The sequence below is a fragment of the Pedococcus sp. 2YAF34 genome (genome assembly GCF_052114585.1).
Classification (GTDB): Bacteria; Actinomycetota; Actinomycetes; order Actinomycetales; family Dermatophilaceae; genus Pedococcus.
The window spans coordinates 1-81,463 of sequence record NZ_JBFRFA010000015.1 but is presented as its reverse complement, the minus strand read 5'-3'; the positions used below and the strand labels follow the sequence as shown (position 1 = coordinate 81,463).

The 81,463-nt window shown below is 72.0% G+C and carries 67 protein-coding genes, 2 tRNA genes and 1 pseudogene; 53 read left to right on the top strand and 17 right to left on the bottom strand.

Going from position 1 to position 81,463, the window contains the following annotated elements:
- Positions 1 to 153: 153 nt before the first annotated feature.
- The 10 genes from AB4Z02_RS10305 to AB4Z02_RS10260 all read left to right on the top strand — a co-directional run bounded on the left by AB4Z02_RS10305 (position 154) and on the right by AB4Z02_RS10260 (position 11,059).
- Positions 154 to 651: a hypothetical protein gene (locus AB4Z02_RS10305; protein ID WP_441970766.1), complete on the top strand. Its 498-nt coding sequence runs from the start codon at positions 154 to 156 to the stop codon at positions 649 to 651.
- A gap of 4 nt (positions 652 to 655) precedes the next feature.
- Positions 656 to 1,369 (top strand): AIM24 family protein, encoded by a 714-nt coding sequence (locus AB4Z02_RS10300; RefSeq protein ID WP_441970765.1) that lies wholly within the window; start codon positions 656 to 658, stop codon positions 1,367 to 1,369.
- Between the two features lie 8 nt (positions 1,370 to 1,377).
- Complete coding sequence (locus AB4Z02_RS10295; RefSeq protein ID WP_441970763.1) at positions 1,378 to 2,958, top strand: PqqD family peptide modification chaperone; 1,581 nt, start codon at positions 1,378 to 1,380, stop codon at positions 2,956 to 2,958.
- A 14-nt stretch (positions 2,959 to 2,972) separates the two neighbouring features.
- Entirely contained in the window at positions 2,973 to 3,512 is a 540-nt protein-coding gene (locus AB4Z02_RS10290; protein ID WP_441970761.1) for a phosphotransferase-like protein, read from the top strand.
- A gap of 105 nt (positions 3,513 to 3,617) precedes the next feature.
- Positions 3,618 to 4,262, top strand: a complete 645-nt coding sequence (locus AB4Z02_RS10285) for a TetR/AcrR family transcriptional regulator (RefSeq protein ID WP_441970760.1) — start codon at positions 3,618 to 3,620, stop codon at positions 4,260 to 4,262.
- Positions 4,262 to 5,995 carry an ABC transporter ATP-binding protein gene (locus AB4Z02_RS10280; RefSeq protein WP_441970758.1) on the top strand — a complete coding sequence of 578 codons (1,734 nt, stop codon included), beginning with the start codon at positions 4,262 to 4,264 and terminating at the stop codon, positions 5,993 to 5,995. The genes AB4Z02_RS10285 and AB4Z02_RS10280 overlap by 1 nt, the downstream gene beginning before the upstream one ends.
- Positions 5,996 to 6,081: 86 nt before the next feature.
- The gene (locus AB4Z02_RS10275; RefSeq protein WP_441970768.1) at positions 6,082 to 8,031 is read left to right on the top strand and encodes an ABC transporter ATP-binding protein; all 1,950 of its coding nucleotides are present in this window, start codon (positions 6,082 to 6,084) and stop codon (positions 8,029 to 8,031) included.
- 11 nt (positions 8,032 to 8,042) lie between these two features.
- Entirely contained in the window at positions 8,043 to 8,885 is an 843-nt protein-coding gene (locus AB4Z02_RS10270; protein WP_441970756.1) for a pentapeptide repeat-containing protein, read from the top strand.
- Between the two features lie 96 nt (positions 8,886 to 8,981).
- Complete coding sequence (locus AB4Z02_RS10265; RefSeq protein ID WP_441970754.1) at positions 8,982 to 10,742, top strand: sodium:solute symporter family protein; 1,761 nt, start codon at positions 8,982 to 8,984, stop codon at positions 10,740 to 10,742.
- Positions 10,743 to 10,753: 11 nt separating this feature from the next.
- A complete protein-coding gene (locus AB4Z02_RS10260) occupies positions 10,754 to 11,059 on the top strand; it encodes a hypothetical protein (protein WP_056883110.1) in 306 nt (101 codons plus the stop codon).
- 91 nt (positions 11,060 to 11,150) lie between these two features.
- Here the strand turns inward: AB4Z02_RS10260 and AB4Z02_RS10255 are convergent, their stop codons facing one another.
- The 3 genes from AB4Z02_RS10255 to AB4Z02_RS10245 form a co-directional block, all read right to left on the bottom strand.
- The gene (locus AB4Z02_RS10255) at positions 11,151 to 12,326 is read right to left on the bottom strand and encodes an MFS transporter (RefSeq protein ID WP_441970752.1); all 1,176 of its coding nucleotides are present in this window, start codon (positions 12,324 to 12,326) and stop codon (positions 11,151 to 11,153) included.
- A 78-nt stretch (positions 12,327 to 12,404) separates the two neighbouring features.
- Positions 12,405 to 13,346, bottom strand: coding sequence for a hypothetical protein (locus AB4Z02_RS10250; RefSeq protein ID WP_441970750.1), 942 nt, complete (start codon positions 13,344 to 13,346; stop codon positions 12,405 to 12,407).
- Positions 13,347 to 13,517: 171 nt separating this feature from the next.
- A complete protein-coding gene (locus AB4Z02_RS10245; protein ID WP_056883271.1) occupies positions 13,518 to 14,321 on the bottom strand; it encodes a dioxygenase family protein in 804 nt (267 codons plus the stop codon).
- Positions 14,322 to 14,487: 166 nt separating this feature from the next.
- Between AB4Z02_RS10245 and topA the strand changes: the two genes are divergently transcribed.
- From topA to AB4Z02_RS10165, 16 genes are all read left to right on the top strand, one after another.
- Positions 14,488 to 17,319, top strand: a complete 2,832-nt coding sequence (topA, locus tag AB4Z02_RS10240; protein ID WP_441970748.1) for a type I DNA topoisomerase — start codon at positions 14,488 to 14,490, stop codon at positions 17,317 to 17,319.
- A 5-nt stretch (positions 17,320 to 17,324) separates the two neighbouring features.
- The gene (locus AB4Z02_RS10235) at positions 17,325 to 18,686 is read left to right on the top strand and encodes a serine hydrolase domain-containing protein (RefSeq protein ID WP_441970747.1); all 1,362 of its coding nucleotides are present in this window, start codon (positions 17,325 to 17,327) and stop codon (positions 18,684 to 18,686) included.
- 150 nt (positions 18,687 to 18,836) lie between these two features.
- Positions 18,837 to 19,088 (top strand): FG-GAP-like repeat-containing protein, encoded by a 252-nt coding sequence (locus tag AB4Z02_RS10230; RefSeq protein ID WP_441970745.1) that lies wholly within the window; start codon positions 18,837 to 18,839, stop codon positions 19,086 to 19,088.
- Positions 19,089 to 19,098: 10 nt separating this feature from the next.
- Complete coding sequence (locus tag AB4Z02_RS10225; protein ID WP_441970743.1) at positions 19,099 to 21,363, top strand: FG-GAP-like repeat-containing protein; 2,265 nt, start codon at positions 19,099 to 19,101, stop codon at positions 21,361 to 21,363.
- A 286-nt stretch (positions 21,364 to 21,649) separates the two neighbouring features.
- Entirely contained in the window at positions 21,650 to 22,441 is a 792-nt protein-coding gene (locus AB4Z02_RS10220) for an ABC transporter ATP-binding protein (protein ID WP_441970742.1), read from the top strand.
- Positions 22,434 to 23,180, top strand: a complete 747-nt coding sequence (locus AB4Z02_RS10215) for an ABC transporter ATP-binding protein (protein ID WP_441970741.1) — start codon at positions 22,434 to 22,436, stop codon at positions 23,178 to 23,180. Before AB4Z02_RS10220 ends, AB4Z02_RS10215 begins: the two co-directional genes overlap by 8 nt.
- A gap of 47 nt (positions 23,181 to 23,227) precedes the next feature.
- Positions 23,228 to 24,472, top strand: a complete 1,245-nt coding sequence (locus AB4Z02_RS10210; RefSeq protein ID WP_441970739.1) for an ABC transporter substrate-binding protein — start codon at positions 23,228 to 23,230, stop codon at positions 24,470 to 24,472.
- 130 nt (positions 24,473 to 24,602) lie between these two features.
- Positions 24,603 to 25,475 carry a branched-chain amino acid ABC transporter permease gene (locus AB4Z02_RS10205; protein WP_056883119.1) on the top strand — a complete coding sequence of 291 codons (873 nt, stop codon included), beginning with the start codon at positions 24,603 to 24,605 and terminating at the stop codon, positions 25,473 to 25,475.
- Positions 25,472 to 26,500, top strand: a complete 1,029-nt coding sequence (locus tag AB4Z02_RS10200; RefSeq protein ID WP_441970737.1) for a branched-chain amino acid ABC transporter permease — start codon at positions 25,472 to 25,474, stop codon at positions 26,498 to 26,500. Before AB4Z02_RS10205 ends, AB4Z02_RS10200 begins: the two co-directional genes overlap by 4 nt.
- Before the next feature lie 78 nt (positions 26,501 to 26,578).
- Positions 26,579 to 27,355: a MerR family transcriptional regulator gene (locus AB4Z02_RS10195; protein WP_441970735.1), complete on the top strand. Its 777-nt coding sequence runs from the start codon at positions 26,579 to 26,581 to the stop codon at positions 27,353 to 27,355.
- A gap of 383 nt (positions 27,356 to 27,738) precedes the next feature.
- Complete coding sequence (locus tag AB4Z02_RS10190; protein ID WP_441970733.1) at positions 27,739 to 29,433, top strand: ABC transporter substrate-binding protein; 1,695 nt, start codon at positions 27,739 to 27,741, stop codon at positions 29,431 to 29,433.
- A gap of 5 nt (positions 29,434 to 29,438) precedes the next feature.
- Positions 29,439 to 30,395, top strand: coding sequence for an ABC transporter permease (locus tag AB4Z02_RS10185; protein ID WP_056883121.1), 957 nt, complete (start codon positions 29,439 to 29,441; stop codon positions 30,393 to 30,395).
- The gene (locus AB4Z02_RS10180) at positions 30,392 to 31,309 is read left to right on the top strand and encodes an ABC transporter permease (RefSeq protein ID WP_082590245.1); all 918 of its coding nucleotides are present in this window, start codon (positions 30,392 to 30,394) and stop codon (positions 31,307 to 31,309) included. Before AB4Z02_RS10185 ends, AB4Z02_RS10180 begins: the two co-directional genes overlap by 4 nt.
- Positions 31,306 to 32,409 (top strand): ABC transporter ATP-binding protein, encoded by a 1,104-nt coding sequence (locus AB4Z02_RS10175; RefSeq protein ID WP_441970731.1) that lies wholly within the window; start codon positions 31,306 to 31,308, stop codon positions 32,407 to 32,409. Before AB4Z02_RS10180 ends, AB4Z02_RS10175 begins: the two co-directional genes overlap by 4 nt.
- A complete protein-coding gene (locus AB4Z02_RS10170; protein ID WP_082590249.1) occupies positions 32,406 to 33,518 on the top strand; it encodes an ABC transporter ATP-binding protein in 1,113 nt (370 codons plus the stop codon). Before AB4Z02_RS10175 ends, AB4Z02_RS10170 begins: the two co-directional genes overlap by 4 nt.
- A complete protein-coding gene (locus AB4Z02_RS10165; RefSeq protein WP_056883122.1) occupies positions 33,515 to 35,299 on the top strand; it encodes a gamma-glutamyltransferase family protein in 1,785 nt (594 codons plus the stop codon). Before AB4Z02_RS10170 ends, AB4Z02_RS10165 begins: the two co-directional genes overlap by 4 nt.
- Before the next feature lie 3 nt (positions 35,300 to 35,302).
- Here the strand turns inward: AB4Z02_RS10165 and AB4Z02_RS10160 are convergent, their stop codons facing one another.
- Complete coding sequence (locus AB4Z02_RS10160; RefSeq protein WP_056883123.1) at positions 35,303 to 35,974, bottom strand: GntR family transcriptional regulator; 672 nt, start codon at positions 35,972 to 35,974, stop codon at positions 35,303 to 35,305.
- 61 nt (positions 35,975 to 36,035) lie between these two features.
- Here AB4Z02_RS10160 and AB4Z02_RS10155 point away from each other — a divergent pair, with 61 nt between their 5' ends.
- The 5 genes from AB4Z02_RS10155 (at position 36,036) to AB4Z02_RS10135 (ending at position 41,231) form a co-directional block, all read left to right on the top strand.
- Positions 36,036 to 37,712, top strand: coding sequence for an L-lactate permease (locus tag AB4Z02_RS10155; protein ID WP_056883124.1), 1,677 nt, complete (start codon positions 36,036 to 36,038; stop codon positions 37,710 to 37,712).
- A 36-nt stretch (positions 37,713 to 37,748) separates the two neighbouring features.
- Positions 37,749 to 38,366 (top strand): dTMP kinase, encoded by a 618-nt coding sequence (gene tmk / locus AB4Z02_RS10150; protein ID WP_441970728.1) that lies wholly within the window; start codon positions 37,749 to 37,751, stop codon positions 38,364 to 38,366.
- A complete protein-coding gene (locus AB4Z02_RS10145) occupies positions 38,363 to 39,511 on the top strand; it encodes a DNA polymerase III subunit delta' (RefSeq protein WP_056883126.1) in 1,149 nt (382 codons plus the stop codon). Before tmk ends, AB4Z02_RS10145 begins: the two co-directional genes overlap by 4 nt.
- A 20-nt stretch (positions 39,512 to 39,531) precedes the next feature.
- Positions 39,532 to 41,088, top strand: a complete 1,557-nt coding sequence (locus AB4Z02_RS10140; RefSeq protein ID WP_056883127.1) for an alpha/beta hydrolase — start codon at positions 39,532 to 39,534, stop codon at positions 41,086 to 41,088.
- 69 nt (positions 41,089 to 41,157) lie between these two features.
- Positions 41,158 to 41,231, top strand: a tRNA-Thr gene (locus AB4Z02_RS10135).
- A gap of 54 nt (positions 41,232 to 41,285) precedes the next feature.
- On the opposite strand, the gene AB4Z02_RS10130 is transcribed toward AB4Z02_RS10135, so the two are convergent.
- Positions 41,286 to 42,011, bottom strand: coding sequence for a LamG-like jellyroll fold domain-containing protein (locus AB4Z02_RS10130; RefSeq protein ID WP_441970726.1), 726 nt, complete (start codon positions 42,009 to 42,011; stop codon positions 41,286 to 41,288).
- A 264-nt stretch (positions 42,012 to 42,275) separates the two neighbouring features.
- On the opposite strand from AB4Z02_RS10130, the gene AB4Z02_RS10125 reads away from it, so the two are divergent.
- Positions 42,276 to 42,431, top strand: a complete 156-nt coding sequence (locus AB4Z02_RS10125) for a hypothetical protein (RefSeq protein WP_156399870.1) — start codon at positions 42,276 to 42,278, stop codon at positions 42,429 to 42,431.
- 121 nt (positions 42,432 to 42,552) lie between these two features.
- On the opposite strand, the gene katG is transcribed toward AB4Z02_RS10125, so the two are convergent.
- The 5 genes from katG to AB4Z02_RS10100 all read right to left on the bottom strand — a co-directional run bounded on the left by katG (position 42,553) and on the right by AB4Z02_RS10100 (position 46,977).
- A complete protein-coding gene (gene katG, locus AB4Z02_RS10120; RefSeq protein ID WP_441970724.1) occupies positions 42,553 to 44,832 on the bottom strand; it encodes a catalase/peroxidase HPI in 2,280 nt (759 codons plus the stop codon).
- Between the two features lie 25 nt (positions 44,833 to 44,857).
- Complete coding sequence (locus AB4Z02_RS10115; protein WP_369818882.1) at positions 44,858 to 45,283, bottom strand: Fur family transcriptional regulator; 426 nt, start codon at positions 45,281 to 45,283, stop codon at positions 44,858 to 44,860.
- A 96-nt stretch (positions 45,284 to 45,379) separates the two neighbouring features.
- Entirely contained in the window at positions 45,380 to 45,697 is a 318-nt protein-coding gene (locus AB4Z02_RS10110) for a hypothetical protein (protein WP_441970770.1), read from the bottom strand.
- Positions 45,698 to 45,817: 120 nt separating this feature from the next.
- Positions 45,818 to 46,384 carry an AAA family ATPase gene (locus tag AB4Z02_RS10105; RefSeq protein WP_441970722.1) on the bottom strand — a complete coding sequence of 189 codons (567 nt, stop codon included), beginning with the start codon at positions 46,382 to 46,384 and terminating at the stop codon, positions 45,818 to 45,820.
- Positions 46,363 to 46,977 carry a GNAT family N-acetyltransferase gene (locus AB4Z02_RS10100; protein ID WP_441970720.1) on the bottom strand — a complete coding sequence of 205 codons (615 nt, stop codon included), beginning with the start codon at positions 46,975 to 46,977 and terminating at the stop codon, positions 46,363 to 46,365. Before AB4Z02_RS10100 ends, AB4Z02_RS10105 begins: the two co-directional genes overlap by 22 nt.
- A 99-nt stretch (positions 46,978 to 47,076) precedes the next feature.
- Here AB4Z02_RS10100 and AB4Z02_RS10095 point away from each other — a divergent pair, with 99 nt between their 5' ends.
- From AB4Z02_RS10095 to AB4Z02_RS10070, 6 genes are all read left to right on the top strand, one after another.
- A complete protein-coding gene (locus tag AB4Z02_RS10095) occupies positions 47,077 to 47,721 on the top strand; it encodes a class I SAM-dependent methyltransferase (RefSeq protein ID WP_441970719.1) in 645 nt (214 codons plus the stop codon).
- Positions 47,722 to 47,841: 120 nt separating this feature from the next.
- On the top strand, positions 47,842 to 48,189 hold the full coding sequence (locus tag AB4Z02_RS10090; RefSeq protein WP_441970717.1) for a cupin domain-containing protein: 348 nt from the start codon (positions 47,842 to 47,844) through the stop codon (positions 48,187 to 48,189).
- Between the two features lie 27 nt (positions 48,190 to 48,216).
- Complete coding sequence (locus tag AB4Z02_RS10085) at positions 48,217 to 49,149, top strand: NAD-dependent epimerase/dehydratase family protein (protein ID WP_441970716.1); 933 nt, start codon at positions 48,217 to 48,219, stop codon at positions 49,147 to 49,149.
- Positions 49,150 to 49,238: 89 nt separating this feature from the next.
- A complete protein-coding gene (locus AB4Z02_RS10080) occupies positions 49,239 to 49,679 on the top strand; it encodes a nuclear transport factor 2 family protein (protein WP_441970714.1) in 441 nt (146 codons plus the stop codon).
- Between the two features lie 349 nt (positions 49,680 to 50,028).
- Positions 50,029 to 51,153: a hypothetical protein gene (locus AB4Z02_RS10075; RefSeq protein WP_441970712.1), complete on the top strand. Its 1,125-nt coding sequence runs from the start codon at positions 50,029 to 50,031 to the stop codon at positions 51,151 to 51,153.
- A 67-nt stretch (positions 51,154 to 51,220) separates the two neighbouring features.
- A complete protein-coding gene (locus tag AB4Z02_RS10070) occupies positions 51,221 to 53,287 on the top strand; it encodes a fibronectin type III domain-containing protein (protein ID WP_441970711.1) in 2,067 nt (688 codons plus the stop codon).
- 58 nt (positions 53,288 to 53,345) lie between these two features.
- Here AB4Z02_RS10070 and AB4Z02_RS10065 read toward each other — a convergent pair whose 3' ends face one another.
- Both AB4Z02_RS10065 and AB4Z02_RS10060 read right to left on the bottom strand, forming a co-directional pair.
- Positions 53,346 to 54,599, bottom strand: coding sequence for a YncE family protein (locus AB4Z02_RS10065; protein ID WP_441970709.1), 1,254 nt, complete (start codon positions 54,597 to 54,599; stop codon positions 53,346 to 53,348).
- 80 nt (positions 54,600 to 54,679) lie between these two features.
- Positions 54,680 to 55,567 carry a polysaccharide deacetylase family protein gene (locus tag AB4Z02_RS10060; protein ID WP_441970707.1) on the bottom strand — a complete coding sequence of 296 codons (888 nt, stop codon included), beginning with the start codon at positions 55,565 to 55,567 and terminating at the stop codon, positions 54,680 to 54,682.
- A 163-nt stretch (positions 55,568 to 55,730) separates the two neighbouring features.
- On the opposite strand from AB4Z02_RS10060, the gene fdh reads away from it, so the two are divergent.
- The 4 genes from fdh to AB4Z02_RS10040 are packed head-to-tail and all read left to right on the top strand — an operon-like array spanning position 55,731 to position 62,625.
- On the top strand, positions 55,731 to 59,063 hold the full coding sequence (gene fdh, locus AB4Z02_RS10055) for a formate dehydrogenase (protein WP_441970705.1): 3,333 nt from the start codon (positions 55,731 to 55,733) through the stop codon (positions 59,061 to 59,063).
- Positions 59,063 to 60,142, top strand: a complete 1,080-nt coding sequence (locus AB4Z02_RS10050; protein WP_441970703.1) for a 4Fe-4S dicluster domain-containing protein — start codon at positions 59,063 to 59,065, stop codon at positions 60,140 to 60,142. Before fdh ends, AB4Z02_RS10050 begins: the two co-directional genes overlap by 1 nt.
- Positions 60,139 to 61,218 carry an NrfD/PsrC family molybdoenzyme membrane anchor subunit gene (nrfD, locus tag AB4Z02_RS10045; RefSeq protein WP_441970701.1) on the top strand — a complete coding sequence of 360 codons (1,080 nt, stop codon included), beginning with the start codon at positions 60,139 to 60,141 and terminating at the stop codon, positions 61,216 to 61,218. The genes AB4Z02_RS10050 and nrfD overlap by 4 nt, the downstream gene beginning before the upstream one ends.
- 51 nt (positions 61,219 to 61,269) lie before the next feature.
- A complete protein-coding gene (locus tag AB4Z02_RS10040) occupies positions 61,270 to 62,625 on the top strand; it encodes an L-lactate MFS transporter (RefSeq protein WP_441970700.1) in 1,356 nt (451 codons plus the stop codon).
- A gap of 68 nt (positions 62,626 to 62,693) precedes the next feature.
- Here the strand turns inward: AB4Z02_RS10040 and AB4Z02_RS10035 are convergent, their stop codons facing one another.
- Both AB4Z02_RS10035 and selD read right to left on the bottom strand, forming a co-directional pair.
- Positions 62,694 to 63,131 carry a rhodanese-like domain-containing protein gene (locus AB4Z02_RS10035; protein WP_056883168.1) on the bottom strand — a complete coding sequence of 146 codons (438 nt, stop codon included), beginning with the start codon at positions 63,129 to 63,131 and terminating at the stop codon, positions 62,694 to 62,696.
- Positions 63,128 to 64,120: a selenide, water dikinase SelD gene (selD, locus tag AB4Z02_RS10030; RefSeq protein WP_441970698.1), complete on the bottom strand. Its 993-nt coding sequence runs from the start codon at positions 64,118 to 64,120 to the stop codon at positions 63,128 to 63,130. Before selD ends, AB4Z02_RS10035 begins: the two co-directional genes overlap by 4 nt.
- A gap of 167 nt (positions 64,121 to 64,287) precedes the next feature.
- Between selD and AB4Z02_RS10025 the strand changes: the two genes are divergently transcribed.
- The 3 genes from AB4Z02_RS10025 to selB all read left to right on the top strand — a co-directional run bounded on the left by AB4Z02_RS10025 (position 64,288) and on the right by selB (position 66,450).
- Positions 64,288 to 64,476, top strand: coding sequence for a hypothetical protein (locus tag AB4Z02_RS10025; protein WP_441970696.1), 189 nt, complete (start codon positions 64,288 to 64,290; stop codon positions 64,474 to 64,476).
- Between the two features lie 58 nt (positions 64,477 to 64,534).
- A tRNA-Sec gene (locus AB4Z02_RS10020) sits at positions 64,535 to 64,630 on the top strand.
- Between the two features lie 23 nt (positions 64,631 to 64,653).
- On the top strand, positions 64,654 to 66,450 hold the full coding sequence (gene selB, locus AB4Z02_RS10015) for a selenocysteine-specific translation elongation factor (protein WP_441970695.1): 1,797 nt from the start codon (positions 64,654 to 64,656) through the stop codon (positions 66,448 to 66,450).
- Between the two features lie 110 nt (positions 66,451 to 66,560).
- Here the strand turns inward: selB and AB4Z02_RS10010 are convergent, their stop codons facing one another.
- Positions 66,561 to 67,319: a hypothetical protein gene (locus AB4Z02_RS10010; RefSeq protein ID WP_441970693.1), complete on the bottom strand. Its 759-nt coding sequence runs from the start codon at positions 67,317 to 67,319 to the stop codon at positions 66,561 to 66,563.
- 113 nt (positions 67,320 to 67,432) lie between these two features.
- Entirely contained in the window at positions 67,433 to 69,187 is a 1,755-nt protein-coding gene (locus AB4Z02_RS10005) for a sensor histidine kinase (RefSeq protein WP_056883173.1), read from the bottom strand.
- Between the two features lie 324 nt (positions 69,188 to 69,511).
- On the opposite strand from AB4Z02_RS10005, the gene AB4Z02_RS10000 reads away from it, so the two are divergent.
- The 6 genes from AB4Z02_RS10000 (at position 69,512) to AB4Z02_RS09975 (ending at position 78,018) form a co-directional block, all read left to right on the top strand.
- A complete protein-coding gene (locus AB4Z02_RS10000) occupies positions 69,512 to 73,006 on the top strand; it encodes a sensor histidine kinase (protein WP_441970691.1) in 3,495 nt (1,164 codons plus the stop codon).
- Positions 72,993 to 73,412, top strand: coding sequence for a roadblock/LC7 domain-containing protein (locus AB4Z02_RS09995; protein WP_082590272.1), 420 nt, complete (start codon positions 72,993 to 72,995; stop codon positions 73,410 to 73,412). Before AB4Z02_RS10000 ends, AB4Z02_RS09995 begins: the two co-directional genes overlap by 14 nt.
- 2 nt (positions 73,413 to 73,414) lie before the next feature.
- Positions 73,415 to 73,786, top strand: coding sequence for a DUF742 domain-containing protein (locus tag AB4Z02_RS09990; RefSeq protein ID WP_056883175.1), 372 nt, complete (start codon positions 73,415 to 73,417; stop codon positions 73,784 to 73,786).
- Entirely contained in the window at positions 73,767 to 74,351 is a 585-nt protein-coding gene (locus AB4Z02_RS09985; RefSeq protein ID WP_441970689.1) for a GTP-binding protein, read from the top strand. Before AB4Z02_RS09990 ends, AB4Z02_RS09985 begins: the two co-directional genes overlap by 20 nt.
- 122 nt (positions 74,352 to 74,473) lie before the next feature.
- Positions 74,474 to 76,414 (top strand): S9 family peptidase, encoded by a 1,941-nt coding sequence (locus AB4Z02_RS09980; protein WP_441970687.1) that lies wholly within the window; start codon positions 74,474 to 74,476, stop codon positions 76,412 to 76,414.
- The gene (locus AB4Z02_RS09975) at positions 76,411 to 78,018 is read left to right on the top strand and encodes a glycoside hydrolase family 32 protein (protein WP_441970686.1); all 1,608 of its coding nucleotides are present in this window, start codon (positions 76,411 to 76,413) and stop codon (positions 78,016 to 78,018) included. The genes AB4Z02_RS09980 and AB4Z02_RS09975 overlap by 4 nt, the downstream gene beginning before the upstream one ends.
- On the opposite strand, the gene AB4Z02_RS09970 is transcribed toward AB4Z02_RS09975, so the two are convergent.
- Complete coding sequence (locus AB4Z02_RS09970; protein ID WP_056883178.1) at positions 78,009 to 78,926, bottom strand: alpha/beta fold hydrolase; 918 nt, start codon at positions 78,924 to 78,926, stop codon at positions 78,009 to 78,011. The two genes, AB4Z02_RS09975 and AB4Z02_RS09970, sit on opposite strands and share 10 nt — an antisense overlap.
- A gap of 66 nt (positions 78,927 to 78,992) precedes the next feature.
- Between AB4Z02_RS09970 and AB4Z02_RS09965 the strand changes: the two genes are divergently transcribed.
- Positions 78,993 to 80,312 (top strand): MFS transporter, encoded by a 1,320-nt coding sequence (locus AB4Z02_RS09965; RefSeq protein ID WP_441970683.1) that lies wholly within the window; start codon positions 78,993 to 78,995, stop codon positions 80,310 to 80,312.
- Between the two features lie 290 nt (positions 80,313 to 80,602).
- Positions 80,603 to 81,463 (top strand): annotated as a pseudogene (locus AB4Z02_RS09960) (hypothetical protein); the annotation flags it as partial.

Here is an 81,463-nt window from a genome sequence, read left to right as displayed (position 1 = left end):
GCACCACCCCACGGTGGTGCCGGCCGCCGGCGTTCACGGCCCCTCGTCGCCTGACTGCGCCGTGCACAGGGCAGCGATAGGGTCCCCGGCATGCAGGGGGATGCCACGGGGTGGGCGCAACAGCTGAGGTCATCAGGTCGTGTCGAGTTCCGGGTGTCGCGACGGAAGGTCGGCCTCGTGGCCCTCGGCGGGGCCTGTCTGACGCTCGCCTCCGGCGCCATGTTCGTGTCGAAGCTGGGTGGCCCCGACGTGGGCGGCCTCGTCGTGGCGGGCTTCGCCTTCGTGTTCTTCGGCCTGTGCAGTGCCGTAAGCCTGCTGGCCCTCGTGCGGGGCGGCACCGCCTTCGCGGTCACGACCGAGGGGGTCGAGGCGGACCCCGCCCAGCCGGGTCGAGCGATCCCGTGGGACCAGGTCGTCACGGTCGAGGTGGTCTGCCAGGGGCGCGACCGCATCGTGCAGCTGCACCTCACCGACGGTGAGTTCGAGCGGCAGGCCGACGTCAACGCCGTGAGCCGTGCGCTCTCCGGCGTCAGCGAACGCATCACCGGAGGTCCCGCGGTCTGGCTTCCGCGGACCACCGCCGCCCACCCGGAGGAGCTGGCGCAGTGGCTCCGGGAGGAGGCCGGCCACCGCAGCCGAGCCCTAGGCTGACCCCATGCAGAGTCCACTGTTCGAGCAGGCCAACCTCGAGGTGCAGGCGGAGCAGCGCTTCGCCCTGCAGAACCCCCAGATGCTGCGCGTCCACCTCGGCGGCGACGTGCTCGCCGTCAAGGGGGCGATGGTGTCCTACCAGGGCAACATCCGGTTCGACCACGAGAAGGCCGGCAGCGTCGGCAAGCTCTTCAAGAAGGTCGTCACGGGCGAGGACGTCTCCCTCATGCGCGTCTCCGGCGAGGGTGACGTGTTCTTCGCGTCCGAGGCCGGCTTCGTCTTCCTCGTCGACCTGACCGGCGACGCCCTCAGCGTCAACGCCCGCAACCTGCTGGCCTTCGACTCCTCCGTGGCGTGGGACATCAAGCGCGTGCAGGGGGCTGGGGTGCTCAGCGGCGGGCTGTTCAACACCACGCTGCAGGGCACCGGCACGGTGGCGATCCACACGGTGGGCCAGCCGGTGATCCTCGACTGCAGCAGCCAGCCGACGTTCGTCGACGTGCAGGCCTGCGTCGGGTGGTCGGCCAACCTCGTGCCCCAGGTCGTCTCGAGCATGAACGTCCGCTCGATGCTGCGCGGCGGGTCCGGCGAGGCGTTCCAGTACGCGTTCCACGGCCAGGGCTTCGTCATCGTCCAGCCCAGCGAGTGGACGCCTCCTCCGACGCAGGGCGGGGGCGGGGGCGGCGGGTTCAACCTCGGCGGCCTGCTCGACGGCTGACCTCACCGATGACCTCAGCCACGAACCCGGCCACGGACCCGGCCACGACCTCGACCTCGGCCACGACCCGGGCCACGACCTCGGCGACGGGATCCACCCCTCCTCCCGGCACCGACCCCGAGCTCGTCTCACGGCTGCGCGCGGACCTCGAGCAGGCGGGGTACACCCTCGACGGCGTCGACGCCCTCATCGGCCCGCTGGCGAACGCGGCCCTGGGACGCGAGCAGGCGCTCCCCGCCCAGCGGGCGACAGCCGACGCGGGCACCCCGGTGGCGACGTTCGTGCGCCTCTTCGTCCTTGGCGACGCGGTCGACGCCGGTGACGTGGCACTCGCCCTGCCGACGCTGGGTCTGGAGGGTGCGCACCGCCTCGGGCTCGTCCGTGACCAGGGACCCGGCGTGGTCGCGTCGTGCGACCTGAGGCCCTACGGCGACGAGCGGCACCACTGGTGGGTGGCCTCCGACCTCGCCGAGCTCGCGACGCGCGAGCCGCTGCGCGAGGACCACGTGCTCGGGCTGGGCGGCGCCTCGACGACCCTCGCGTCGTGGACGCCGCGGCCGCAGGTGAGCCGCGCCCTGGACATCGGGACCGGGTGCGGGGTGCAGGCGCTGCACCTCGGCGCCCACGCCGAGCACGTCACCGTCACCGACATCTCCGAGCGCGCCCTGGCCTACGCGCGGTTCAACGCGGCGCTCAACGGGTGTGACTGGGAGGTCGTCGGTGGCTCGATGCTCGACCCGGTGGCGGGTCGCCGGTTCGAGCTCATCGTGAGCAACCCGCCGTTCGTCATCACCCCGCGCACGCCGGACATCCCGCTGTTCGAGTACCGCGACGGTGGCGCCGCCGGCGACGAGGTCGTCTCCGGCCTCGTGCGCTCCATCGGCGACCACCTCGAGCCCGGCGGCATCGCCCAGTTCCTCGGCAACTGGGAGGTCGTGGGCGACGCCGACTGGCGCGACCGCGTCCGCGGCTGGGTCGAGGGCACGGGGCTCGACGCCTGGGTGGTGCAGCGGGAGGTGCAGGACCCGGCGCAGTACGCCGAGACGTGGGCCCGCGACGGCGGCCACCACAGCGCCACGGCCGAGTTCGCCACGATGTATGCCGCCTGGCTCGACGACTTCGCCTCGCGCGACGTGACGGCGGTGGGCTTCGGTGTGGTGACGCTCCAGTGCCCCGCGACCGACAGGGCGCCGTTCCTCGAGCTCGACGAGGTCAGCGGCCCGGTCGCCTCACCCATGGGCCCGCACGTGCTCGCCGGCATCCGGGCGCGGACGTGGCTCGCCGAGCACGGCGACGACGAGCTGCTGGACGTCGCCTGGAGCTGCGCGCAGGACGTCACCGAGGAGCGGCACTCCCGCCCCGGCGACACCGACCCGAGCGTCATCCTGCTGCGGCAGGGGGGCGGGCTGCGCCGGGTGGTGCGGCTGGACACCGCCGGGGCTGCGTTGGTCAGCGTCTGTGACGGCACCCTGCCCGCCGGTGCCGCGGTCGACGCGATCGCCCAGCTGCTCGACGTCCCCGCCGCGGAGCTGCGGGCCGACCTCGTGCCGCTGCTGCGCGGGCTCGTCGCCGACGGCCTGCTCGTCTGACCTAGGCGTTGTCGATGGTTCCCCACGTCGTGGTGCTCAACGGTGGCTCGAGCTCGGGCAAGTCGTCCCTGGCGGGCAAGCTGGTCCGCCTGCTGCCGGGCACCTGGCTGCGGTTGAACGTGGACACCCTCATCGACGCGCTGCCGCCGGCCTTCGACGAGGTGGAGGGTGGGTTGGTGCTCGGGCTGGACGGCAGCGTCTCGACGGGGCCCGAGTTCGCCCGGGTCGAGAGCGCGTGGATGCGGGGTGTCGCCACGATCGCGGCCGAGGTGCCGGTGGTGGTCGAGGACGGGTTCCTCAGCGGGCCGGTGGGGCAGGAGCGGTGGCGCGAGGCGCTCGCCGGCCTGGACGTCCTGTGGGTCGGCGTACGGTGCGCGGCCGACGTCGCCGAGGCGCGAGAGCGGGCCCGCGGCGACCGGATCGGGGGCATGGCCCGCGCCCAGGCCGAGGCCGTGCACGCAGGGATCGGGTACGACCTCGAGGTCGACACGGGTGCGCTGTCGCCGGACGCTGCGGCAGCCGTCGTCGCGTCGGCGGTCGTGGACCGGACCTGACCCTGCTCGAGTGAGCACGGAGGTCCCGTCCTTGCCCGGGGGCCGGCATCTGCGCACGTCAGGAAAGGTGTTGTGAGTGAGCGCTCACTCACTTACTCTGTCCATGTGACACCGCGCGCCCCCGCCATGGCCCCTGAGGACCGTCGTGCCGCCATCATCGCGGCGACGGTCCCCCTGCTGCGTGACAAGGGGTCTGCCGTGAGCACGCGCGAGATCGCCAAGGCCGCCGGCGTCGCGGAGGGGACGATCTTCCGCGTCTTCGAGTCCAAGGACGAGCTCGTCGCGGCCTGCGTCCACGAGACGTTCGGCACCGACGCCCTCCAGGCCGCGCTCGGGCGGGTCGACCGCGACCTGCCGCTCCGGGAGCGCCTGGCGGTCGCCGTCGCCCTGATGCAGGACTACCTGCGCGACATCTTCACCCTGATGTCGGTCCTGCACGCCTCCGGCGAGCCCGTCCGGCGACCGGGTGGCCGGCACCAGCCCGGGCGGGAGCAGGCCGGCTCGGCGGTCGACGAGGCCTTCGTCGACCTCGTCGGGGACGACGCGGACCAGCTGCGGCTGCCGCCGCTGGAGGTCGTCACCTACCTGCGCATGCTCACGCTCTCCAGCGTGCACCCGATGCTCGGCCACCAGGGCTCCACCGCGCAGGAGCTGGTCGACGTCATCCTCGAGGGGACGCTCGCGCGTCAGGACACCGTGAACGCCAACAACCGCAAGGGCGCCCGGGGCGTCGTCAAGGGGGAGAAGTAGTGCTCATCAAGATCGTCCGCGACTACCTGCGGCCCTACCGCGGGCTGGTCGCCGTGCTCGTCGGGCTGCAGCTCGTGGGCACCATCGCCTCGCTCTACCTGCCCAGCCTCAACGGCCGCATCATCGACGAGGGTGTCGCCAAGGGCGACACCGGCTACATCCTGCGCACCGGCGGCTGGATGCTCGGCGTCTCCCTCGTCCAGATCGCCGCCACCATCAGCGCCACCTACCTCGGGGCCCGGTCGGCTGCCGGCCTGGGCCGTGACCTGCGCGCCGACGTCTTCGCCCGGGTCGGCGACTTCTCGGCGCAGGAGGTGTCGAGGTTCGGTGCCCCGACCCTGATCTCGCGCAACACCAACGACGTCACGCAGGTGCAGCAGGTCGTCTTCATGGGCGCGGCGATGATGGTGTCGGCGCCGATCATGATGGTCGGCGGCATCATCATGGCCCTGCGCGAGGATGTCGGGCTCTCGTGGCTGGTCGCCGTGGCCGTCCCGCTGCTCGCCCTGTCGGTCTCCCTGGTGATCCGCAAGATGATCCCGCAGTTCCGGCTCATGCAGGAGTCGGTCGACTGGGTCAACCGCGTCCTGCGCGAGCAGATCACCGGCATCCGTGTGGTGCGGGCCTTCGTGCGCGAGGACCACGAGCGCGCGCGCTTCGCCGAGGCCAACACGCAGTACACGGGCACCGCGCTCGCGGTCGGGCGGCTGATGGCGATCGTCTTCCCGGTCGTCATGCTCATCTTCAACTCCTCGACCGTGGCGGTGCTGTGGTTCGGCTCGCACCGGGTCGCGAGCGGGCAGATGCAGATCGGCGAGCTGACGGCCTTCATGAGCTACCTCATGCAGATCCTCATGTCGGTCATGATGGCGACCTTCATGTCGATGATGATCCCGCGCGCCACGGTGTCGGCCGGGCGCATCGGCGAGGTCCTCGCGACCGACTCCACCGTCGTCCCGCCGGCCGAGCCGGTGGCCCTCCCGCGCGCCCGCGCGGGGGTCGAGCTGCGTGACGTGATGTTCACCTATCCGGGGGCGGACGTGCCTGTGCTGCAAGGCATCTCGCTGGTGGCCGAGCCGGGCCGCACGACCGCCATCATCGGCAGCACCGGTGCCGGCAAGTCGACGATGCTCTCCCTCATCCCGCGCCTCTACGACGTCACCGGGGGCGCGGTGCTGATCGGCGGGGTCGACGTGCGCGATGCCGCGCTGGAGGACGTCTGGGGGCGCATCGGCCTCGTGCCGCAGAAGCCCTACCTGTTCACCGGCACCGTCGCGTCCAACCTGCGCTACGGCGACGACCGGGCGACCGACGAGGACCTCTGGGAGGCGCTGCGCATCGCCCAGGCGGAGGACTTCGTCCGCGCGATGCCCGAGGGCCTGGACTCGCCGATCGTCCAGGGCGGCACCAACGTGTCCGGCGGCCAGCGCCAGCGCCTGGCGATCGCCCGGGCCCTGGTCGCCAAGCCCGACATCTACCTGTTCGACGACAGCTTCTCGGCTCTCGACCTGTCCACCGACGCGAGGCTGCGCTCGGCCCTGCGGCCGGTCACGCGGGACGCGACCGTCATCGTCGTGGCGCAGCGGGTGTCGACCATCGTCGACGCCGACCACATCGTCGTCGTCGACGACGGGCTGGTGGTGGGGACGGGTCGGCACGACGAGCTGCTGGAGACCTGTCCCACCTACGTCGAGATCGTCGAGTCCCAGCAGAGCATGGAGGAGGCAGCGTGAGCGGCGAGGGTGTGAAGACCGCCGAGGAGAAGGCGGCCGAGGCGCGCCGCGGACCGGCGGCCCGGGCGGGGCAGCGGCACGGGCCGATGATGGGCGCCGGCATGCCCGCGGAGAAGTCACAGGACTTCGTGCCGTCGGCCAAGCGGCTGCTCGGCCTGCTGCGCCCCGAGCGGGTGCAGCTGTATGCCGTGCTCGCTCTGGCCGTGGTCAGCGTCGGGCTCACCGCGGTGGGTCCCAAGGTGCTCGGCCGCGCCACCGACTACATCTTCGCCGGGTTCGTCGGCTCCAAGCTGCCGGCGGGCGCCTCGCGCGAGCAGGTGGTCGACCGGCTCCGCGCCGGGGGTCAGGGCACCCTCGCCGACCTCGTCGCCGGCCTGCCGCACCTCGTGCCGGGGCAGGGGATCGACTTCGGTGCCGTCGGCCGGATCCTGCTCCTCGTGCTGGGCATCTACGTGGTCGCGAGCCTGCTGTCGTGGGCGCAGGCGTACGTCCTGACCGGAGCGGTCAACCGCACCATCTTCGCGCTGCGGCGCGACGTCGAGGACAAGCTCAACCGGCTGCCGCTGCCCTACTTCGACGGCCAGCCGCGCGGCGAGCTCCTCAGCCGCGTCACCAACGACATCGACAACGTCGCCCAGAGCCTGCAGCAGACCCTCAGCCAGCTGCTGACGTCACTGCTCACGGTCGTCGCGATGGTGGCCATGATGATCTACATCTCGCCGCTCCTGGCCGTCATCGCGCTGGTCACCATCCCGGTCTCCATGGCGGTCACCGCCACGATCGGCAAGCGCTCGCAGAAGCACTTCATCCAGCAGTGGAAGAGCACCGGTGAGCTCAACGCGGTGGTCGAGGAGTCGTTCACCGGCCACGAGCTCGTCAAGGTGTTCGGGCGCCAGGACGAGGTGCGGGCGGCGTTCCGCGCCAAGAACGACGACCTGTTCGACGCCGGCTTCGGCGCCCAGTTCATCAGCGGCATCATCATGCCGACGATGATGTTCATCGGGAACCTCAACTACGTGATCATCGCCGTGGTGGGTGGCCTGCGGGTCGCCAGTGGCACCATGACCCTCGGCGACGTGCAGGCGTTCATCCAGTACTCCCGCCAGTTCACCCAGCCGCTGACCCAGGTGGCCTCGATGGCCAACCTGCTGCAGTCGGGCGTCGCCTCGGCCGAGCGCGTGTTCGAGGTGCTCGACGCGCCGGAGCAGCGCCCCGACCCGGCTTCCGCGACGGTGCTCGAGAACCCCCGGGGGCGCGTGGAGTTCGACGACGTGTCGTTCTCCTACGACCCCGAGTCGCGGCTGATCGAGCACCTCGACCTCGTCGTGGAGCCGGGGCAGACCGTGGCCATCGTGGGCCCGACCGGTGCCGGGAAGACGACGCTGGTCAACCTCATCATGCGGTTCTACGAGCTCGACGGTGGCCGCATCACCCTCGACGGCATCGACATCACCGACCTGGCCAGGCACACGCTGCGCAGCGAGATCGGCATGGTCCTGCAGGACACCTGGCTGTTCGGCGGCACCATCCGCGACAACATCGCCTACGGCAAGCCCGGGGCCCCGGAGGAGGAGTTGCTCGCCGCGGCGCGCGCCACCTACGTCGACCGGTTCGTGCACTCGCTGCCCGACGGGTACGACACCAAGCTCGACGCCGAGGGCGGCAACATCAGCGCGGGTGAGAAGCAGCTGCTGACCATCGCGCGCGCGTTCCTGTCCAACCCCGCGCTGCTGATCCTCGACGAGGCCACCAGCTCGGTCGACACCCGCACCGAGCTGCTCGTGCAGCAGGCGATGTCGGCGCTGCGCCAGGACCGCACGAGCTTCGTCATCGCCCACCGGCTCTCCACGATCCGGGACGCCGACGTCATCCTCGTGATGCGCGACGGTGCCATCGTCGAGAAGGGCTCCCACGAGGAGCTGCTCGCGCGCGACGGTGCCTACGCCGAGCTCTACGCCGCCCAGTTCAGCGGTGCGGCGGTCGACATCGACACCGGGGAGGCGCCCGCGGCCGAGCTGGCGCCGGCGCGCGCCTGACGGGCCGCTCCGTGTCCACACCTTCCCGCCCGGGGACGGGCTCGGTCCCCGAGGTCGAGCTCGTCGCCGACTGCTCGCGCTGCTTCGGGCTGTGTTGCGTCGTCCCGGCGTTCTCCGCGTCCGCCGACTTCGCGATCGACAAGTCGGCCGGGACCCCGTGTCCCAACCTCGGCGGGGGGTTCAACTGCACCATCCACGCCGAGCTGCGGCCGCGCGGCTTCGCCGGCTGCACGGCGTACGACTGCTTCGGCGCAGGCCAGCGCATCTCCCAGGTGACGTTCGGGGGAGTGGACTGGCGCACGGACCCGGACCGCGCGCCGGCCATGTACGCCGCGTTCCGGGTGGTGCGCGAGCTGCACGAGCTGCGCAGCCACCTGGCGGAGGCGCGCCGCCTCGCCGCCGGCGCCGCACCGGGTACGGAGCTGGGCCGGGACATCGAGGACCTCGACGCCGAGGTGGAACAGGCCGCGGCCGGGGTGCCGGAGGAGCTCGCGCGCGTCGACCTGCCCGCGCTGGGCGCGCGCACCGGTGCAGTCCTTGCCCGCGTGAGCGCCACCGTACGGGGACCGGACGGGACCGACCTCGCCCGCGGCGACCTCGTCGGTGCGGACCTGCGCGGCCGTGACCTGCGGGCGGCGACGCTGCGCGGTGCGCTGCTGCTGGGGGCGGACCTGCGCGGCAGCGTGCTCGACCGCACGGACCTGCTCGGCGCCGACCTGCGCGGCGCGAGGTTGCACGCCGCCGACCTGTCCCGGGCGCTGTTCCTGACCCGGCCGCAGGTGGGGGCGGCACTCGGCGACCTGGCGACGGTGCTGCCGCAGGACCTTCCGCGTCCGGGGCACTGGACGGACTGACCTCCCGAGACCGGTGCGGCGCTCGCCACCGGGTGCCTAAACGACGCACACGCCCTAGGTTTGATCCGCTGGTCTGTCGTCGTCTAGGAGCCGCTGATGTCTCACCTCGCCCTCGCGGTGCCCGCCGCCACCCCCCTGATCGACGCGACCTGGCTCGACTACCTCCTGGTCGTCATCTACTTCGGGTTCGTCCTGGGCATCGGCTTCCTGGCCCGCCGGTCGGTCTCCGACTCGATCGACTTCTTCCTCTCGGGCCGCTCGCTGCCGGCGTGGGTGACGGGTCTGGCGTTCATCTCCGCCAACCTCGGTGCCGTCGAGATCATGGGCATGTCCGCCAACGGTGCCGAGATCGGGCTGCCGACGGTGCACTACTTCTGGGTGGGTGCGATCCCCGCGATGCTGTTCCTCGGCGTCGTGATGATGCCGTTCTACTACGGCTCCAAGGTGCGGTCGGTCCCGGAGTTCATGTTCCGCCGATTCGGCACGGGCGCGCACCTGGTCAACGCGATCAGCTTCGCGGTGGCCCAGCTCCTCATCGCCGGAGTCAACCTCTACCTGCTCGGCTCGATCGTCCACGCGCTGCTCGGCTGGCCGCTGTGGGTGGCGCTCATCGTCGCCGCAGCGATCGTGCTGTCCTACATCACCCTCGGTGGCCTGTCGGCCGCGATCTACAACGAGGTGCTGCAGTTCTTCGTCATCGTCGCCTCGCTGCTGCCGCTCACGCTGATCGGCCTGCACCGGGTCGGTGGCTACGGCGGCCTCAAGGACAAGATCGCCGCGTTCGCCGACTCCGCCCCCGCCACCGCGAAGGTTGCCCCCGCAGGCCAGCAGCTCGAGTCCTGGCCCGGTCAGGCGCTGTCCGGCTTCAGCTCCGGCACCCTGTCGGTCATCGGGATCGTCTTCGGCCTCGGGTTCGTGCTGTCCTTCGGCTACTGGACGACGAACTTCGTCGAGGTGCAGCGCGCGATGGCCTCCAAGTCGATCTCGGCGGCACGCAAGACGCCGATCATCGGGGCGTTCCCCAAGATGTTCGTGCCCTTCCTCGTCATCCTCCCCGGCATGGTCTCGGCCGTCCTGGTCAAGGAGATGGTCGACCTCAAGGGCGGTGGCCACCCGGCCGGCGGCGCCTCCGGCGAGGGCGTGAAGTACAACGACGCCCTGCTGCTCCTGATGCGCGACATCCTCCCCAACGGCTTGCTGGGCCTGGCCATCGCGGGCCTGCTCGCCGCGTTCATGGCCGGCATGGCGGCCAACATCTCGGCGTTCAATACCGTCTTCAGCTACGACCTGTGGCAGCGCTACATCCGCAAGGACCACAGCGACGACTACTACCTGCGCATCGGCCGGCTCGCGACGGTGGCGGCGACGATCATCGCGATCTTCACGGCCACGATCGCGTCGAGCTTCTCCAACGTCATGGACTACCTCCAGACGCTGTTCGGGTTCTTCAACGCACCGCTGTTCGCGACGTTCATCCTCGGCATGTTCTGGAAGCGCATGACCGCGACCGCGGGCTGGGTGGGCCTGTCGAGCGGCACCATCTCGGCCGTCATCGTGGCGTTCCTGTCCGAGGACGCGTTCGGGTCGGCCAGCCTCGGCGTCCTGCCGCTGTCCGGCCAGGGCGCGAGCTTCGTCGCCGCCTCCACCGCCTTCGTCGTCGACATCGTGGTCAGCGTCCTGGTGACCATGGTGACCGAGCCGAAGCCGGCCTCGGAGCTCAAGGGCCTGGTCTACTCCGAGACGCCCAAGGAGGACCTCGTCGACCCGGACGAGGCCAGCCAGCCGTGGTACCAGCGCACGATGCCGCTCGCCGGGATCGCGCTCGTCATGGTCCTCATCCTCAACTTCGCCTTCTAGGAGCCGCTGCCATGCCAGACCAGACGACCGGAGCCGGCAAGAAGACCGCTGGGGCCTTCGACATCCGCAACATCATCGGCCTGCTGCTCGGCACCTACGGCGTGATCCTGCTGCTCGCAGGGCTGTTCGGTGACAAGGCCCTGGACAAGACCGGTGGCGTCAACGCCAACCTGTGGACGGGACTCGCGCTCGTCGTCGCGTCCGTGGTGTTCCTCGGCTGGGCGCGGCTCAAGCCGATCGTCGTCCCCGAGGAGGTCGCCAAGGCGGGAGACGACCCGACCCGACCGGCGCCCCGCCGACGCACCAGCGGCCACTGACCAGCCCCCGCCACTCGCGCTTCAACTCCCGCCCGCGCTCTACCGAGCTCCTCCCGCTCCCAGCTTTGGGGGCAGGAGGGTGAGCCTGGGCTCACTCTCCCGCCCCCAACGTCAACGCGTCGGCGTTCTTGCCTGCTGCGCTGAGCCCCAGGGTCGCCGCTGCCGCCAGGGCCAGGAACCCGCCGACCACCCACATCAGCCGCGGTGAGGCGCCGAACAGGGCCCCCGCCAGCGGTGGGGCGATGACGGTGCCGCCGATGGAGGCCGCGCCGTAGAGGCTCTGGTAGCGGCCGTGCATGCCCTCGGGCGCGCGGTCCGCGGCATGGGCCGTTGCCGTGGGCTTGTAGAGCATCTCGCCGGCGGTGACGACCACCAGGGCGGCGAGGACGGTGGCGACCGCGGGGGACGGCGCCACCACGAGCCACCCGAGGCCGACCAGGGCGAACCCGGCGACGATGAGCGGCTCCGGGCTGCGGGCTCGCAGGCGGTGGGCCAGCCACGGCTCGAACAGCACGATGAGCACACAGTTGAGCGAGATGGTCGTGCCGTAGACCCAGGGGGCGGCGCCGAGCGTGTCGAGCTGCCACGGCACGGCCGAGTAGGCGAAGCGGTAGGCGGTGTCGGCGAGCACGACCGTGAGGAGCAGCAGGACGAAGCGCGGATCGGCACGCAGGGCGGTCAGCACGCGGGTGGGCGTGCCCTCGGGGGCGGCGGCGCGGGCCGTGGCCGGAACCACCAGGAGCACGACGCCCAGCATGAGCAGGCTCGCCAGGGCGTCGATGACGAAGACCGCGCCGAAGTGGTGGACCGCGAGCAGACCGCCCAGTGGCGGCCCGAGCACCGTGCCGGCGTTGTTGACCGACCGCATCCACGCGCTCGCGCGACGGCGGTCCTCGCTGGGGAGGGCGCTGGTGACCAGGGCGAAGGACACCGGTCGCCCGATGCCGCCCAGCGCGCCCATGACGAACAGCACGACGGCCAGGCCCCCCGTCGGGGTGAGCGGGACGACGGCGCACCCGAGGGCCGAGGCGAGCGAGGCGAAGGCCAGGGTCGGGCGCAGTCCCCACCGGTCGCCCACCGAGCCGCCGGCGAGGTTGCCCAGGATCGTGCCCACACCCCATACCGCGGCCACCGACCCGGCAGCAGCCTCGTCGAGGCCGCGGCCGGAGACGAGGTAGAGCGGGACGAACACCCAGGCCATGGACCCGAGCGCGTTGACGAACCGGCCGACCAGCAGCCACCGCACCCACCCCGGGAGTTCGCCCACGCCCGGCATCCTGCCAGCCACCCCCGACGCCCTCTTGCCGGTCTTCCCACGTTTGGGGGCAACTTGGTGATCAGTACGTCACCCTGCTGCCCCCAAACCGCCGCCGGTGAGGGCCCTGTATGCCGTGACCACCTGTCGCATGAACGCGGCGGTCTGCAGGCGGAGCCCGATGAGGTCGATCGTCAGGACGGTCTCACCATCGATGGCGAGCGCGTTGCGTCGCAGGTTGTCTGCACTCACTGCCAGCCCGAGCCGGTGCTGCGCCCCGTCGACCTCCACCACGAGGGGGCAGTCCCGCCACCGCACATCCAGGTAGATCCGACCGGCGACGCCGCTGCGGACGACCTGGCGTTCGGGTGTCGGCAGGTGGTGCAGGCGGCAGAGGGCTGCGAAGTCGAGCTCACCGAGGGAGTGTGCGCCGTCCGCGATGTCCTCGACGACCTGCCGGACGAAGGCAGAGCGGCCGTAGTGGGCTCCGGGCCAGCGCAGCGGCACGAGGTCGCCGGCCCGGACCAGCCGCTGCTGGACGGCCAGACACAGGACGAGGGCGGCTTGGCGGTCCGACCGGGCCCACTGAGCGGCTCGGATGGCAGCGACCGCAGGCCTCACCCGTGGGACACCAGCGGCCCGGACGTCCGAGCTGCGCGTCGCACGGACCTGGTGGACGCAGACCCCGCTCACCCGCCGGCCCCCGTGCCCCTCGTGGTCGACGGACACGTGGACCGTCTCCTCGTCGAAACAGGTGAGTCCGGCGGCCTCCAGCGCGGACACGCCGTCGAGGGCGGCGGAACGCCCCACCTCCCAGACCGCTCGCCACCGCAGCGCCTCCCGGGACAGGGCCGCGGTGTGCACTGCCACCGTGCGCAGGCCGTGCAGGGCCCATCGGTCCGCCCTCACCTCGGAGGCGACGGCCCAACGGTCCACCCCGGCGTCGAGGAGCATGGCGCGCGAGACGACGCCGCCGTGCAGCTCTGCGATGGCCGACGCCGTACGTCGACGGGCCTGGCCGCGCTGGGTCATCGCGACAGGCTGTCGCGGGAGTGCGGGCCGCGCCGCGCACGTCGGTCGCGCCTGTGGAGAGAGGGCTCCGGAAGGCGGGGCTGTGGACGCCCCCTACTTGCTTTGGGGGCGACAGAGTGACGTATGGGTCACCCTCGTGCCCCCAAACGCGGGAACGCGGAGAGGCGGGGCTCAGGTGAACTGCCAGGAGCGCTTGCTCAGGCCGAACCAGAAGCCGTCGATCACGCTCTCGTTCTCCAGCGAGCCCGACTCGTACGCTGCGCCGAGGCTGACGTAGAGCGGGGCCCAGTGCTCGGTGCGGGGGTGCGCCTCGCGAGCAGCAGGTGCCTGGTGGACGAAGTCGAGGATGGCGTCGATGTCCTGGCGCTCGAGGGCCTCGGCGGCCCAGTGGTCGAACTCCGACGACGCCGCCGGGGGCTGGCCATCAGGCCCGGCCGAGGGGTTGAACCACCGCAGGTTGTGCGTCGTGAACCCTGACCCGACGATCAGCGTGCCCTCGTCGCGCAGCGGAGCGAGCGTGCGCCCGATCTCGAACAGCGCCTTCGGGTCGAGGGTTGGCATCGACATCTGGAGGACGGGCACGTCGGCGTCGGGGTACATCTCCACCAGCGGGACGTAGGCGCCGTGGTCGAGACCGCGGGTCTCGTCGCGGTGGACGGGGTGGTCCGCGGTGTGCACGAGCCGCTCCACGGACGCCGCCAGCTCGGGGGCGCCCGGGGCGGCGTACGTGACGTCGTAGTAGCGCTGGGGGAAGCCCCAGAAGTCGTACACGAGCGGCACCTGGCCCGAGGTGGCGCTGAGCGACAGCGGCGCCTCCTCCCAGTGGGCCGAGACCATGAGCACGTTCGCCGGCTTGCCGAAGGTGCCGGACCAGTCGGCGAGCTGCCGGGTCCACACCGGGTCGTCGGCCAGCGGGGGCGCTCCGTGGCTGAGGTACAGCACGGGCTGGCGCGCGGACACGGTCGAGGGGCTCATGAGCTGAGCATACATCTACTTGAATCTTCAATCAATCACAGACGGCGGTCCTGTTGACGAGACCTCGCGCCGCGGACTTGACGCGACCGGCTACCGTCGTGCGCGTTGCCATGTCCACGCTGCGACGAATCCGCAGCACATGGGAGCAGGAACCGAGGAAGAGAACGTGAGCGAAGGGCGCAAGCTCGTCATCGTCGAGTCGCCGGCCAAGGCGAAGACGATCGGTGGCTACCTGGGCAAGGACTGGGACGTCGAGGCGTCCGTCGGCCACATCCGCGACATCCCGACCCCGTCGGAGATGCCCGCCGAGATCAAGAAGGGCCCGTTCGGCCGCTTCGGTGTCGACGTCGACAACGGCTTCGAGGCCTACTACGTCGTCGACAGCGACAAGAAGAAGAAGGTCGCCGAGCTCAAGCGTCTGCTCAAGAACGCCGACGAGCTCTACCTGGCCACTGATGAGGACCGCGAGGGCGAGGCGATCGCCTGGCACCTGCTCGAGGTGCTCAAGCCCAAGGTCCCGGTCAAGCGCATGGTGTTCCACGAGATCACCAAGGAGGCCATCCAGCGCGCCTCCACCAACACCCGTGACCTCGACGTCGCCCTCGTCGACGCCCAGGAGACCCGCCGCATCCTCGACCGCCTCTACGGCTACGAGGTCAGCCCGGTCCTGTGGCGCAAGGTCAAGGCCGGCCTGTCCGCAGGCCGCGTGCAGTCCGTCGCGACCCGCATCGTGGTCGAGCGTGAGCGCGAGCGGATGGCGTTCGTCCGCGCGTCCTACTGGGACGTCGAGGGCGACTTCACGCCCGACGGGGCCTCCAACCAGTTCACCGCGCGGCTGACCTCGGTCGACGGCAGCCGCGTCGCCATGGGCCGCGACTTCAACGACGACGGCACGCTCAAGGGCAAGTCCGTCGTCCATCTCGACGAGGCCACCGCGACCTCCATCGCCACCCAGGTGCTCACCTGCCAGGTCGGCGTCACGAGCGTCCAGGAGAAGCCGTACACCCGGCGCCCCAGCGCGCCCTTCACGACCAGCACCCTGCAGCAGGAGGCGTCGCGCAAGCTGCGCCTGTCCTCGAAGAACGCGATGCGCGTCGCGCAGCGCCTCTACGAGAACGGCTACATCACCTACATGCGCACCGACAGCACCACGCTGTCGGAGGCCGCCCTCACCGCGGCCCGCCAGCAGGCCCGTGACCTGTACGGCGCCGAGTACGTCCCGCAGTCGCCGCGCCTCTACGAGAAGAAGGTCAAGAACGCGCAGGAGGCCCACGAGGCCATCCGCCCCGCGGGTGACCGCTTCCGCACCCCGGCGCAGGTCGCCGGCGAGCTGCGCGGCGACGAGTTCGCCCTCTACGAGCTGATCTGGAAGCGCACCGTGGCCTCGCAGATGGCCGACGCGCGCGGCTCGACCGCGACGGTGAGGCTCGGCGGCACGCTCGAGGACGGGCGCGTCGTCGAGTTCAGCGCGTCCGGCACGGTCATCACCTTCCGCGGCTTCCTCGCGGCGTACGAGGAGGGGCGCGACGAGGAGCGCGCGTCCAAGGCCGCCGAGGCCGAGGAGGAGCGCCGCCTGCCCAAGCTGAGCGAGGGCGTCTCCCTCACCGTCGTGCGCGCCGAGGCCGACGGCCACGAGACCACGCCGCCCCCGCGCTACACCGAGGCGACGCTCGTGAAAGCCATGGAGGAGAAGGGAATCGGTCGCCCGTCGACCTACGCCTCCACCGTCGGCACCATCCAGGACCGTGGCTACGTCAACACCCGCGGGTCGGCGCTCATCCCGACCTGGCTCGCGTTCGCCGTGACTCGCCTGCTCGAGGAGCACTTCACCGAGCTCGTCGACTACGACTTCACCGCCTCCATGGAGGAGGACCTCGACCGCATCGCCGGTGGCGACGCCCAGCGCGCCGAGTGGCTCAAGCGGTTCTACTTCGGTGAAGGTGATGGCGGTGAGGGTGATGGCGGCGAGGGAGGGGGCGCCGGTGTCGCCGCGAGCCGTGAGCCGGGCCTGCCGGACGCCAGTGGCGGCCACCTGGGCCTCAAGCAGCTCGTCGACGACCTCGGCGAGATCGACGCGCGCGAGATCTCGACCATCCCGATCGGCGAGGGCATCGTCGTGCGGGTCGGGCGCTACGGGCCCTACGTCGAGGAGACGGTGCCGCAGGGCGTCGACCTGTCGACCGGCGAGATGACCGACGACGCGTCCACCGCCCCGCGCCGAGCGACGATCAACGACGACGTCGCCCCCGACGAGATGACCCCGGCCAAGGCGCGCGAGCTGCTCGAGCAGTCCGCGGACGACGGCAAGGTCCTCGGCCAGGACCCGGAGAACGGTCGCGACATCGTGGCCAAGGCCGGCCGCTACGGCCCCTACGTCACCGAGGTCCTCGACGAGGAGACCGCGGCGCTCAAGGGCAAGAACAAGGTCAAGCCGCGGACGGCCTCGCTGTTCAAGGACATGGACCTCGCGACCATGGACCTCGAGACCGCGCTCAAGCTGCTCAGCCTGCCCCGCGTCGTCGGCACGACGACCGAGGAGGACGGCACGACGGTCGAGATCACCGCGCAGAACGGCCGCTACGGGCCCTACCTCAAGAAGGGCACGGACTCCCGGTCGCTGACCACCGAGCAGCAGCTGTTCGACATCACGCTCGAGGAGGCGCTGGCGATCTACGCCCAGCCCAAGCAGCGTGGCCGCGCCGCGTCGGCCCCGCTCAAGGAGCTCGGCAACGACCCGGTGTCGGGCCGCCCGATGGTGGTCAAGGACGGCCGCTTCGGCCCCTACGTCACCGACGGCGAGACCAACTCGACCCTGCGCAAGGGCGACGACCCCGAGTCGATCACGCCCGAACGCGGTGCCGAGCTACTCGCGGAGAAGCGGGCGAAGGGCCCGACCACGCGCAAGCGCGCGGCCAAGAAGGCCCCGGCTCGCAAGACCGCCAAGAAGGCGGCCACCAAGAAGACCGCCACGAAGAAGACCGCGACCAAGAAGGCCTGACCCGGATGCCGTTGCAGCCCACCACCGCCGCCGCGCTCGAGCTGCGACTCGCGCAGGAGCAGTCGTCGTCGCGACTGCCCTCCGTCGCCGCGGGGCTCGTCCGCGGTGGCGAGCTGGTCTGGTCCGGCGCGGTCGGCACCCTCTCGGGGCGGTCGGGTGGCGAGGCGGCAACGGCGGGCACGCAGTACCGCATCGGCTCGATCACCAAGACGTTCGTGGCGGTCGAGGTCATGCGGCTGCGCGACGCCGGAGCGCTTGACCTGTCCGACCGGCTCGACCAGCACCTGCCCGAGACGGCGGCCAGCGACTTCGGGCACGTCACCGTCGCCCAGCTGCTGTCGCACTCCTCGGGCCTGCAGGCCGAGACGAGCGGGCCCTGGTGGGAGCGGACGCAGGGCGGCGAGTGGTCCGACCTGCTGGCCAGCCGGCCGCAGCTGCGCTTCCGTCCCGGCGCGCGGTTCCACTACTCCAACGTCGGGTATGCCGCGCTCGGCGAGCTGGTCGCGCGGCTGCGGGGCGTCTCCTGGGACGAGGCGGTCCGCACCCAGCTGCTCGAGCCGCTCGGAATGACCCGCACCACCACCCGGCCGCAGGCGCCGAGCGCGCCGGGCTGGGGCGTGCACCCGCTGGCCGACCTCGTGCACGTGGAGCCCGAGCACGACGCCGTCTCCATGGCCCCGGCCGGCCAGCTGTGGTCGACCGCGGAGGACCTGTCCCGCTGGGCGGCCTTCCTCGCCGGCGAGACGGCCGGGCTGCTGTCCACCGAGACGCTGGACGAGATGTGCCTGCCCATCGCCGTCAACGACACCCCCGGTGCCGCCTGGACCGGCGCGCACGGACTCGGCTTCCAGGTGTGGAACGTCGACGGCCGCCGGTTCGCCGGTCACGGAGGCTCGATGCCGGGGTTCCTCGCGGGGTTGCGGGTCGACCTCGAGACCGGCGACGGCGTGGTCGTGTTCGCCAACGCCACCTCCGGGCTCGGACCGCTCCACGTCGACCTCCTGCAGCTGCTGGCCGAGCACGAGCCGCACCCGCCGACTCCCTGGACCGCCGACGCCGACCAGGTGGACGGGCTCGAGCTGGTCGGCGACTGGTACTGGGGCACGACGGCGTACACGCTCCGTCTGGCCTCCGACGGCGTCCTCGTGCTGGGCGAGCCCGGCCTCCACCGCGGGTCCCGCTTCCGCCCCGTGGGCGACGGCTGGGTCGGGCTCGACGGCTACCACGAGGGTGAGCCGCTCGTCGCGGTCCGCGACGCCGACGGGCGCGTCGGTCACCTCGACCTGGGCTCGTTCCGCTTCAGCCGTACGCCGTACGACCCCGCCTCCGACGTGCCCGGAGACGTGCACCCCGACCGCTGGCACTGAGCGAGGCCGCCACCCCGCTGCCGGTGCGTGACGCGAACCGCTGTCTGCGCCGGCTGGTCTGCGCGAGTGCGCAGGTTGTCCCGAATTGCCCTCCACGAGGGTCGGCTGGCCCCTATCCTTCGGCAGTCGCGTCGGTGGTGAGGGGGAGCGATGAGGCATCGGATCGCGGGGGTCCTGACGGTGGCGGCACTCGTCACCGCGGCGGCGGTGGTCGCCGTCCCGGGGACGCAGGTCGACGGCGGGCTGGGCACGCTCTTCTCCGCACGTGACGTCACCGGCGACGGCAAGGTCGAACTCGGCGTCGTGACGACCGGCGGCACCCTTCGCATCTACAAGGGCCGTGGCAACGGCACCTTCTCCAGCGCCGTCGCGGTCAGCTCCGGCTGGGCGCCCTACCTCTGAGGACACCGTCATGACCACCCCCACCCGTACCCCGCGCCTGCGCCGCCCCCTCGTGGCGGTCGTCGTCAGCGCGCTCGCCGCCGGGCTGCTGGCTCCCGGGTCGGCGCAGGCCGCCGACCCGGTGCCCCCCACCGTGGTCTCGCTGTGGACGACCCCCTCTGCGGTCACCGTGCCGGGCACGACGAGCATCCAGCTCCGGGTCGCCGGGCCGGACCGCCCCGCGTACGCCCAGGTCACGGTCGTCGAGCCGTCCGGGCGCCCCAGGACGGTCCAGCTCGCGATGGCGGACGATGGTCCCGGCCACTACACCGGTACCACCTCCTACGCGGTCAAGGACGGGTCCGAGAACGGGCACTGGAAGGTGCGGCAGGTCTACCTCCCTACGCCATACCTGAGCACGATCATCTGCGACAGCACCGTGCAGGAGAGCTACTGCACGGACCACCAGGACTTCTCCGCGGTCGGTCTCGACGTCTCCGGCTCGGTCTTCGACCCCGAGGCACCCGTTGTCTCGGCGGTTGCCGTCACGTCGCCGACCGTCCACGTCCCTGACCAGACGCTCGACCTCACCTTCGACGTCAGTGACGTCCACCCGGTCACGCGGCTCGAGCTCCAGTTCCGCCCCGACGCCCCGGAGGCTCAGGGCCGGTACCTCACGGCCGTCGTCGAGGACGCCGCCCAGCTCGCAGCGGGTCGGGCGTCGGTGGCGGTCCCGACCGCCTACGACTCCACCTACCGGCTGCGCTGGCTCGTCACCGTCGACTCGGTGGGCAACAAGGCCACCTACCGTCCGGACGGCTGGGTCAACCTGGAGGGCGGCGCCACGGGGCCGAGGAAGCACTCCCTCGACTTCTCCGCGCTGTCGTTCACCGCGAGCGGCTCGACCATGGACATCGACCCGCCACGGCTCGAGAGCGTCGTCCCCAGCGCGACGAAGGTCGTGCAGGGCGCAACGGCCGGCGTGCCGGTGGCCTACACCGCCACCGACGCGGCCGACGCCCTGTACGCGGCCTACCTCTGTTACACGGGTCCGTCCGCCGTCGAGGTCTGTCGTGCCGAGGACGTGACGGGCACCCCGCGCCTCTACCCCCTGGCCGGGTCGGCGGTCATCCCCACCCCGTCGGCAGGGGTGTACCGGCTGACACGCGTGTCGCTCAGCGACAGGATGTCCAACCCCGTCGAGTACCGGCGGGACGGTTCGACGTACAGCTCGGTGACCAAGGCCAGCGGCACCCACACGTTGAGCTTCGCCGCCGCCGACATCCGCGTCGTGCCCGCCGCCCCCGAGGTCAGGGTGCGTCCGCGCCCCCAGTCGGCCGAGGTGGTCTGGGCTGCATCGGAGGGCACGACCGGGGTGCGGGTCGACGTCACGTCCGGCAGCACCAAGGTCACCACGGTGCGGGGAACGGGACCCAGCGGCAGGCTCGTCGTGCCCGGACTGCGCAACGGCACCACCTACCGCGTCTCGGTGACTCCTGAGAGCAGCGCGGGTGACGGCAAGGCAGTCGCCCTCACGGTGGCCCCGGCCCTCAGCGGCAACGTGTTCAGCGCCGGCGACGTGGACAACGACCGGCGTCCAGACCTGGTCGCACACCTGCCCGACGGGCTGGTCCGGGTCTACCGCGGCTCGGGACCTGCCACCTTCGGGGCCGGAAAGGCGGTGGTCGACGTCGGCGACCAGCGGCTGTTCCCCAACGGGCGCCTGGACGGACGCGCGACGTTCCTCTCCCTGTCCTCCGGCACCGACCTCCAGGCCATGCACCTCGCCTGGAACGTCACCTACGTCGGGGTCACGCCGATCAGCCCCGGGTGGGGCATGCGCTTCATCGACGGGAGCTCCGACTTCACCGGCGACGGCAAGGCCGACATCGTCGCGGTGACGCCGGGTGGGACGGCCTACCTCTACCGCGGCGACGGCAGCGGTGGCTACTCGCACGGCACCCGGATCGCCACCGGCTGGAGCACGATGCAGACGGTCTTCGCCTCGCCCGACGTCACCGGCGACCGGCGCGCGGACCTGCTGGGAGTCGACCAGGCGGGAGTGCTCTGGATCTTCCCCGGCACCGCCAAGGGCACCTTCACGCCCAAGCGCAAGGTCGGATCCGGCTGGGGCGGCCTCGGGGCGCTCTTCCACGCCGGCGACGTCACCGGGGACGGGCGGGGCGACCTCGGGGCGGTCACCATGGACGGCACGCTCCGGGTCTACAAGGGCTGGGGCAACGGCCAGTTCAGCAGCGCGGTGACTGTGAGCAAGGGCTGGGCCCCCTACCTCTGACGGGTGGCCCCCGCGCGGGGCACCAGCCCGCGACACACCCGCAACACGGCGGTTGCTGAGCGAAACGGGAACCATAGCTCCCGTTTCCCCGCGCAACCGCCGCTTTGCGCGGGAAGCGCCGACGTGCCCGGCCGACGGGCCGCCTGTCCGTATGTGCCGGACGGACATGGTTGACGGGGAGTCTGTGTCGAGGGCGGCCATGTCAGGGCGTTCTGCCCGGCCCTAGGGTTCTGCAGAACCGCGACGGCGCCCGCTGCCTCGCACCCAGCCGCACGAGGAGGTGCCGGTGCCCACCCAGGCCAGCCCCGAGGCGTCAGGTGCAGGAGCGCTGCTCGAGACCCGTGACCTGACCAAGGAGTTCCGCGGCTTCCGTGCCGTCTCCGACGTCAACCTGCGCGTCGTCGACGGCACCGTCCACGCCCTGGTGGGTCCCAACGGCGCAGGCAAGACGACGCTGTTCAACCTGCTCACCGGCTTCCTCGCGCCGACGTCGGGGGAGATCCGCCTCGGTGACCGTGAGATCACCGGTATGCAGCCCGAGCAGATCGCGCACCTCGGCATCGCCCGCTCGTTCCAGATCACCAGCCTCTTCGACCAGATGAGCGTGGTCGACCACGTCGAGCTCGCGCTGGCCTCCCCGACCGGCCTGGGCTACCGCTTCTGGCGCTCCTCCAAGCAGATGCGACAGTTCCGCGACCGCGCCACCGAGCTGCTCGACCAGGTGGGGCTGGCCGACCGCTCCGGCGCCGCTGCCGGTTCCCTAGCCTACGGCCAGAAGCGGGCGCTCGAGCTGGCGCTCGCGCTCGCCCTGGACCCCAAGCTGCTGCTGCTCGACGAGCCCACGGCCGGCATGGGGCTCGAGGACGTCGACCGCACCATCGCCCTCGTCAAGAAGGTGTCCGAGGGCCGCACCGTCGTGTTCGTCGACCACAACATGCACGTCGTCGGCTCGCTGGCCGACACCGTGACCGTCCTGCAGTCCGGTCAGGTCCTCGCCGAGGGCACCTACGACCAGGTGCGCAACGACGAGAAGGTCATCACCGCCTACCTCGGACAGGCCGGAGAACAGCATGTCTGACCACGTCGCCCAGGGCTCCCCGAACGCAAAGGGCTCCCAGCACGTCCTCGAGGTCGCCGGGCTTTCCGCCTGGTACGGCGAGGCGAAGGTGCTCAGCGATGTCGACCTTCGCGTCGAGCCCGGCGAGGTCGTGACCCTCGTGGGGCGCAACGGCGCGGGCAAGACCACGCTGCTGCGCTCGGTGATGGGCCTGCACCGGTACGTCGAGGGCACCGTGTCGTGGGGTGGCTCGGACCTCGGCAAGTCCTCGCCGGACAAGCGGGCGCGGGCCGGCCTCGGCTGGGTGCCCGACGACCGCGGCATCTACGCGACGCTGACCGTCGCCGAGAACCTCACCCTCCCACCGGTGACGAGCAAGGCCGACGCCTGGAGCCTCGAGCAGGTCTACGAGCAGTTCCCCGTCCTGCACGAGCGCCGCGACTTCCCGGGGACCAAGCTCTCCGGCGGCGAGCAGCAGATGCTGGCCATCGCCCGCGTGCTGCGCATGGGGTCCCGGCTGCTGCTGCTCGACGAGCCCAGCGAGGGCCTCGCGCCGGTCATCGTCCAGCGCATCGGGGAGATCATCCGCCAGATCAAGGCCCAGGGCGTCTCGGTGCTGCTGGTCGAGCAGAACGTCACCTTCGCCTCCACCGTCGCCGACCGCCACTACCTGCTGGCCCAGGGCCGCGTCGTGGAGTCGCTCGACAACGACAGCTTCCAGTCCCGCACCACCGAGCTCCTCGAGTACCTCGGCATGTGACACCGCCACCCGTACGACCCGGCACGACCAACACCCCAGGAGGGGACATGCAGCGCAAGAAGACCCTGGCCTTGATGGCCACCGCCGTCAGCGGCAGCCTCGTGCTCGCCGCCTGTGGCGGAGGCGGCGGACCCGCCTCGAGCGGCGGCAAGATCAGTGACGGCAAGGTCGTCCTCGGCCTGCTCAACGACCAGTCCGGTGTCTACAAGGACCTGTCCGGCCCCAACTCCAAGGTCGCCATCGAGATGGCCGTCGCGGACTACAAGGCCAAGTACGGCGACAAGGCGGTGGCCAAGGACGTCGAGGTCGTCCAGGCCGACCACCAGAACAAGCCCGACATCGCCAACACCAAGGCGCAGGAGATGTACGACCGCGACAAGGCCGACATCATCCTCGACGTCCCCACGTCGTCCGCCGCGCTGGCGGTCGCGACCCAGGCCAAGGCGAAGAAGAAGCTCTTCATCGACATCGGCGCCGGCACCACCGCCCTGACCGGCGCCCAGTGCAACAAGTACACGTTCCACTGGGCCTACGACACCTACATGCTCGCCTCGGGCAATGGCGCGGCCACGGTGGAGTCCGGCGGCAAGAACTGGTCGATCGTCTACCCCGACTACGCCTTCGGCCAGGACATGACGAAGTCCTACAGCGCGGCCGTCGAGCGCGCCGGCGGCACGGTCCAGCAGAAGATCGCCACGCCGTTCCCCAACGACAACTACGCCACGTTCATCACCAAGGCCGCCGCGTCCAAGCCCGACGTCATCGGCATCATGGCCGCCGGTGGCGACCTGGTGAACTTTATCAAGCAGTTCAACCAGTCGGGTGTGGCCAGCACGACCAAGCTCGCCGTCGGCCTCATGTTCATCACCGACGTGCACAGCCTGGGTGTCGACCAGTTCAAGGGCACCACCTTCACCGACGCGTGGTACTGGAACTTCGACGCGCAGAACCGCGCCTGGGCCGACAAGTTCATGGCCAAGACCAAGGTGCGCCCGTCGTTCGCGCACGCCGGCAACTACTCCGCCGCGATGAACTACCTCGAGGCGGTCCAGGCCGCCGGCACCGACAAGAGCGACGACGTCGTCAAGCAGCTCGAGGGCAAGAAGATCAACGACATGTTCCTGCGCAACGGCGAGGTCCGTGCGGCCGACCACAACGTCGTCCACGACGTCTACCAGGTCAAGGTCAAGAGCAAGGACCAGGTCAAGGAGGAGTGGGACCTCGAGCAGGTCGTCAAGACGATCCCCGCCAACGAGGCCTACGCGCCCGCGTCGCCCGACTGCAAGATGTGACGTCCCGGCCCCGGCGGGACATCCCTCCCGCCGGGGCCGGCACCACCTCGCGTGCCGCCGAGCAGCCCGGTGCGCACATCCTGAGGCGCCACCCCGCCCGCCGACCGCCCCCCGACGAACCGGAAGAGCAATGACGGCTTTCATCCAGTACACCCTCCAGGGCCTCGCGCTCGGCGGGTTCTACGCGCTCGCCGCGCTCGGCCTGGCGGTGATCTTCGGCGTCCTCGGCGTGGTCAACTTCAGCCACGGCGCCTGCTACATGCTCGGCGCCGTCGGCGCGGCCGTCCTGCTCGACGCGACCGGGCTCGGCTTCTGGGCCGCCCTGCCGATCGTCACCGTGGCCATGTTCGTCTTCGGCGTCCTCATGGAGCGCCTGCTCGTGCGGTGGCTGCTGCGGCTCGACCCGCTCTACAACTTCCTGCTCACGTTCGGCATCACGCTCTTCCTCGTCGACCTGGTCAAGCGCCGCTACGGCGTCTCGTCGCTGGCCTACGAGCTGCCCGCCGGCCTCAAGGGCCGTGTCGACATCGGCAGCGTCTCGCTGTCGAGCTACCAGATCTTCGTGGCGGCGTTCTCGGTCGTCCTGTGCCTCGCCGTCTGGGTGCTGCTCACCCGCACCCGCATCGGCATGATCGTGCGGGCCGCCACCGAGGACGCCGAGCGCTCCCGCGCCCTGGGCATCAACGTCGGCCGCTGGGTCACCCCGGTGTTCGGCTTCGGTATCGCGCTCGCGGGCCTCGCGGGGGTGCTGCGGGCCCCGACCGGCTCGGTCAACGCCGACATGGGCAGCTTCTTCATCATCATCCTGTTCGCCGTCGTCGTCATCGGCGGCCTCGGGTCCATCCTCGGTGCGGTCGTGGCGGGGTTCCTCGTCGGGCTCGTCGAGGCCTACGGCCAGGGCTACGCGGGGTCGTTCAGCCAGGTGCTGATCTTCGTCCTCATGGCGGTGGTCATCCTGGTCCGGCCCTCGGGCCTGTTCGGTCGCGAGGAGGCCGCATCATGAGCCAGCAGCTGGTGTCCAAGGTCGATGTCGAGCTCCCCTCCGAGCCGTCGCTCACGGCGCGCCGCCCCTTCCTTCGCTGGGTGGGCCTCGCCGTGGGGCTGCTCGTGGTCCTCGCGCTGCCCTGGTACATCTACCCGCCCGTGGCCATGGACATCGCCGCGTGGGCGCTGTTCGCGATCTCGGTCGATCTCCTGCTCGGCTACACCGGCCTGCTGTCCTTCGGGCACGCCGCGTTCTGGGGCACGTCGGCATACACGACCGGGCTCATCGCCACCCACGTCGGCCTGCCCTTCCCGGTCGCGGTGCTCGGCGGTGCCATCGCCGCCATGCTCCTCGCGCTGCCGACCGGCTACCTCGCGGTGCGGCGCACCGGCATCTACTTCGCCATGGTGACCCTGGCGTTCGCGCAGATGGTCTACTTCATCGCCAACCAGTGGCGCGACGTCACCGGCGGCGAGAACGGCCTGCAGGGCATCCCCAAGAACCTCGGCGGGATGACGGACCTCATCAACAGCGACGCCTTCTACTTCTACTACGCCGCCATCCCGATCATCCTGCTCGGCGTCCTGCTCGCGTGGCGGATCGTCAACAGCCCGTTCGGCCGCGTGCTCGTCGCCATCCGCGACAACCCCGCCCGCGCGCGTGCCCTCGGCTACGACGTCGAGCGCTACAAGATCATGGTGTTCGTCCTGTCGGCAGGCCTCGCGGGCCTCGCGGGTGGCGTCTTCTCGGTCAGCCACGGGTTCGCCTCGCTGCAGGAGCTGGTCTGGACCACCTCCGGCAAGGTCGTGCTCGTCACCGTCCTCGGTGGCATCGGCACCCTGTGGGGCGGACCGGTCGGTGCTGCGCTCGTGGTCCTGCTCGAGGACCGGCTGGCCTCGTCCGGGTTCAACGGCATCGGCATCATCACCGGCGCGATCTTCGTCGTCATCGTCCTGGCGTTCCGCCACGGCATCTGGGGCACGGCCCGCAACGGCCTCGGCGCCTGGCTGCGCTCGCGCCGCCGGTCGCGCGAGGACGTCTGACCGACCCGCGGCGCCGCCCCCGCCTTCGGCAGGCGGGGTCTTGACCCTCACGCCACGGGAAGGGCCACAGTGGTCGACATGACCGATGGCACGCAGCTGACCACGCTCACCGTGGGCCAGGTGGCCGACCAGCTCGACCTCACGGTGCGCACCCTGCACCACTACGACGAGATCGGGCTCCTCCGGCCGAGCGAGCGCTCGCCGGCCGGCTACCGGCTCTACACCCCGGACGACCTCGCGCGCCTGCAGCACGTCGTGGTCTACCGGCGGCTGGGGTTCACCCTGGAGGAGATCGCCCTCCTCCTCGAGCACCCCGAGAGCGTGGCGCAGCACCTGCGTCGCCAACGCGCAGCGGTCATGTCCCGGCTGGACGAGATGCGCGACCTCGTCACGGCCATCGACCGAGCACTGGAGCGAGAGATGAACAACCAGCCAGCCACGCCCGACGACATGAAGGAGCTCTTCGGCGAGAAGTTCGAGGACGGCCAGCGGGAGGCCGAGCAGCGGTGGGGCGAGACCGAGCCGTGGAAGCAGTCGCAGGAGCGCACCAAGCACTACACCAAGGCCGACTGGGCCGAGGTGAAGGCTGAGACGGACGCCCTGCACAAGGCTTTCACCGATGCCATGGACTCGGGGGAGCCGTCCACGAGCGAGGCCGCGATGGACGCCGCCGAGATGCACCGGCAGCACATCACCAGCCGGTTCTACGACTGCTCGCCGGCGTTCCACCGCAACCTCGCAGACCTCTACACGAGCGACCCGCGCTACGAGGCGTCGTACGACGAGATCCGCCCCGGCATGTCCCGCTACGTGCGTGACGCGATCTACGCCAACGCCGACCGCCAGGAGGCCTGAGGCTTCCCCGGGACCCGCCACAGCGGCGGGACGGGTACGGCGCCGGCGCCCCTTCGAAGGGTGCCGGCGCCTTCGCGTGCGCGCCACGAAGGCGACTCGGGCTCGGGCGCTGGCTCGGCTCGCCACCGCACTTGTTGCCAGCCGATGGTCACGAGGGCCCGGGCAACGGCCTCTGGTGACGAGCTCCCGGCAACATGTGGATGGGTGTGGGTGACGGTCGGGCGGGTCCTGGGGTGCGTGGGTGACGGACGGGCGGGGCGTGGGGTGCCCGAGGGTGGTCCGGGGTGTCCGGATGGTGAAGAAAGTGCGCGCTCGCCCTTCTCCGTTGACTGTATACAGGATACGATCCTGCGAATCCGGCCCACACCCCCTGGGAGCGAACCATGACCATCCGCACCGTCCTGCGCCGCCCGCTCGAGCCCCACCCGCACCCGAACCCACGCGTCCGCCCACGCCACCTGGCACTCGTGGTCGCGCTGTCCCTCACCGCCGCCGGGTGCAGCGCCGTCCAGCCGTCGTCCGGCTCGGGCTCCCCCGCCTCCTCGGCGGCCACCGGACAGGACTCGTTCGGCGACCCGGCCTCGGCCGACCAGGTCAAGGACGGTGGCACCCTCGTGATGGCGCTGTCGGCCGAGCCGGACCAGCTCGACCCGGCCCTGTCGCGAAGCCTCTACTCCCGCTACGTGTTCCACGCCATGTGCCAGAAGCTCTACGACGTGGACCAGAACGCGAAGGTCGTGCCCCAGCTCGCGACCGCGCTGCCCACCACGAGCGCCGACGGCAAGACCGTCACCATCCCGGTGCGCGACGACATCCAGTTCGCGGACGGGACCCCCTTCAACGCCGAGGCCGTCAAGGCCACGATCGACCGCGAGCTCACCATCGAGGGGTCCGGCCGCAAGAGCGAGCTCGGCCCGATCGCCGACGTCACCGCCAAGGACAGCAAGACGGTCGTCGTCACCCTGTCCAAGCCGTTCGCCCCCCTGACCGCGGCGCTGACCGACCGGGCCGGGATGATCGTCAGCCCCAAGGCGGCCAAGGCGCTCGGTGACAAGTTCGCGACCGCGCCGGTGTGCATCGGTCCGTTCAAGTTCGCCAAGCGGGTCCCGCAGAACTCCATCGAGCTCGTCAAGGACCCCAAGTTCTACGACGCCGACAAGGTCCACTTCGACAAGGTGACCTACCGGATCATCACCGACGCCAGCATCCGGGCCGCCAACCTGCGCTCGGGTGACGTGCAGGTCGCCGACTCCCTCTCGGCGCAGGACGTCCCGGCGCTGCAGAAGGAGAAGAACCTGCAGGTGCTGCAGTCGCAGTCCCTCGGCTACCAGGGCGTGACGTTCAACATCGCCAACTCCGCGGGCATCGGCAACCCGCTCAAGCAGCTCGACACCCCCGAGGCGAAGGACCCGCGCATCCGTCAGGCCTTCGAGCTCGCGATCGACCGGGCGGGGCTGGTCAAGGTCGTCTTCAACGACTTCAACACCGTGGCCTGCTCGCCGATCTCGCCCAAGAGCGAGTTCTCCACCGAGGCGGCGCAGAAGTGCACGCCGCACGACCCTGCCAAGGCGAAGCAGCTGCTCAAGGAGGCGGGCGTCACCACGCCGGTGAAGATCCCCATGATCACCTCCAACAACCCCGACAGCCTGCGCCTCGCCCAGGCGCTGCAGTCGATGGTCAAGGAGGGCGGCTTCGACCTGCAGATCAAGCCGGTGGAGTACGCGTCGCTGCTCGACCAGCAGGACCGTGGCGACTTCTCCCTGCTCCAGCTCGGCTGGTCGGGCCGCATCGACCCGGACGCCAACATCACCAACTTCGTCGGCACCGGTGGCAGCCAGAACGTCGCAGGGTTCAGCGACAAGGCCGTCGATGCCCTGCTGGACAAGGCCCGCGAGTCGAACGACCTGGCTGAGCGCAAGGACCTCTACGGCCAGGTCGTCGACAAGCTGCACCAGAGCGACCCGCTGATCTACCTCTACCGCCAGCGCAACCTCACCGGGGTCTCGACGTCGGTCAAGGGCGTCCAGGTCTTCCCCGACGGCGTCGTGCGTCTCGGGTTCGCCGGGATGGCCAAGTAGCCGCCGTGCGCAGCTACCTGCTCAACCGGGCCTGGCAGTCGCTGGTGACCCTGGTCCTGGCCACCGTGGTCGTCTTCCTGGGCGTGCGCGCCCTCCCGGGGGACCCGGCCCTCGCCCTCGCGGGCGAGGACCGGACCCCGGAGGCCCTGGCCGCGATCCGGGAGCGCTACGGCCTCGACCAGCCCCTGCCGCTGCAGTTCTGGCACTTCGTCAGCAACGCGGCGCACGGTGACCTCGGCACCTCGGTGCGCACCGGCCAGAGCGTCAACGACATGCTGCGGACGGCGCTGCCCGTGACCCTCGAGCTGTCCCTGCTCGCCATCGCGATCGCCGTGGTGCTCGGTGTGGGTGCCGGTGTGGTGGCAGCGGTACGGCGCGGCCGGCCGGCCGAGTGGGTCGCCAACGCGTTCGCGCTGCTGGGCCTGTCCGTGCCGCACTTCTGGCTCGGCCTCATCGCGATCCTCTACCTGTCGGTCGCCACCGGGCTGTTCCCGGCCTCGGGCTTCGTGCCGCTGGGGGAGGACCCGGTCTCCAACCTGCACCACGTCATCCTGCCGGCCCTGATCCTCGGCACCGGGCTCTCGGCGGTGATCATGCGGCAGACGAGGTCCTCGATGCTCGACTCGCTGTCCACGGACTACGTGCGCACCGCCGAGGCGAAGGGCCTGCGCCCCAGCGTCGTCGTCCGACGGCACGCCCTGCGCAACAGCCTGATCGTCGTCGTCACCATCGTCGGCCTGCAGCTGGGAGGGCTCATCTCGGGTGCGGTCGTCACCGAGCAGATCTTCGGCCTGCCGGGCTTCGGGAAGATGACGATCGACGCCGTCTTCCAGCGCGACTACCCCGTCATCCAGGCCGTCGTGCTGGTGACGGCCACCGCGTACATCGTCATCAACTTCGCGGTCGACCTGCTCTACTCGATCATCGACCCGCGGGTCCGCGTCACCGGAGAGGCCTCATGAGCGTCGACACCGCCCTGCCGCCCGCGGCCTCGCCGGCGGACCCCGACCCGACCTCGGCGCCGAGACCCGAGGCTTCGCAAGGGTCGCGCGTCCTGCGCCGCCTGCGCCGCAACCCGCTCGCGCTCGTGAGCTTCGCCGTCCTGGCGGTCGCCATCGTGGTCGCGGTCCTCGCACCGTGGATCGCGCCGTACGCCCCTGAGCAGACCGACTTCGCCAACACCCTGGCGCCGCCCGGTACGGCGGGTCACGTCCTGGGGACCGACGACCTCGGGCGCGATGTGCTGTCGCGGATCATCCTCGGCAGCCGCGCGTCGCTGGAGGTGGCCGCGCTCGCGGTCTTCACCGCGCTGGTCATCGGCGTGCCGCTCGGCCTCGTCGCGGGCTACTTCCGTGCAGCCGACGCGGTCATCTCCCGGCTCACCGACCTGCTGCTGGCGTTCCCGTTCCTCATCCTTGCGGTCGGCTTCGCCGCCATCCGCGGGGCCAGCCTCGGCAACGCGGCGGTCGCCATCGGCATCGCCCAGATCCCAGGCGTCATCCGTGTGGTGCGCTCGGATGCTTTGCGGCTCAAGGGACTCGACTTCGTCGCGGCCGCGGTCGTCGACGGTGCGAGCGACCTGTGGGTGCTGCGGCGGCACATCCTGCCCAACGCCACGTCCGTGGTCCTCGTGCAGGCGACCGTGGCCATCCCTGCCGCGATCCTCGGCGAGGCGGTCCTGTCCTTCCTCGGGCTCGGTATCCAACCGCCCTCGCCGAGCCTCGGGACCATGCTCGCCAACGCCCAGCAGTTCGCGGCACGTGCCCCCTGGGCAGCCGTCCTGCCCGGCGTCGCGATCATGGTGCTGGCCCTGGCGTTCAACGTGTTCGGCGACAGCCTGCGCGACGCCCTCGACCCGAAGGCGAGCCGCCGATGACCGCCACCGCCACCACCGCCACACCTGACACCGGGACGGCCCCCGTCCTGGAGGTCGCAGGTCTCGGGGTCAGGTTCGCCACCGAGTCGGGGACCCTCTCGGCCGTCGACGGCGTCGACCTGAGCCTCGCGCCGGGTGAGATCGTCGGGATCGTCGGCGAGTCCGGCTGCGGTAAGTCCGTCACGGCGATGAGCCTGGCCGGACTGCTGCCCCGCAGCGCGAAGATCGAGGGCTCCGTCCGGTTGCTCGGCACCGAGCTCGTCGGCGCGAAGCCGGGTGTCCTGCGGGCTGCTCGCGGGCAGGACATCGCCTACATCTTCCAGGAGCCGATGAGCTCCCTGAACCCGGTCCTCACCGTCGGGCGGCAGATCACGGAGGTGCTGCAGGTCCACGAGAAGCTCTCCCGCAAGGAGGCGCTCGAGCGGGCGGTCGAGCTGCTGGGGGTCGTGGGAATCCCGTCGCCGCGCGAGCGCGTCAAGCACTACCCGCACCAGCTGTCGGGCGGCATGCGCCAGCGCGTGATGATCGCGATGGCCGTCGCCTGCCAGCCCAAGGTGCTGGTCGCCGACGAGCCGACCACAGCCCTCGACGTCACCGTGCAGGCCGGCATCCTCGACGTGCTGCGCGGCCTGCGCGACCGGTTCGGCACGAGCATCCTGGTCATCACCCACGACCTCGGCGTGATCGCCGACGTCGCAGACCGCGTGGTGGTCATGTACGCCGGCCGCGTCGTCGAGCGGGCCGGCGTCGACGAGCTCTTCGCCAGGCCGCAGCACCACTACACCTCCGGCCTGCTGTCCGCGTCGCCGACGCCGGGCCGGCACGCCGGGACGCACCGGCTGCAGGAGATCCCCGGCCTCGTGCCGGTGCTGTCCGAGCAGCCCGACGCCTGCACCTTCGCCGACCGCTGTCCGGCCGCGACGGACCGGTGCACCACGTCCCGGCCGGTCCTGGAGCCCGCCCGGGTGTCCGCCCCGGAACCGGCGCAGGGTCGACCGATGGGGCAGGGCGGCCCGGACGGCCTCGGCCGCGAGCACCTGGTCGCCTGCTGGCACCCCCGCGGGGACACCCCCCGCCTGACCCCGGAGGACCGCGCATGAGCACCGTCCCGACCCAGGGCGCCCCGCGCCCCGACGCGCCGGAGCAGGTGCACGACCAGCCGGTCGTCCTCGAGCTCGAGGACCTGGCCATGCACTACGGCCCGGTGAGGGCGGTCGACGGCGTCAGCCTGCAGATCCGGCGCGGCCAGGTGACCGCGCTCGTGGGCGAGAGCGGGTCCGGTAAGTCCACCGTCGGCCGCTGCATCGTGCGGCTGGTGGAGCCCACCGCTGGGGCTGTGCGCCTGGCCGGCGCCGATGTGACCCACCTGTCCCGGGGACAGATGCGCCAGCACCGCCGCGACGTCTCCATCGTGTTCCAGGACCCGGCGGGCTCGCTCGACCCCCGCATGCTGGTCGGTGACGTCATCGCAGAGCCGTTGCGGCTGCAGGGGTCCCGGCTCTCACGCCAGGAGCGTTCCCAGCGGGTGAGCGACGGCCTGCGTCGCGTGGGGCTGCGGCCCGAGGTGGCCAAGCGCTACCCGCACGAGCTCTCCGGTGGCCAGCGCCAGCGGGTGAGCATCGCGCGGGCGCTCATGTCCGAGCCGACGCTGCTCGTGGCCGACGAGCCGACCAGTGCGCTCGACGTGTCGGTGCAGGCGTCGGTGCTCAACCTGCTCGCCGACCTGCAGCGCGACATCGGCTTCGCGTGCCTGTTCATCACCCACGACCTGTCGGCGGTGGAGTACCTCGCCGACGACATCGCGGTGATGTACCTCGGGCAGCTGGTCGAGCAGGGCACACGGGAGGAGATCTTCGCCCACCCGCGGCACCCGTACACCCAGGCCCTCCTCGCGGCCGCGCCGGTGGCCGACCCCGCGAAGCAGCGGGCTCGGACCCCGGTCCTGCTCGGCGACGACCTTCCGTCGGCGATGGACCCGCCGTCGGGGTGCCGCTTCCACACCCGGTGCCCCGTCGCCGTACCCCGCTGTGCCGAGGAGGTGCCCACGCTGAGGAAGGTGGGGGGCGCGACCGTGGCCTGCCACCTCGTCGAGGACGATGGGACCGGCCCCGACATCCGCAGCGCCGCCGGCACGGTCGAGGCCGCCGGCACGGCTGCCCCGGCAGCCACTGCTCCCGAAACCGCAACCACGACAGGACGTCCCGCATGAGCTTCACCACCCGGCCGACGCTCGAGGGCACGTTCGGCATGGTCTCCTCGACGCACTGGATCGCCTCGCAGGCGGCCATGCGCGAGCTCGAGCTCGGGGGCAACGCCTTCGATGCGGCGGTCTGCGCCGGCTTCGTGCTGCAGGTCGTCGAGCCGCACCTCAACGGTCCCGGCGGCGACATGCCGGCGGTCATCGCCACGGCCGACGACCCGACGCCTCGGGTGCTCTGCGGCCAGGGCCCGGCGCCTGCCGGAGCGACCATCGAGCACTACCGGTCGGAGGGGCTCGACCTGGTGCCCGGATCCGGTCCCCTCGCGGCAGCGGTGCCCGGGGCGGTCGATGCCTGGCTGCTCATGCTCCGCGACCACGGCACCCGCTCGCTCGAGGACGTTCTCGCACCGGCCATCGGTTACGCCCGCCACGGCCACCCGCTCCTGGGCAGGGTGAGCTCGACCGTCGAGACGGTGCGCGACCTCTTCGAGGAGGACTGGCACACCTCGGCCGACCTGTGGCTGAAGGACGGCAGGGCTCCCGAGCCCGGCGCCCTCTTCAAGAACCCGAGGTGGGCCGACACACTCGACCGGCTGGTCGCCGAAGGCCGTGCCGCCGGGTCCACCCGGGAGGCGCAGGTCGACGGCGCCCGCAGGGCCTGGAGCGAGGGATTCGTCGCCGAGGCGGTGGATGCGTTCTCCCGCAAGGCGTTCCGTGACTCCAGCGGTGAGGCGCACGGCGGCCTCATCACCGGTGCGGACATGGCTGCGTTCAGCGCGACCTGGGAGGAGCCGGCCACGATCGAGTGGCGCGGCCACACCATCGCCAAGACCCGCGCCTGGGGTCAGGGGCCTGCGCTGCTCCAGACCCTGCGCACCCTCGACGCGCTCGGCGACCCGGCGGCCCTCGACCCGTCGACGGCCGCCGGCATCCACGCCGCGGCCGAGGTGCTCAAGCTCTCCTTCGCCGACCGCGAGGCGTGGTACGGCGACGTCGACGTTCCGCTGGAAACCCTTCTCTCGCAGGAGTATGCGGCCGAGCGCGCCGGGCTCGTGGGCGACACCGCGTCGCTCGAGCTGCGCCCAGGCAGCCCCGACGGGCGCGAGCCCGCCGTCGCGGCATACGTCCGTGGGGTGGGGGCTCCGCAGGCTGAGGGTGACGCCACCACGGGGGAGCCGACGGTGGCGCCCACGGGGGTGACCCGTGGCGACACGTGCCACGTCGACGTGGTCGACCGGTGGGGCAACATGGTCTCGGCGACTCCGAGCGGCGGCTGGCTGCAGAGCTCACCCACCATCCCCGAGCTCGGGTTCTGCCTCGGCAGCCGGATGCAGATGTTCTGGCTGGAGGAGGGGCTGCCGTCGTCGTTGGCGCCCGGTCGCCGTCCGCGCACGACGCTGACCCCGACCCTCGTGCTGCGAGACGGGTTGCCCTACATGGCCTGCGGCTCACCCGGCGGGGACCAGCAGGACCAGTGGCAGCTGGTGTTCCTGCTTCGCCACCTCGTGGGCGGCCAAGAGCTCCAGGACGCCATCGACGCGCCGTCATGGCACACCACGAGCTTCCCCGGGTCGTTCTACCCGCGGCAGAGCGAGCCCGGCGTAGTCGTCGCCGAGGACCGCGTCGGGGCCGACGTCATCGCCGGTCTGGAGTCCCGCGGTCACACCGTGCGTGTCTCCGACCCTTGGAGCCTGGGGCGCCTGTGCGCGGTGACCCGCGACGCCGGGACCGGGCTGCTCCGCGCCGGCGCGAACCCGCGAGGGATGCAGGGCTATGCCGTGGGGCGCTGAGCCTCAGCCGGCGTCCTCGAGGTTGTCGACGGCCGCCTGCGCAGCCGCCGCGACGTGGGCGTGGGCGGCTGCCTCGGCCTCGTCGGGGTCGTGCGCCTCGATCGCATCGACGAGCCGGATGTGCTCCTGCCACGAGTGGGGTGCCCGGTGGGCCGCGCCGATGCGGAAGATCCAGTGCACGTGGAGGTACAGCGCGGCGGAGATCGAGGAGAGCCAACGGTTTCCGCTGATCTCGATCACCCGCAGGTGCAGGTCGCTGTTGAGCTGCGCGACGCGGGACAGGTCGTCCTCCTCGGTCGCCCGGCGCGCGTCGTCGAGCAGTGACCGCAGTGCCGCGACGTCCTGCGGGGTGGCGCGCTCGGCGGCCATCCGCGCCGCGACCGTCTCCAGGCTCGAGCGCACCGCGAAGAGGTCGGCCACGGTCGAGGCGTCCGGCGTCGCGACGACCGCGCCCTTGCGCGGCACCATCGTGACCAGCCCGTCGGCCTCGACCACCCGCAGGGCCTCCCGCACGGGGTTGCGCGACACCCCGAAGTCGGCCGCGAGGCGCTCCTCCGTGAGCCGCTGCCCCGGCGGGTAGTCCCCGTCCACGATCCGGCGGCGCAGCTCGGCGAGCACCTGCTCGCGCAGAGCCAGGTGCTGGCTGCCGATCGTGTGCCCCATCCCGGTGGCCATCGCCCCTCCCTCCGTCCGCGGCGGCGCGCTTGCCACGTCGTCCGTATACGAAAGACAATCTATGCCACTGTCCACGCTTTCCCTGGTAGCCGAGCCCGAGTCGCTCGCCGCCGTGCCGCCCCTGACGTGGGCCCTCGCGGTGAGCCCGGTCGTGCTGCTGCTCGCCCTCGTCCTCTGGGGGCGGTTCTCGACGATCGTCAACGCGTCGGTGACCGTGGCCTACAGCGTCGCGGTGGCCGTCCTCGCGTTCGGCGCCGGCGGGCTCACGGTGGGAGTCGGACTGGGGAAGGGCGCCTGGGTCGGCCTGTGGATCCTCTACGTGATCTGGCCGGCGCTGCTCATGCACCACCTGGCCACCCACGTGGGGATGAAGGCGCTCGGCCAGGCACTGTCGACGATGCTCCCGCGGCGCACCGAGAACGTGCTGCTCCTGGCTTGGGTGCTGCCGTCCTTCATCCAGGGGGTGTCCGGGTTCGGCACCCCGATCGCCGTCGCCGCGCCGCTGCTCGTGGCCCTCGGCATCGGCAAGGCGCGCGCCGTCGCCCTGCCCCTGGTCGGCTACCACTGGGCGGTCGGCTTCGGCTCGATGGGCTCGTCCTTCTACATGGGCGCGCTCACCGCGCACCTCGACAGCCCCGGACGTGCCGCGTATGCCGCCTCGGCGGCCGTGCTCCTCGGGGTCAACTGCGTGCTCTCGGGCGTCCTCGTGGCGCTCATGGACGGCGGGCTGGCGGGGCTGCGGAACGGGTGGCGCCTGCTGGCGACCGCAGGTCCGGTGATGGCGCTCGTGCAGGCCGGGACCGTCAGGCTCGAGCCGGGGATCGGCGCCCTCTGCGCGGGGGCGTCGGGTGTCGCGGTGGTCTTCGTGCTGCGCCGGTTCTCCGCCCGGGACGCCGCCGTCCCCGCTCGGTACGCCGCCGTCCCTGCTCGGTACGCCGCCGTTCCCACGGGTGAGGGCGCGACCGAGGAGGCCGAGGCGGAGGCGGAGTACACCCGCATGCGTGCCCGCGCCGCCGCGGTGCCCTATGCCCTGCTCGGCATCGTGGCGCTGGCCGTCTTCCTGCCGCCGCCGCTGCGTTCGTGGGCCAAGGGCCACCTGCTCATCGGCCCGTCGTTCCCGCAGACCAGCACCCACCAGGGGACCGTCAACGAGGCGGTGTCGGTCTACAACCCCATCGCCCTTCTGGGGCACCCGGGCACGTTCCTGCTCATCGCCTGTGCCGGGAGCGTGGCGGTCTGGGCCTCCCGCGGCATCTGGAAGGGCAGCGCCTGGGGCCCGGTGTGGCGCGGCGCGCTCAAGCAGGCGTGGAAGTCCTCGCCGTCGGTGGTGCTGCTCGCGTCCGTGGCAGGCGTCCTCGTCGACAGTGGCATGGTGCGCACTGTGGCGCAGGGCGCGGCGGTGGCGACGGGGAGCGCGTACCCGGCCATCGCGCCCCTCGTGGGGGCGCTGGGGTCGTTCATCACCGGCTCCACGACGAGCTCCAACGCGCTCTTCTCCTCCCTCCAGGCAGACGTCGCCCACCTCATCGGCGAGCCGCCGGCGGACCTGCTCGCCGGCCAGCTGGCCGGCGGCAACATCGGCAACTCGCTCGCCCCGGTGGTCATCCTGCTCGGCCTCAGCGCGGTGGGGGCGGCGCGGCGTACGGGTGAGGTGCTCCGGATGACGCTCGCGCCGGCGGTCGTGCTCCTGCTCTCGGCGGTGGGCTGCACCTGCCTGCTGGTGGCCATCCACCACTGACACCGGCTGACAGGGGGCTGGCCTAGGCTCACCTGCGTGACCGACGGACTCTTCATCGCCTTCGAGGGTGGCGACGGCGCCGGCAAGTCCACCCAGGTGACCCTGCTCCGCGAGGCGCTGGAGGCTGCGGGTCGCACGGTGACGGTGACTCGACAGCCGGGGGGCACCGAGCTCGGCCACCAGATCCGCGACCTCGTGCTCCACGGCGCCCACGTCGCGCCGCGCGCCGAGGCCCTGCTCTTCGCCGCCGACAAGGCCCACCACGTCGACCAGCTGATCCGTCCCGCGCTCGACCGCGGCGAGGTCGTGCTCACCGACCGCTACACCGACTCCTCCGTGGCCTACCAGGGCGCCGGACGCGACCTCGGCGCCCAGGAGATCCACGACCTCAACATGTGGGCCGTCGACGACCTCGTGCCCGACCTCACCGTGGTCGTCGACGTCTCCGCACAGGAGGGCCGGCGCCGACGTGGCGAGGTGCACGACCGCCTCGAGGCCGAGGAGGACGCCTTCCACGAGGCCATCCGCGCCCACTACCTCGCCATGGCCCAGGGCAACCCGGAGCGCTACCTCGTCGTCGACGGCACCCTCCCGCCCGCGGACGTCCACGCCGCGGTCGCCGAGCGGCTGCGCTCGATGGGGGTCCTCCCGTGACCGTCTGGCGGGACGTCATCGGCCAGGACACCGCGGTCGCCACGCTGCAGCGAGCCGTCTCCGACCCGGCCTCGATGACCCATGCCTGGCTGCTGACCGGGCCGCCGGGCTCGGGGCGTTCGGTGGCTGCGCGCGCGTTCGCCGCCGCCCTCCAGTGCCCCGACGGTGGCTGTGGTGAGTGCCGCGAGTGCCGCACCGCCCTGGACGGCACGCACGCCGACGTCGACGTGGTGGCCACGGAGGGCCTGTCCATCAAGGTGTCGGTCATCCGCGACCTCGTGCAGCTCGCCGCGCTGCGACCCTCGGTGGGGAAGTGGCGCATCATCATCGTCGAGGATGCCGACCGCCTCACGGCGTTCTCCGACGCGCCCGCCAATGCGCTGCTCAAGGCGCTCGAGGAGCCGACGCCCCGCACGGTGTGGATCCTGTGCGCCCCTTCGCTCGAGGACATCATCATCACGATCCGCTCCCGCTCGCGGCACGTCCGGCTGCGCACGCCTCCCGTCGAGGCGGTGGCCGACCTCCTGCACCGTCGCGACGGGGTCGAGATGCCCATGGCCATGTATGCCGCGCGCGCGGCGCAGAGCCATGTGGGCCTCGCCCGGCGGCTGGCACGCGACGAGGGCGCGCGCATCCGGCGCCGCGACGTCGTCGCGCTCACCGGCAAGATCCACGGGGTCGGCGACGCCGTCGGTGCCGCTGCCGACCTGGTCTCCATCGCCGACGAGGAGTCGTCGGCCGCGGCGACGGAGCGCGACGTCGCCGAGCGGCAGCGCCTGATGGAGCTGCTGGGGGCCGACCCGACGGCTCGCACCCAGCCGCCCCACATCCGCAGCCAGCTCTCGAGCCTGGAGAAGGAGCAGAAGGCCCGCGCCACCCGGCACTCCCGTGACGTGCTCGACCGCTCGCTCGTCGACCTGCTCTCGGTCTACCGCGACGCCCTGGTCGTGCACAGCGGCGCCGCCCTCGGGCTGGTCAACCAGGACAGCATGCGCGAGGTGCAGGCGCTCGCCCGGTCGATGAGCCCCGAGCAGCTCCTCGGTGCGATGGACGCCATCGGGACGGCTCGCGAGCGGATCGGCCTCAACGTCGCGCCGCTGCTGGCGCTCGAGGCCATGGCGATCTCGCTGCGCGTGCCCCGCTGAGCCGGGATAGCGTTCAGGACATGACTCCTCGAGCACGGGTGCTGCTGGCGGCGGCCATGGTCACGACCGTCGGCCTGTCAGGGTGCTCGGTGCTCGACGGGGGTGGTTCCTCGTCGTCCGCGCCCACGACCGCCTCGACCGCGGCCCGGAAGCCGCCGCCCGGGTCGGAGGCGCTCGCGTCCTTCTACGGGCAGCGCCTCGCGTGGGAGAAGTGCCAGATCGGGGAGTGTGCCGGCCTCAAGGTGCCGCTCGACTACGCCAAGCCCGACGGCGGCTCCATCACCATCCAGGTCCTGCGGATGCGGGCGACCAAGCCGAAGCAGCGGATCGGCTCGCTCGTGGTCAACCCCGGCGGCCCGGGCGGCTCGGGCGTCGACTACGCGAGGGCGGCCGACTTCATCGTCGGCAAGCCCGTGCGCCAGCGGTTCGACATCGTCGGGTTCGACCCGCGCGGGGTGCAGCGCTCCCAGCCGGTCGACTGCCTGCCCGACCGGGAGATGGACGCGTTCCTCGGCCAGGACCCCACCCCCGACGACACCGCGGAGGAGGACGCATTCGCCGCCTCGGGCAAGGCGTTCGCTCAGGGCTGCCTGCAGCGCACGGGCGCGCTGACCAGCCACCTGTCCACCGTCGACGCCGCGCGCGACATGGACGTCCTGCGGTCGGCGCTCGGCGACGAGAAGCTCAACTACCTCGGCAAGTCCTACGGCACCTACCTCGGCGCGACGTACGCCGACCTGTTCCCCAAGCTCGTCGGCCGGTTCGTGCTCGACGGGGTCCTGCCGCCCGACCTGACCTCCGCCGAGGTCTCCAAGGGGCAGGCCGAGGGCTTCGAGCGGGCGACCCGGGCCTGGGCCGCCGACTGCGTCGACCAGGGCGACTGCCCGCTCGGCGGGTCGGTCGACGAGGTCATGTCGGGCATGCGCGACCTGCTGGGGCGCCTCGACCAGCAGCCGGTCCCCATGAAGGACGGCAAGCTCAACCAGCTCACCGAGGGATGGGCGGCCACCGGCATCGCCCAGGCGATGTACGACCAGGGCTCCTGGGGTGCGCTCACCGACGCCCTCGCCGCGGTGGTGCGCAACGACGACGGCACCGAGCTGATGAAGATCGCCGACCAATACGCCGAGCGCAACCAGAACGGCAGCTACGCCGGCAACCTGCTCGAGGCGTTCTACGCCATCTCCTGCCTCGACAACCCCGACAGCCCCGACCCCAAGGTGTACGAGCAGCGGGCCAAGGACAACGCCACCGTCGCCCCCACGTGGGGACCGTTCCTGGCGTGGGGCTCGATGGTGTGCGGGCAGTGGCCGGTCAAGGCCGCCGAGGGTGGGGGAGCGCCGCACACGGTCTCCGCGGCCGGCAGCGGGCCCATCGTCGTGGTCGGGACGACTCGCGACCCGGCGACGCCGTACGAGTGGTCGGTGCGCCTGCGCAAGCAGCTGTCCAACGCGTCCCTGCTGACGTTCGACGGCGACGGCCACACGGCCTACGCCCGCTCCAACAAGTGCATCGACAACGCCATCAACGACTACTACACCGACGCCAAGGTGCCCAAGGACGGCACGAAGTGCTGAGTGGCCGGAGGCCGGTTCGGAGTTTGACGCCCCGATACGTATACTCATCGTCCGTGCCTCCGGGCACCTGCCGCCTTAGCTCAGTCGGCCAGAGCGATTCACTCGTAATGAATAGGTCATCGGTTCGATTCCGATAGGCGGCTCGGACAACGCCCCCCAGGCAACTGGGGGGCGTTTCTGCTGCTCTGGACCACGAGTCACCCGATCTGGATGGTGATCTCGTCAGCCAGGCCCCTGAAGTAGTGGCTGTTGTTGGGCTTGCCACCGATCGTGAGGTCGACCGTGTTGGCGATGCTGGTGACGGTCCTCTTCAGCGCCGGCCCCCGCACGGAGTCGACCGACGCGTACACCGTGTCGGTCGTGAGGTGGCACTCCACGAGGTGCCACTTCCCGTCGTTGATGGCCTTGGGCCCGTAGACCCTCTGCTTGCCCCCGGGGTAGTTGAACGCACAGTCGGGGTAACCGAACTTGGACGAGGACGACTTCCCGGCGATCTCCAGCTTGTAGGCGCCGCCGGTGGCAGTGGCCTGCCCCTTCTCCAGGACGTTGTAGTCCCCGGACTTCAGGTCGGCGGGGACCTGGAGGTAGGCCGAGATCGTCAACGGTGCCCGTCCGGGGTTGAGGGCGCCGGTCGGGTCCGGCACCCGCACGATCGAGCCGCTGCCGGAGAACCCGTAGGCGCTGCCGAGCACACCCGGCAACCCCACCCTCACACCGGACGAGATCGTGCCATCGTGCCCGCCGCCGGACGAGTCCACCATCGTCGTCGAGCCGGCGGACTCATCGAGGTGCCACATCGCGGTGACGCCGGGGGAGGCGAAGGCTGGGGCTGTCGCCAACCCCACGAGCGCCAGCACCCCGGTGGCAGCTCCGACCGACCGCGAGACTCGGCGGCTACCCCGCGAACGACCTGAGTCAGCCATCGTGAACCTCCGTCGCGACGGCTCGTGGGGCAGGCAGAGCCTGCGAGCGCGTCCTCGAGAACGTGTGTACCGGCGCAGGACGCTACCGAACCCGCGGGCAGAACCAGAGCGCCGAAGTCATGACCAGGGCCTGCGCCAATTGGTGGAGCGGTGCATACGGCGCCAAAAGGGCCAGCCCGCGGTGCTGCATGCGGTCGATCCCCTCAGCCGTTCGGCGACGACGGCTTCAACCTTCGGCCGGATGATCGACGGTCCGGGCCGCCCGTGCTGATCGGGCTCCTCGGCCGACGCACCATGGTCGTCATGGACGACGTGAAGAAGGCCGCCACGACCGCCACGGTGCTCTCCGAGGCGCAGAGGGCAGAGCTGCTCCGGCTGGTCAGCGGCTGGCGACTGGTGGGGGACCCCCAGGACGAGTAGTCGCCCGCCCCTTCGCCGGCACCACCGGCAGAAGGCGAAGGGCCCCCGCGACCGAGGTCGCGGGGGCCCTTCACCTGAGTGGCGCGGTGGGGGTCGGCAGGCTGCCTGGCCCCCACCGGGCTCAGGCGAGGTCGAAGCGGTCGAGCTCCATCACCTTGGTCCAGGCGGCGACGAAGTCGCGCACGAACTTCTCCTTGGCGTCGCTGCTGGCGTACACCTCCGAGAGGGCCCGCAGCTGGGAGTTGGACCCGAAGATGAGGTCGGTCGCGGTGGCGGTCCACTTCAGGTCGCCTGAGCCGGCGTCGAGGATGTCGTAGACGTTCTCCTCGGACTTCGAGGCCCTCCACTGCGCACCGGGGGCGAGCAGGTTGGCGAAGAAGTCGTTGGACAGGACGCCCGGACGGTCGGTGAGGACGCCGTGCGGGAGGCCGTCGACGTTGGCACCGAGGACCCGGAGGCCGCCGACGAGGACGGTCATCTCCGGCGGGGTGAGGTCGAGCATGTAGGCACGGTCCACGAGCAGGACCTCCGGCTGCTGCTTCTCGCCGGCCCGCAGGTAGTTGCGGAAGCCGTCGGCCCGGGGCTCGAGCACCCGGAAGGAGTCGACATCGGTCTGCTCCTGCGAGGCGTCCGTGCGACCCGGGTGGAAGGGCACCGTGACCTCGACGCCGGCGTCGGCCGCTGCCTTCTCCACTGCTGCGGAGCCCGCGAGCACGATGAGGTCGGCCAGGGAGACCTGCGCCCCGCCCCTGCCGTTGAACTCGGTGCGGAGCTGCTCGAGCGTGTCGAGGACGCGCGAGAGCTGCTCGGGCTGGTTGACCGCCCAGCTGCGCTGTGGCTCGAGCCGGATGCGCGCACCGTTGGCGCCCCCCCGCTTGTCGGTGGAGCGGAACGACGCGGCCGAGGCCCACGCGGTCGAGACGAGCTCGGCCGGGGTCAGGCCGGAGTCGAGGACGGCGGCCTTGAGCGCGGCGACGTCGGCGTCACCGACGAGCTCACCCTCGAGGGCCGGCACCGGGTCCTGCCACAGCTGGACCTCGGGCACCCAGGGGCCGAGGTAGCGCGAGACGGGGCCCATGTCGCGGTGCAGGAGCTTGTACCAGGCCTTGGCGAACGCCAGCCGGAACTCCTCGGGGTTCTCCAGGAACCGGCGCGAGATCTTCTCGTAGGCCGGGTCGACGCGCAGCGCGAGGTCGGAGGTGAGCATCGTCGGGCGGTGCTTCCTCGACGGGTCGTGCGCGTCGGGGATGATCTCGTCGTCGGTCTTGGCGACCCACTGCTTGGCGCCGGCGGGGCTCTCGGTGAGCTCCCACTCGTAGCCGAAGAGGATCTCGAAGTACCGGTTGCTCCACTGCGTCGGGACGTCGGTCCAGGTGACCTCGAGGCCGGAGGTGATCGCGTCGCCACCCTTGCCGGAGTTGAACGAGCTCTTCCAGCCCAGGCCCTGCTCCTCCAGGGGAGCGCCCTCCGGCTCGGGGCCGACGAGGTCGGGGTTGCCCGCGCCGTGCGTCTTGCCGAAGGTGTGGCCACCGGCGATGAGGGCGACGGTCTCCTCGTCGTTCATCGCCATGCGGCCGAAGGTCTCGCGGATGTCCCGGGCCGAGGCCAGCGGGTCGGGGTTACCGTTCGGGCCCTCAGGGTTGACGTAGATGAGCCCCATCTGGACCGCGCCGAACACCTCGTCCAGCTCGCGGTCACCGGAGTAGCGCTCGTCGCCGAGCCAGGTGTCCTCGGGGCCCCAGAAGATCTCCTCGGGCTCCCACACGTCCTCGCGGCCGAAGCCGAAGCCGAAGGTCTCGAAGCCCATGTCCTCGAGGGCGACGTTGCCGGCGAGCACGAGCAGGTCGGCCCACGAGATCTTCTGCCCGTACTTCTGCTTGACCGGCCACAGCAGGCGACGGGCCTTGTCGAGGTTGGCGTTGTCGGGCCAGCTGTTGAGGGGCGCGAACCGCTGGCCACCGTCGCCGGCGCCACCGCGGCCGTCGAAGATGCGGTAGGTGCCGGCGGAGTGCCAGCTCATGCGGATCATCAGGCCGCCGTAGTGGCCGAAGTCGGCCGGCCACCAGTCCTGCGAGGTGTGGAGCACGTCGACGATGTCGGCCTTGACCGCGTCGAGGTCGAGCTCGGCGAACTCGGCGGCATAGTCGAAGTCCTGGCCGAGCGGGTTGCTGCGGGGTGAGTTGGAGCGCAGCGGCGACAGGTCGAGCGAGTTCGGCCACCAGTCCTTCAGCGTGCGCGGACGGCCACCCGTCTTCGGGGTGGGCGAGGAGATGGCGGGGTTCTCGCTCTCGGTGCCCTGCGCGGTTGCGGAGTCGTGCATGACCGGGCAGCCGCCCTCGGCCTTGCGGTCCACCCCCTGCGGGCTGTCCGGGGTGGTGCTCGTGTCGTGGCTGTCGGTCATCGGTGCTTCCTTCCGGTTTGCGGTGTCACTTGGATGAGGCGGCCGAGCAGTCGGGGCAGGTGCCCCAGTAGACGACCTCCGCCTCGTCGACCACGAAGCCGTGGTCGTGCGAGGCGGTGAGGCAGGGGGCGTCGCCGACGGCGCAGTCGACGTCGGCGATGCTGCCGCAGGATCGGCAGACCAGGTGGTGGTGGTTGTCTCCGACCCGCGCCTCGTACCGCGCGGTGGCGCCGGTGGGCTGGATGCGGCGGGCGAGCCCGGCGTCGGTCAGGGCACGCAGCACGTCGTACACGGCCTGGTGGGAGACCGCGCCGTGCTCGGCGCGGACGTGCTCGATGACCCCGTCGGTGTCGATGTGGGGGTGCTCGCGCAGGACCGCGAGCACCGCGAGCCGGGGGCGGGTGACACGCAAGGACGCCTCCTGCAGCGCCTTCGCGAGATCCGTCGTCACGCCGCCCACCCTAGCCCTCATCTGGAACTGGTCAAGATTGTGGACGCGACTCGGCGAGCGGGCGACGGATCGCACGCTCGCCGAGGTGGGTCGGCTTCAGCCGTGTGTGACGGGAGTCGCGTGAACGTGCACCAAGCCGGCGTGGTCAGCCAGCTCGAGCAGCCACACGACGGCGATCGAGCCCATGAAGACGGCGAGCAGCACCTCGGCTGCGCCAGCCTCCGCGAACGCCAGGGCGACCAGCCCCAGCGCCAGGGACACGATCGACGCGCCCGTCTCGACGGTTCCCATCCTGTCGTGCGCGTTGCCCGTCCTCAGGACGAGGAACGCGACGGCACCGAGGATGAGGCCGACTGCGGACATCCCGCGGGCGTCCTTGACGAACCACACGTCGTTGTTCATCAGGAAGGCCACGTAGGGGATACCGATAGCCGCAACCAGAACTGTCGCAACATAATCGCGAAGCGTGAGTCTCATGACGCACCTCCTTCCGCATCCCCCACGATGCCACCGGGTGGGCGGTGTCACCAGGGCCTAACGTCCCCCCGGGTCGACCTCTCCGGGCAGCGCGCGCAGGAGGGCGGCATACGTCTCCTCCACCGCGCCGTACTCGCTGCGGACGACGACGGCACGCGGCCGGTGCTCCACGGCCTCGAGCAGGAGCTCGTACATCTCGGCGAGGAACCGCGGGCCGCCCTGGTCGGCCACCAGCCGGCGGTTGTGCCGCCCCCAGGGGCTGTCGTCCTCGCGCCGGTCGAAGCGCTCGAGCGACCCGGCCCGGTCGTCGAGCAGGACGACCTCGACGAACTCGGCCCCCTCGTCCACGGCTGCCTGCTCGAACGCCTCGATCGCGGCGCGGCGCCCGAGGAACTGGGGGAGGACGACGTCGCGGCCACCACGCAGGTGCGTGGCCGCCATCGACAGGGCGACCGGCCGCAGCACCTCGTGGGTGTGGTTGGCCGGGTCGCGCCACCCCCCCACGAGCTGGTGCAGCGTGTCGATGTCGAGGTTGAGCGTGCCGGGGTGGCGGTGTGTGTAGAGGGCCGCCAACGTGGACTTCCCGATGCCCGGGGGCCCGTTCAGGTGGAGGAGTCGCGGCACCCGCCCGACGCTACCCGTCGCCGCATGACCCAGCGCCACTTGGCGATACGGCGGTCGCGCTCGAAGCCCAGCTCCTCGAACAGGCTCTCCGGCCCCGTGTGCAGGTAGCTGCCGCGCTGCGGCTCGCGTCCCTCGACCTGCTCGGGATAGGCCTCCACGAGCCCGCCACCCGCGTCCTCGATCGCGGCGAGGGCGGCGGTCACCGCGGACCTCGCCACGCCCTGGCGCTGGTGGCCGCGGCCGGTGAACAGGCACCCGATGCGCCAGTCCGGCAGCTCGTCCAGCTCCGCCTCGTAGGCCCTGGGGTTCTTGATGTTCGGCAGCTCCGCGGGCGAGCCGTACTGGCACCAGCCGACGCAGTCGTCGCCGTCGTAGACCAGGACCTGGTGGACCGTGCCGCGCCGCACGTGGGCCTGCTTGGCGTCGCGGTTGCCCGCGGCCGTGTGCCCGCTGCCCACGCCCTCGGGGTGGAAGCCCATGCACCAGCCGCCGCCCCAGACGCCGTTGTTGGCCTCCACCAGCCCAGCGAAGTCGGGCCACGTCTCCTCCGTGAGCGGCCTTGTCCTGTATGTGGACTCGCCTGCGTCGCTCACGTGCCTGCACCCCCTGCGCCGGTGTCCCTCGAGCGATTGTCGCGCGACCTCGGTCGCGGTGTCACGCCTCGAGGCGCCCCATGCGCGAGACTTCCCGGCGTGACCACCTCCCAGGACGAGCCCGCGGTCCGGTCGGCGTGCGACGAGGTCGCCGGCACCTACGCCGACCACTTCCGCTCGACCGAGCCGGAGCTGCCCGTCGAGCTGGCGATGGTGGAGCACTTCGCCTCCCTCGTCGGCGGCGGCAGGAGGGTGCTCGACGCCGGGTGTGGGGCGGGCCGCATGATGCCCGTCCTCGCCGGCCACGGCTGCCGCGTCGAGGGCGTGGACCTGTCACCCGAGATGGTGCGGCGCAGCCGTCGCGACCACGCTGCCTACCCGGCGCAGGTGGCCTCGCTCGCCGACCTGCCCTTCCCCGACGACTGCTTCGACGGGGTCTTCTCCTGGTACTCGACGATCCACACCCCCGATGCAGACCTCCCGGTCGTCCTGCATGAGCTGCGCCGCGTGCTGAGGCCCGGCGGGCTGCTGCTGGCCGCGTTCCAGTCCGGTCACGGCGTGCGCGACGTCTCCGGGAGCTACCGCAGCCACGGGCACGACGTCGTGCTGCACCGTTGGAACCGCACCCCGGACGAGATGGCGCAGGCTCTCGCCGTGGCAGGGATGGTCGAGGTGGCCCGCCTCGAGCGGGCTGCCGCCGCCCACGAACGGGACGCCCAGGCGGTCCTGGTCGCCCGCGCCTGACAGCGGCCCCGGAGCCGTCCGTGCCATACGCACCCTGGCGGTTGCCCGTGGGGCGACGATGGGGGGGAGGCCGCACGACCACCCGGCGCGCGGCGCGGAACCGGTCGGGGAGGAGCACCCATGGGTGAGGAGCAGGGGCACGCGCACGGGGCCAGGGGAGTCGCGGTCGAGCTGCTGGCGACGGTCGACCTCGGCCCGGAGATCGAGGGCCTGGAGGGTTACCAGCTGCGGATGCGCAGGGTGACCATCGAGCCCGGCGGCGTCTTCGGGCCGGTGCACGACCACCGGGGTCGGCCGGGCACGGTCTTCGTCCTGCAGGGGACGATCACCGACCACCGCGACGGGGCCAGCACGGAGTACGGACCGGGGCCGGGCTGGCCGGAGGACCGGGAGACCACCCACTGGCTGGAGAACCGGGGAGCCGTCGCCGCGGTCGAGGTCTCGGTGGACATCGTCCGCAAGGAGTGACGCGCCGGCGGCAGCTATCGTCGCCGGATGCGAGTAGTGGTCATCGGCGGCACCGGTCACATCGGCACCTACCTGGTCCCCGGCCTCGTCGAGGCGGGGCACGAGGTGGCCGTCGTCAGCAGGGGGTCGCGGCGTCCGTACCGCGAGGACCCTCGCTGGCACGACGTCGAGATGGTGGTCTGCGACCGCGAGGCGGCCGAGGCCGACGGGCGGTTCGGGGCGGCGGTCGCGGCCCTGCGGCCGGAGGGCGTGGTCGACCTCACCTGCTTCACCCCCGCCCAGGCGAAGCAGCTGGTCGAGGCCCTGGACGGCCAGCACGTCGTGCAGACCGGGAGCGTCTGGTCCTACGGACCCAGCGAGGTCGTGCCGACCGGCGAGGACGCACCCAAGCGCCCCTACGGCGAGTACGGCGTGGGCAAGCTGGCCGTCGAGGAGTACCTCATGGAGCAGACCCGCGTCCGTGCGAGCGTCGTGCACCCGGGCCACATCAGCGGCCCGGGCTGGATGCCGATCGGGCCGGCCGGCAACCTCGACCCCGCTGTGCTCGACGCGCTGCGCGCGGACGGCTCCTGCCTGCTGCCCGACCGCGGCCTGGAGACGGTGCAGCACGCGCACGCCGAGGACGTCGCCGACCTGCACCATGCCTGCCTCGAGCAGCCCGAGTCAGCAGTGGGCGAGAGCTTCAACAGCGTCTGCACGCAGGCGCTCACCCTGCGCGGCTACGCCGAGCTGGTCGCCCGCCACTTCGGCCACGAGCCGCGGCTCGAGTTCGCGCCGTGGGCGGAGTTCGCCGAGAGGGCCGGACCCGAGGCAGCCGGCGCGACGCTCGAGCACATCGGCCGCTCACCGCACTTCTCGATGGACAAGGCCCGGGACCTGCTCGGCTTCACGCCGAAGCACGGTGTCACCGAGACCGTGCTGGAGGCCATCGACGCCTGGGTGGTCGCCGAACGGAGCTGACGCGCCCGGGGCTGACCGCCGGGAAGGGCCATGGACGGCGTCGGCGTCGGGCGAGCACACTGGCTGGGTCCACGACCGGAGGTGCAGCCATGGCCCGGGCAACGGTGCAGGAACTCTTCCGGCAGGCGATGGCGCACGACGACGCGGCTGCGATGCGCGAGGGGCTCGAGCGCATGCTCGGGCTGGCGGACGGCAGCGGCCTCAGCCCCGACGAGGAGTACCGGCTGAGGTCGTCCGAGTTCGTCATGGAGATGCCGCAGTCGGGTGAGCGGATCCGCGGACGTGACGCCATGCGGGCCATGCAGGCGGCGTTCCCCACACCCCCGATGTCGGTGCGGATCCGCCGCGTGGCAGGCGTGGGACGCCTCTGGGTGATGGAGGGCGAGCTCGACTACGGGCAGGGCCCGTGGCGCAACATCGTGGTCTTCGAGCTCGACGACGACGCGCTGATCGCCCGCGAGACCCGCTACTACGCCGAGAGGTCCGACCCGCCGGCCTGGCGCTCCGCCTGGGTCGAGCCGCTGGACTGAGGAACGCACGCGTGCGGTCCCGTCGACGCTGGTGAGGCTGCTCCCCAAGGACAGGCGGCCACCCACGTGGACCGCGGTGCGGACCCGTTGCGCGGCATGTGTCCCCATACCGGTGGCGTAGGAGCCTGCGCCAGCCGGTGCGTACGCACGGAAGCACCGGCAAACGCGCTCGACCTGCGGAGCCTGGCCTCAACCGTTCGTCATATCCGCTGCTCGATGACGGAGGTAGGACATACCACCGTTGGTGGAGGGCAGCCCGACGCCGGGGGCCTAGATTCCGGGGAAACCGGCCATGCATGCGTGCCGGTCCCCGACGGGGGTGTCGGGGGAAGGTGCTCGGGAGGTCCGCATGAACACTCGTCCTGCTGCCGCTGTCGCGGTGGGTGCAGCCCTGGCTCTCGTGGCGGCGACGCCGGCCCTGGCTGCCGTGAGCCCGTCACCCGCCCCGTCGTCAACGGCCACGGGTCCGGTCTACAACTCGGTCCAGGCCGGGACACGCCTCTACATCGGGGGCAGCTTCACCAAGGTCGACAGTGCCGCGGCGGCGGGGCTGGCCGCCCTCAACGCCACCACCGGCGTGCGCGACCCCGCGTTCAAGGCCGACGTGGTCGGGAAGGTCTACGCCCTCGCCACCGACGGCAGCACGATCTTCCTCGGCGGCTCGTTCACCAGCGTCGGCGGCGTGGCCCGGACCAACCTCGCGGCCGTCAGCCCGTCCGGGCAGGTCGTGAGCAGCTTCCACCCCAGCGTCTCGTCGACCGTCGAGTCCCTCGACTACACGAACGGCACGCTGTACATCGGCGGCGCCTTCTCCACGGTCAACGGCACCAAGCGGCCGAAGCTCGCGGCCCTCGACCCCACCACCGGCGCGGTCGTCCAGTCCTTCAACCCCAAGCCGAACGGCCTGGTCCACGTCGTCAAGGCGAGCGGCAGCCAGGTCTACGTCGGCGGCAGGTTCACCAGCATCGGCGGGGCCGGCCGCAGCTACGTCGCGCTGCTCGACGCCTCGGGCGCGGTCCAGCCCTACGACCCCAAGCTCGCCTTCGACTCCCAGGTCTTCGACATCGCGACGTCGGCCACCGGCGTCTACCTCGGCACCGGGGGACACCTGCCGGCGGGCAACTCGGTCTACGGCACGACACCGGGCAGCGGCGCCCAGCGGTGGCAGGTCAAGACCGACGGCAACGTCCAGTCCGTCGAGGCCCAGGGCAGCGACATCTACGGCGCCGGCCACTTCAACAACACCTGCCTGCCGAGCTCCACCGCCTCCACCGGGTGCCTCATCGACTTCTCCGCCCGCAAGACCGTGGTCGTCGACGACGGCACCGGCGTGGCCCGGGCGTTCGCCACCTTCAACTCCGCCTTCGGGGTCTGGGACCTCACGACCGCCGGCGGCAACCTCTACGCCCTGGGTGAGTTCACCAAGGTCAACAACACGAACCAGCCGGGGATCGCCCGGTTCCCGATTCCGTAGGCCGGGCAGCCCGGTACCCCACCACCACGATCGCGAGGTCGACATGGGAAGACAAGCACGCCGCACCGTGCTCCGCTGGGTCCTCGTGCCCGTCCTGGCCCTGGGCGGCGCGCTCGCGGCCACGGCGCCGGCCCGGGCCGACGTGACCGCCGCCCCGGCGCGCACGTGGGGAGTCGGGCCGGCCACCACGACCTCGGCGAGCAAAGGGGTCCCGAGGGTCCTGGCGATCCTGCCCGTGGGCGACCGGGTGTTCGTCGGCGGCACGTTCTCCAGCGTCATCGACCCCTCGGGGGTGTCCTACCCGGTCAAGAACCTCGCGGTCTTCTCCGCCACCACGGGTGCAGCCGACCTGGCGTTCGCCGGCGGCACCAACAACACCGTCACCTCCCTCGCCACGGACGGCTCCGGCGCGCTCTACGTGGGCGGCACGTTCGGCACCGTCAACGGTGCCACCCGCAAGGGCCTCGCGGCGCTCTCGACCTCGACCGGTGCCCTGCTCCCGTGGAGCCCGTCGGTGGTGGCTCCGGGCCAGGTCGACGCGCTCGCGTACTCCGGCGGCTCGGTCTACGCGGGCGGCAACTTCACCGCGCTCACCGACGGTGGGACGCAGTCCGCGCCCTACGCCGCCAAGGTCGGCGGAGTGGACGGTGCCGTGGACTCGGCGTGGGCGGCGGCCCCGAACGACCGCGTGCGGGCCCTCAACGTCGCGGCGGGGGGCACCCCGCGGCTGTTCCTCGGTGGCGACTTCACGTCGGTCTCGGGGCGGTCCTCGACCAACAAGCTCGCCGCGGTGTCGCTGCTCGGCGGTGTGGTGGACACCGTCTTCCGTGCCGGCCCGACCAACCAGGGCTCGTACGCCCCGATCTTCGACGTGACCTCCGACGGCACCAGCGTCTACACCGCGACCGCCGGCTCGGGCGGTGCCTGCGCCGCCCTCGACATCGGCTCGGGTGCGCTGCGCTGGAGCGCCCACAGCAACGGCAACATGCAGGGCGTGCGGCTCTTCGGCGGCAAGCTCTACTGCGCTGGGCACTACGGCGGGACGGGCTCGTTCATGGGCCAGACCCGCAACAAGCTGGCCGCGGTCGACCCCGCCACCGGGGCGCTGGCGGCGTTCGCCCCGAGCATCAACAGCTCGCAGGGGCCGTGGGCGCTGGCTGCCGACGCGAAGCGGCTCTACCTCGGGGGCGACTTCAGCAAGGTCGCCAGGGTGGCCCAGCCCCACTTCGCCATGTGGCTCGACAGCGCCGCGACCGGTGTCCCGCAGCCGCCGACCCGCGTCGTCGCAGCCCCCGGCAACGCCGTGGTGCACCTGTCGTGGGCCGTCCCCTCGAGCGACGGCGGCTCCGGGCTGCAGAAGTACAAGGTCTACCGCAGCACCAGCCCCGGTGGGCAGAACCTCTCGAGGTCGCCGCTCGTGACGCTGTCCAAGACCACCCGGACGTTCGACGACACCGCTGTCGTCAACGGCACGACCTACTACTACGTCGTGCAGGCGACGAACGCGCTGGGCGGCAGCGCCGCCTCCGCCGAGGTGTCCGCGCGCCCGAGCGGCACGGTCCAGGTCGTGCCGCCGGGACCGCCGACCTCCGTGGCGGCGACCAGCGCCCCGGGCGACAACCACCTGCAGTGGAACCCGCCGGCCACGGACGGCGGCGCCCCCGTCACCGCCTACCAGGTCCTGCGCGGGACGACCCCCGGTGGAGAGGGGGCCACCCCGGTCGCCGAGGTGGGCACCACGGCGTACGACGACAGCAGCGACGTCGTGGTGGGCACGACCTACTACTACGTGGTCCGCGCGGTGAACACCGCCGGGCCGGGCAGCGCCTCGGCCGAGGTGTCGGCCACCCTGGCCCCGGGCACCCCCGGCCCGCCGACGCTCACGGCGACCGTCGTCTCCGGGCCCTCGGTCCAGCTCCAGTGGACCGTGCCGACCACGGGCGGGTCGCCCATCACCAAGTACACGGTGCTGCGCGACGGCGTCCGCGTCATCTCCCTGACGGCCACGCCGTCCGGCCCGACGACCTGGACGGACGTGCGCCCGGTGAGCGGGGTGCACGAGTACCAGGTGCGGGCGGCGAACGCCTACGGCAACGGGCAGCTCTCCAAGAAGGTCACCGTCACCGTGCCCTAGCCTCGTCGCGACCGCGCCCTGACGCCGCGGGCGCGTCGTGGAGGAGTCCTGGCCGGGGTCAGCGCATGTTGCCGGTGTGGCCGAGGCTCATCGTGCCCGGCTGCGGCCAGACGCACAGGCCGTGCGGGCCGGCGTCGACGTGGATCTTGTGGGTCACCTTGCCGGTCGCGGTGTCGAAGACGTAGACCTCGCGGTCGTAGCGACCGGCGAGCCAGAGCTCGGCGCCGTCGGCGGTGACGCCCCCCATGTCCGGTGAGCCGCCGCCCGGGATCTTCCACAGGGCCGTGGTCGCGAGCGTGGACGAGTCGAGCACGGTGATGCTGCCTGCGTCGCGGTTGGAGACGTAGACCTGGCGGCTGTCCCTGGAGGGGTAGAGCCCGTGGGCGCCCAGCGCGGTGTGGATGAACCGCGCCACCTTGAGGGTGTGGGCGTCGATGACCCAGACGCCGTTGCGCAGCATGTCGGCGACGAGGAACCGCTTGCCGTCGGGGGTCAGCCGCACGTCCTGGGGCATCGAGCTGGCTCCTGGAAGCAGCCCGTTCTTGGGGCTCCCCGGCATCGCCATCGCCTCGCCGGGCGACGTGGCTCCAGGGGTGTGGACGCGGTTGAGGTCGACGACCTTGCGCACCTTGGTGACGGACGCGTCGATGACCATCAGCTTGCCGCTGAACTCGCAGCTCGCCACGAGGAATGACATGTCGGCGGAGAAGTCGGCGTGGTTGATCCCGGCGCAGGGCACGTGGAGCGAGCGCTGCAGCTTCATGGTGCGGGCGTCGCGGACGTCGATGCGGCGCATGCGCTCCGCCATGACGAGGGCGTGCTTGCCGTCGGGGGTGAAGTAGAGGTTGTACGGGTCCTCGACGGGGACGGGGCGCCCGGCCTTGCCGGTGACGGGGTCGATGGGCGTCAGGCTGTTGCCGAGGTCTGCGTTGACCCACAACGTCTTCATGTCCCACGACGGCACCACGTGCTGGGGCTCACGGCCGGTGTGGAACCGTCCGACGACCTTGTAGGTGTGCGGGTCGATCAGCTGGACGGTGTCGCTCAGGGTGTTGGGGACGTAGACCATCTGCCGTGCGCGCCGGGCGGTCGGGCTGAGGGCGCCGGCTCCTGCGGCCGCATAGACGTTGCTCGCCGACCCCGAGGTCGCGGTGCTGGCGTCGGCCGCGTCGTGGTTGGTGGCGCCGGCGCTGGTGCTGCTCCCGGACCGGGCGTGGGTCGGCGTCGTCGAGGGGCCGTCGCCGGACGTGCCGGCGCACCCCGCCGCGGCAGTGCCCACGACCAGCGCGGTGGCCAGGGCGCGCAGGGCCACCCCTCGGTGCGTCCCAGGGCGGCGGGTGCGAGTCGGTACGGGTCGGACCGCACGCGTGCTGGTCGCGCTCGAGGAAGGCATCACGGCTCCTGCAGGAGGGTCGAGAGGGTCGAGGGCCGTAGCCCCTTGGCGTGCAGCCCCGCGAGGATCCCGGGCAGCGCGTCGACGGTGCCCTGGTGGCCGAAGTGCAGGCTGACGACCGACCCCGGCCGCACCGCGGCCAGCGTGCGGGTTCGGACCGCGTGCGCCCCGGGGTCCAGGAAGTCCTCTGGGTCCACGTCGTAGGACACACAACGGTGGTACCCGGCTGCGGCGGCAGCAGCCCGGATGGTCGGGGTGCTGTGCTGGGTGCCCGAGGGCCGGAACCACCAGCCGGCAGTGCCCACGGCCGCCTTGAGCGCCCGCGCGCCGCGCTCGGCCTCGTCGACCGCCTGGGACCGCGACAGCTGCTTCATCTGCTGGTGGCTCCAGGTGTGGTTGCCCAGCTCGTGCCCGGCCGCCACGACCGCCCGGCCGACGTGCGGGTACTGCTGCAGCCAGGTGCCGACCGCGAAGACGGTGACCTCGGCCTCGGCGCTGGCGCAGGCGGCAAGGATGTCGCGGGCCATCGACTCGGGCCCCTGGCCGTGGAAGGTGAGGGCGACCTGGTCGCCGGTCCTGGGGCCGTGCGTGATGTCAGGACCGGGGGTCAGCGCGATGCGCGGCGGGCCCTTGGTCGTGGCCGTCGACGCACTCGAGGTTGTCGCCCGGGCGGGAGAGGTCGGCGAGGTCGTTGCCGCGCCCGGCGTGGGCTGCGCTCCCGCGGTGGACGCCTTGACGGCACCAGCGCCGCGGTCCGAGCCCGTCGCGCAGCCCGCCAGCGCGGCGCCGGAGATGCCCGTCAGGCCGATCGCCAGGACGGCACGTCGGCCGACGACCGGGCGGCCCGGCTCCGTACCGGGATCTGGGCGGTCTGGGGGCTGTTCCACGGGGCGCCATGCTACGACCACCGACCGAGAGGTTCCTGAGGACATGGCGGGAAGCGCCCGAGCCAAAGCCGCAGGTGGCGACGGGGCAGTCCGTGACATCTGTGACGTGCCGCCCCCGACCGGATGTGGCAAGGTCGGAGCAGGTTCGACTCGAGGAGGAGCGATGGACGCGAAACGGACGTTCCTGTCATGGCCGGTTCTGCGGCAGGTGGCAAGTGGTGACTTCCTCGGCCGGGGACCGGCCGTCACGTCCCAGCGCACACGCGACCTCGAGCCCCGCACCTCGACCGCCGACCGCGTCGTCCAGAGCGTCTGCCCCTACTGCGCCGTCGGCTGCGGCCAGAAGGTGTTCGTCAAGGACGAGAAGGTCGTGCAGATCGAGGGCGACCCCGACTCCCCGATCTCCCGCGGCCGCCTGTGCCCGAAGGGCTCGGCGAGCGAGCAGCTGGTCAACAGCCCGGGACGCCAGACCAAGGTCCTCTACCGGCGTCCCCATGCCACCGACTGGGAGCCGCTCGACCGCGACACCGCGGTCGACATGATCGCCGACCGCTTCGTCGAGAGCCGGCGTCGAACCTGGCAGGACCACGACGAGCACGGCCGTCCGCTGCGCCGGACCATGGGCATCGCCTCGCTCGGTGGCGCCACGCTGGACAACGAGGAGAACTACCTCATCAAGAAGCTGTTCACCGCGGCCGGCGCCATACAGATCGAGAACCAAGCCCGTATTTGACACTCCTCCACGGTCCCCAGTCTGGGGTCCTCGTTCGGACGTGGCGGCGCGACGCAGTACGTGCAGGACCTGGCGAATGCCGACTGCATCGTCATCCAGGGCTCCAACATGGCCGAGTGCCACCCGGTGGCCTACCAGTGGGTGACGGAGGCGCGGCTTCGCGGAGCCAAGGTCATCCACATCGACCCGCGGTTCACGCGCACCTCGGCCACGGCGGACAAGCACGTCCCGATCCGCGCCGGTAGCGACGTGGTGTTCCTCGGCGCCCTGATCAACCACATCCTCGCCAACGAGCTGTACTTCAAGGAGTACGTCGTCGCGTTCACCAACGCGGCGACGATGGTGAGCGAGGACTACCAGGACACCGAGGACCTCGACGGCCTGTTCTCCGGCTACGACGACAAGCTCAACAACTACGACCCGTCGAGCTGGGCGTACGCCACCGAAGGGGAGGGGCCCAACGCCTCACCCGGCACCATCGGCGGTCCTGCGGCCGGTCACGAGCACGGCCACAGCAGGTCCGAGCGCTCGGCGGGTGACGAGCACGGCTCCGGTGGCCCGGCCCTCGAGCACGCCATGGTCAAGCGCGACGAGACCCTGCAGGACCCGCACACGGTCTTCCAGATCCTCAAGCGCCACTACGCCCGCTACACCCCCGAGATGGTGTCCGAGGTGTGCGGCATCTCGGTGGACGACTTCCACTACGTGGCCAGGGCCGTGACGGAGAACAGCGGCCGCGACCGGACCTCGGCGTTCGTCTACGCGGTGGGCTGGACCCAGCACACCCTGGGCGCGCAGTTCATCCGCACGGCCGCGATCATCCAGCTCCTGCTGGGCAACATGGGCCGCCCGGGCGGCGGGATCATGGCGCTGCGGGGCCACGCCAGCATCCAGGGTTCCACCGACATCCCGACGCTCTACAACATCCTCCCCGGCTACCTCGCCATGCCGATGGTCGGCGACCACGACACGTGGGACGACTACGTCAGCGCCATCGGCAACAAGCAGCAGAAGGGCTTCTGGGCCAACGCCGACGCGTATGCCGTGAGCCTGCTGAAGGCGTGGTGGGGGGACGCGGCGACCAAGGAGAACGACTGGGCCTTCGACTACCTGCCGCGCCTGAGCGGGGCTCACGGGACCTACCAGACGACCATGGCCATGAAGGACGGCCAGGTCGAGGGCTACTTCCTGCTGGGGCAGAACCCGGCCGTGGGCTCGGCCCACGCGAAGATGCAGCGGCTCGCCCTCGCCGAGCTGAAGTGGCTCGTCGTCCGGGACCTGCAGATGATCGAGTCGGCGACGTTCTGGAAGGACGCGCCCGAGATCGCCACCGGCGAGCTGTCGACGGAGAAGATCGGCACCGAGGTGTTCTTCCTGCCCCCGGCCTCGCATGTCGAGAAGGCGGGCACGTTCACCCAGACCCAGCGGCTGCTGCAGTGGCGGCACAAGGCGGTCAACCCGCCGGGCGACTGCCAGAGCGAGCTGGAGTTCTTCTTCGAGCTGGGCAAGCGGATCCGCGCCAGGCTGGCCGACTCCGACGACCCGCGCGACCGTCCGCTGCTCGACCTCACCTGGGACTACCCGCTCGACGACGAGGGGGAGATCAGCAGCGAGGCCGTCCTGCAGGAGATCAACGGACGCCACCTGAGCGGTGACAAGGCCGGTGAGCTGGCCGGCATGTACACCGAGCTCAAGGCTGACGGGTCGACGAGCTCGGGCTGCTGGATCTACTCCGGCGTCTACGCCGGCGGGGTCAACCGGTCTGCCAACCGCAAGCCCGGCCGCGAGCAGGGCCCGACCGCGCAGGAGTGGGGCTGGGCCTGGCCCGACAACCGGCGGATCCTCTACAACCGCGCCTCGGCCGACCCCGAGGGCAAGCCGTGGAGCGAGCGGAAGAAGTACGTGTGGTGGGACGAGGAGCAGCAGCAGTGGACCGGGATCGACACCCCGGACTTCGTCAAGACCAAGGCGCCGTCCTACCGGCCGGAGCCGGGTACCGGTGGCCCCGACGGCCTGGCCGGTGACGACCCGTTCGTCATGATGGCCGACGGCAAGGGCTGGCTCTTCGCGCCGAAGGGCATGCTCGACGGCCCCCTGCCGACGCACTACGAGCCGCAGGAGTCCCCGGTCCAGAACCCGCTCTACGGGCAGCAGTCCAACCCCGCGCGCAGGGTCTTCCCGCGCAAGGACAACCTGTGGAGCCCGTCGGGCAACGCGCCCGGCGCCGAGGTCTACCCCTTCGTGTTCACCACTTACCGGCTCACCGAGCACCACACGGCCGGCGGCATGAGCCGTTGGCTGCCCTACCTGTCCGAGCTGCAGCCCGAGTTCTTCTGCGAGGTCTCGCCGGAGCTCGCCGCGGAGCGGGGCCTGGCCAACGGCGGGTGGGCGACGATCGTCTCGGCGCGGTCCGCGGTCGAGGCACGGGTCCTCGTCACCGAGCGCATGACCCCGCTGGTCATCGGCGGCCGGACGATCCACCAGGTCGGCCTGCCCTACCACTGGGGCGTCGGCCGGGACGCCGTCGTCTCTGGCGACGCCGCCAACGACCTGCTCGGCATCGCCCTCGACCCCAACGTCCAGATCCAGGAGTCCAAGGCAGGGTCGTGCGACATCGTCCCCGGCCGACGGCCCCAGGGCGAGGCGCTGCTGCGGCTGGTGGAGGAGTACCAGTCGCGCGCAGGGGTCACGGTCGAGACCAGCAACCAGCTGCGCACCACCACTGCCGGCGCGTCCGGCTCGTCGAAGGAGGCGGACGCCTGATGGGCTTCTGGCAGCACCAGCTCGCGGGGCCGACAGACCCGTCGCACGACGCGGCCTGGGAGGAGCCCGAGCCCCGCAAGGGGTTCTTCACCGACACTTCGATCTGCATCGGATGCAAGGCCTGCGAGGTCGCGTGCAAGGAGTGGAACGCGATCCCGGAGGACGGCCTGTCGCTGACCGGCAACTCCTACGACAACACCGGCTCGCTGGGGGCGAGCACGTGGCGGCACGTGGCATTCATCGAGCAGACAGCTGACCGGGTGGAGGAGGCGCGGGCCTCGGGTCGCCGCCTCGTCGACCTCGGTATGCCGGCGTTGCGGCCGCCGGACGCGCCGCAGGGCTCGCCGTCCGCTGCCTCCGGCACGGCACCGGCCGGGCTCGAGGGCGTCGTCCCGACCGCGGTCGCCGACGACGGCTCGCTCGACGCGATGGCGGCTGCCGCCCGGACCGCCCAAGCGACGGGCACGCTGCCGGACTTCCGGTGGCTGATGGCCTCCGACGTCTGCAAGCACTGCACCCACGCCGGCTGCCTCGACGTCTGCCCGACGGGTGCGCTGTTCCGCACCGAGCACGGCACCGTCGTCGTGCAGCCGGACGTGTGCAACGGCTGCGGCTACTGCGTGGCGGCCTGCCCGTTCGGCGTCATCGAGCGTCGCGAGGACGAGCGCGACGACAAGCGTGGAGGGGGAGTGGTCAGCAACGTCGGCGTCGCCCAGAAGTGCACGCTCTGCTACGACCGGCTCGGCCACGACCAGACGCCGGCGTGCGCGCAGGCCTGCCCGACCACCTCGATCAAGTTCGGGACACTCGCCGAGATGCTCGACACCGCACGGGACCGGGTCGAGGTGCTTCACGACAACGGCTTCACCGAGGCGCGCCTCTACGGCGCCAACGCCGATGACGGGGTGGGGGGCACCGGCTCGGTCTTCCTGCTGCTCGACGAGCCGGAGGTCTACGGCCTCCCGCCGGACCCGCGGGTCCCGACGGCCGACCTGCCCGACATGTTCCGCAAGGCCGGCATCGCCGCGGTGGCGATGTTCGGCATGGCCGTGGCTGCATTCGCTGGGAGGCGCCGGTGACCACCAACCCGTTCGACGCGGACCGACCCCCGGAGGTCCCGCGCGGCCAGCGCCGGCGCGACGGTGGCAAGGCTGACGGCGGCGGCCGGCGTCGCCGTGACGAGTCGGTCCTCGTGCCCGACGCCGAGTTCACGAGCTACTACGGCCACAACGTCGTCAAGCCGGCGCCGTGGGGCCACGAGATCGCCGCCTACCTCTTCCTCGGTGGCCTGGCCGGCGGGTCCGGGCTGGTCGGGGCGGGCGGCGCCGTGTCCGGCCGCCCGGCCCTGCGCCGCGTCGGCCGCTTCGGTGCCCTGGCTTCGGTGGTCCTCGGCGGGGCCGCCCTGGCCAAGGACCTCGGCCGGCCCGAGCGCGCGCTCAACATGCTGCGCGTCGCCAAGGTGACCTCGCCCATGTCGGTCGGCTCGTGGATCCTCACCGGGTTCGGCGCCTTCGCGGGCGCCGCCGCTGCGACCGAGATCGCGGGGGCGGTGCTGCCCCGCGGGTCATGGCTCGCGCGCCTCGCCCGGGGCGTCGACCCCCTCGCCACGGCAGGCTCGACGGCGTTCTCCATGCCGCTCGCGGCCTACACCGCGGTGCTCCTGGCCGACACGACCACCCCGACGTGGCGCGAGTCCTACAAGGAGCTGCCGTTCGTCTTCGTGGGCTCGGCCAACGCGGCGGCAGCCGGTCTCGCGCTGCTCGCGACGCCGGCCGACCAGAACGGACCGGCGCGCCGGCTGGCCACCATCGGGGCCGCGGTCGAGCTGGGCGCCTCCGAGCTCATGGAGCGCCGGATGCACCCGGTCGTGGCCGAGCCGCTGCACGAGGGGCGCCCCGGGCAGATGCTCAAGGCGGCCAAGCTGCTCACGGCCGGGGGTGCCGTCAGCGCAGCCCTGTTCGGTCGCAACCGCACCGTCGCCGGGCTCAGCGGGCTCGCGCTGATGGCGGGTTCGGTCCTGACACGGTTCGGCGTGTTCGAGGCGGGTATGGAGTCCGCGAAGGACCCGCGCTACACCGTCACCCCCCAGAAGGAACGCCTGGAGGAGCGGCGCCGCCGCGGCCAGACCCACGACTCGATCACGACGGGCCGCTGACCGGCGGCTCGCGGAGGGGCCCGGAACCACACGGGCAGAAGGAGGGACGAGATGAGCGAGAGCACTCGCAGCACCACGGCCGGTGTCTCCGCGCGGGACGGCCGCGCCGCGGGCAGGGCTCCGAACCGCTGGGTCATCCTCGTGTGCGCCATCCTCGTGCAGCTGTCGATCGGGTCGGTCTACGCCTGGAGCGTGTTCGCCAAGGCGCTGCAGAGCGAGGAGGCGTTCGGTTGGTCGAAGGCCAAGGCCGCGGTGCCGTTCAGCGTCGTCCTCGGGATGATCTTCATCGGCAGCTTCGTCGGCGGCCGGCTGCAGGACCGCCGGGGCCCGCGCGTCGTCGCGATGGTCGGCGGGGTCATCTACAGCATCGGGGTCATCATGGCCTCGTTCGCGACCAACGCCGACATGTTCTGGCTGCTGGTCCTGGGTTACGGCGTCATCGGCGGGTTCGGGCTCGGGATGGTCTACATCGTGCCGATCGCCATGCTGCAGAAGTGGTTCCCCGACAAGCCGGGGCTCATCACCGGGCTCGCGGTGGCCGGGTTCGGCTTCGGCGCCGTGATCACCGCGCCGGTCGGGCAGGCGCTCATCGACAACTCGCCGTCGCAGCCGACGCGCGCGTTCCTCTGGCTCGGCATCGCCTACCTCGTCGCCCTGCTCATCGGCACGACCTTCTTCGCCAACCCGCCGGCCGGCGCCGCTGCCACGGCCACGACTGAAGCGGCGGACGACGACAAGGCCGTCGACGCGGTCTCGGGTGAGCGCGACTTCGCGGTGGACGAGGCCCTGCGCACCCCGCAGTGGTACCTGCTGACCCTGATCCTCACCATGAGCGTCACCGCCGGCATCTCGTTGATCGCGGTGGCGGCCGGCAGCGCCACCGACATCGCCGGGTACTCCAAGACCGCGGCCGCGAGCCTCGTCGGCATCCTGGCCGTCTTCAACGGCGGCGGCCGCATCCTGTGGGGCTGGCTGTCCGACATGGTCGGCAAGATGCCGGCGTTCCTCGGCATCCTCGGCATCCAGGCCGTCTGCCTGCTCCTCATCCCGCACGCCAGCAACACGGCCCTGTTCGCCGTCCTCGCCGCGCTGATCTACACCTGCTACGGCGGGGCGTTCGGCACCATGCCGTCGACGGCGGGCAAGTTCTTCGGCGTGAAGAACGTCGGCGCCATCTACGGGCTCATGCTCGTCGGGTGGAGCATCGGCGGCGTCATCGGGCCGCTGCTCATCGCCAGCCTCATCGGCGACAGCAAGTCCTACACCCGCGGGTTCACGATCATCGGGATCATCACCATCGTCGCCATGGTCATCCCCCTCATCACCCGCAAGCCGCACCACGGTGCAGGCGCTGCCGCGGGTACGCACCGAGCCGGAGCCGACCGGGGAGCCGGCGCCGCCCACTGACGGCCGCAGCACCGACGAGCCCGCCCGCTGCGCCCACCCGGCGCGGCGGGCGGGCTTCGTCCGAGCGGCTACTCGCGGACGTCGACGGGGCCGTCGTGCCGGGGCAGCCCGGCGGCGAACCACGCCTCGGCACCACCCACGACGTCGGTGGCCCGGCGCAGACCCAGCCGCTGCAGCGACGCCGCTGCAAGGCTCGAGCTGTACCCCTGCCGGCAGACCACGACGACGAGCTGGTCGGGGCCCGTGACCTCCGGGATGTGCCAGGGGCTGCCCGGGTCGAGCCGCCACTCGAAGACGGTCCGGTCGATGACGACCGCGCCGGGCAGGTCACCCTGCCGCGCGCGCTGCTCGGTGGTGCGCGTGTCGACGAGGAGCGCGCCCGAGAGCACCGCGTCGTACGCCTGCGCCGGGGTGAGCCTGTCCAGCCCGGATCGTGCCTCGGCCAGGAGCGCCTCGACCCCCGCCGCGTCGTGCTGCCCGTCAGGGGTCGACGGGTCGGGCGTCACCTGACGACCAGGACCGAGTCGCCGCGCGGGACGAGCTCGCCCACCACGGTGCCGCCCGGCACCTCGCCGGCCACGAGCAGCCCCCCGCTGGTCTGGGCGTCGGCGAGCAGCACCAGCTCGTCCTCACCCACCCCGGCGTCGAGGTATGGGCGCACCCAGGCGAGGTTGCGCTGGCTGCCCCCCGGGACGAACCCGTCGCGCAGCGACTGCCGAGCACCGTCGAGGTAGGGGACGGCAGCAGCGTCCACGACCGCCGTGACGCCGGAGGCCCGGGCCATCTTGAACAGGTGGCCGAGCAGGCCGAACCCGGTGACGTCGGTGGCCGCGCGGATCCCGGCGGCCACGGCGTCGCGCGAGGCGCGGTCGTTGAGCTCGGCCATCGACGCGACCGCCTGCGCGAACACCTCGCCGGTCGCCTTGTGCCGGTTGTTGAGGACGCCCACCCCGAGCGGCTTGGTCAGGGAGATCGGCAGGCCGGCCTGCGCGGCGTCGTTGCGCAGCAGGCGGTCCGGGTGGGCGACCCCCGTCACGGCCATGCCGTACTTCGGCTCCGGGTCGTCGATGCTGTGGCCGCCGGCGACCGGGCACCCCGCGAGGCGGCCCACGTCGAGGCCCCCGCGCAGCACCTCGGCCGCGAGCTCGGGCGGCAGGACGTCCCGCGGCCAGCCCAGCAGGTTGACCGCCACCACGGGCCGGCCCCCCATGGCGTAGATGTCGGAGAGGGCGTTGGCCGCGGCGATCCGACCCCAGTCGTAGGCGTCGTCGACGACCGGGGTGAAGAAGTCGGCAGTGGCCAGGATGGCCAGGTCTCCCTCGACCCGCACGGCCGCCGCGTCGTCACCGTCGTCGAGCCCGACGAGCAGGTCGGGCGAGGCGACACCGGTGAGCCCGCGCACCATGTCCTCGAGCTCGCCCGGGGGGATCTTGCACGCGCAGCCCCCTCCGTGGGCGAACTGCGTCAGGCGGACCGGTGCAGCCGTGGTCGTCATGAGCCGACTGTATGTCGGCGCCTCGGCGCCGGTCCTGCCGACCGTTGCGGCCGACCATCGCGGCCGACCGTTCATGGCGCGGGCGCCGAACGCGGCCCCTCCGGGCGGGGGCCGGCGGAGTACATTCGGACCACGCGCCGGCGTGCGCGCACTGGGGAGGGTCGCCGATGTTCGCAGTGGTCCTGTTCTGCATCTTCGGGCTGGGGGTCGTGGCGTTCGCGGGGGTGATCGTCGTCGGTGTCGTCAACCGGTTCCGGGGGCGCAGGGACGACGACTGGCACGACGAGGGCGAGGAGGGCGCGCCGCCGAAGGTGCGCCCCGGCCCCGGCTGGGGCAACGGCGGATCCTGGAACTGACGCCCACGCCCACGGGGTCGCCACGGCACTGTCGCCGACCGCGTTATAGCGTGGCCGCGGAGGTGTCAGGGTTCCTGGTGGTCCCCCCGGTCTTCAACACCGGTGAGACCGAGCATCTCGGTCTGGCGGGTTCGATTCCCGTCCACCTCCGCCACAGTCGTCCAGGAGGTCCGCGCGGTGCACGTCTTCGCCACGGCCGGCCACGTCGACCACGGCAAGTCCGCGCTGGTCCGGGCCCTCACCGGTATCGAGCCGGACCGGTGGGACGAGGAGCGCCGCCGCGGGCTCACCATCGACCTCGGGTACGCATGGACCCGGCTGCCGTCGGGGGCGCAGGTCGCGTTCGTCGACGTGCCGGGCCACCAGCGCTTCATCGGCAACATGCTGGCCGGGCTCGGCCCGACGTCGGCGGTGGTCTTCGTCGTGGCCGCCGACGAGGGCTGGCGCCAGCAGTCGAGCGAGCACCTCGCCGCAGTGCACGCCCTCGGCATCAGCAGGGGCCTGCTCGTCGTCACCCGCAGCGACCTCGCCGACCCGGGCCCGGCGCTCGCGGACGGCCGCTCGCGGATCGCCCGGACCAGCCTCGGTGACGTCGAGGGGGTCCCGGTCTCGGCGCTGACGGGGGAGGGGATGCCCGAGCTCCTGGCGGCCCTCGAGCGGCTCGCCGCCGCCACGCCACCGCCACGCACCGACGGCCGGGTGCGGCTGTGGGTCGACCGTGCCTTCACCATCCGCGGCAGCGGCACCGTCGTGACCGGGACCCTGGGGGAGGGGACCATCGCGGTGGGTGACGAGGTCGACCTCGCCGGTCGGCCGGCCCGGGTCCGCGGGCTGGAGTCGATGGAGCAGCAGCACGACCGCGTCGGTCCCGTGTCCCGGGTCGCGGTCAACCTCCGCGGGGTGGGTGTGTCCGAGGTGGCTCGCGGCGACGTTCTGGTCACGCTGGGGGCGTGGCGCCTGACCGCGGTCGTGGACGTGCGGGTCGATCCGGTCGGGGGCTCGGAGCGGCTGCCGGGGGGCGCCACCCAGCAGCGCCTGCCCTCGCAGCTCACGCTGCACGTGGGCACCACCGCCGTGCAGGCGCACGTGCGGCCGCTCGGGGCGGACGCCGTACGGCTCGTCCTCGACCGGCCGCTGCCCCTCGTCGCGGGTGACCGCGCGATCCTGCGCGACCCCGGTGCCAAGCGGGTCGTCGCCGGCGCCCTGGTGCTCGACGCCGACCCGCCCGAGCTGCGCCGGCGCGGGGCCGCCCGCCGGTGGGCGGAGCAGCTCGCCCGTGCCACGGGCACGCCCGACCTGGCCGCGGAGGTGGGGCGCCGAGGGGCCATGCGCGTCGACGACGCCGTCGCCCTCGGCATCCCGCTGCCCCCCACGCACTCCGACGAGGTGGCCGTCCACGGTCCGTGGCTCGTGGCCACGTCTGCGCTCGAGGGCTGGTCGGCGGCCCTTGCTCAGGCGCTGCACCGCCGGGTGGCCGAGCAGCCGCTCGAGCCGAGTCTCACGGCCGAGGCGGCGGTGGCCGTGGCCGGTGTCCCCGACCGCGCGCTCCTGCCGCAGGTGGTGCACGCGGCCGACCTCGAGCTGGTCGAGGGTCGGGTCTGGGTACCTGGCGTGCGCGCCTCCCTCGGCGCGGCCGAGTCCGGTCTGCTTGAGCTCGAGGAGCGCCTGGCCGCAACGCCTTTCGCCGCGCCGGAGCAGCCCGACCTCGACGCCTGGGGCCTCGGCCGGGCTGAGGTGGCCGCCGCCGTCCGCGCCGGCCGGCTGATGCGCCTGGACGACGGGGTGCTGCTGCGACCGGACGCCCCCGCGCGGGCGATGCGGGTGCTGGCCGGGCTGCCCCAGCCGTTCACGCTCAGTGAGGCTCGGCAGGCCCTCGAGACGACGCGACGGGTCGCCGTCCCGCTGCTGGAGCACCTCGACAACCGCGGGTGGACGCGTCGCGTGGACGGCAGCCACCGCCAGGTCGTGCGCTAGCTGACGGTGGGGCGCTCGCGGGGCTGGGCGATGCCCGAGGGGTGCGCGGCGCGCAGAGGCCTGCGCCGGCCCCGGGGGAAGGGACCGGCGCAGGTGGCGCGTGGGCTGCGTCAGACGGTGCGGTAGGCGGTACCGGTCGCCGTCCCTGACGGGGTGTTGGCGCCGGTGCCGGACTGCGTACCGGACTGGGTGCCGGGCAGGCCGGGCCGGTCACCGTCTGGTCCGTGGCCGCCGGGGCCACCGGTGCGCGTGGTGATGGTCTTGAGGTCCTTGCTGACCTCGAGCATGACCGGGGTGCCGGCCTTGGTGCCGAGCACGTCGTAGGAGCCGTCGGGGTCCTTGCGCACGCTCGACACGGTGACGGCCGAGTCCTTGGCCTTCACCGCGGCGGTGACCTTGGTGAGCTCGGCGCCGGTGACCGGGGTGTCGGCGCTGCCGCCCATGCCGCCCCCCATACCGCCATGGCCGCGGCCGCCACCGGGACCGCCGGTCTCGACGGTCACGGTCTTGAGGTCCTTGCTGACCTCGACCCTGACGGGGGCACCGGCCTTGGTGCCGAAGACGTCGTAGGAGCCGTCCTCGTCCTTCCGGGCGGAGGTGACGGTGACGGCGGAGTCCTTGGCCTTGACCGCGGCGGTGACCTTGGTGAGCTCGGAGCCCGTGACGGGGGTGTGGTTGCCACCCGGGCCACGGTCGCCCTGGGGGCCGCCCTGGGGCGCGGTGCCCTGCTGGCCGTAGCCGAGCGCGTAGCCGGCGGAGGCTGCAGGGGCGTTGGTGGCCGACGCGTTCGCCAGGGAGGCCGCGGCGATGACGATGCCGGTGGCTGCGGCGATCCCGCAGGCCGCCGTGACGATGGACTTGCTGGGCACGTGGTGCTCCCCTCTCGTGTGCCGCGCCGGGTGGCGCAGGCTCTCCGACGAAGGTCGCGGCCCAGCCTGTGGTCAGGCTGTCAAGGGGCTGGGGTGGTCCTACGAGACCCCGATCAGCCGGTGGGCAGCAGGACCGTGAAGGAGGTGCCCCTGCCGAGCTCGGAGTCCACCGCGACCGAGCCCTGGTGCCGCGACACGATGCGCTGCACGATGCTCAGCCCCAGTCCGGTGCCGGGCACCTCGAGGGCGTCGGGGTTGGTGCTGCGGAAGAACTCGGTGAACAGCGAGCGCTGGTCGGCCCTGGAGATGCCGATGCCCTGGTCGGAGCAGACCAGCTCGACCCGGTCGCCGACGGTGCGCAGCTGCACGGTCACGGCGCCACCGTCCGTCGTGTACTTCACGGCGTTGCTGATGAGGTTGTCCACGAGGCGCGCCAGCTCTTCGGAGCTGCCCCAGGCGCAGGGGGCCTGCGGGGGCGCCTGGACGGTGATGGTGACGTTCGCCTGCGCTGCCCGCGGCAGGAACATGTCGACCGCGTCCTGGACGAGCGCGACCATGTCGACGCGCTCGCGCACCAGCGGCCGGTCGGGGTCGCTGACCTTCGCCAGGGTGAGCAGGTCGTCGACCAGCCCCTGGAGGCGGTGGGTGTTGCGCTCCATCACCTTGAGCGACCACGCCGGGTCGCCGGTCGGGTCCTCCTTGAGCAGCTCGAGGTGGCCCATGATCGAGGCGAGCGGGTTCTTCAGCTCGTGCGAGATGGTGGAGAAGAGGGTCGTCTTTGCGCGGTCGGCCCGTCGCAGCTCGGCGGTCATCCGGCGCTCGAGCTCGAAGAGCCGGGCGTTGACGATCGAACGGCCGACGTCCCGCCCGATCTCCAGGGCGGCGACGCGCTCGGCCTCGCTCCACGCCGGGGCGTCGGTCGAGCGCGTGAGGACCATGTGGCCCAGGCACTCGGTGCCCGCGCCGATGGGCGCTAGCAGCAGCGAGCCGGCGCCGGTGGGCTCCAGGAAGTCCGTGACGGCCTGCAGCTCGGACTCCTCCAGCACACCGCTCGGACGCGCGACGCCGTCCCGGATCACCGCCGCGACCTGCTGGCTCCAGCAGTACTCACCCATGCGACGGGCGATGTCGACCATCTCGCGGGGGGTGCGCTCCAGGCCGTGCAGGGAGTAGGCGGCGAGGCTCTCCGTCGTCGCGGCGTCCTCGTTGGAGAAGGCGCGGACCCACAGGCCCAGGCACTCCATACCGGTCCTGATGGGGTCGACGATCGCCTCGACCACGCGCGAGGGCTCCAGGATGCCCTGGGAGATGCGGGCGAGGTTCTGCACGGTGCCGGCGAGGCGGACCTGCTCGGCGAGCGTCTGGCGCTGGCGGAACGAGTTGATGGCGATGCCGGCCTGGTTGGCGAAGACCTCCAGGACGCCCTGCTGCACCTGGGTGGGCCGCTTGGCCGACAGGGGCAGGTCGACCGAGATCATCCCGATCATCTCGCCGGCCGGGTCGTAGAAGGGGGCGAGCAGGGTGTCCTCGGGGTCCCAGGCCTCGGGGTCGCCGATGACCTGCTCCTCCCACTCCGACGCGACCCAGCCTGCCGGGGCGGTGGTCGGCAGCATGGCCGCCGGGATGAAGCGCAGCGAGCCCCAGTGCTCGGCGACGGCGAACTCCGCCTCGATGCTCTCGCGCGAGGTTCGCCGGCCCATGAGCTGGGCCGTGGCGTCCGGGTGGCCGCCGATGGCGACGATCTCGAGGTCGCCGCTGGACCGGACGAGGCTGATCGCCGCGACCTGGAAGCCCACGATGTCGGCTGCTCCCTCGACCACGAGGTCGAGCAGGTCCTGAAGGCTCTCCTGCCCGCTGGCCTTGTTCATCAGTCGCGAGAGCTGACGAAGCGCCTGCACCTCGCTTGTCGAAACCGTGCTCTCCATCTGGATCCCCGTCACTCCTGCGTCACCCAACGGTGACGGCCTCACGGTATACACCCCGCCGACGGACCGCGCGGCTTATGTCGCCTTTCGGGACGTGCGGTTGAGGGTCCAGTCAGCCGTCCGACGCTGTCACCCGACGCGCCTAGTCCCTTCGGCCACATCTGCAGAGTCGAACGTTCGAAACGACCACGCAGGCCTACCCAGACCCCTCATCCGGACCCATATCTTGCCGATCGCCCAAGTTTTCGTGATGAGGAAGGTGGCTCCGTGTCCAGACTGCAGTCGGCGGCTGGCCGTGTCCCCCAAGGCTGGTCCTTCGGCGACTGGCCCCTGCGACGGAAGCTTGCTGCGGCTGTCGTCCTGCCGGTGGTGCTCGCCTTCGTGTTCGGTGGCCTGCGCGTCAAGAACGACTTCGACACGTCGACGAAGCTCGACCGCGCGGCCGACACCGTCCTGGTCATCCGCCCCGTGGTCGAGTACAACCTCGCCGTGCAGCGCCTCGCGGCCGCCGGCAGCGTCGGCGGCGGTGGCGTCATCGCCGCCATCACCAAGTACGAGTCCGCCGCGGCCGACCTCCGCATCGCCCTGAAGACCCCCGGCATCCCCGAGAGCGTGCGGCGCAGCGGCACCAGCGCGCTGTCCCTCGGCCAGGCCGTGCGCAGCGCCAAGACCCAGAACGGGTTCTCCGACGTCGTCATCGACCGGTCGGGCAGCATCGCGACGCTCCTGTCGACCGCCGTCGCCGACCTCGGCCTCTCCGACGACTCCGCCTCGGCGAAGATCGTCGTCGCCGTCCAGGACACCCTCGCCGCCCAGCGCGCGATGACCGGGCAGCAGCTCAACCTCGCCAACACCGACGACGGCGCCGCCACGCTGCGCGCCATCGGCCAGGTCGGCGCCGAGACCGCTGCCCTCACCCGCCTGCAGGCCGAGGTGCCCGACAGCGGTGCCCAGGTCCGCCAGCTGCTCAACGACAACGGCCGCCGCAACTACACGCTGCAGCAGGAGAGCATCGACAAGGACCAGCTCGCCGCGCTCGGCACGGTCGTCGAGTCGAGCAACGCCGGGTACACCAAGCTCCTCGACAGCGAGCTCGTCTCCCTCGAGAGCAACCTGCGCCAGCGCGCCTCCGACTTCCGCGGCACCGCCATCCTCAACGCGATCATCGTGGCTGCGGCGCTCATCGCCGCCCTCGCCATCGTGCTCGCCCTGCTCCGCTCGCTCCTCGTGCCGATCCGCGCGGTGCGCCAGGGCGCCCTCGACGTGGCCAACAAGCGCCTGCCCGCGGCCGTCGCCGCCATGCGTGACGGCACCGAGCCGCCGGAGTTCGTGGCCATCCCGGTCAACACCAGCGAGGAGATGGGCCAGCTGGCCCGCGCCGTCGACGACCTCCACACCCAGGCGCTGACCCTCGCCGGTGAGCAGGCCCGCCTGCGCGTGCAGGTCGGCCACATGTTCGAGACCCTCTCGCGCCGCAGCACCTCACTCATCGACCAGCAGCTCTCGCTCATCGAGCGCCTCGAGAGCGACGAGGAGGACCCCAAGCGGCTGCAGAGCCTGTTCCGCCTCGACCACCTGGCAGCCCGTATGCGTCGCAACAGCGACTCGCTGCTCGTGCTCGCCGGGACCTCCACGCGTCGCGGTGTGTCCGGGTCGGTGTCGGTGTCCGACGCCGTGCGCGCGGCCGTGTCCGAGGTCGAGAACTACGAGCGCATCGACATCGGCGACACCTCCAACGACCACGTCCTGGGCGCCGTCGGCTCCGACCTCATCCACCTGCTCGCCGAGGTCGTCGACAACGCCCTGGCCTACTCGCCGCCCACCACCCGCGTGGGGATCCGCGGTGCCCGTACGCCCGAGGGCGGCCTCCTGATCGAGGTCGACGACAAGGGCCTCGGCATGCCGCCGAAGGAGCTCGCGGGGCTCAACGACCGCCTTGCGCACGGTGGCGACATCACCCCCGACACCGCACGCCGCATGGGCCTGTTCGTGGTCGGCAGCCTGGCCAAGCGCCACGGCATCGCCGTGCGCCTGCGTCGCAACGGCGCCGACAAGCAGGGCGTCACGGTCTCGGTGCACCTGCCCGCCGGCCTGCTGGCCGACAACGCCCGCGCCGAGCGCCCGGTCCGCCCCGCAGCGGCCGCAGCCGCCGCAGCTCCTGCTCCCGCAGCTCCTGCCGCGACGCCGACCGCTCCTGCCGTCGGCGGGACGACCAAGGCGGGCCTGCCGACCCGCGTCCGTGGCGCCAGCGGAGCCCCGAGCCTCACGCCCACCCCGAGCACCGGGCCGAGCCCCGTGCCCGGTGCGGCGAAGAAGGTCCTCCCGACCCGTACCCCCGGCGCGCACGGCCCCACGGCCGGCGGCGGCATCCCCTCGATCCCGATCAAGCCCGTCATCGAGGGCGCCGAGGCCGCGGCCGAGGAGAAGGCCGCGACCAACGGCCACTCCGTGGTGGCGAACGGCAGCAACGGTGCGCCGGCTGAGGTCAATGGCAGCAACGGTGCGCGTGGCCACGACACCCATGGTGACGCCGCCGCGGACACCGCAGCCCAGGAGAAGGCAGAGGCTGGCAAGGCCGCCGAAGCCGCCAAGGCTGCTGAAGCGGCCCAGGCGGAGACCGCTGCCAAGGCGAAGGCTGCTGAGGACGCCAAGGCAGCCGAGGCGAAGGCTGCTGAGGATGCCAAGGCAGCCGAGGCGAAGGCTGCTGAGGCGAAGGCTGCTGAGGTGAAGGCTGCAGAGGCCGCCAAGGCCGCCGAAGAGGCCAAGGCCGCGGCACCCACGGCCGAGGTCACGCGCTCGGCTGCCGGGCTCCCGATGCGCAAGCCGCGCGCCACGGGCATCACCGAGGCCACTGAGTTCGCCGAGACGCCGGCCACGGCCGACACCGCGGACAAGGGCGGCGACAAGGCCAAGGGTGGACGGCTCACGAGCTGGCTCCCCAGCCGCAAGGCTGCCGAGGCCGCTCGCATCGAGGCGCTGGAGGCGCAGGAGCACCGCATGCCCTCCAACCTCTCTGCCTGGCTCGAGCACCGCGCGGCGGTCACCGAGGCGCGCGAGAAGGCGGAGCGCGGCGAGGCCACCCCGACCGAGCCCGTCGTTGCCGAGGACGCCGCGGCGACCCCGGAGACCACCGAGCTGACGGTTCCCGACGCGTGGGTGGCCGAGGCCACCGACGACAGTGCGGACGCCGCCCCGGCGGCCGAGGCCGTCGCCCAGCCCACCGAGCCGGCACTGCCGACCCGGGTGCCCGGTGCCAGCGGCTCGACCACCCCGGTGGCCGCCGAGCCCGAGCCCTTCACGGGCCGCCCGGCGTTGCGGGCACACAACACGTCGTTCTTCGGAGCCCGTAAGGCGCGCACGGTGTCCGACGCCGACCTCGAGGTCGACCAGCACGCCGTCGCCGACACCACCATGGCCGAGACCACCGTCGCGGCACACCCCACCACCCAGGACGAGCAGGTCGAGGAGCAGATTGACGTGCAGGCTGACCCCCAGGCCGCGCCCGCCGCACCGGTCGGTGAGAACACCCCGATCTACCGGTCGCTGATGTCCGCGTCGGGCCTCCCGATGCGGCTGCCCGGCACCACCATGAACCCCGGCGAGACCGACGCCCCGGCTGAGGTGACCGCCGCACCCGCGACGTCGCGCCGCGACCCCGAGGCTGTTCGCCGCAGCCTGACCCGCCACAAGAACGGTGTGAGCGCCGCGCGCACCGAGGCACAAGACGGAACCCACCGAGAGGAAGCCGATGTTCAGCACTGACGCCATGGCCCAGCCCAAGGGCGAGTACGACTGGCTCGTGGCCAAGTTCGCGACCGAGACCCCTGGCGTGTCCCACGCCATCCTGGTCTCGGCCGACGGCCTGCCCATGGCCTCCAGCGAGCAGCTGCCCGAGGACCGAGCCGAGCAGATGGCGGCGGTGGCCTCAGGTATGGCGAGCCTGGCCTCCGGTGCGGCCCGGCTCTTCCAGGGCGGCACGGTCCTGCAGTCCGTGATCGAGATGGAGCTCGGCTTCCTGCTGCTCATGAGTGTCGGCGACGGTTCGCACCTCGCCGCCCTCACGAGCACGGACTCCGACATCGGTCAGGTCGGCTACGAGATGGCGGTGCTGGTCGACCGCGTCGGCAAGATGATCGACGCGGCTGCCCGGGCGCCGATCTCGGGGTAGTCATGGCGCCCGACGCACGCGAGGAGTCGGCCGGACCCAGGCTGGTCCGGCCCTACGCGCTGACGTCCGGTCGTACCGAGTCCGTGGTGGACCTGCCCATCGAAGCCACGCTCGAAGTGCAGCCGTCCGGACGAAGTGCGAACTGGCCCGAGGGACACATGTCGGGTCGCATCATCGAGCTCTGTGCCACCTCACAGTCGGTGGCGGAGGTCTCCGCCAAGCTCCACATCCCCCTCGGGGTCGCCAGGGTGCTCCTGGGCGACCTCATCACCGCGGGACACCTCAGGACCCGCGCCACCATCTCCGAAAACACGACGACCGACGAACGACGTGAACTCATCGAAAGGACACTCAGTGGACTACGCGCCCTCTAGCCGCAACAGCGCCTCGACCAAGATTGTCGTGGCCGGCGGGTTTGGCGTCGGCAAGACCACCTTCGTTGGTGCCGTCTCCGAGATCGACCCGCTGCGCACCGAGGCCCTGGTCACCCAGGAGTCCGCGGGCCAGGACGACATCTCCAAGGTGCAGCAGAAGCACACCACCACGGTGGCCATGGACTTCGGCCGCATCACGCTCGCAGAGAACCTCGTGCTCTACCTGTTCGGCACCCCCGGACAGCGCCGGTTCTGGTTCATGTGGGACGACCTGGTCAAGGGCGCCATCGGTGCCGTGGTCCTGGTCGACACCCGTCGTCTCGACGACAGCTTCGCGGCCGTCGACTACTTCGAGGCCAAGGGGCTGCCGTTCATCGTCGCGCTCAACCAGTTCGACGACGCCGGCCAGTTCGGTCCCGACGAGATCCGTGAGGCCCTCGCGATCTCTGCCCACATCCCCGTCATCACGGTGGACGCCCGCGACCGCGAGTCGGCCAAGCACGCCCTGGTGCGCATCACCGAGTTCGCGCTCACCCAGCTCACCCGGGTCCCAGCCACCACCTGAGGCGTCCCGCACCGAGCCCACCGAGCGCACCCCCGCGCACCCGAGACAGCCCGAGCCCGGCCACCCCGCAGGGGAGTGCCGGGCTCGGGTCTTTTCGCGGCACGGGCTGGCACACTGCGGAAATGAGCACTCCCACGCCACCTCGGTCCACCGCACCGTACGGCGCCTGGGCCTCGCCCGTGAGCGCCGCCGCCCTCGCCGGCGAACGGGTCGTCCTCGACCAGCCGAGGATCGACGACGGGCACGTCTACTGGCTCGAGGGTCGTGGCACCGAGGGTGGTCGGGTGGTCCTCGTCCGGGACGGGGTGGACCTGACGCCGGCCCCCTTCAACGTGCGCTCGCGGGTGCACGAGTACGGCGGCGGCGCCTACACCGTCGACCACGGCGTCGTGGCGTTCGTCGACTTCGCCGACCAACGGGTGCGGCTCCTCGAGGGTGGCGCGGACCCACGTGTCCTGACCCCCGAGGGCGACGGGTCGCTGCGCTACGCCGACCTGCGCCTCCACCTCGGAGGCCGCCGGCTCTACTGCGTCCGCGAGGACCACCGCGGCGAGGGCGAGGCACGGAACACGGTGGTGCGCCTCGACCTCGACGGCGACAACGCCGACGGCGGGACCGAGCTGGTCGCCGGACCCGACTTCGTCGCCGCGCCGAGGCTGAGCCCCGACGGGGCGCGCCTCGCCTGGCTGCAGTGGGACCACCCGAACATGCCGTGGGACTCCACGCAGCTGTGGGTGGCCGAGGTGACCGACGACGGTCTCTCGGACCCGAGGATGGTGGCCGGCGGCGAGGGGGTGGCCGTCACGGAGCCGCGGTGGTCCGCGGGCGGCGACCTCTACCACCTCACCGACCGCACGGGGTGGGCCGAGCTGGCGGTCGTCCACCCGGACGGCAGCACCGCTGTCCTGACCGACGCCGGGCGCGAGCTGGGCTGGCCGCAGTGGGTCTTCGACCGGCCCTCGTTCGGCTTCACCGGCGACGGCACGGTGGTCTGCACGTGGTTCGCCGACGGCCGGGGCCGGCTGGGCACGGTCGCCGACGGGAGCCTGTCGCCACTGGACGTGCCGGGGGTGGCGTTCGACCACGTCACGGTCGAGGGCCGCACGGTGGTCGCACTGGTCGACCGGGTCGATCGGCCGCGATCCGTGGTGGCCATCGACCTCGGCACCGGCGCCGAGCGGGTGCTGCGGGCCGAGTCCGCGGTGGAGCTGGCCGCTGGGATGGTCACGACCCCGGAGGGCGTCTCGTGGACCAACTCGACGGGCGACACGGTGCACGGGGTCTTCCACGCACCGTCCAACCCGGCGTTCCGGGCCCCTGACGGCGAGCTGCCGCCGCTGGTGGTCAGGCTCCACGGTGGGCCCACCTCGATGACCGTCGGGGCGCTCAGCCTCGACACCGCCTACTGGACCAGCCGCGGCCTGGCGGTCCTCGACGTCAACTACGGCGGCAGCACCGGGCACGGACGGGCCTACCGCGAACGGCTGCGCGGTCGGTGGGGTGTCGTCGACGTGGACGACTGCTCGACCGGGGCTCGCGCCATGGCCGAGCAGGGCCGGGTCGACGGCGCCCGGCTGGCCATCCGCGGCGGCAGTGCAGGCGGGTTCACCACGCTGGCCGCCCTGACCGGCACGGACGTCTTCGCCGTGGGCGCCAGCTACTTCGGCGTCGGCGACCTCGAGGCGCTGGCCCGCGACACGCACAAGTTCGAGTCCCGCTACCTCGACGGCCTGGTGGCTCCCTACCCCGAGGGTCGGGACGTCTACCGCGAGCGGTCACCCCTGCACCACCTCGACAGCCTCAGCGCGCCGATGATCCTGCTGCAGGGGCTGGACGACGAGGTCGTGCCGCCCGACCAGGCCACCCGGATGGCCGACGCCGTGCGGGCCAAGGGCCTGCCTGTCGCGCACCTGGAGTTCGAGGGGGAGGGGCACGGGTTCCGCCGCGCCGAGACGATCGTGCGGGCCCGGGAGGCCGAGGCGTACTTCTACGCGCGGGTCTTCGGCTACGACCTCGCCGACGACGTGGAGCCGGTCGACATCGACAACGACCCCGGGGCATGAGCCGCGAGGCGCCGAACCTGGTCGACCTGGCCGAGGCCGACCGGCACCGGCCGCGCTTCCACTTCGTGTCGCCGGCGGGCTGGCTCAACGACCCCAACGGGTTGACGCAGTGGCAGGGGACCTACCACCTCTTCTACCAGTACAACCCGGCCTCGGCGCTGCACCACCGGATCCACTGGGGCCACGCCACGAGCACCGACCTGGTCACCTGGACCGACCAGCCCGTCGCCCTCAGCCCGGGCGATGACGGGCCCGACCGGGACGGGTGCTGGTCGGGGGTGCTCGTGGACGACGACGGTATCCCGACCATCCTCTACTCGGGACGTGACGGCGACCGCGAGCTGCCTTGTCTCGCAACCGGTTCCACCGACCTCACCACCTGGGTCAAGGACCCGGCCAACCCCGTCATCGACGGCTACCCCGAGGGGCTGGAGCTGACGGCGTACCGCGACCACTGCGTCTGGCGCGAGGACGGCCGCTGGCGCCAGCTGGTGGGTTCGGGCATCGCAGGGGTCGGCGGCACGGCGCTGCTCTACGAGTCCGCCGACCTGCGCAGCTGGCGGTTCGTGGGTCCGCTGCTCACCGGCGACGCCGCCGTCGGCACCGTCGAGGGTGGTGACTGGACCGGCACGATGTGGGAGTGCGTCGACCTGTTCCGGCCCCCGCTCACGGACGGTGTCGCCGCGGCGACCGGCGACGCCGGCGCGGACGGCGTGACGAGTCCTGTCGACGTGCTGGTGTTCTCGGCGTGGGACGCCGGGGTGACCCACCACCCGCTCTACTGGACCGGCCGCTACCGGGGTGACTCGTTCGAGCCGCGGGAGCTGCACCGGCTCGACTACGGAGGCCGCTACTTCTACGCCCCGCAGAGCTTCCGCGACGCCACCGGCCGGCGCATCGTCTTCGGCTGGATGCAGGAGGGTCGCACCGACGAGGCGATGGTCGCGGCCGGCTGGTCGGGGGTCATGTCGCTGCCGCGGGTGGTCGCGCTCGGCGCCGACGGGCGGCTCGCCCAGGCGCCGGCGCCCGAGGTGGCGAGCCTGCGCGGTGCGCAGGAGGAGTACGCCGCACAGTGCCTGACCGACGCGCCCCTGCCGCTGGGCGGCGGCGACCAGCGCGACCTCGAGGTCGCCCTGGTCCTCCCGCCCGGGGCCACCGTCGCCCTCGCCCTGGCTGCCTCACCGGACGGGGCGGAGGTGACCCTCCTCGAGCTGACGCGAGCTGGCGCGGTGGGGACGACCGACGGCCCGGCCGGCAACGGCACGACGGCGGGCAACGGCGTGACGGCCGACGACCGCCCCGAGGCGGGCACCGTGACCCTGGACCGTTCGCGCTCGAGCCTGGACCCCACCGTCGACGCCACCCCGCGCTCCGGTCCGTTCCCGGTCGGCGACGACGGGTCGGTGGACCTGCGTGTCGTGGTCGACCACTCCGCGCTGGAGGTGTTCGTCAACGGCCGTGCCCTGACCGCCCGCATCTACCCGACGCGCGAGGACGCCCTGCGGATGTCGCTGCGTGCCGTGGCCGGTGACGCCGAGCTGCGCGGGGCGACCGCCTGGGCCGTGCGCGACAGCTGGTCCGGCCCGCGCCGGCTCTACCCCTGAGGGGTTGCGCGCACCCGGTCCAGGACGGCCGCGGCCACCTCGTCCGGGTGCGACTCCGGGAGCCAGTGGCCGGCGTCGAGCTCGACGAACCGGTAGTCGGGCCCCACGCAGCGTGCGGTCCGCTCCGCCGCGGCACGTCCGAGGGCAGGGTCGTGGCGTCCCCACAGGTAGGTCGTCGGCACCCTGACCGGTGACGCGAAACCGTGGTCCGGCCCGTGTCCCTTCGCGCCGCCCGCGAGCCGGGCCCACAGGTGGGACGGGTGGAGGTCGGACGGCTGCAGGCGGGGGAGCCGGGGCCGCAGCGCGCGGTACCAGGCCAGTCCGCCGCTGGCGGCGCCCGGCTCACGGAAGCGCGCGACATACCGCTGGACCTGCTCCGGTGGCAGGCCGGTCCCGCGCAGCACGGACGGCAGGCGTCGGCGCAGGAAGGCCTCCGGCAGGACGGGGACCTGGAAGGCGAGCATGTACCAGCTCTTGAGTGCCTGGTCGCCGTGCCGCAGCGCCCACGCCATCGCGTCGGGGTGGGGGGTGGAGGCGACGGTGAGGCTGTGCAGCCGGTCGGGGTGCCGCTCGGCGAACGCCCATGCGACGGCACCGCCCCAGTCGTGCCCGACGAGGTGGACCCGCGGCGCGCCGCTCGCGTCGACGAGGGCGAGCACGTCGGCGACCAGCTGCGACATCCGGTATGCCGCCGCGCCGCGGGGGCGGGCGCCGGGGGAGTAGCCGCGCTGGTCGGGGGCGAGGACGCGCACGCCCTGCGCGACCAGGCGGGACGTCACCGGCGCCCACGCGGAACGGTCCTGCGGCCATCCGTGCAGGAGCACCGCGACGGGCCGGTCCGCTGGTCCGCCCGACGGGCCCGCGTCGGTGACGTCGAAGGTGAGGCCGTCCCTGTTGAAGTGCTCCACGCCGTCGAACCTAGCCCCCGTGGACTGCTGCGCAGCAGGTCGCAGGCGTGGGGGACAATCGGACCCGTGAGCTCCCGCCCCGCGCCCGTGCAGCTCGGCGGCAGGAGGGCCTGGGTCGTCTACGGCGCGTCGGTCGCGATCTACGTGCTCGCCGTCTTCCACCGCAGCTCGCTCGGCGTCGCGGGGCTGATCGCCGCGGACCGCTTCCACATCGCCGCGACCCAGCTGTCCGTCTTCACGATGGTCCAGCTCCTCGTCTACGCCGCGATGCAGATCCCGGTGGGGGCGCTGCTCGACCGGTTCGGCTCCAAGCGGCTGCTGCTGGCCGGGGTGACGTTCCTGACCGTCGCGCAGCTCGGGTTCGCGTTCGCCACCTCGTTCCCGGCCGGCATCGTCGCGCGGGTCTTCGTCGGCATCGGCGACTCGATGATCTTCATCCCGCTGCTCCGGATCGTGGCCCTGTGGTTCCCGCCGCTGCGGATCCCGATGGTGACCCAGCTGACCGGCCTGCTCGGCCAGGTGGGGGCGCTGGTCGCGGCGACCCCGCTCGTCCACGCGCTGCACCAGTGGGGGTGGACGCCGACCTACGCCACCGCCGGACTGACGGGTGTCGTGCTCGGGCTGCTGGTCCTCGTCGTGGTCCGCGACTCCCCGTACCCCGACCACGAGCTCGACCAGATCAAGGTCCGCGCGCTGGCCCGGACGGTGCGCGCGGCCTGGCGCACACCGGGTACCCGGCTCGGGCTGTGGTCGCACTTCTCGGCGCAGTTCGGGGCAACCGTCTTCGCGCTGCTGTGGGGCTACCCGTTCCTCGTGGCGGGGCAGGGGCTCTCGCCCGAGACGGCCGGCACGCTGCTCATGCTGATGACGGTGACCACGGTGGTCACGAGCCCCCTCATCGGCGGCTTCGTCACCCGCTACCCGTTCTCGCGGTCGACGCTCATCCTCGGCATCGTCGCCGCGATCATGACCGTCTGGGCGGTCGTCCTGCTGTGGCCGGGGCGCGCCCCGCTGCCGCTGCTGGTGCTGCTCGTCGTCGTCACCGCGGTCGGTGGGCCCGGCTCGATGGTGGGCTTCGACCTCGCACGCACCTTCAACCCGCCGACCCGCCTCGGCAGCGCCACCGGCATCGTCAACGTCGGCGGCTTCCTCGCCTCGCTGTCGACCGTGACGCTCATCGGGGTCATCCTCGACCGCGTCGCCCCCGGGGGCCCGAGCACCTACGACGTCGACACCTTCCGCCTGGCGATGTCGGTGCAGTACCTCGTGTGGGGCCTCGGGGTGGTGCAGATCCTGCGCTACCGACGCCGGGCCCGCCGCGAGCTCGCGGCGACCGACCCGGACGCGTACGCCGCCCTGCGTGCGGGCCGCAGCGTCGCCCACTGAGGCCCGCGCCGACCGTTCGAGGGCCTGTTGCCGACCTCCCACAGGTGACCCGCAGGCCTCTCACCTGCGAAAACGCAGATTTCGTGACCGATTCGTGACCATTTCTGGACACCTGATCGAAGAAGCGCGACCACCTGCTGAAAAACATCCGTGTAACTCCCCGAACCACACGGATGTCATTTCGTGGAGAGGGCTTCGAGGCGTGGGATTGGTGTGACGAGAGGGTTTGGAGTGAAAACCCGGCCCTAGTCTGCTGCGGCTGCCAGTCCCCGTCGAAAGAGGCATCCCCCGTGCCAGGCTCACCGTCTGTCCACCGCGCGCTCCGCGCCGGCTCGGCCCTCTCCCTCGTCGGCCTGCTCACGCTCACCACGGCCCTGGCCGCCACCGCGGAGCCCGACCCCGTCTACCCGTCCAAGGCGCAGGTCGACCGCGCCAAGGCCGCCGTCACCGGCGCCGCCGGGCAGATCGCCGCCCTCGACGCGCAGTACGCCGCGGCCAGCGCCCAGCTCAGCCAGGTCCAGGACCGCGCCGCCGCTGCGGCCGAGGCCTACAACGGGGCCCGCCTCCAGCTCCAGCGCCGGGCGGACGAGACCGCAGCCGCCCAGAAGCGCGCTGCCGCCGCCGAGAAGGTCGCCGAGGCGGCCAGCCTCGAGGTGCGTCGGTACGCCGCAGGCGTCTACCAGCAGGGCGGCAGCCTCGGCGAGATCGAGGCCTACCTGTCCAGCGACGGCCCCCAGGACCTGATGGACCGCGCCACGGCCCTCGAGGCCGTCGCCGACGCCCGCGCCCGCTCCGTGCAGGAGGCGCAGGCCACCTCGATCGTCGCCTCGACCATGAAGCGCCAGGCCGCCCAGGCCCAGGCTGCCCAGGCCAAGGCCGCCACCTCGGCCCAGGACGCGCGTGACGCCGCGCAGGCCCAGGCCGACCAGGCGCAGGCGGCAGCCGTCTCCATCCAGAAGCAGCAGGCGTCCCTCGTTACCCGCATGGCGACGCTGCGCAGGACCTCCGTGGCCCTCGAGCGCCAGCGCCAGGACGGCCTCGCCGCCGCCGCGGCCGCACGCGCCGCAGCTGCGGAGGCCGCCCGACAGGCCAAGCTGGCCGAGGAGCGCGCCGCCGCGGCCCGCAGCGCAGCGGCGAAGAAGGAGGCGCAG

What these genes read in the sequence shown, in the direction of transcription:
- AB4Z02_RS10300 (WP_441970765.1), top strand. Translation starts at nt 656, where the DNA reads ATGCAGAGTCCACTGTTCGAGCAGGCCAACCTCGAGGTGCAGGCGGAG.
- AB4Z02_RS10295 (WP_441970763.1), top strand. Translation starts at nt 1,378, where the DNA reads ATGACCTCAGCCACGAACCCGGCCACGGACCCGGCCACGACCTCGACC.
- AB4Z02_RS10290 (WP_441970761.1), top strand. Translation starts at nt 2,973, where the DNA reads ATGGTTCCCCACGTCGTGGTGCTCAACGGTGGCTCGAGCTCGGGCAAG.
- AB4Z02_RS10275 (WP_441970768.1), top strand. Translation starts at nt 6,082, where the DNA reads ATGATGGGCGCCGGCATGCCCGCGGAGAAGTCACAGGACTTCGTGCCG.
- AB4Z02_RS10265 (WP_441970754.1), top strand. Translation starts at nt 8,982, where the DNA reads ATGTCTCACCTCGCCCTCGCGGTGCCCGCCGCCACCCCCCTGATCGAC.
- AB4Z02_RS10260 (WP_056883110.1), top strand. Translation starts at nt 10,754, where the DNA reads ATGCCAGACCAGACGACCGGAGCCGGCAAGAAGACCGCTGGGGCCTTC.
- AB4Z02_RS10250 (WP_441970750.1), bottom strand. Translation starts at nt 13,346, where the DNA reads ATGACCCAGCGCGGCCAGGCCCGTCGACGTACGGCGTCGGCCATCGCA.
- AB4Z02_RS10245 (WP_056883271.1), bottom strand. Translation starts at nt 14,321, where the DNA reads ATGAGCCCCTCGACCGTGTCCGCGCGCCAGCCCGTGCTGTACCTCAGC.
- AB4Z02_RS10235 (WP_441970747.1), top strand. Translation starts at nt 17,325, where the DNA reads ATGCCGTTGCAGCCCACCACCGCCGCCGCGCTCGAGCTGCGACTCGCG.
- AB4Z02_RS10230 (WP_441970745.1), top strand. Translation starts at nt 18,837, where the DNA reads ATGAGGCATCGGATCGCGGGGGTCCTGACGGTGGCGGCACTCGTCACC.
- AB4Z02_RS10225 (WP_441970743.1), top strand. Translation starts at nt 19,099, where the DNA reads ATGACCACCCCCACCCGTACCCCGCGCCTGCGCCGCCCCCTCGTGGCG.
- AB4Z02_RS10215 (WP_441970741.1), top strand. Translation starts at nt 22,434, where the DNA reads ATGTCTGACCACGTCGCCCAGGGCTCCCCGAACGCAAAGGGCTCCCAG.
- AB4Z02_RS10210 (WP_441970739.1), top strand. Translation starts at nt 23,228, where the DNA reads ATGCAGCGCAAGAAGACCCTGGCCTTGATGGCCACCGCCGTCAGCGGC.
- AB4Z02_RS10205 (WP_056883119.1), top strand. Translation starts at nt 24,603, where the DNA reads ATGACGGCTTTCATCCAGTACACCCTCCAGGGCCTCGCGCTCGGCGGG.
- AB4Z02_RS10200 (WP_441970737.1), top strand. Translation starts at nt 25,472, where the DNA reads ATGAGCCAGCAGCTGGTGTCCAAGGTCGATGTCGAGCTCCCCTCCGAG.
- AB4Z02_RS10195 (WP_441970735.1), top strand. Translation starts at nt 26,579, where the DNA reads ATGACCGATGGCACGCAGCTGACCACGCTCACCGTGGGCCAGGTGGCC.
- AB4Z02_RS10190 (WP_441970733.1), top strand. Translation starts at nt 27,739, where the DNA reads ATGACCATCCGCACCGTCCTGCGCCGCCCGCTCGAGCCCCACCCGCAC.
- AB4Z02_RS10180 (WP_082590245.1), top strand. Translation starts at nt 30,392, where the DNA reads ATGAGCGTCGACACCGCCCTGCCGCCCGCGGCCTCGCCGGCGGACCCC.
- AB4Z02_RS10175 (WP_441970731.1), top strand. Translation starts at nt 31,306, where the DNA reads ATGACCGCCACCGCCACCACCGCCACACCTGACACCGGGACGGCCCCC.
- AB4Z02_RS10170 (WP_082590249.1), top strand. Translation starts at nt 32,406, where the DNA reads ATGAGCACCGTCCCGACCCAGGGCGCCCCGCGCCCCGACGCGCCGGAG.
- AB4Z02_RS10165 (WP_056883122.1), top strand. Translation starts at nt 33,515, where the DNA reads ATGAGCTTCACCACCCGGCCGACGCTCGAGGGCACGTTCGGCATGGTC.
- AB4Z02_RS10160 (WP_056883123.1), bottom strand. Translation starts at nt 35,974, where the DNA reads ATGGCCACCGGGATGGGGCACACGATCGGCAGCCAGCACCTGGCTCTG.
- AB4Z02_RS10155 (WP_056883124.1), top strand. Translation starts at nt 36,036, where the DNA reads ATGCCACTGTCCACGCTTTCCCTGGTAGCCGAGCCCGAGTCGCTCGCC.
- AB4Z02_RS10140 (WP_056883127.1), top strand. Translation starts at nt 39,532, where the DNA reads ATGACTCCTCGAGCACGGGTGCTGCTGGCGGCGGCCATGGTCACGACC.
- AB4Z02_RS10130 (WP_441970726.1), bottom strand. Translation starts at nt 42,011, where the DNA reads ATGGCTGACTCAGGTCGTTCGCGGGGTAGCCGCCGAGTCTCGCGGTCG.
- katG (WP_441970724.1), bottom strand. Translation starts at nt 44,832, where the DNA reads ATGACCGACAGCCACGACACGAGCACCACCCCGGACAGCCCGCAGGGG.
- AB4Z02_RS10090 (WP_441970717.1), top strand. Translation starts at nt 47,842, where the DNA reads ATGGGTGAGGAGCAGGGGCACGCGCACGGGGCCAGGGGAGTCGCGGTC.
- AB4Z02_RS10085 (WP_441970716.1), top strand. Translation starts at nt 48,217, where the DNA reads ATGCGAGTAGTGGTCATCGGCGGCACCGGTCACATCGGCACCTACCTG.
- AB4Z02_RS10080 (WP_441970714.1), top strand. Translation starts at nt 49,239, where the DNA reads ATGGCCCGGGCAACGGTGCAGGAACTCTTCCGGCAGGCGATGGCGCAC.
- AB4Z02_RS10075 (WP_441970712.1), top strand. Translation starts at nt 50,029, where the DNA reads ATGAACACTCGTCCTGCTGCCGCTGTCGCGGTGGGTGCAGCCCTGGCT.
- AB4Z02_RS10050 (WP_441970703.1), top strand. Translation starts at nt 59,063, where the DNA reads ATGGGCTTCTGGCAGCACCAGCTCGCGGGGCCGACAGACCCGTCGCAC.
- AB4Z02_RS10040 (WP_441970700.1), top strand. Translation starts at nt 61,270, where the DNA reads ATGAGCGAGAGCACTCGCAGCACCACGGCCGGTGTCTCCGCGCGGGAC.
- selD (WP_441970698.1), bottom strand. Translation starts at nt 64,120, where the DNA reads ATGACGACCACGGCTGCACCGGTCCGCCTGACGCAGTTCGCCCACGGA.
- AB4Z02_RS10025 (WP_441970696.1), top strand. Translation starts at nt 64,288, where the DNA reads ATGTTCGCAGTGGTCCTGTTCTGCATCTTCGGGCTGGGGGTCGTGGCG.
- AB4Z02_RS10005 (WP_056883173.1), bottom strand. Translation starts at nt 69,187, where the DNA reads ATGAACAAGGCCAGCGGGCAGGAGAGCCTTCAGGACCTGCTCGACCTC.
- AB4Z02_RS09995 (WP_082590272.1), top strand. Translation starts at nt 72,993, where the DNA reads ATGTTCAGCACTGACGCCATGGCCCAGCCCAAGGGCGAGTACGACTGG.
- AB4Z02_RS09990 (WP_056883175.1), top strand. Translation starts at nt 73,415, where the DNA reads ATGGCGCCCGACGCACGCGAGGAGTCGGCCGGACCCAGGCTGGTCCGG.
- AB4Z02_RS09980 (WP_441970687.1), top strand. Translation starts at nt 74,474, where the DNA reads ATGAGCACTCCCACGCCACCTCGGTCCACCGCACCGTACGGCGCCTGG.
- AB4Z02_RS09975 (WP_441970686.1), top strand. Translation starts at nt 76,411, where the DNA reads ATGAGCCGCGAGGCGCCGAACCTGGTCGACCTGGCCGAGGCCGACCGG.